Source organism: Streptomyces tagetis (assembly GCF_018069565.1).
Classification (GTDB): Bacteria; Actinomycetota; Actinomycetes; order Streptomycetales; family Streptomycetaceae; genus Streptomyces; species Streptomyces tagetis.
Genome location: NZ_JAGPNL010000011.1, coordinates 55,894 through 168,028, shown reverse-complemented (window position 1 = coordinate 168,028; position 112,135 = coordinate 55,894). Strand labels below are relative to the sequence as shown.

The following is a 112,135-nucleotide window of genomic DNA, read 5'->3' as shown; positions in this document are numbered from 1 at the left end:
GAGGAGATTCCGTCCGCCGGGTCCACTTCGCGCGGGACGCCGGAATGCTCCCCTTCGGGGATGACCCGGCGCCGACGGTTTGATGGGGTGGAGGACGTGCGACCCCATATCCCCCGGCAGCCGGCCGGTGAGCAGGACGGCCGGAGCCCGGACCCCGCCGTCGCCGAGGCACGGCTCGGCGCGGACCTGGAGTACGTCCTCTCCGCCGCCCGTCGCCGCGCCCTGCGGGACGGTGACCGGCAGATCGACACCGCCCACCTGCTGCACTCGCTCCTGGAGCACGACGCCGAGGTGCGGGCCGTCCTCGGTGAGGGCCCGGTCATCGCCCGGCTGCTCGGCTACCTCGTCCAGCGCAGCATCGGCTACGGGCTGCGCTGGCAGAGCACCGTCGAGGACTCCGGCGCCCTGCCCGTGGTGAGCGAGACGGCGGGCTTCTCGCCGCTGGCCGCGGCGGCCGTGGAGGACGCCCTCGCCCGCGCCGACCGGCGCGGAGCGCCGCGGCCCCTCGGGCTCGACCTGCTCGCCGCCCTCGTCACCCACCCCGAGGCGCGCGCCGTGGAGGTGCTCGCCCGCGCCGCCCTCGACCCCCGTACCGTGCTCGCCCGCGCCGACGGGCTGACGGAACCGGCGCCCTGAGAGGTCCGCCGGGGCCGGTCGCCATCGCGGTCGCCGGTCGCTGTCGGCGGGCGTTGTGGCCGGTCGCCGGGTCCGTCCGCCTCGCCGGTCGGCTTCCGCCGGGGCCGGGCCGGGCGCCGGGTGCCGTACGGCCCGTTCACCCGGCAGGCCGTCCGCGCCGTCCGCGCCGCGGTCCATTCGATGAGACAGCAGCCATGAGGGGTGACGCTCATGTCGTCCCCTGTCATCATGTGCCGGTGCATACGACTGACAGCGCTCGCGGCAGCGCAGGAAGGGGCGTGGGACTGGGTCTCGCGCTCGTCTCCGCCCTCGCCTTCGGAGGCTCCGGCGTCGCGGCCAAGCCGCTGATCGAAGCGGGCCTCGACCCGCTCCACGTCGTCTGGCTGCGGGTGGCCGGTGCCGCCCTGGTCATGCTGCCGCTCGCCGTCCGCCACCGCGGCCTGCTGCGCCGCCGTCCCGGACTGCTGGCCGGCTTCGGCCTGTTCGCCGTCGCGGGCGTCCAGGCGTGCTACTTCGCCGCGATCTCCCGCATCCCCGTCGGCGTCGCCCTGCTGGTGGAGTACCTGGCGCCCGCGCTGGTGCTCGGCTGGGTGCGGTTCGTGCAGCGCCGGCCGGTCACCCGGGCCGCCGCGCTCGGCGTGGTCCTCGCGGTCGGCGGGCTCGCCTGCGTCGTCGAGGTCTGGGCGGGGCTCGGCTTCGACGCCCTCGGGCTGCTGCTCGCGCTCGGCGCCGCCTGCTGCCAGGTCGGCTATTTCGTCCTCTCCGACCAGGGCAGCGACGCCGGTGACGAGGCACCCGACCCGCTCGGCGTCATCGCGTACGGGCTGCTCGTCGGCACCGCCGTGCTCACCGTGGTCGCCCGCCCCTGGAGCATGGAGTGGTCGGTGCTGGCGCGGAGCGCGTCCATGGACGGCACGCCCGTCGCCGCCGGTCTGCTGCTGGCCTGGATCGTGCTCCTCGCCACCGTCCTCGCCTACGTCACCGGCGTGCTCTCCGTACGGCGGCTGTCGCCGCAGGTCGCGGGTGTCGTCGCGTGTCTGGAGGCGGTCATCGCCACCGTGCTGGCCTGGGTGCTGCTCGGCGAACACCTCTCCGCGCCGCAGATCCTCGGCGGACTGGTCGTCCTCGTCGGCGCCTTCATCGCGCAGTCCTCCGCACCGTCCAAGAGCCCCCCGGACCCGGTGGCGAGCGGCGGACCCGAAAGGGAGTTGTCCCGGCGGGGAACGGCCGCCTAGGGTGCCGGGCATGCATTCGGACCTGCTTCTCCTTTCGCCGCCGGCCGCCTGAGGCGGGCTCCCGGAACCGCCCGGCGGCGGGCTTTCGCCGGCCGGGCGTACGGCGTTGCCCGCGGACGCAGTCCCCGCGCCCCTCGGGGCGTTTTCGAGACCACCGCGCCCCGTGCGCGTCTGCGGAGTGAGAAACGTGTCGAACGCCCCCTCAGGTCTGCCCGTCGGGCGTGGCCTGCTCTATCTGATCGTCGCCGGTGTCGCCTGGGGCACCGCGGGAGCCGCCGCCTCGCTGGTCTACCGGACCAGTGACATGGGGCCCGTCTCCCTGTCCTTCTGGCGCTGCGCCCTCGGCCTGGTGCTGCTGGTCGCCGCCCGGCCGCCGCGCCCGCGCCGGAGGGCCGCCGTCCGCGAGCCGTTCGGCACCCGGGCGCTGCGGGCCGGGGTGACCGGAGTGGGCCTCGCGGTGTTCCAGACCGCCTACTTCGCCGCCGTGGCCTCCACCGGACTGGCCGTGGCCACCGTCGTCACCCTCGGCGCGGGACCCGTCCTGATCGCGCTCGGCGCCCGCCTGACGCTCGGCGAACGGCTGGGCCGGGGCGGGGCCGCCGCCGTGGCGGGCGCGCTCGGCGGGCTCGCGGTCCTGGTCCTCGGCGGCGCGGACACCACCGTCCGGCCGTGGGGCGTCGCCCTCGCGCTGCTCTCCGCGGCCGGGTACTCGGCGATGACGCTGTGCACACGGCACTGGGGCCGCGACGGCGGGGCGGACGCCTCCGCCACCTCCGTCGGCGCCTTCGCGGTGACGAGCCTCCTGCTGCTGCCCCTCGCCCTCGCCGAGGGACTGGTCCCGCACACCGAGGACCCCGTACGGCTGCTCTGGCTGCTGGCTTACGTCGCCGCCGTGCCGACCGCCCTCGCCTACGGCCTGTACTTCGCGGGCGCGGCCGTGGTCCGGTCGGCCACCGTCTCCGTGATCATGCTGCTGGAGCCGGTCAGCGCGGCGGTGCTGGCCGTCCTGCTGCTCGGCGAACACCTCACCGCGGCCACCGTGGCGGGCACCCTGCTGATGCTCGGCTCGGTCGCGGGGCTCGCGGTCACCGAGGCGCGCGGGGCCCGGTCCCGCCCGGCACCCGCCTGACCGGCGGCGGGCGGCTCGCCGGGCGCTCACGGTGGCGCCGGTCGCCGCGCCCCGGGTACGGACCGGCGTCAGCCCGCCGCCAGGTAGGCGGGCAGAGGCGTGCCCGGGGCGAGGCCGGGGTCGGGGACCGGCGCCTCGTACCCCTTGCGCAGCGGGACCAGCCCGGCCCAGTGGGGGAGGGCGAGGTCCTCGGGCTCGTCGTTGACCCCGCCCGTGCGCAGCTTGGCGGAGACCTCGGCCAGGTCGAGGCGGAGCACCGCGGTGGCGGCCAGCTCCTTCTTGTCGGCGGGCCGGGAGTCGCGGGAACGGCCCGGCACCGCGTGGTCGACCAGGGCGTCGAGGGCGGCGCGCTTCTCCTCGGCTCCGGTCACGTCGTAGGCCGTGCCGAGCACCACCACGGAGCGGTAGTTCATCGAGTGGTGGAAGGCGGACCGGGCCAGCACCAGTGCGTCCACGTGCGTGACCGTCAGGCACACCGGCAGTCCCCGCGCGGTCCCGGCCGCCATGCGCAGCGGGCGCGATCCCGTCGAACCGTGCACGTAGAGGCGTTCGCCGACCCGGGCGTACAACGTGGGCAGCACCACCGGGGCGCCGTCGCGGACGAAGCCGAGGTGGCACACGTACCCCTCGTCGAGGATCGCGTGCACCACGCTCCTGTCGTAGGCGGCCCGGCCGGCGGAGCGGGTGGGGACGGTGCGGCCGGTGGGCGCGTAGGACGGGGCCGTCGGTGGCGTGTCGCCGGGTCCCTGCATGGCGCTCTCCTTTGTATTAGTGCATACTGGGCTTTGTGCTAGGAGAGTATCGGATCAGTGGGCGGGGTGCGGCGGAGATTTCCGCGAGCATCGAGGACGCCGTCGGCGCGGGCCGGCTGGAGCCGGGTCAACCGCTGCCGCCCATGCGGGAGTTGGCCGCAGAGCTGGGGGTGAACCCGAACACCGTCGCCGCGGCCTACCGCACCCTGCGCGACCGCGGGGTCATCGAGACCGCCGGGCGCCGCGGCAGCCGGGTCCGGGCGAAACCGGCCACCACCGGACGCGAGTTCCTGCGGGTGGAGGTGCCCGAGGACGCCCGCGACCTGTCCGACGGCAACCCGGACCCGGCGCTGCTGCCCGCGCTCGGCCCGGCGTTCGCACAGGCGGCGGCGCGGGCCGACCGGGACCCCGTGCTCTACGGACACGCCTCCGTGGAGCCGGAGTTGCTGCGCCTGGCGCGGGCCGAACTGGAGGCCGACGGCGTGCCGGAGGGCCCCGTCGCCGTCACCTCCGGCTCACTGGACGCCATGGAACGGGTGCTCTCGGCCCACCTCAGACCCGGCGACGCGGTCGCCGTCGAGGACCCCGGCTGGGGCGGCCTGCTCGACCTCGTCCCCGCGCTCGGCCTGCGCCCCGTCGCCGTCGGCGTCGACGACGAGGGTCCCCTCCCCGACGACGTGCGCCGGGCGCTCGCCGCCGGTGCCCGCGCCCTGGTCGTCACCGACCGCGCGCAGAACCCGACGGGCGCCGCCCTGAGCGCCCCCCGCGCGGACGCCCTCCGGGCCGTGCTGCGGGACCACCCCCGGACCCTGCTCATCGAGGACGACCACGGGCACCGGATCGTCGACCTTCCGCTGCACACCCTCGCCGGCACCACCCCCGCCTGGGCCTTCGTCCGCTCCGCCGCCAAGGCCCACGGGCCCGACCTGCGGCTCGCCGTGCTCACCGGCGACGCCCGCACCCTCGACCGGGTGCGCGGACGCCAGCGGCTCGGGCCCGGCTGGGTCAGCCGCCTCACCCAGCGGGCCGTGGCCCGGCTGTGGGCCGACGGCGCGGTGGACACCCCGGCGGTGGCGGCGGCGTACGGGCGGCGCCGGGACGCGCTGATCGGCGCGCTCGCCCGGCGTGGGGTGAGCGCGTACGGGCGGACCGGCCTGAACGTGTGGGTGCCGGTGCCCGACGAGACCGGCGTCGTCGCCCGGCTGCTGGGGGAGGGCTGGGCGGTGGCGCCCGGCGCCCGCTTCCGGGTGCAGTCCCCGCCCGGCGTCCGGATCACCGTCTCGACGCTCACCGAGGACGAGACGGGGCCCCTCGCGGACGCGGTGGCCTCGGCGCTGGGGGCGGGGCGGGCGCACAGCCGCGCGTGAGCGGGCGCCGGGGGCCGGGGCGGCAGGCGGAGTTCGGGCGGGGCGCGCTCAGCGGAGTCCGCCCGCCACCTCGGGCTCGGACTTGGGCTCGGGCTCGGCGCATGGCCCGGCACTCTCCGGGCCCGCGCTCTCCGGGCTCCGGCTCCCCCGGCTCCGGCTCTCCGGGTCCCCGCTCTCCCGGCCCGCGCCCTCCGGCCCCGTGCCCTCCCGTCCGGCGTCTCCCGCCCCGGTCGGCCGGTCCGTGCGGGCGGCGCCCGGCCGTACCTGCGTCAGCGCGGCACCCGCGAGGACGATCAGCGCGCCGGCCGGTGTCGACCAGGACAGCGGCTCGCCGAGCAGGGCCACGCCCGCGACGGTGGCGATGACCGGGATGAAGTACGTGACCATCTGGGCCGTCGTCGGCCCGACCTCGGCCACCAGGTCGTACTGGATCAGGAAGGCGAGCCCCGTGCCGAGGACGCCCAGCGCCGCCACCGCCAGCAGCGGCACCGCCGGGAAACGGCCCGGCAGGCTGGTGAACAGCGGGGTCACCACCGCCAGTTGCCCGGTCGCCGCGAGCAACTGGCCGCCGGTCAGGGAGAGGTGGGAGTGGTGGGAGCCGGCCAGGGTGCGCCGGACGTAGATCCAGCCGACCGGGTAGCAGACCGAGGCGAGCAGGGCGTAGGCCGTGCCCGTGAAGTCCAGGCCGTGGAAGCCCTCCCAGACGCCCAGGACCGTCAGCACGCCGAGGAAGCCGATGCCGAGGCCGGCCACCCGTACCCGCGTCGGCCGGTCCTCGGAGAGCGCCACCAGCGACAGGACCATGCCCCACAGCGGCGAGGTCGCGTTGCAGATGCCGGCCAGCGAGGAGGGGATGGTCAGCTCCGCGTAGGCGAACAGCGTGAACGGCAGCGAGTTCAGCAGCAGCCCCGCCACCATCAGGTGCGCCCAGGTCCGCGCGCCGCGCGGCAGCCGCTCCCGCCGCAGTGCCATCACCGCGGCCAGCACGGCAGTCCCGAACACCAGCCGCCCCAGCGTGACCTGGAACGGGACGAACGCCTCCGTCCCCACCTTCATGAGCAGGAAACTGAACCCCCACACCAGGGCGAGGCACGCGAAGCGCAGCCTCCAGTCGAGGGCGCGGCGAGGGACGGCGGAGGGCGGGGCGCTGGTCATGGGGACACGATGCGGCACCGCATCCTCGTAGCACAATCGAGAATTCGAACGCGATATCTCGTAGCATCGCTTACATGTTGAACCTGGAGCGCCTGCGCACCCTCGACGCCCTCGCCCGGCACGGATCGGTCAGCGCCGCCGCCGAGGGACTGCACATCACCACCTCCGCCGTCTCCCAGCAACTGGCCAAGCTGGAACGCGAGGCCGGGCAGAAGCTGCTCGCCAAGAACGGCCGGGGCGTCCGCCTCACCGACGCCGGACGGCTCCTCGCCGAACACGCCGCCCGCATCCTCTCCCAGGTCGCCCTCGCCCAGTCCGAACTGGACGCGCACCGCGGCCAGGTCGTCGGTGAGCTGCGGCTGTCCGCCTTCCCGACCGCCGCCCGCGGAATCTTCCCCACCGCCCTCGCCGCCCTGCGCGCCGCCCACCCCGCGCTGCGCATCCGCTCCAGCGAACTCGAACCGGAGCGCGGCATCGCCGGCGTCGTGCGCGGCGACCTCGACCTGGCCGTCGTGCTCGACTGGTACAACAAGCCGATGCCGCTCCCCGACGGACTGGTCAAGGCGCCGCTCCTGGACGACCCCGCCGACGTGGCCCTGCCGGCCGGCCACCGGCTCGCCGGCCGCGAGGAGGTGGACCTCGCCGAGTTCGCCGAGGACGAGTGGATCACCTGGGGCGAGGGCGAGTTCTGCCACGAGTGGCTGATGTTCACCCTGCGCTCGCAGGGCATCGAGCCGATCGTCGGCCACCGCGCCGCCGAGACCCACACCCAGCTCGGGCTGGTCGCCGCCGGGCTCGGCGTCTGCATCGTCCCGGTGCTCGGCCGCCACCCGATGCCGCCCGGCGTGGTCACCGTGCCGGTACGCCGGCGGGTGCGCCGGCACGTGTACGTCGTCTGGCGCGCGGACGCCGACCGCCGCCCGTCGATCCGGGCGGCGGTGGAGGCCCTGCGCACCACGGCGGAACGCGTCGACGGCCCCCAGGAGCCTCCCCCCGGACCCGGTGGGGGTCTGGAGAAGGGCTCCGGGAGGCCGTCGACGGAGGCCACCGGCGAGAGGCCCGAGACCTCCGGGACTCCCGGGACGCGCGGGACTTCCGGGACGCTCAAGACGCGCGGGGCCTTCGAGACGCCCGAGACCCCCGGGACCTCCGAGATCCCCGGGACGCCCGAGACCCCCGAGGCCCCGCGACAGCGCGGCGCCTAGAGCGACGACAGCTTGCGGAAGTCCCAGGACACCGTCTTCTCCGGCGTCAGCCGCAGCCAGGCGTGCCGGCCGTCGTGCGGCATCTCCTCCATGCCGAAGTTCTTCCGGGCGAACAGCGCCTCCGGCAGGTCGAGTTCGGCACACAGCTCCCCGGTGCGGGGGGACTCGCCGACGAACTCCATCCGGCCGGAGAGTTCCGCGCCCCGCAGTTCGTGGTACTCCTCGCCCGTGTCGATCACGATCGCCACCCGCGGATCGCGCCGCAGGTCCTTCCAGCGCCGGCTGCGCACCACCGAGTACAGCCAGATCGAGGTCCCGTCCCACAGGAACCAGAGGGTGCTCACGTGCGGGGCGCCGTCGGCCGAGACCGTGGCGACCCGGCAGGTGCGCTGGGTGGTGAGGAACACGTCCAGCTCACCGGGGGTCATCATGATCTTCCGGCCCCGGCGCTGGGTGACGGTCATCGCTCTTCTCTTCCTCTCACTACAACGTCTCGTGGGTCCGGGCCGCCCGGTCCGGACCGGGCCCGGCTCAGGCGAGCAGGATGGAATCGCCGTCGACCGTGATGGCCACGGGCGGCAGCGGCTTGCGGGCGGGGCCGCCCTTCACACTGCCGTCGGAGATGGAGAAGTCGCTGTTGTGGCACGGGCAGTTGATGACGCCGTCCGCGACGCCGCCGACGGCACAGCCCTGGTGGGTGCAGGTCGCCGAGAACGCCTTGAACTCGCCCGCCGACGGCTGGGTCACCACCACCTTCCGGTCGGAGAAGACCTTCCCGCCGCCCTCGGGGATGTCGGCGGTCGCCGCGAGCACGCCCTTGGCCTTCCCGCCGCCCGCCGACGCGGACGCCCCGGCGGAGTCGTCCGCCGCCTCCTGATCGCCGCCGCACGCGCTCAGCGCGACGGTGAGCCCCGCCGCTCCGGCCGCCGCGAAGACGGTACGGCGGGCCGGCCCCTCGGCAGGGTGAAACGATGCGCTGCTCATGCCGGTTCCCTCCGGATGGACACCTGATGATCTGCCGACAGGTACGGCCCCGGACGACCCGGTGTTCAACGCGCCGCACCGTGCCGCACCCGCCCGCGCCGGCGCCTACGCCCCCAAGTCGTCGATCCGATGTCGACGAGCCGGGAAGCGCGCACCGCCTGGTTCGCCTCCCACAGTGTCAAGTGAACGGGTCTTGACCGACGACTTCCTGGCCTTACGGCAAGGGCGCCTGGCGAAAACCGGTTCAGCCCTTCGAGGGGCCACAGAGGGTGAATTCGAATGAGTGAGTTATATTCGAGTACATGTTCGTTGACTGGTGGCGGTCAATTGCTTCTCGGTGAAGTGCGGCGCAAGGGGCCTGACGGCGAACTGGGCACACCGATCGCCTCTTTGTGGGCGTGCGGTCATGACCTGATCGAAGCCCTTTCCGCGCTTGGCTCCTCGGCAGGAGATCTCCGGGGCGGAAACCTCGCGCCGGCAACGTTCGCCCTGGCTCCGGTGATGGTCCGGCCGGGCGGGGCACCCGAGTGCGGGCAGGTCAGAGTGGTGGTGGAGCCCGAGAGCGCGGTCGGTCGCCGTCCGCGTGAAGGCTTGTGCGGTGCGTCCCTTGTCCCGTTTCTCCTGGCTCGCCGCGGCGCGGAGAGCAGAGGGAACGCGGTATTCGGAGTGCGCCCTTCCTGAATTTCCCGCCGCATTCCAGGAGGTGTGTCACCGGGGGCGTGCGGCGATAGGGATTCCGCTTGATTCGCTCCCTTGTGCTTTCACTCTGCGCCGGTCGGCATCTCTGGGTGTCGCAGCACGCCCATGCGCCTGTCGGACCGACTTCACTCCGTCGGGGCCAAGTCATACCTTCTTACCGAAGGCATGGTTCAGCCGGTGGTCCTCGCCGTCGAGAGGGACATGAATGACGAGCCACGCAGCCGAAATAGACCTCGAAAACCTGCTCCGCCAGGCACTGTACGTCACCGGCGAGGGTCCGCGTTGGACCATCGACGCCGACGAGATGTGGTGCCGTCTCACGCCCCGGTCCGCCACGTCGCGCGAGCAGGGCTGGAAGCTGCATGTGTCGGCGACGTCCGTCTCCGCGCCGGAAGTCCTGGCGAAGGCGCTGGACGTGCTGCTGCGGGAGGAGTCGGTGTTCAAGTACGCCCGGTCCCTGGAACAGGTGAGGGCACTCAACTCCCGTGCCACGCCCCGGGGAAGCTCGGGGAAGTTCCTCACCGTCTATCCGCGCTCCGACGCCGACGCGGTCAGGATCGCGTGGGAGCTGCACAGGGCCACCGAGGGGCTGGCAGGCCCGCGCATCCTGTCGGACCAGCCCTACGCCGCGAACAGCCTGGTGCACTACCGCTACGGCGCCTTCGTGGGCCGGCGCCGGCTCTCCGGCGACGGTCTGCTCGTGTGGTTCATCGAGGACCCGGACGGCAACCCCGTCGAGGACAAACGCACCGGCCGGTACTCCCCGCCCGCCTGGGCGGTGAGTCCCTTTCCCGCCTCCGTACCGACCCCGCGGCAAGCGGGGAAGGCACCGAGCGGACCGGTGCTGCTGGGTGGCCGCTTCTCGGTACGGGAAGCGATCCGCCACACCAACAAGGGCGGCGTGTACCGGGGGACGGACGTCTCCACGGGCCGCCCCGTGGTCATCAAGGAGGCCCGGCCACACGTCGAGGCCGACGCGGCCGGCGACGTGCGCGACTGGCTGCGCGCCGAGGCCCGGACCCTGGAGAAGCTGAGCGGCACCGGGCTCGCACCCGAGCGCCTGGCGATGTTCGAGCACGGCGGGCACCTGTTCCTGGCCCAGGAGGAGATTCCGGGCATCCCGTTGCGGAACTGGGTCGCCGAGCATTTCCGTGACGTCGGCAGCGAGCGCTATCTCGCCGACGCCCTGGCCCAGACGGAGCGCCTGGTGGACCTCGTCGCCGCGGCCCACGCCCAGGGCTGCGTCCTGCGGGACTTCACACCCGGCAACATCATGGTCGGCCCCGACGGTGAACTGCGCCTCGTCGACCTGGAACTCGCCGTCCTGGAGGGCGACGCCGCCCTCCCGACGACGGTGGGGACGCCGGGCTTCAGCGCCCCCGAGCGGCTGTCGGACGCGCCCGTCGCGCCGAGCGCCGACTACTACAGCCTCGGTGCCACCGTGTGCTTCGTTCTCGCCGGGAAGGTGCCGAACCTCCTCGCCGAGGAGCCGGCCGGCCGGGCGGCGCAGTATCGTCTCGCCGGATGGCTGGACGCCTGCGCCGGTACGCTCGTCCTGCCGGACGGCATGGCCGAGATGATCCTCGGGCTGATGCGGGACGATCCCGCCGAACGCTGGGACCCGGCAGGGGCGCGCGCCGCCCTGCGCCGGATGCGGCGGGGCCTCGCCGCGCACCCCGTTGTCGTCCCGGCCCGCGAGGACAGACGGCACGACACGACGCAGGACGCGGTGGCGGGCATCGTCGACCACCTCGTCGACTCCATGACCCCGCAGGACGAACGGCGGCTGTGGCCCGTGTCCACCGTGGCGGGGGAGACCGACCCCTGCACCGTGCAGCAGGGCGCGGCCGGCGTCCTGGCGGTCCTGACACGGTACTTCGAGCTCACCGGCGACGAGCGACTGCCGGAGCTGATCTCCACCGCGGGCCACTGGACAGCAGCCCGTACCGACACCCGCTCCACTCGCCCCGGTCTGCACTTCGGCGGGCGTGGCACCGCCTGGGCGCTGTACGACGCCGGCCGCGCCGTCGGCGACCACGCCCTCATGGACCACGCGACGGCCCTCGCCCTGGCCCCGCAGGAGCCGACGCCCAGCTACGACATCACCCACGGCACCGCCGGCAGCGGATTCGCCGCCGCGCACCTGTGGCACCGCACCGGCGACCCGCGGTTCGCCGGACTCGTGACGGACGCGGCCGACCGCCTGGTCGCTGCCGCCCGACGCGACCCGACCGGCGTGAGCTGGCCGGTCCCCGCCGAAACCCTCTCCGGGGAAGCGGTCTCCGAGGAGGCCGGCAAACGCTATCTCGGCTTCGCGCACGGAACCGCCGGCATCGGATGCTTCCTCCTCGCCGCGGCGGCCGTCGCGGACCGCCGGGAGTACCTGGACCTGGCCGTGGCGGCGGGGGAGGGCCTGGTGGCCGCGGCCGTGCGGGTCGGCGAGGCCGCCCAGTGGCCGGCCCAGGCCGGTGACGTGCCCACGGCACCGTACTGGTGCCACGGCTCGGCGGGCATCGGCTCCTTCCTGCTCAGACTGTGGCAGACCACCGGGGACGACCGCTTCGGCCGGCTCGCCCGCCAGGCCACCCGCGCCGTGCTGGAGCGCGCCTCCCGAGCCCCCCTCACGCAATGCCACGGACTGGCGGGCAACGGCGACTTCCTCCTGGACATGGCCGCGGCCACGGGGGACTCCGCCTACCGCGCGTCGGCCCAGGACCTGGCCCGCCTCATCGTCTCCGAAGGGGCCCACCGCAACGGTCACGTCGTCTTCCCCAACGAGTACGGGGGAGTCTCGACCGGCTGGAGCGACGGGTCCGCGGGAATCCTGGCGTTCCTCCTGCGGACCCGACACACCGACTCCCGGCACTGGTTGATCCACCAGCCGGGCTGAGCGACGGGAACCCCCGCCGCCGACTCACAGAGAGGGAGACCACCATGGAAAACCGCGACCTCGAACTGCTGGCCGAACTGCACGCCCTTCCGGAGACCGACCCGGTCGGCGCCGACGGAGCGATCGCCGCGACCTGCGAGTGCATCGGCCTGCTGACGCTCCTCAACACCGTCTGTATCGGGATCAGCTGCGCCTGACCGGCCGGTGAGCCCTCTCGCTCCGGTACCGGCCGGCGGCCGGGACGACAGTGGTCGTACCGGGGACGCGCCGAGTACCGCTCCCAGCAGGAAGGGAGCACCCGGCTTCCCCACCACGACCTGATCCGGGGCGAGAAGAGAAGGGCTTGAACGTCTCCGGCCGGCGGCCCCTGGTGGCCGCCGGCCGGAGCACACCTCCGGTGGCGGGGGAGCAGTTCGCCGCGCCGAGCCCCGGCGGCCCGGCCGCGAACCGTTGCCCGCCGAGTCCGCAGACGACCCGCAGACGAGGACCCCACCATGCAGCCAAGATCCGGTGGCGACGCCCCGGCCCGGCCCCCCCTCCTGACCGCCGCCACCACGGAACCGGACGCCACAGGCCCCGCTCCCGAAGAGGCGTACGCCATCAGCGCCCGCGGCCTGGTCAAGACCTACTCGGGTCCCGACGGCACCACCACGCACGCCGTCCACGGCCTGGACCTCGACGTGCGGCCGGGCGAGACCTTCGCCTTCCTCGGCCCCAACGGTGCCGGGAAGTCCACCACCATCGCCCTGCTGTGCGCCCTGGCACGCCCCACCGCCGGCCGGGCCACGGTGGCCGGCGCCGACGTGGTCAGCCGGCCGGACCGGGTACGACAGCAGGTCGGAATACTCTTCCAGCACAGTGCTCTGGACATGGACCTGACGGCCGAACAGAACCTCCGCATCCACGCCCGCCTGTACGGGATGAGCCGCCGACACTCGCGCAGACGCACCACCGAGACGCTCGACGCCGTCGGACTGACCGACCGGCGGCGATCCCCGGTGCGTACCCTGTCGGGCGGTATGCGACGGCGCCTGGAACTGGCCCGCGGCCTGCTGCACGAGCCCCGTGTCCTGTTCCTCGACGAGCCGACCACCGGCCTCGACCCCCACGCCCGTGCCCAGGTCTGGGAGCACCTGCGCGACCTGCGAGACCGGTACGGCACCACCCTCTTCATCACCACCCACTACCTGGAGGAAGCGGAGAACTGCGACCGGCTCGCCATCATCGACCGTGGCCGCCTGGTGGCACAGGGCACGCCCTCCGCGCTGAAGGACGCGATCGGGGACGACCGGGTGGTGCTGCGCACCGGCGACGACCAGGCGGCCTGCCACATCGTGCGCCGCACAGTGCCCTCGGGTGTCTGCGTCACCGCGGACGCCGAGGGGGTCCACCTGCGTGTACCCGACGGCAGTTCATGGCTCCCCCGGTTGTGTGCGGTGCTCGAACTCCACGGCATCACCGTGCACGTCGCCTCCGCGACCCCGCCCACCCTCGACGACGTCTTCTTCCATCACACCGGCCGAAGCATCAACGCGGGACGGCCCGTTCCGCCGCCCACCCTCACCCGGCCGGACCGGGCCACGGAGACGCCGGCGTCCGTCTCCGCCGAGCCGGGCGGGGCCACGGCGACGGCCGAGGGGCGACCGTGAGCACATCCGCCCCTCGGGCCGAGGGTGTCGCGTACGCCTCGGACTCTTCCGACGGCCCGGCCGCGACGCGGCCGAACCGCCTGCGCCGTGAGTTGCGCGCGGTCCACGCACTGGTCCACCGCGATCTGCTGCGCCTCTCCTCCCAGCACACCCACACGGCCCTGATGCTGATCCAGCCGGTGCTCTACCTCTTCATCCTCGGTGGCGGGCTGGCCGCCCTCATCCCCGAGTCGAGGCTGGGCGTCGGCTACCAGGCATACCTGTTCCCCGGCATGCTGATGATGACGGTGCAGACCCCGGCCATCATGGTCGGCATCCGCCTGATCACCGACCGCCAGAGCGGCTATCTGCGCGAACTGCTGATGGCCCCGGTACGCCGCTCCACCCTGCTTCTGGGAAGCTGCGCCGGCGGCACCATCGTCGCCGCCGTCCAGGGCGCCGTGCTGCTCGCCCTCGCCGGGGTGGTCGGCCTGCCCTACGACCCGGTCCTCCTGGTGCTGCTCCTCGCCGGCATGATCCTCGCCTCCTTCACCATCACGGCTCTGTCCCTGGCCCTCGCCGTGACCCTGGGCCGCCCCGAGGTGTTCCACATGCTGCTGGGCTTGGTGATGATGCCGCTGCTGTTCCTCTCCGGCGGCTTCTTCCCTCTGCACGCCCTGCCGGGCTGGGCGCAGGCACTGGCCGCCGTCAACCCGCTCGCCTACGGCGTGGATCTGCTCCGGCGGAGCATCGAGCTCCAGGTGCCCGGTCATACGGCCGCGACGGGCATCGAATGGTTCGGCGGGCAGCCTCCCCTCCCGCTGGAAGCCGCCGCCCTCCTGGTGACGGGTGCCGCCGCCCTGCTCTGGGCCGCCCACCGCTTCGGGCGGCCGGAGTGACACCGGACGGGGTGGCACGCGGCGGACACCGGTGGCCGTCCGGCACCTCCAAGGCGACCGTCGGGACAAGCGGCCCGTCGGGAGGAGGCCGCGAATGATGAGGCCGGGAGGCCGCGCTCCCGGCCGCGATGTGCGGAACACCCCCATGCACGTGGGGAAGATGGGACTCATCACCCATGTACGGAACTATCGGCAGGAACACCCCCACGCACGTGGGGAAGACGGCAGTGTCCGGGACTGGCTGAACGTGATCGACGGAACACCCCCACGCAAGTGGGGAAGACCGCACCCGCAGTTCGTGCGCGACCATCGTGTTCGGAACACCCCCACGCACGTGGGGAAGACCGCCGCCGTAACTTGCAAACCGGCCCGAGCCACGGAACACCCCCACGCACGTGGGGAAGACCTCGCGGCGAGGTCGGAGACGACCGGCAGCACCGGAACACCCCCACGCACGTGGGGAAGACGCCGCCACCTACGTGCGCTGCGATCTGATCGATGGAACACCCCCACGCACGTGGGGAAGACCGTCCCACCCGCGTGAGCCACCGGCCGACCGTCGGAACACCCCCACGCACGTGGGGAAGACAAGGAGTTGAACAACCGGGCGTGCGCGGCCAACGGAACACCCCCACGCACGTGGGGAAGACGACGCGACCGGGGAGGCAGCGCCGTGCACCAGCGGAACACCCCCACGCACGTGGGGAAGACGTGCAACCACCCTGCGCCTCACCTCTCGACACCGGAACACCCCCACGCACGTGGGGAAGACCCTTTCTGACCTGCTGTTTAGCGGGGGGTTTGTTGTTTCTTTGCAGTGGTGGTGGTCCTGGGACGCTGGAGTGGTTGGTTCACGTCGATCACTTTAGTCGCGTTTGCGGTTCGGGGTGTTGTCAGTGGTAGGCGCCGTCCTCCCCGCCGGGGCGGGGGTGCCGGTCCGGCGGGCTGGCTGGTGGTGTGTGGGGGAGGGGCTCTCCGGCCTGGTGTGTACGGCGGTCTTGGACGGTGCTGCTGTTCGGGTTCGGGTCGGTTGGCCAGGTGGGGCGATCTTGCGGGGATGCGGGACGGGCTGGGCTGGGCTGGAGGGAGGCTGCGAGCGTCCGGTCAGCGGCCTCCGGTGCTTTCGGTGTCTTCGGTGTCGTCGGTGGGCGTCACCATGCCTGTTGGGTCAGGAAGAACCGTTGCCAGAAGTCGAGGCGGGGCGGGTCCGCGAGGGGTATCGGGGCGAAGGCGTTGCCCAGCTCCATGACCGACGGTGTGTCGGCGGACCACGCCGGCCACCGCGGCAGGCCCGGTCCGTTGGGGTCGCCGGTGGCCACGAAGTTGGCCCAGTAGCCGGTCATGGTCTCCGCGACGGCGTGGTCGTGGTCGGTCCACTCGCCGCGGTCGGGATGCAGGTTGCCGAACACGAAGTCGATCTCCGAGCCGTGCGAGGCGCGGCGGGGGTCCTGCCCCATCACCGGAGAGGCGTAGGTCCAGAAGTACGTGTACACGGGCCGGCCGGCCCGAGCGGTCCAGTCCTTCGCCCACAGCCAGGTGGAGATACGGGCGTTGTCGCGCACCGCGGCGCAGTGCGCGCGTCCGGCATCGTCGTCGGTGTCCGCCGGATAGAGCCGCAGGAACTCCTCCGCCATGGCTCCGAACTTCTCGCGGGAGGCGGTGACGAAGGCTTCCCGAGTGACGTGGACCGGTGGAGCGCCCGGCCGCCAGGTCCTCCGGCCCGCCGTACGGTAGACGGCGAAGGTGCTCTCGGGGACCGCGCCGCTCTCGTCGAGGTTGTTGCCCGCGAGGTACCCCACGTCGTTCTGCCGCCCCCGGGAGTACGTCTCCTCGTAGCCGCCCGGGATCACCCAGCCGTCGACGACCGGCCGGAACAGCGGTGGTTTGGCCGGGCCGCCCGTGTCGGCGGCGCTGTCGACGGCGGAGGCGTTGCCCTCCACCAGCCTCGGCCAGGGAAGTGACCGCAGCCGCCGCAGCGTCCGCGCCCCCCGCTCGGCCGCGTACCGGGTGCCGGCGGCCTCGGCGTCGGCCAGGGTGCGGTAGGAGGAGGCCAGGAACCGCAGTTCCGGGTCGCGGAAGTGGCGGGCGTGGCTCTGCGCGACGGCGCGGTGGAAGAGCCCCTCGGCCAAGGGGGACATGGCCAGGAAGTTGGCCGATCCGGCGCCGGCCGACTGCCCGGCGATCGTGACCCGCTCGGGGTCGCCGCCGAAGTGCGCGATGTTGCGACGCACCCATTCGAGCGCCGCCACCTGGTCGAGCAGCCCGTAGTTGCCGGAGGCGCGGTGCTCGGACTCGGCACTCAGCTCCGGTGTGGCGAGGAAACCCAAGGAGCCCAGCCGGTAGTTGAAGGTGACCACCACGATGCCCTTGCGGGCCAGCGCCTCCCCGTCGTAGCGGGGGTGCGCGCCCGTGCCGACGCGGAAGCCGCCGCCGTGTATCCACACCAGCACGGGACGCGCCCGCCGGTCGTCGGCGGTGGCGCCCGTCCACACGTTCAGGTACAGGCAGTCCTCGCTCATCGGCAGGTCGAGTCCGTCGAGTTCGGGTCCGGGTGCCTGGGGGCCCACCGGGCCGAAGGCGTTCGCCTTGCGGACCCCGGCCCACGGCGCCGGGGGCCGCGGTGGCCGCCAGCGCAGATCTCCGACCGGGGGAGCCGCGTAGGGGATGCCGCGGAAGACGGTGACCGAGCGGTCCCATCCCGGTATGCCCTCCACCAAGCCCGCTTCGGTCTTCACTGGCTGGCGCATGCTGTCTCTTTCTGCTGGATGGCGGGCGGTGCGTCAGGGGGCCGAGGGGTCGCCGGGAGGGTCGGCGCGCTCCCGCCGGGCCTGGAGCATCAGCGCCTGCCGCGCGGAGGCGACGTGGTGGCGCATGGCGGCGGTGGCGGCCTCGGGGTTGCGGGTGACGATGGCCAGGAAGATGGCCTGGTGCTCCTCCAGGGAACCGGTACGCGGGTGCGGAGCGGTGAGGTTGCGGTACTGGCGCATCACCAGGGGGTACAGCAGGGTGTCGTAGGCGCGCGCCAGGGTCTGCTGGTGCGCGGCCTCCTTGACCTGCTGGTGGAAGCGCCGGTTGCCCTGCGAGTATCCGGCCTGGTCCCCGCGCGTCTTGCACTCCTCCATCGTCCGCAGGGTCCGGCGCAGTTCGGCGATCTCCTCGTCGGTGGCCCGTTCGGCGGCCTTGCCCGCGAGGGCGGACTCCAGCGTCTCGCGGGCCTCCAGGATGTCGGCGGCCTCCTCGACGGAGAAACTGCGGGTCCGCACGCCGCGGTTGACCTCGCTGGTGACGTATCCCTCCTGGGCGAGCTGGACCAGGACCGCCCGCATGGTGCTGCGCGAGACGTTGAACATCCTGGTCAGGTCGGCCTCGGTCAGTCGCGTGCCCGGGGGGATGCTCCCCGACAGCAGCAGCGACCGCAGCCCGTCGTACGCCTGGCTCTGACGGGTCGCCGACGTCCGGCCGGCCTCCGTCTCGTCGAAGCCGTTGGAATCCACCGTGATCACCCTGTAGTTCTGCTGGGAGAGGACAACTGCTGACGGGAGTATGGCCGACACGCGGCGGCCCCCCGGGGCGGCGACGCGGCCGTGGTGGGCGGATCAGCCCCGGCCGGCGGCGAGTGCCGGATACAGGCGCCGGGCCGTGCCCGCGAGGATCTCCCGCAGGTCCCGCTCCGGCAGCACCGCGAGCACCTTCCGGGCCAGCGCGAGCAACTCCGGCAGGGACTGCTCGGCCGCCGGGAGGTTCGACCCCCAGGCGATCCGCTCGGCGCCGAACGCCTCGACGACCGGCGTGAGGAAGTCCTCCGCCTCCTCACCGGCGTCGTCGAGCCGTTCGAGGTTGCGGTGGGTGAGCTTGAGGTGCAGACCGGGGTGGGTTCCCAGCTCGGCCACCTCGGCGCCGGCGCGCGCGGGCGAGGCGGCGATGTCGGGGTAGCCGATGTGGTCGAGGAGCACCTTCACGTCGGGGAACCTCTCCAGCAGTTCCCGCAGTTGACCGGTCGCGGCGCCCAGGCGCATCTGGAGGCAGACGGGCAGCCCCAGTTCCGCGGCCTGTTCCCAGAACGGGAACGTCTCCGGGGCGACGAACCACTCGCCCTGGGTGGGCACCGTGCTGCCGCTGGTGAAGAGCCGTACCCCGGCGAGGCCGTCCTCGCCGGCCGCGGCCTTGAGGGAGGCGGCGGCGTCCGGGCGCAGCGGGTCGACGGTGCCGACGGCGACGAAGCGTTCCGGACGGAGCCGGGCGCTGTCGAGGACGTAGGAGTTGTCGTAGCCGTAGTTCGTGGTGGCCTGGACGAGGATGGCCTGGCCGATGCCCGTCTCGTCCATGCGGCTGATCATGCCCTCGGCCGTCACGGGCCGGGTCGCGGCCCACTCGGACTGCTTGCCGCCGATCGGGGCCCGGGGGTACCTCGCCGGGTCGTCGGAGATGATGTGGCAGTGCGCGTCGACGATGTCCACGGGGGATGCCTTTCCTCTGGGGGTGTCTGTCTTCGGTTCTGGTGCGGGCCGGCCGGGGTGCGGGCCGCCCGGCTCAGGCGTCCGGGTAGTCGCCGGGGGCGAAGAGCGCCGCCGGGTCGGAGGGGAAACCGGGGTCGAGCAGACCCTGGTCCTCGGCGAACCGCACCATCGCGGTGAGGCTCGGCTCGTTGGACTTGATGCCGTAGGGGACCGGGTCCGCGCCGATCTGCCGCTGCTGGCGGGCCAGTCGGGGGGTCGCGGCCCAGTCGGGCCGGTCGGCGAGATGGCGGCTCTTGCTCCGCGCGAACGCCGTGTACAGCCGGGTCGGCAGCTCGGGGTCGCGCGCCACCAGCTCGGAGCGGACCGAGACCACCGAGTGCAGCGGGTAGACGCCGGTCCGCAGGTAGCAGTCCACGGCGACGGTCGCGGCCTCGGGGAAGAGGGGGTACGGGCCGTCGTCGGCCGGCTCGGCTTCGGTCGCCGCCGACCAGCCCGCCCGGGGGGCGCCCGCCCGCCCGGTGCCGGCGTTGCCGGTCAGGGCGGCGTCGATCTCCCCGGTGCGCAGCAGCTCGGCCAGCGAGCGTCCGTCGGTGACCCGCTCGACGTTGGACGGGACGCGGCCCTCGACGTGGTCGTCGTCGTCCACCACCCAGGTGATGGTGTCGATGTCCACGCCGTACTCGTCGCGCAGCACGCCGCGCACCCACACCCCCGTGCTCACGGAGTACGCCCGGACGCCGATCCGGCGTCCCTCCAGGTCCTTCGGCACGCGGATGCCGGAGTGGGCGGCGCACTGCACGTCGCCGTGGTGGAAGCGCCGGTTGAGGAAGACCGGCACCGCGGTCAGTTCGACGCCTGCCTGGCGTGCCATCAGGTAGGACACCGGCGCCAGTTCGCACACGTCGAACTCCAGGTCGCGGATCATCCGGCGGTAGGCGCCGATGACCGGTGCGACCTCCACCGGCTCGACCGCGTACCCCTCCATCGTGATGTCGCCGTCCAGCAGCGGCCCGGCGTGCGGGTAGTCGCCCAGGACCATCGTGAGCTTGTCCGTCATCGTCTCTCCTCGTCTGTCTGCGGGGGTGGGGCCGTCCGTGCGCCGCCGGCTCAGCCGCCGAGGCGGGCCGGTGGTACGCCGAGCGCCGCGCAGGACCGGTCGACCAGTTCGTCGTAGTCCACGGCCCGCGGGATCACGCCCTGCTCCAGGGCGTAGGCGGCTGCCTTGGTGAAGGCGCCGCGCAGGGCCTCGAAGCCCACCGGGTGCAGGGGCACCGGTCCCGGCTCGGCCTCGGCCCGGAGCGTCGAGCGCAGGGCGTCGTAGGCGGCGAGGACGGCGGCGGGGTGTTCCGCGGCGGCCTGTCCGGAGACGCCGACCACATGGTTGACCGGGACGAACCCCTGGTCCCGGGACCACTGTTCGGCGCTCTCGCGGGCGTCGGCGACGGCCGTGCGGATGCGGTCGTCGGAGGGGAGCTCGTTGCCCATGATCCCGAAGTCGAGGCGGCCTTCCAGGAAGTCCGCCGGCAGCCTGGCCCCCTCCGGTGCCCGCCGGACCCAGGCCGGGTCGTGGGCTCCGTCGACGTGGCTGTCCTCGTACGTCGTCCACTGCGCCTTGCGCAGGTCGACGCCGTACTGCTCGGTGAGGAAGCCGCGCATCCACACGCCGGTGGTCTGGCTCCAGGAGCGGACCCCGACGCTGTGTCCCTCCACGTCGGCGACCGACAGCTTGCCGAGGGTCACCAGGGTCTGGTGCTGGTGGCGGCCGAGCGTGGTGACCGGCAGGAGCAGCACGGGCTTGTCGTGGGCGACGGCCTGGAGGACGGTCACGATGGCCACTTCGCACAGGTCCGCGCGGGACTCGTTCACGAAGCCTCGGGAGGCTTTGTGCACCGGTTTGACGGCGACCCGCTCCGGTTCCGTTCCCGTCTCGCGTACGGCCGCCACCGCGGCAGCCGCGAGGTCGTCGCGGCCGAGCACCAACTTCATCCGTCTCTCCTCGTCCGTGTGTTGCGGTGTCGTCGTGTTCGTCCGGCCGCGCTCACACGTCCTCGCCGTACTGGATGCGGCGGTACGGCGTGCTCAGCACCTGGCGGGTGATGCGGACGTCGATCACGGTGGGCCGGGGGTTGCTCACGTACTCCGCCAGCGCCTCCCGCAGTTCCCGCGCGGAGCGGACCGTGGCCCCGCCGCCGCCGAGCGCCTCGGCCACGCGGCCGAGTTCGGGTGTGGAGATGGTCGCCAGGTCCGGGTCCAGCTTCATCGCCTTGGCCTTGTGGTACTCGGCGCCGAGGCCCTGGTCGTTCATCACCACGACCAGCAGGGGGACGTCGTACCGGCACGCCGTCTCGAACTCGGACAGGTGCATGAGGAAGCTGGCGTCGCCCTCCACGACGAAGCCGGGCCGGTTGCCGTTGGCGATCATCTGGCCCAGGGCGATCAGCGGGGCCTGGCCGATGGCGCCGAACATGCCGTAGTTGGAGAGGACGTCGCGGGAGCGCTGGAAGAGCATGGTCCCGAAGTCGGTCTGGTGCCCGCTGCCCAGTACCAGGCCCATCTCGCCCGGGAGTTCGCGGTCGAGTATCCAGATCGCCTCCCGCGGGTCGAGCAGTCCGGGCTCGCGCACGTACTCGGCCGGCGGCTGGAGCCGGGCCGTCAGCCGCTGCCGGACGTCGTCGGTGTGGTAGCCCTCCAGCCGTACGGACCCTGCGTCGAGTTCCTCGGTCAGCAGGGCGAGCGCGGTGACCGCGTCGGCCTGGAGGTGGCAGTCGGCCGCCTTGCCGTTGCCCATCACCAGGTGCGGGGCGGTGTCGATGTGGACGTACTTGGCCTCGGGGTAGAGGTAGCCGCTCTCGATCGTGTAGTGGTTCAGGCTGGCGCCCACCGCGATGACGCAGTCGGCCTCCTGGAGCAGCTCCATGGACGCCTTGTCGCCGAACAGGCCGGAGAGCCCGACGTGGAAGTCGGTGCGGTCGCACAGCCAGTTCTTCGCCTGGAGGGTGGTGGCCAGCAGGGCGCCCGTCCGCTCCTGGAGGGCGAGGATCTCCTCGCCGGCGTCGGCCTTGCGCGCCCCGCGGCCCGCGATGATCACGACGCGCTCCGCGTTCTGGACCAGGTCGCGGGCGGCCCGCACGGCGTCCGGGTCGGGCAGCATCCGGGGGCGTGAGATCAGGGTGGTGGACGGCTCGTAGTCCTCGTCGTAGTCGTCGAGTTCGGCGAGCTGGACGTCGACGGGCGCGCTGATCATCACCGGCCTGGACTCGGTCCGGGCCAGGTAGAAGGCCCGCCGCACGGCCTCCTGGGCCGCTTCGGGCCGGGCCACGTGGATGAACTCGCACTCGATCGCCTCGGCGAAGCGCCGCTGGTCGAGGTATTGCACCGCGCTGTCGTCGCCGAGCGTCACCTCGCCGCAGAAGGCGACGAGGGGGGTGCCCGCCCGGCTGGCCACGATCATGGAGGTGGCCAGTTGCGCGACTCCGGGACCGCTGGTCGTGGTGACCACGCCGGGCTGCCCCGCTCCGCGGGCCCAGCCGTCCGCCATGCCGAGGCCGGAACCCTCGTGCCGCACCTCGTACAACCGGACGCCGCGCTCGGCGAGCGCGTTCATCCAGTGCATGTTGGCGTCGCCCATCATGCCGAAGACGTCGCTGGTGCCCTCCCGGACGAACGCCTCGGCGAGTGCTTCGTAGACCTTCACTTCTGCTCCTCCTTCACCGCTGCCGTGGCGGTCGTACGGGCCTTCAGGACACTGTCGAGACGGGAGAAGACCCGCAGCGCGTTGCCTCCGTAGACCGCCTGCCGGTCGGAGTCGCTCAGCGTGCCGAGGGAGTCGATCGTGAACTTGGTGTCGTCGAACCGCCGCCCGGTCTCCGGGTCCACGCTGCGCACCGCGCCGATCATCTCCGAGGCGAACAGGACGTTCCGGACGGGAACGTTGTCCAGCAGCAACTGCATGCCGCGCCGGTCGTACACGCAGGTGTCGAAGGAGACGTTGGGCAGGATCGACTCCTCCAGCGGCGGACGGCCCCGGTCCAGCATGACGCCCCGGTAGCGGCCCCAGTGGTAGGGAACGGCGCCCCCGCCGTGCGGCAGGACGAACTGCAGCTCGGGGAAGTCCGTGAACAGGTCCGAGAGGCAGAGCTGCATGAACGCGGCGGTGTCGCCGGCGAGGTAGTGGGCGCAGGTGCCGTGCAGCGCCGGGTTCCTCGACATCGCGACGTGGATCATGGCGGGGACACCGAGCTCGACCATCTTCTCGTACAGCGGGTAGTAGACGCGGTCGGTGAGCGGCGGGGCCTGGTAGTACCCGTCCGACGGATCGGGGTTGAGCAGGCAGCCGACGAAGCCCAGCTCCTCGACGCACCGCTCCAGTTCGGTGACGGAGTTGCGTACGGAGGCGGCGAGCGCGTCGCCCGGGGACTGCGGGAGCTGGCACACCCCCACGAACCGCCCGGGGAAGAGGCCGCACACCCGGGCGATCAGGTCGTTGGTCACCCGGGACCAGTCCAGGCTGGTCCGCTCGTCGCCGTAGTGGTGGGCCATCTTGCCCGCGCCCGGCGAGAAGAGCGTCAGATCGGTGCCGCGCTCCTTCTGCAACTTGAGCTGGCCGTTCTCGATGACCGCACGGATCTCGTCGTCGCCGATGCGCAGTTCGTCGGGCGAGACGCGGGCGCCGGTCTCCTCGTAGGCGCGGATCTGTCGGGTCCGCCACTCGCCCAGGGCGGGCGGCGCCGTGGTGAAGTGACCATGGCAGTCGATGATCATGGATTGCTCCGAAACTCGTGGTGACGCGGGGTGTGGTCGCGCGGACCCGGTCCGGTCCGATCCGGTCTGGTCCAGTCCGATTCGGCGTGGTTTAGTCCGATTCGGTCCGGTCTGATTCGGTCGGGTCCGGGCGTGCCGTCAGCCGCGGCCGGTCAGTTCCCGGCCCCTGTCCAGGCCGGGGTAGGTGCGTACGGGCGCCGACATCAGGAACCGGTAGCCGTCGTCGAGCACCCGCTCGACGTTGTCCGCGGTCACGTGGGGGTGGCCCACGGCGACGCCGCGCTCCCGGCAGATGTCGAGGATGCGCCGCTTGCATTCGAGGACGCGGGGGTGTTCGTACTGGCGGGGGACTCCCAGCTCCTGGCTCATGTCGCCCTCGCCGATGAGGATCAGGCCGATTCCCGGCACCCGGTCGAGGATGTCCGGCAGGTTCTCGATGCCGAGCTGGTCCTCGATCATGAGGCCGACGAGGATCTCGCCGTCGGGGGCGAGCGGCCACACGTCGGCCCGCGCGTAGTACTCGGTGTTCGGGATGCCCCAGTAGCGCGTCGCCGCGTGCGGGCCGTCGCCGCGCAGACCCGCCGGCTCGTACCGGGGGGCGTCGGGCAGCCGCGGGTAACGGCAGGCGGCGACGGCGTTGCGGGCCTCGTCCACGGTGGAGATGTGCGGCCAGACGATGCCGAACGCGCCGAGGTCGAGTGCCTGCTTGGCGTGCCACTGCGCCTTCTCGGCGCCGTTGGCGGGGATGCGGACCAGCGGGGTGACGGCCGGCGCGAGGCTGTCCGCCTCGAAGACGCGGCGCCGGTTGAGGAGGTACTGGAAGCTGTCCCGGAGCGCGTTGATGTCCCAGGGCTTGTGTTCCATCTCGAACACCACCGCGTCGTAGTCGGTGGTGCCGAGTTCGATGGCGGAAGCCGGGTCCGCGGCAGCGAACGTCGCGAAGACGTGCTTGCCCTCGGCGAGTGTGCCGATCACCTTGTTGAGCCTGGACGTCGTCATCGCCGGCCTCCTTGGCCTAGAGATTCGTCGGAGGGGTGGACCGGGTGGGACGCGGCCGGTGAGCGCCGGGCCCTGCGCTTCTCCCACCACGCGCGCAGACGGGCCAGCAGGCCGGCCGGGCGGGCCGGTGCCGGGTGCGAGGGGGCGGTCGCCGGCGCCGGTTCGGCGGGCGGGGCCGTGGGCGGCTCGCCCGGCCCGGCGCAGAGGCGGACGAGTTCGTCGGTGAACTCCTTGGTCATCTTGGAGACCACCACGCCCGCGCCCGACTCGATCAGCCTGGCGAGCTTGCCGTTGAGCTTGATCTCGCCGTCGCAGGCGACCAGCGAGGTGCCGGGTGCTTCTCCGGGGACGACCCGGAAGGTGGCCTGGGCGCTGAAGCGGGTGGCGCCCTGGCCGTCCTTGCCGCGGGCCGAGAGGCGGCCCTCACGCGCGGGTTCGTCGAGGTCCAGGGTGACCCGGGCGGCGAACTTGACCCGGATGCCCCCGAACCTGATGGCGAGCGTCGCGTCGAACGACCCGTCGTCGTGGGAGGCCCCCAGCTCGGCACCGCCGATGCAGGACACGACGTCCGAGGGGTTGGAGATGACCTCCCACACGCGGTCGGGAGGACTGGGTACGGCGATCTCTTCCGTGATCGATATCAAGGCATGAACCTCACTCGGCGGCGGGCGTGGCGTCGTGGGAAGGAGAGGACGGCGCGGCGGCGTGGCGGGCTGATGTGCCGGCCGGCGGTTCGTCGCGGGCCGGTCGGGGTGCCTGGACGGCCGCTGCCGTTCCGGATCAGTCGCCCTGCGACCAGGCGTCGCATGCATTGTCGGACAACCGGTGACGGGAACGTAACACCCTTGCCTCGTGCCGACAAGGTAGGTGCAGGAAATCCCTCTTCAGGGCACCGCCTCAACCTTGTGCGGCTCAGGATTGTTGGACAAACAGTGGATGGGTCCCTCAGGGTGCCCTCGTGGCCGCCCGGCTCGCACCATCTGCCGTACCAACGGGATCGCGCCGCATGCGCCGAAGCCCATGGTCCGGCCGGCCGCCCCGGTTGTCGAACAATCCACCGAGGGGGTGGCGACTGCTTCGGGGAAGTAGAGGTTATTTCTGCACACTTCTTGCAGCGCCAAGGTGGTGGTGTTACGTTCCCGGCACTGCTTGTCCGACAATCTCGGATCTCCCGCAGGTTGCCGGGTCCGCTTCAGCAGATGATTTCAGCCGACCACGATGCTCCACCAGGTGCATCGGGCGCACCACTGTCGCAGTTCAGCACTCACGCACCGCCCCGGACGAACCGCCGCCCCCCCCCCACGCGGCGCACGGCCTCCCCCCTCCCCTCCTCCTCGCGAGTGACCGCGCGGACGGGCGCGTCGACCGGACTGGTGCACCTCACAGACCTCGGAGGCAGCAGATGAGCACTTCCTGTTCGACCGGCGCCCGCGTGCGGGACGGACGGGGCGGGACGGTGCCCGCGTGAACCCGCTCAAGGTCGCGCTCCGCGACTACGCCCACACCCGGGCCCTCAAGGACGGCACGGTCGTACCGCAAGGATGCGCACTCGACTTCGCCGAAGTGGAGCCCATCCACCGGGCGTTCGCCCCGATGGTGCGCGAGCTGCGCTACGACGTGTGCGAACTCGCCCTGGCCACCCTGCTCCAGGCCGTCGAGGCCGGCCGGCCGGTGGTGGCCCTCCCCGTCGTGCTGCACGGCAACCACCACTACCGCTCGATCTGGACCTGGGAGGGCGGCATCGGCCCCGCCGATCTCCGGGGACGCCGCGTCGGGGTGCGCGCCTACAGCCAGACCACCGGGCTGTGGGTCCGGGGCCTGCTGAGCGACACGTACGGCGTCGCCTCACGGGACGTCACCTGGGTGACGACGGAGGAACCGCACGTCGCCTCCGTGGAGGAACCCGCGAACGTCGAGCGCACCGACGGCCGACTCGTCGACCTGCTGCGCGCCGGGGACCTCGCGGCCGTGGTGATGGGAGCGCGTTCGGCGGATCACGTCGACGGGCTCGTGCCGCTGATCCCCGACTGGCAGGCGCGGCAGGAGGAGCACGTCCGGGAGCACGGCTGGATTCCGGTCAACCACCTCGCCGTGGTCCCGCGCGACCTGGTGGAGGCGCGGCCCGACCTCGTCCGCTCGGTCTACGAGGCGCTGACGCGCGGCATCGACCTGGCCAGGACGGAGACGGGCGGGACGGTCCGCGAGGCGGTGGTCCGGTACGGCGTCACCGACACCCTGCTGGCCACCCTCGACACCGCGATCCGCCATGCCCGCGAGCAGGAGGTCATCCGCTCGGCGATGACCGCCGAGTCGCTCTTCGCCGACTTCACGGAGTACGTGGCGCGGGCCTGAACGGGCCCCGGACGGCCCGCCGTCCCGACGCCCGGCTCCGACACCCTCCCCAGGAGAATCGATGCACTACTTCGACACCCACACCCACGCCCTCTCCGCCGACACCGGAACCTACCCCTCGCAGCCGCTCGGCGGCACGCGCTCCCAGTGGTCCGAGCTGCGCCCCGTCGACGCCGACGGGCTGATCCGCAGCCTCGACGCGGCGGGCGTGGAGCACGCCGCGCTCGTGCAGGCGTCCACCGTCTACGGTTTCGACAACCGGTACGCCGCTGACGCCCTGGAGCGCCACCCCGACCGCCTGGTGGGTGTCTGCTCGGTGGACTTCCTCGCCGACTCGGCCGTCGACACCCTGCGGTACTGGATCGAGGAACGCGGCTTTCGCGGCGTCCGGATCAGGGTGTCCGACGGCACGACCAAGGTGCCCACACCCGGCGCCGGCGTCTCGGACGAGCGCATGGAGGCCGTCTGGGACTACGTGGCCTCCCACCACATCCCGGTCTGCATCCAGATGCACTCCAAGGACGTACCGAAACTCACCGACGTGCTGCGGACCCGCCCCGGCATGACGGTGCTGCTCGACCACGCCGGACGCCCCAACGCGGCCGGGGGCCCGCCCTACACGCACCTGGACGAGATCGGCCGGCTGGCCGGCTTCGAGGGTGTGCACCTCAAGGTGACCCCGCCCGCGCTGCGCCGGCTCGACGACGAGCCCGGCGCCGACGTCACCGAGGTGCTGCGCCGCCTCGTCGGCATGTTCGGCGCCCGGCGGGTGATGTGGGGCTCGAACTTCCCGGCCTCCGCGGGGGCGCTCGCCGAGCTGCGCGGGGCGATCGAGGACCGCCTGTCGTGGCTGGAGCCCGACGACCTCGCGGCGGTGCTCGGCGGCAACGCCGCGCGGGTCTACAGAGTGGCCGTAGGCACGCCATGACATCCCACCGGCGGCCCCCGGAACCGGTGGACGGCACGCACGCCGACCGGCCCACCGGCAGCGGCACGGGCTCTCCCCGGCCCCCGTCGGCGGCCCCCGCCCTCCTGTGCCGAGGCCGGCACGGCGCCCGGCCGCGGCGGTGCCGCTCGCCTCGATCCTCCGGCCGGACGAGGCCCGCGGAACGCCGGCACGGCTCGAAGCCCGGCGCCGACGCCGTCCTCCGGGCGGCCCGCGAGAAGGACATGACGCGGTCCGGCGCCAGGACCCCCGACCACCACCGGAACCGCACGAGCTTCTCCCCGACGGCCGGCAGGACGCTCGGCACCGATACGGGCCAGGACACGCGAGAGCCGCGAAGCGGCCGGAGCGGATCACCCACCAGGAAGGAACGATCATGAGGTACATCCGGACGAACAAGGCTGTGGGACCGTTCGACGCCGCCACCGGCCCGAAGCACCCGGCACGCGCCGGACGGCTCCGGCTCTCCGCGGCGGCGGGCGTCCTGCTCATCACCGCCGCCTCGCTCTCGGCGTGCGGAAACGGCTCCGACACCGAGAGCCTGCCGACGGAGATGAGCGACATCGTCAAGCAGGCCAAGAGCGAGGGCGAGGTCGCCTGGTCGGCCCCCAAGCCGCAGAACCAGATGCAGCCGGTGATCGACCTGTTCGAGAAGAAGTACCCCGGGATCAAGGTCAAGTACACCAACACCAAGGCCCCGGACCAGGTGAGCCAGCTCAAGATGGAGCAGGCCGCGCGGAAGGTGTCGATCGACGTCGCCAACGCCGGCGGGCTCACCGTCCTGCCCTCGCTGCAACTGGCCGACGACGTCGACTGGTCCCGCTACGACATCGGCAAGGAGAACGTCTTCGAGAAGAGCCTCGTCTACATCTGGTCGGTGCCGAAGGTCTGGGCCTACAACACGGACAAGGTCAAGCCCGAGGACCTGCCGAAGACCTGGGACGACCTGCTGAAGCCCCGCTGGAACGGCGGACAGGTCTCGGCCGAGTCCCGCGCGTCGTTCATGACCGTATGGGACCTGGACCCGGCGCTGGGCCAGACCGGGGCCATCGCCTGGGCCGAGAAGTTCACCGCGCAGAAGCCGCACTTCACCCCCAACACGACCCAGGCCGAGGCCCCGATCGAGTCGGGCCAGGTGAGCATCGGGACCAGCCTCATCAACCTCGTGCTGGAGGGCCGGGCGAAGGGCGCCCCGGTCGCGGTGGCACCGCTGTCGCCGACCAACGCCAACGAGTCCTACCTGTACGTGCCGAAGGGCGCACCGCACCCCGCCGCGGCGGTGCTGCTCACCTCGTTCCTCTCGTCCGACGAGGCCCAGAACCTGCTCGCGAAGACGTACAACTCCCGGATTCCGGTCGACACCGACTGCTCGAATCCCGGCGACAACGCCGTCCTCCAGGCGATCTGCGAGGCGAACCTGACGTGGTTCGGCACCAAGACCCTGGACGACTACAAGAGTTTTTCGGGGTTCTTCCCGAAGGTCGAGAAGGCGCTCGGGACAGATGTCGGCTGACCTGCCGGCCGTCGGACCGCGCCGCGCACCACACGGTCGCGGCGCCGGTTCGGCACGCAACGCGGACCAAGACGTTCTACGACGCGGGAGGTCGTGATGGAACTGACGTCAACCAAGGAGGACGACGCTCCGGCGGCCGGCGCCGGCGGACGCGACGCCCCCACCCCCGAGCGCCGCCCGCGCACGGAACGCCGTGCGGCGGGGACCCTCGTCAACCTCGCCATGATCCTCCTGGTGGGATACCTCGTTCTGGTCCCGCTGGCGATCCTGCTGTACAGCAGCCTGAAGGCGTCGACCACCGAACTGCCCTTCGAGGTGCCCGGGTTCTCCCTGGACAACTTCCGGGCGGTCCTCTCCTCCAGCCGGCTCGGCGAGGTCACGCTCAACACGGCCATCTACGTGGTCGGATCGCTGATCGTGGCGCTGGTGCTCAGCGTGAGCCTCGCCTATCTCTTCGAGCGGACGGACATCCCGGGACGCTCGTTCCTGGCCCCGCTCGCCCTCGCCCCCATGGCCGTCCCCGTGACCGTCATGGCGATCGCCTGGGCCCTGGTGGCCAACCCCGCGAACGGCCCCCTGGCCCTGCTCGTCCGCCGGGTCTTCGGCATCACCGTGGACGTCTACTCACTGCCGGGCATGATCCTCGTCATGGGCATCTTCGGCGTGCCCAGCATGTACCTGATGATCGCGCCGGCCTTCGCCCGGCTCAACCCCGAACTGGAGGAAGCCGCGGCGACCGTGGGAGCGCCCCTGTGGCGGCGACTGCGGCTGATCGTCTTCCCCCTCATCACGCCGGCCGTGTCGGCCGCGGGGATGCTGCTCGTCGTCGTCGCCCTGGAGGGATTCGCCATCCCGGCCATCCTGGGCCTGCCCAAGCAGATCTTCGTGTACAGCAGCTTCATCCAGTACTCGCTCCAACCGCCCAGCGGCGTCGCCAACTACGGGCAGGCGAGCACGTACGGCGTGATCGTGCTGGCACTCTCGCTCGTCATGCTGATGGTCTACCGGCGCCGCGTCCGGGACACCCACCGCTTCCGGGTGGTGGTCGGCAAGGGCTACCGCCCCCACCGGGTCTCCCTCGGCCGCTGGCGGATACCGCTCTTCCTGGTCGTCTCGGCCTACATGTTCGTGGCCATCGTGCTGCCCATCGTGGCCCTGATCTGGACGAGCCTGTCGCCCTATGCCCGGCCCTTCAGTTGGTCCGGCCTGAGTTCGATGACGCTGGAGAGCTACCGCCGCGTCCTCTCCTCCTCGGACATCGGCGAGGTCCTGCTCAACACCGGGCAGGTCGTGCTGATCACCGCGACCGTGACCACGGCCATGTCGGTCTGGATCGCCGTGGCCGCGACGCGGAACCGGTTCCGGGGCAGCACCATGCTCTTCGAGGCCACGTTCCTGGTCTTCGGCATCCCCAGCGTGGTCCTCGGCGCGGCCGTGCTCTTCCTCTACCTCTACCTCCCGGTGCCGATCTACGGAACGGTCTGGATCATCATCGTCGCGCTGACGACACGGTTCCTCCCCCGCGGTTCACGGATGGTGCACACCGCCCTGCTCCAACTCGACGACGGCCTCGTCGAGGCGGCGCGCGTCACGGGTGCGAGCCCCATGACGGTGACGCGGACGATCCTGCTGCCCCTTCTGCGGCCGGCCCTGTGGAAGTGCTGGCTGTGGGTCTTCGCGCACGCCCTGGGCGAGCTGCCGATCGCCCTGCTGCTGACGGGCGCGGACAACAGAACGCTGGTGGTGCTGCTGTGGGACACCTTCACCTCGAGTGTCGACTACCCGGAGGCCGGCGCCCTCGCAGTGATCATCCTGGCGATCTCCACGCTCGCGGTGTGGCTCGTCAACCGACACAGTGCGGAGAAGCAGGCATGACAGAGAGCAAGGGGAAAGTGATGGCCAGGGAAGCCAAGAACTCGATCACCATCAGCGGACTGCGCAAGTCCTACGAGCAGCCGTCGAAGGCCGGCTCGGCCTACGCGATCGACGACATCTCCTTCGAGGTCCCCCAGGGCCAGTTCGTCACCCTGCTGGGGCCGAGCGGATGCGGGAAGACGACCACCCTGCGCTGCGTCGCCGGCCTGGAGCAAGCCTCCGAGGGCCGGATCGAGATGGGCGGCGAGGTCATGTTCGACGCCCGGACGAAGCAGCACGTCAGGCCCGAGGACCGGCCCATCGCCATGGTGCCGCAGTCGTACGGCATCTGGCCACACATGCGCGTCATCGACAACGCCGCCTTCCCCCTGCGTCACGGGCGCAACCGGCGCAAGGGACCCGAGGTGCGTCAGCGCGCGCTGGAGATGCTGGAACAGGTGGGCCTCGCCGCGATGGCCGACCGCTGGGCGACCCAGCTCAGCGGCGGGCAGCAACAGCGCCTCGCCCTGGCGCGCGCGCTCCTCGGCGACCCCCAGGTCCTGCTGCTGGACGAGCCGTTGTCCAACCTCGACGCCAAGCTGAGGGCCAAGCTCCGGCAGGAACTGCGGTCCTTCCAGGAGCGGTTCGGTGTCGCCGCCCTGTACGTCACCCACGACCAGTCCGAGGCGCTGGCGCTGTCGGACACCGTGATCGTGATGAACCAGGGCCGCATCGAACAGATCGACCGGCCCGAGCGGCTCTACGACCACCCCCGCTCCTCCTTCGTCGCCGACTTCATCGGCAGCGCCAACCTGTTCCCGGTACGGGACGCCTCGTCGGGCCCGGGTGGCGGAGTGCTCACCAAGACCGACATCGGGCCGGTGCTCTGCGCCCGGACCGGCCAGGGCGAGGAGGTGCGGTACCACGACGGCGGGTTCGTCTGCGTGCGTCCCGAGGACGTCGGCGTGCGCACGGGCGGCACCGGCGCGACGCCGGGCGACAACGAGTTCGCCGGAGTGGTGGAGTCGGCCGAATACCTCGGTGACCGGCTCGAACTCGTCATCCGTACGGGAGACGTGGCCGTCACCGCGTCCACCCGGGCCGGTCAGAACCTGCGCCCCGGAGGGGAGGTCGTCATACGGCTGGACCCGGCCTCCACCAGCTACCTCGCGAGCTGAACAGCGGGCGGAGGTCCCGTGCCCCCCATGGACAGGCCGGCCCGGGGCGAGCCCCCGGCCGGCGCCGTACCGCAAGCCGCCGACGGGGACTCTCCCCGGGCACGGCGGCATCCGAGGTCCGAGCACGTCCCCCCGCTCCATCACCGCTTCGGCAGAGGCTGATACCCATCAAGCAAGCTGTGCCCCATCCGCCGGAATCGAAGAAAGACCCCGGAAACCGCCTCTGGCGGCAGTAAAACCCCAGACCATCCAGCCTGCTCCCCGCACCTGCGGGGATGGCCCCGGTCCGGGGCTCTCACCTCCGCGGGCTCCTGGGCGCGCACGGGGCCGGAAGGCACGGCCGCAGGGGCCGGTTCGGTATCGGCCGGTTCAGTGGCGGGCAGTGCCCGGCGAAATGTCCGCAGCGCCCGGACGACCGTGCAACTCGCCGACGTGTTGGCAGCCGTAGCGGTCGATGTGGTCGAAGGCGGCGCTGTGGTGCCTCATGTCCCGCACCCGCCAGTTGCGGACCTGCTCGCGGTCGGTTCCTGGAGGGGCGGTTCCTTGTCGTCGTCGACGGCGTCGGTCGGCTCCGGCTGTGGAGCGGGGACGACGGTGGCCGGCCGGGGCGCGGGCACCCCTGTAGGACTTGGTGAGCGAGGCGAAGAAGATGGGGACGACGCCAAGGGGCGTCATCCCCATGCTCGGCCGTTGATGTGAGACCAAGGTGTGGTTCCCCGGTCCCTCATCGCGTCTCACGCCCCGGCGACTCCGTCGATACGCTCTCGGACCAGATCGGCATGGCCGTTGTGACGAGCGTATTCCTCGATCATGTGAACCATGATCCAGCGCAGGGAAACTCCCTGATCGCCTACATGGCCGGCCTCCTGCTCGGACAGACGACCCGAGTCGTCCAGGGACGCGGCGGCAATCAACTCGCGGCCCCGAGCGATCTCCGCCTGCCAGGCAGCCGTCGCTTCGTCCAGTCCTCGGTCCGGATGAAGGGCGAAGCCGTCGCCGTTGCTCTCCCCGAATACCGGTGGCAGGTCCTGGCCCGCGAACACACGCTGGAACCAGTTGCGTTCCACCTCGGCCAGATGCTGGACGAGACCCAGCAGGGTCATCGACGACGGTGCCGCTGAGGCCAGCCGTAATTGCTCATCGTCGAGGCCCGAGCACTTGAGGGCGAGAGTCGCACGGTGAAAGTCGAGCCAGGCTTCCAGCATGGCCCGTTCGTCAGCATGCGCAGGCGGGATCGGGCGTCCATCCGGTGTCGTGGTCATAGTCGCACCCTGCCAGAAGCGGCCATGCGTGACCTCGGCAGCAGCCTTCGTCACGTACGGCTGCGTGTTCGTCGCCGGTGACGCGGGCTCCGTGAACCTGGGCGAGATGGACGGTGTGGTGGCCGGCTCCGGAGCCGATGTCCAGGGCCCGGCGGCCGGCGATGTCACCGAGGACTTCTGCTTCTGATCCGAACACGTGGAATACCTGCGCACTCCTCGCCGGCTGTCACGCTCGGTTACTATGCTCACTTCATGCCGGAGGCCGGGAGCAAGGGGCGTGCGGTCCTTGACGGATTGCTCGGGAGACAGGGAGATCAGTGTGCCAGCCGAAACTCCCCAGGTTCTCCCCAGGGCTGATCGTGCCCGACTCCCAAGCGTTGAGTGTCCAGGGCTGGTCATGGGTGGTAAGGCTGGCGGATCGGATGGCCTGGGAAAGTGTTGACCGAAGTCACCGCCACCCGCTACATCACCCCCCTGCGTGAAGGGGGTTCGCTGCCGGGGCTGGTCGAGGGGGACGACCTCGGGGTGTACGTCCTGAAGTTCACCGGGGCCGGGCAGGGGCGCAAGGCGCTCGTCGCCGAGGTGGTCGCCGGGGAGCTGGCCCGGCGGCTCGGCTTCCGGGTGCCCCGGCTGGTGACCCTCGACGTCGACCCCGTGCTCGGGCTCGGCGAGCCCGACCCGCAGGTGCAGGCCCTCCTCAAGTCCAGCGGCGGCACCAACCTCGGCATGGGCTTCCTCTCCGGCGCCCTCGGTTTCGACCCGCTCGCCTTCCCGGTGAGCGCCGAGGAGGCCGGGCGCATCGTCTGGTTCGACGCGCTGGTCAACAACGTCGACCGCTCCTGGCGCAACCCCAACCTGCTCTGGTGGCGGGGCGAGGTGTGGCTCGTCGACCACGGCGCCACCCTCATCTGGCACCACAACTGGCCCGGCGCCGACGCCTCCGCCGCCCGCCCCTACGACGCCCGCGACCACGCCCTCGCGCCGTTCGCGCCGGACGTCGCCGCCGCTGCCGCCACCCTCGCGCCGCTGGTCACCGAGGACCTCCTCGCCGAGGTCACCGCCGAGATCCCCGACGCCTGGCTGGAGGGCGAACCCGGCTTCGACACCCCGGACGACCTGCGACGCGCCCACGCCCGGCCGCTGCTCGCCCGAGCCGCCGCCGTCCACGAGCACATCCGGCACGTCCAGGAGGGGGACCGGTGAGCGACCGCCACGTCTTCGAGTACGCGCTGCTGCGGGTCGTCCCCCGCGTCGAGCGCGGCGAGCGGATCAACGCCGGGGTCCTCGTCTACTGCCGGGCCAAGGAGTACGTCGGCGCCCGCACCCACCTCGACGAGGCCCGGCTCCTCGCCCTCGACCCCGGCGTGGACCTGCCCGGGGTGCGGGCCGCGCTGCGCGCCGTCGAGGGCGTGTGCGGCGGCGGCGACCTCGCGGGGCAGGCCGCGCCGGACGAACCCGGCCGCCGTTTCCGCTGGCTGATCGCCCCCCGCTCCACGATCCTCCAGCCCGGCCCCGTCCACACCGGCCTCACGGCCGACCCCGCGGCCGAGGCGGACCGCCTCCTCGGCCTCCTCGTCCGCTGAACCCGGGGGCCGCAGCGCCTCCCACAGGGGCCTCAGCCCCCGCAGGGGCCCTCAGCGCCGCCAGCGCCGCCAGCGCCACCGGCACCCACAGGGCCCTCAGCGCCGACGGCGCCACCGGATCACGTACCCCGCCGCGAGTGCCGCGCCGAGCACGAAGGTGAGCCCGATCCCGACGTCGTGGTCGCTGGGCCCGCTGTTCGCGGCGCCCCCGACCCCGCCCCGTACACCGCGCGTCGGCGCCACCGGCCCGGACGCGTCCGGCGCGGGCACGGCGGGCGCGGGCGCGGTGGCGGTGGGCATCGGGCGGGAGGTGGCCGAGATGGTCGGCGGCGAGGTCTCCGCCGCCGCCGCGCACCGGGCTTCCCGCGCCGTGTCGCGGCACTCCGCGCCGTCCGCGTGGGCGGGGGCGGCCGACAACGCGAGGGCCGCGATCACGGCGGCGGTGCCGGCGGCTCCGGTACGACGGCGCATGGGCGTCTCCTCTCCGGCGGAAGGGCTCGCTCTGCCGACGCTAGGGGCGCGGTCCCCGGGCGGCTCGCGGCGTTGCGCCGACCGGGGGAGGGCGCGGGCGGGACCGCGCGCGTCGGCGGGCGCCCGGCGGCGCCAGCGGGGAGCCGTCCGCCGGGGGAATGGATCACACCCGCCAGGTGTCCCGTTGACACCGGGTGCCAGGGCTTCTAGCGTCACGTACGCGGAAGGTACTAAGCGGTCGCTCACCGCGGCGCCCGCTCCGCACGGCCGCATCCCCAGGACGAGGAGAAGCAGCGATGTCCACCACTGACCAGCGGGTCGCCGTCGTCACCGGAGCCGCGCGCGGCATCGGTGCCGCCACCGCCGTACGCCTGGCCGCCGAGGGCCGCGCCGTCGCCGTCCTCGACCTGGACGAGGCCGCCTGCCAGGACACCGTGGAGAAGATCACCGCGGCCGGCGGCACCGCTCTCGCGGTCGGCTGCGACGTCTCCGACGAGGCCCGGGTCGAGGCCGCCGTCGCCCGGATCGCCGCGGAACTGGGCGCCCCGGTGATCCTCGTCAACAACGCGGGCGTGCTCCGCGACAACCTGCTGTTCAAGATGAGCGCCGCCGACTGGGACACCGTCATGAACGTGCACCTGCGCGGCGCCTTCCTGATGACCAAGGCGTGTCAGAAGTACATGGTGGACGCCGGCTTCGGCCGGATCGTGAACCTTTCCTCCTCCTCCGCGCTCGGCAACCGCGGCCAGGTCAACTACTCCGCCGCCAAGGCCGGCCTCCAGGGCTTCACCAAGACCCTCGCCAAGGAACTCGGCAAGTTCGGCGTCACCGCCAACTCCGTCGCCCCCGGCTTCATCGCCACCGACATGACCGCCGCCACCGCCGGACGCATCGGCATGGGCTTCGAGGAGTTCAAGGCCGCCGCCGCCACCCAGATCCCGGTCCAGCGCGTCGGCGAGCCCGAGGACATCGCCAACGCCATCGCCTTCTTCACCGGCGAGGCGGCCGGCTTCGTCTCCGGCCAGGTGCTGTACGTGGCCGGCGGGCCGCTCGACTAGGGACTCCCCCCACGCCGCGACGGCCCCACGGGGCACGGGGCGTGGCCGGCAGCCGTATCCAGAGGGACTCACAGGACAGACGGGAACATGACTTCCGTGGAACTTTCGGGCAAGGTCGCCCTCGTCACCGGCGCCAGCCGCGGTATCGGCTACGGCGTCGCCGAGGCGTTCGTCGCACGCGGCGACCGCGTCTGCGTCACCGGCCGCAACGAGGACGCGCTGAAGGAGGCCGTCGACCGGCTCGGCGCCGACCGCGTCATCGGCATCGCCGGCAAGGCGCACGACGAGACACACCAGGCCGCCGCCGTCGAGCGCGTGATGGAGACGTTCGGGCGTGTCGACTACCTGGTCAACAACGCAGGCACCAACCCGGTGTTCGGGCCGATGGCCGACCTCGACCTCGGCGTCGCGCGCAAGGTCTTCGAGACCAACGTGATCTCGGCGCTCGGCTTCGCCCAGCGCACCTGGCACGCCTGGCAGAAGGAGAACGGCGGGGCCATCGTCAACATCGCCTCCGTCGCGGGCATCGCGCCCTCGCCCTTCATCGGCGCCTACGGCGTCAGCAAGGCCGCGATGATCAACCTCACCGCGCAGCTCGCGCACGAGTTCGCGCCCGGGGTGCGGGTCAACGCCATCGCCCCGGCGGTCGTCAAGACCAAGTTCGCCGCCGCCCTGTACGAGGGGCGCGAGGCGGAGGCCGCCGCCGGCTACCCGCTCGGACGGCTCGGCGTGCCCTCCGACATCGGCGGCGCCGCGGCCTTCCTCACCTCGGACCAGTCGGACTGGATCACCGGTCAGACGCTCGTCGTCGACGGTGGCGTCTTCCTCAACGCGGGCATCGGCTGACCCGCCGCGCCCCCGGACACGGGTGCCTCCGCTTCCCGCGGACGGCACCCGTGTCCGCCTATCGGACCCGCGTCACCGTGACAACGTAGTCATCTCAAAATGATCAAAACCCCTGTTCAGAGGGGGTCCAGGGCGCAAGGCGCTGCGGTATGGTCTGCCAACTCTTGGTACGGCCGATCGAGGAGCGTGCGCGTGTTCAACCGGAGCCGATGCCTGCGGCGGATGGCCGCCATCGTGTCCGTTGCGACGTTGGTCGGCGGCTGCGGCATGTTGTCCTCGGGCGACGCCGGCAGCGAGGAGCCCATCGTCGTCGGCACCACCAGTGCCCCCAGCACCCTGGACCCGGCCGCCTCGTGGGACGGCTCCTGGGAGCTGTTCCGCAACGTCTACCAGACGCTGCTGAGCTACCCCACCGGCGCGACCGTGCCCGAGCCGGACGCCGCCGAGGAGTGCGGCTTCTCCGACAACCGCAACCAGGTCTACCGCTGCCACCTGCGCGAGGGACTGACCTTCTCCGACGGGAAGCCGCTCGACGCGCGGGCCGTCAAGCACTCCATCGACCGCATCGGCAAGATCGACGTCAACGGCGGCCCCGCGGGACTGCTCGGCAGCCTGGACCGCGTGGAGGCCAACGGCGCCCGTGAGGTGGTCTTCCACCTCTCCAAGCCCGACGCCACCTTCCCGTTCGTCCTCGCCACCCCCGCGATGGCCATCGTCGAGCCCGGCGGCTACCCGGCGGGCCGGCTGCGCGAGGACGGCAAGGTGGTGGGCTCCGGCCCGTACGTCCTGACGGCGTACCAGGAGGGCCGACGCGCCGAACTCGTCCGCAACGACCGCTACAAGGGCTTCGCCAAGCTGCGCAACAAGGCGGTGACCATCCGGTACTTCAAGGACTCGGCCGAGATGGTGAAGGCGCTGCGCGAGCGGAGCATCCAGGTCACCTACCGCGGTCTGGCCGCCGACGACGTCGTCACCCTCCAGGGCCGGGCCGGCCGGGACGAGAACATCCAACTGGTCGAGGGCAGCGGGTCCGAGATCAACTACCTGGTCTTCAACCCCGAGGACCCCTGGGCGGGCCGCAAGTCCGTCCGCCAGGCCGTCGCCCAGGTCGTCGACCGGGCGCTGATCGCCCACGAGGTCTACCAGGACACCGTCGACCCGCTGTACTCGATGGTCCCCAAGGGGCTGACCGGCCACACCACCGGCTTCTTCGACGACTACGGCGACCCCAGCGTCGACAAGGCCCGCCGCATCCTCGCCGAGGACGGCATCACCGAGAAGGTCCCGCTCACCCTCTGGTACACCACCGACCGCTACGGCTCCGAGACCGCCCTGGAGTTCAAGGAACTCAAGCGCCAGCTCGACGCGTCGGACCTCTTCACGGTCACCCTGGAGAGCCGCCCCTGGAAGACGTACGTGGCGGGCTACCAGAAGGGCGAGTACCCGGTCTTCGGGCGCGGCTGGTCCGCGGACTTCCCGGACGCCGAGAACTTCATCGCGCCCTTCGTCGGCGAGCAGAACGCGCTCGGCACGCCCTACCTCGCCCCGGAGATCACCGACAAGCTGCTGCCCAGCTCCCGGCGCGAGAGCGACCGCGGCCTGGTGCACAAGTCGTTCCGGCGGGCGCAGGAGATCCTGGTGGACGACGCGCGGCTGCTGCCGCTGTGGCAGGGCAAGCAGTACGTGGCCGCCAACGGGGACATCTCCGGCGCCGAACGCGCCCTCGACCCCTCGACGATCATGACGATGTGGCAGCTCTACCGGAAGACGAGCTGGTAGCGGCGCGCTCGGGGCCGTCGGGCGGACCGGGCGGCGGATTGTCAGTGGCCGCCGGTAGGTTCGGGGCACCGGAAGCCACCGCACAGCGTAAGGAAGTTGACGTGACCGACATCGCCATGCTGCCCGAGTCCTGGCGCGAGGTGCTGGGCGGCGAGCTGCAGCAGCCCTACTTCAAGGAGCTGATGGAGTTCGTCGAGGAGGAGCGGGCGAACGGCCCCGTCTACCCGCCCCGCGAGGAGGTCTTCGCCGCGCTCGACGCCACGCCGTACGACCGGGTGAAGGTGCTGGTCCTCGGCCAGGACCCGTACCACGGCGAGGGGCAGGGCCACGGCCTGTGCTTCTCCGTCCGGCCGGGCGTCAAGGTGCCGCCCTCCCTGCGGAACATCTACAAGGAGCTCCACGCCGAGCTGGGCGTCCCCGTCCCGGACAACGGCTATCTGATGCCGTGGGCCGAGCAGGGCGTCCTGCTGCTCAACGCGGTGCTCACGGTCCGGGCCGGCGAGGCCAACTCGCACAAGTCGCGCGGCTGGGAGCTGTTCACCGACGCGGTGATCCGCGCGGTGGCGAACCGGCCCGACCCGGCGGTCTTCGTGCTGTGGGGCAACTACGCGCAGAAGAAGATGCCGTTGATCGACGCGACGCGGCACGTGGTGGTCAAGGGGGCACACCCCTCGCCGCTGTCGGCGAAGAAGTTCTTCGGGTCCCGCCCCTTCACGCAGATCGACGAGGCGGTCGCCCGGCAGGGCCACGAGCCGATCGACTGGACGATCCCGCACCTGGGCTGAGCCCCCGGGCGGGCCGGCATCCGGGCGTTCCCCGGGCCGGCCCGCCCTGCGCGTCGCGCGGTCGCCTGCCCTGGATCGCCCCCGCCTGCGGTTAGCGTCGTCGCAGACAGCGACGAGGGCACGGAGGACGCGGTGGCCAGGGGACAGGAGCAGTCGGCGCCCGATGCCGTGCTGACGCGGATCGGGCAGGTCGTCATGCTGCACCACGCGGGCGACCGCGAGGAGGCGCGCGACCGTCTCCTCGGCCTGTGGGCGGAGGTCGGCGAGCACGGCGACCCCCTGTACCGCTGCACCCTGGCCCACTACCTGGCCGACACCCAGGACGACCCGGGGGACGAACTGGCCTGGAACCTGCGCGCCCTGGCCGCCGCCGGGGAACTCGCCGAGGACCGGCCCGGCGGCCCGCACCAGGGCGCCTCGGCGGCCCGCGCCCTCTACCCCTCGCTCCACCTCGACCTGGCCGCCGACTACCTCCGCCTCGGCCGCCACGACGCCGCCCGCGGCCATCTCGGCCAGGCCCGCCGCACGGCCGCCGCCCTGCCGGGCGACCGGTACGGGGACCGGGTGCGCGCGGCGATCGACCGTCTGGAGGCCCGCCTCGACGACGAGGACCCCACCCCGGACGGTCCCTGGCGTCCGCCGCGACAGCGGCCCTGAGGCCGCGGAACCGGGTGCGCGGGGCTCGGGTTCGCGGGGCTCGGGTTCGCGGGGTCCGGGAGGACCGGTCCGGAGGGCTCAGTGGCCGTAGGCCCGGTCGCAGATGACCGCTTCCGGGCTGTCCGGCTGCCAGCCGCCGAACCGCTTGCCGAGCGCGCACAGGTCCGCCGAACCGCCGCCCTGACGCGGCAGGGCGGGGAGCGTCGCGCCCGGGGCCGGGGCGGCACCGCCCTGGTTCTGCGGCGCCGGTGACCGGGGGGCCCGGGGCTGTGGCACGGCGGCCGACGCCTCCCGGCCCGGCGGGGCCGCCGGGGCGGTGGTCCGCTTGGCGGCGGGGGAGTGGCCGGTCCCTTCCAGCGCCTCCAGGGCCGAAGCCTGTACGGGCCACGGTTCGGCGGAGCCGTCGGGACGCGGGGCGGTCGTGCGCGTGCCGGAACCCGAGGGGGAGCCGGACGGGGGCTGGACCGTCGTACAACCGGCGAGGGCCGAGACAGCCACGGTCACCAGAAGCGTTGCGGTGGTCGTCGTTCGATGCACCCGGGTCACTCTGGCGGCTCCGACGCCGCCCGCGCCGCTGGACAGGCGCACTGTGCCCCGCACGGGTGATGTCCGCCCCCGTACGGAGGGCGCCGCGACGACGAGGGGTGACGCGCGGGCTTGCCGGGGCCCTGCCGGGCGGATCAACGGACGGGCGGACGAGCGGATGAGCCGAGGGATGGGCCGACGGAGGGGCGGCTCGGGGTGGCTCCGGGGCGGCTGTGAGGTGGCTCTGAGGTGGCGTCCCCGGCTCTCGTACGGCGTGTCGGGGCGGGCTTTCGCGCGGGTGCGGGGTGTCGGCGGCGTGTCCCGCCGGGCTTGTGCTCGGGTGCGGCGTGTCCCCGGTGCGGCTCTCGGTGCGCGCGGCGTGTCCCGCCCGGCTTGTGCCTCGCATACGGCGTGTCCCAGCGCGCCTCTTCGCGTACCCGGCGTGTCCCGCCGGGCTTGTGCCCGCGTACGGCGTGTCGCACAGGCTTTCCGCCCGCGCACGGCGTGTCGCCTCGGGGGCGCCCCTGTCGCCGGGTCAGTCCGGTGTCATCGTGCCGAGCAGTTCCCGCAGGCCGGCGCGGAGTTCGTCCAGGGTGGGCGGGGTGGCGGCGAAGGAGCCGGCGACGCCGGAGAACATCAGGCCGTCCGCCCAGGCGACGAGGGAGCGCACGTGGCGGGCCGGGTCGGGGGAGCCCAGGGCCGTGACCATGGCCCCGAGCTGCTCGCGGAAGCGGGCGCCCGCCGCGTCGAAGTAGCTCCGCAGCTCGGGCCGGCGGGTGGCCTCCAGGGCCAGTTCGTAGCGGGCGAGCGTCAGCGCGCGGTTGCCGGTCATCGCGCGGTGCGTCGCCAGGGCGAGCGCCTCCGCCAGGGCGTCCACGCCGCCGCGCGGATCGGGCATCTCGTGCAGCGCCAGCACCCGGGCCTCCCGGTCCGCGAGCCGTCGTACCGCCAGTTCCAGCAGCGCCTGCCGGGTGCGCGCGACGTTGGAGGTCGAGCCCTGCGGGAACCCGGCCGCCTCGTCGACCGCCCGGTGCGTCAGCCCCCGCATGCCCCGCTCGGCCAGCAGGGCCAGCGCGGTGTCGGCGACGCGATCGGCGCGGGCGGGAGGTGCGGACATGGTCGTCAACCTATCCGACCTCCCGGCGTCACTACGTCCGTAGTACAGTCGGCGGTGAGGGCTACTACGCCTGTAGTGAAGGAGGAGCCATGGCACGCACCCGGCACGCCGTCGTGATCGGCGGCGGGATCGGCGGTCTGACCGCGGCGGCGGCCCTGCACGGCGCCGGCCTGCGGGTCACCGTCCTGGAGCGGGGCCCCTCCCTCCAGCCCCTCGGCGCCGGCATCTCCCTGTCGCCCAACGCCCTGCGCGCCCTGGACGTGATCGGCCTCGGCGACGAGATCCGCTCCCTCGCCGCCTGGCAGGGCGACGGCGGGCTGCGCACCCCCGGCGGGCGCTGGCTCTCGCGTTCCGACGCAGCCAAGGCGGCCGAGCGCTTCGGCGGACCGCTGGTGCTGCTCCACCGCTCCACCCTCGCCGGTCTCCTCGCCGACCGCCTGCCGCGCGACGCGGTCCGCACGAGCGCCGACGCCGCCGTCGCCGACCCTGGCGGCCCCGGCCGGCCCGCCCGGGTGCGCACCCCCGGCGGCGAGATCGAGGCCGACCTCGTGGTGGCCGCCGACGGCATCCGCTCCGCCGCCCGCGCCGTCCTCTTCCCCGGCCATCCCGGGCCCGTCTACTCCGGCTTCACCACCTGGCGCGTCGTCATCCCGCTGCCCGGCGTGGAGTTCGCCTCCCACGAGACCTGGGGACGCGGCCGGATCTGGGGCACCCACCCCCTCAAGGACGGCCGGGTCTACGCCTACGCCGCCGCCGTGACGCCCGCCGGCGGCCACGCCCCCGACGACGAGAAGAGCGAACTGCTGCGCCTCTTCGGCGACTGGCACGACCCGATCCCCGCCGTCCTCGCCGCCATCCGCCCCGAGGACATCCTGCGCCACGACGTCCACCACCTCGCCGAGCCCCTGCCCGCCCACCACCTCGGCCGGGTCGCGCTCGTCGGGGACGCCGCGCACGCCATGCCGCCCAACCTCGGCCAGGGCGGCAACCAGGCCATCGAGGACGCCGTCGTCCTCGCCCACCACCACGACGACCTCGCCGCCTACACCGCCGCCCGGCTGCCCCGGACGAGCGCCATCACCCGGCAGGCCGTCAGGGTCGCCCGCCTCAACCTGACGACCGGCCGCGCCCAGGTCGCCGTACGCGATGCCGCGATGCGGCTGCTGTCCCTGGCCGGACCCGCCCTGTTCCTGCGGAGTTTCGACAGCATCGCCGACTGGCGTCCCCCGCAGCCGCCGTATGCTTCCCAGCGGACCCAGGCCGGATAGCGTCGAAGGAGTACACCCCGTGAAGGTCGGCTGCATCGGACTCGGAGACATCGCGCAGAAGGCGTACCTGCCCGTGCTCGCCGTCCTGCCCGGGGTGGAACTGCACCTGCACACCCGCACCCCCGCGACGCTCACCCGCGTCGCCGACTCCCTGCACCTGCCGGACGCCCGGCGCCACACCGACCTCGACGCCATGACCGCCCAGGGACTCGACGCGGCCTTCGTGCACGCGCCGACCGACGCCCACCCCGAGATCGTCACCCGGCTCCTGGACGCCGGCGTCCCCACCTACGTCGACAAGCCCCTCGCCTACGAACTGGCGGACTCCCGGCGCCTGGTGGCCCTCGCCGAGGAGCGCGCCACCAGCCTCGCCGTCGGCTTCAACCGCCGCCACGCCCCCGCCTACGCGCAGTGCGCCGAGCAGCCCCGCGACCTGATCCTCCTCCAGAAGAACCGCACGGGCCTGCCCGAGGACCCCCGCACGATGGTCCTCGACGACTTCATCCACGTCGTCGACACCCTCCGCTTCCTGGTCCCCGGCACCGTCGACGACGTGACGGTGCGCGCCCGCGTCGAGGACGGCCTCCTGCACCACGTCGTCCTCCAGCTCGCCGGCGACGGCTTCACCGCGCTCGGTGTCATGAACCGGCTCAGCGGATCGGCCGAAGAGATCCTGGAGGTCTCCGGCCAGGACGCCAAACGCCAGGTGGTCAACCTCGCCGAGGTCATCGACCACAAGGGCCAGCCGAGTGTGCGGCGGCGCGGAGACTGGGTGCCGGTGGCCCGCCAGCGCGGTATCGAACAGGCGGTCCTCGCCTTCCTGGACGCCGTCCGCGCGGGCGAGGTGCTCAGCGCCCGGGACGCGCTGGAGACCCATGAGCTGTGCGAGCGGATGGTGCGGGAGGTGCTGGAGCCCGCCGCCTGACCCGCGCCGCCCCCTCCGCCGCGCCCCACACCGCCAGCGTCAGCAGCGCCCCGCCCACCGGCCAGGCGCCGAACCGTACGTACGGCGTGGTGCCGCCCCGCGCGAGCGGCACCTCGTAGACCTCGGCGGTGCTCGCCCCCGTCCCGAGCCACGGACCGACCCGCTCGCCACGCCCGTCGTAGACGGCGCTGACCCCGGTGAGCGTCGCGTGCACCATCGGGCGGCCGGTCTCGGCGGCGCGCAGCGCGGCGAGCGAGGCGTGCTGCGCGGGCGCCCAGGTGTCCTGGAACGTCGACGTGGACGACTGGGCGAGCAGCAGCGCGGCACCGTCCCGGGCGAGCCGGCGGCTCATGTCCGGGAAGGCGCTCTCGAAGCAGACCAGCGGGCCGATCCGCAGCCCGTCCCCGGTCTCCATCACCACCTGCCCGGTGCCGCGCCGGCGGTCCTCGTCGGCCGCCTTGCCGACGGAGGTGGCCCAGCCGAGCAGCGAACGCGCCGGGACGTACTCCCCGAACGGCACCAGCCGCATCTTGTCGTACCGGTCGCCGGTGGGGCCGCCCGGCCCGACGAGGAGCGAACTCTTGTAGATGCCGGGCCGGTCGGAGCGGCGCGCGTCCACGTTGACCAGGAGGTCCGCACCCGTCTCCCGGGACAGCGCGGCCAGCCGGCGGGCCAGGTCCGGCCGGTCCGCGAGGTCGTGGCCGACGCTGCTCTCGCCCCAGACGACCAGGTCCACGTCCCGGCCGGCCAGGTCCCGGGTCAGCCGCTCCTGCCGGTCGAAGCGGCGCTCGGCGCTGTCCGGCCCGGCGACGATCCCCGGCTGGACCACGGCGACCGAGGCCCGCGCCCCGTTCCCCGGGCCCGGCGACCACACCCACGCCGACGCCGTGGCGGCGCCGGTGGCGAGCAGCCCGGTCAGCGCGGCCACCCGCGCCCGGCGGTGGACGACGAGCACGGCGACCGCGGTGTTGACGGCGACCACCAGGAAACTGAGCAGCCACACCCCGCCCACCGAGGCCAGCCGCAGCGCGGGCGCGACCTCCCACTGACTGGCGCCGAGCATCCCCCAGGGCCCGCCGAGCCCCTGCCAGGAGCGGACCAGCTCCACCGCCAGCCAGCCCGACGGCACCACGACGAGCCCCGCCGCGACCCGGCCCGGCGTGGCCGATGCCCCGAGGAGACGGCGTACGAGCACGCCCCAGGGCGCCCACAGCGCGCCGAGCAGCGCGGCGATGACGAAGGTGAACACGTGCAGGCTGGGCAGCAGCCAGTGGTGCATGGCCAGCATGAACGCGAATCCGCCGAGCCAGCCCTCCCGGGCCGCCGCCCGGCCGTCCGGCGCGGACCGGACCAGCAGCAGCCACGGCACCAGGGTCACCCACGCCCACCACCACAGGCCCGGCGCCGGGAAGGCGAGCACCGGCAGGGCACCGGCGAGCACGGCGGCGGCCGGGCGGCGCCACGGGGAGGCGGAGGAGGGGCCGGACGTTCTCATGGGGCCTTCCTACACCGTAGTGCGCCCGGCGTGCGCCCACGGCACGAACCCACCCGGCCGGACGCCCCCGCGCCCCGGACCGGACCGGACCCGGACGCCGGCGCGAACCGCCCGGCCGGACGCCCCCGCGCTCCGGACCGGAGCGGACCGGACCCGGACGCCGGTACGAACCGGCCCGGCCGGTCGGCACTCCGGTACGAACCGGCCCGGCCGGACGACACTCCGGCCCGGCCCCGGGCGGGCTACTCCACCTCGACGCCGAAGTCCACGACGAGTTCCTCCAGACCGCCCCGGTAGCCCTTGCCGCCGAGGACGAAGTCCCAGTCGCCGCCGGCCCGGCGGCGGAACGAGCCGAGGACCAGCGCGGTCTCGCCGGGGCGCCCGTCGGAGACCTCCAGCGTGCCCAGCTCGGCCAGTCGCGGATCGAGCAGCCGGATGCGGGCGTCGGTGAAACCGGCCAGGTCGGCGTCCGGGTCGGCCTCGGGATCGATCGCGGCCACCAGCACCAGCCGGTCCGCCTCCGCCGGCAGCGTGTCGAAGGAGACGCAGACCGCCGCCTTGTCCGGCGCGGTGGCGGGCAGGGCGCGCACCGTGCCGTCGGGCGTGCGCGGGTTGTTGTAGAAGACGAAGTGGTCGTCGCCGAGGACGCGGTTGCCCCGGCAGACCAGCGCGCACACGTCCAGGGCGACACTCCCGGACCACGACATGCCCAGCACGTTGTACGCGTCCGGCAGCTCCGTGTCGTCCGCGCCCGGCGCCGAGGCCGAGGCCGCTGCCGGGGCCGTGTCGTCCGTGCCGCCGAGCCGTCCGCGCAGCCCGTGGCGGTGCAGCAGGTCGACGAGCTGGGCGCCGGAGATCAGCTCCAGCGGCTTGCCGTTGGCGAAGGTGTGCGAGCCGGGTCCGAACCCCGACGTGGTCACGAGGACGCCCTTGTTGGCACCGGCGTCCTGCACCGTCCCGTACAGGTCGCGGACCGCGGTGGGCGGCACCGTGGCGCGGTACCGCTTCACCTGGACGACGATCTCGCCGCCGCGTATCGGCGCCGGGTCGAGCGCCCGCACGTCCACCCCGCCGTCGTGGGAGCGCTGGGTCGTCACCGCCTGCATCCCCATCGCCTCGAACAACGCGGCCACCAGGTGCTCGAAGGCGATGGGGTCCATCGCGTACAGATCCGGCTCCTCCTCGCCGCCGTGCGCGACGACGCGGTGGCCCACGTCACCGGGCCGCCGGCCCGGTCGCACCTGGGTGAGCTGGTCGGGGCGGGCCGAGAGCTGGCCCCGCAGCGCGTCGGAGAGGCAACTGCACGGGTCCACCTGGGCCAGGTGCAGTTCCCGGAAGGCGGAGCGCCGCGCCATGACGGTGGCGAGGACGATGTGGTCGGGCCGGCCGGTCGTCGGGTCGTGGCCGTCGACGAAGCCGTTGAGGGCCACCGACTCCAGCGCGCCGGCCTCGTCGGCCGCGAACAGCTCGTGCAGGACCAGCAGCACGCACTGGGCGAGGACCTCCCGGTACAGGGCGCGGCGCTGCGTCACCGGCCGGGCGGTCTCCTTGAACTGGTCGGTGCCGTACATGTACCGCACCGCCTTGGCCTCGGGCACGATCTCGTAGGCGGGCAGCTCCCAGTCGAGGACGAGCTGGCGCGCGGCCGGGTCGTAGGCGGCGGCGACCCGGCGGGGGAACTCCTCCGGCCAGGAGGTCGACGCGTAGAGCGCGGCGGAGAAGAACTCGACGACGGCGTCGGGGTCCCCGCGCCGCACGCCCTCGGTCACGGCGGTGACCCCGGCGTTGTGCCGCCGGACCTCGGCGAGCTGGGCGTCGGTGCGCTGCCGGTGCTCGCGCTCGTAGGCGGCAAGCTGCCGCAGACGCCGGGCCTCCGCGTCCTGGGCCGCCCGCCGGTCCCTCTCGAAACGGGCCTGGGCCTCGGCCTGCGCCTGGGCCCGGCGGCCGGCCGTCCAGCCGCTCTGCGCCTGGTAGTGGCGGATGTCCGGCAGCGGCACCGGCTGGGCCAGCGGACCGGGGGCGAAGGGCTGGACCGTCTCGGGCCGCAGCAGGGAGGCGGCCCTGAAGGCGGGGGCCCGGCATCCCGCGGCGAGGAGACCGCGCAGCGCGTCGGCCCGCGCGTCCAGGGCCTCGGTGCGGCGCACCGCCTCCGCCTGCCGGTACTCCCGGTGGGTCTGCGCGGCCCGGCGCTGGTAGGCCCGCGCCTGCTGGGCCTCCTGCCGGTGCCGTCTGGCCTCGGCCTCCTGCTGGCGCTGCTGCTGCCGCTGCGCTTCGGCCCAGACGCCGACGAAACCCGTAGAGCGACGACTCATGTTGTTGCTGGCCCTCCCCAAGGCGCTCCGGTTGTCCCCACAACCAGGTGTAGCCAGACGACTCTATCCAGCAATCGCCATCGCGCATATCCGCGCGTCGCGGGCACCTCGGCCCGGGGAGGGCGGGCTGCCGGTGGCCGGAAGGCGTCGCGTGGTGGCGGAGTCCGGCCGGGCGCCTCTAGGGTGAGCGACGGCGATCGATGATCGATCAAATGTGACGGTGGAGCGCTCCCGGGTCTGCGGACGCCGCCCGTCCCCAACCGGTGTGGAGGTCGGACATGGCACGTCCCGTCACGGTGGTCACCGGCGGCAGCCGCGGGATCGGCGCCGCGACCTGCCGTCGTCTCGCGGCCGACGGACACGACGTCGCGGTCGGCTACGTCCGGGACGCGGCGGCGGCCGACGCGGTCGTGGCCGCCGTGGCCGAGGCCGGCGGACGCGCGCTCGCGGTACGGGCGGACACCTCCGCGGAGGCCGATGTCGAGCGGCTCTTCGACCTGGCGGAGGAACGGCTCGGCCCGGTGACCGGCCTGGTCAACAACGCCGCCGTCACCGGTCCGCTGGGCCGCCTCGCCGACACGGGCACCGACACCCTGCGCCGGGTCGTGGACGTCAACCTGTTCGGCGTGCTGCTGTGCGCGCGGCGGGCGGCGCGGCTCATGACGGCCCGGGGGAGCGGCGTGATCGTCAACGTCTCCTCGGGCGCCGCGACCCTCGGCAGCCCCGGCGAGTACGTCCACTACGCCGCGACCAAGGCCGCCGTCGACGCCCTCACCCTCGGCCTCGCCAAGGAACTCGGCCCGGACGGCGTGCGGGTCAACGCGGTCGCCCCGGGCCTCGTCGACACCGACATGCACGCGGCCATGGGCGATCCGGAGCGGCCCGCGCGGATGGCGCCGGGCGTTCCGCTGCGGCGTGCGGGGCGGGCGGAGGAGATCGCGGCGGCGATCGCGTGGCTGATGTCGCGCGAGGCGTCCTACACGACGGGCACGGTGCTCCGGGTGGCGGGTGGCCGCTGACGGACCGTCGGGAGCGGCGTGCGAGCGGGGCGGGCGCGGGGCGGGAGCCGCGGCGCGGCGGCGGTCGTACGGCGAACCGGCCGACGGGCGTACGACGGCGGGGCGCCGGCGCGGGCGAGGGCACGAGCCGGCGCGGGTGAGGCCGCGAGCCGGGGCCCCGTGCCCCGGGCCGGGTCAGGCCGCCTCGACGACCTCGCCGCGTATCGCCGCCGCCCACTCGACCACCAGCAACTCGTACTCCACGCGCTCGTGGGCGGAGAGGGACCCGCCCGCACGCCGCCACAGGGCGCGGATCTGATCGTTCAGCTCCGCGGCGGAGCGCACGGAACCAGGGGCCACGGAATCGGGGGACATGCGGACAAGCCTAGGGGCAAGCACTGACACTCCGCTACCGGACGGCTACGCGCCCCCGTGTCAGCCCGCGGACTCCGCCGCGTGCGGGCTGAGCACCCCCGCCGTGACCAGGATGATGATCAGAATGCCGAGGACGATCCGGTACCAGACGAACGGCATGAAGCTCTTGGTGGAGATGTAGCGCATGAACCAGGCGATGACCGCGTATCCGCTGGCGAAGGCGATGACCGTGGCGAAGATCGTCGGTCCCCAGGAGACGTGGTCGCTCTCCATGGCGTCCTTGAGCTCGAACAGGCCGGAGGCGAGCACCGCCGGGATCGCCAGCAGGAAGGAGTAGCGGGCCGCGGCCTCGCGCCGGTAGCCCATGAACAGGCCGCCGCTGATGGTCGCGCCGGAGCGGGAGACGCCGGGGATGAGGGCCATCGCCTGGCAGAGTCCGTAGATCAGGCCGTCGCGGACGCCCAGGTCCGACAGTTCCTTGCGCTGCTTGGGCGCGCGGTGCCGGCCGCCGCTCTCGTCGCGCGCCGCCATCCGGTCCGCGACGCCGATGATCACACCGACGACGATCAGCATCGTCGCGGTGATCCGCAGGTCCCGGAACGGCCCCTCGATCTGGTCCTTGAGCGTCAGGCCGAGGACACCGATCGGGATGGAGCCCACGATGACGAGCCAGCCCATCCGCGCGTCCGGGTCGTGACGCATCTCCTTGCTGGTGAACGAGCGGGTCCAGGCGGAGAGGATGCGGCCGATGTCCTTGCGGAAGTAGATGAGGACGGCGGCCTCCGTGCCGATCTGCGTGATCGCCGTGAAGGCCGCCCCGGGGTCGTGCCATCCGGAGAACGCCGCCGTCAGCCGCAGGTGGGCGCTGGAGGAGACGGGGAGGAACTCGGTCAGCCCCTGGACGAGTCCGAGGATGAGGGATTCAAACCAAGACATGAGGTTGTGGAGTCCAAGTGCCGATCGCGGAACGGTCGATGGACACACCTGTCCGGCGTATGCGGTGATCGCGGCCGAGCGTGTCGTGGGGCAGCGTAGCGCCCCAAAGTGACCAGAAGGTGACAGGGAAGATCGGGCCTGTACCGCTGTCCCGCCCGCCCCACCAGGGGCGGTGTCACGCCACGCCCGACCCGCACCGGGACGGCCCGTGGTGCGCCGGGGGCCTCGCCCGGGTGTGGCGTCAGGCGCCGGGCAGCCGGTGGCGCCTGCGCCAGGCCACCACCCCGCCCGCCAGCGCGGGCAGCGCGATCACGGCCAGCGCGATCAGGAAGGCGGGCGACCCCGGCGTCGAGGCACGGGCCCCGGCGACGGCGTAGGCGGCCGTGTTGGGCACCGAGCCCACCGCCGTGGCCAGCAGGAAGGGCACCAGGCCCATACGGGAGACGGCCGCGCAGTAGTTGGCGGCGGCGAACGGCACCCCCGGGAAGAGCCGCGCCGCCAGCATCGAGCGGAAGCCGTGCCGGCTGAGCTGCCCGTCCGCGGCCTTCAGCCATCTGCCGCGCAGCAGCGGACGCAGCGCGTCCTGGCCCAGCGCCCGGCCGAGGCAGAAGGCGAGCCCGGCCCCGAGCACCGTGCCCGCGAGCGCCGAGGAGAGACCCACCGAGGAGCCGAACAGGGCGCCGGCGGCGAGGTTCAGCAGCGGGCGCGGCACGAAGGCGACGGTGCACAGCCCGTACGCCAGCGCGTACGCGAGCGCCGCCGCCGCACCGCCGAGCTGCGGCTCCCGGCCGTCGGTCAGCATCCGCTGCGGCTGGAACACCAGCATCGCCGAGGCCGCCGCGGTGAGCAGCACCACCAGCAGCGCCAGACGGGACCAGGGGGAGAGCACGGCTCTCGTCACCCGGGCGGCGAAGCCGGCGGGCCCGGCCGGACGCCCGGCGGCGACGGCGAGTTCCGGTGCGGCGGCGCGGGGAGACGCCGTGACGGTGCCCCCAGAGCGGGTGTGGGCATCGAGCATTCGGCGACAGTAACCGACTCGTATGACTGATCGCCGTCGGGTGCGTCTCGGCGACGTGACGGAGCAGTGGCCGGGCGGGCCGCGCACCCCGGCACAATGGGCGCGTGAACGAGTCCCTGCCCGTCGTCCGCGCCGTCGACCACGGCACCGCCAAGCTCCTGCCCGACGTCGACCGCCGCCGGGCCTGGCTGCTCACCGTCGACGGGGCGGTGCAGTCCTACGTGGACCTGGACGACCCCGCGCACCTGGAGTTCGAGTACACGCAGCGGCTCGGGCACGTCCTCGACACCGCCGCCGGGCCGGGACAGCCGCTGGACGTGGTGCACCTCGGCGGGGGAGCGCTCACCCTGCCCCGGTACGTGGCCGTGACCCGGCCGGGCTCCCGGCAGGACGTCGTGGAGGCCGACCGGGGCCTGCTGGAGCTGGTCGCCGAGCACCTGCCGCTGCCGGACGGCGCGGGCATCGCCACCCACGCCGCCGACGCCCGCGCCTGGCTGGAGGCCGCGCCCGCCGACTCGGCCGACGTGCTGGTCGCGGACGTCTTCGGCGGCTCGCGGGTACCGGCCCATCTGGCCACCGCCGGTTACGCGCGTGAGGCCGAACGCGTGCTGCGGGCCGACGGCGTCTACGCGGCCAACCTGGCCGACGGGGCGCCCTTCGGCTTCCTGCGCTCGCAGCTCGCCGGGTTCGCCGCGCTCTTTCCGGAACTGGCGCTCATCGCCGAACCGGGCGTGCTGCGCGGGCGCCGGTTCGGCAACATGATCCTGCTCGCCTCGCACCGCCCGCTCGACACGGGGGCGCTGGCCCGGCGCACCGCCGCCGACGCGTTCCCGGCCCGGGTCGAGCACGGGGCCGCCCTGCGGAAGTTCATCGGCGACGCGCGGCCGGTGCCGGACGAGGAGGCCCGGCCGTCGCCCGAGCCGCCCGCCGGAGCGTTCGGCATCGGCTGACCGCCGGGCCTCCTCGGTGCGCCGGGGGCCGGTCAGGTGCCGGTCGGGAGTTCCTCGGTGAGGCGCACGGTGCTCAGGATCTTCTGCACCGTCTCCTCCGGGATCTCGTCCTTGACGCCCTTGGCGCCGTACAGGTTCCAGGTGACGAAGTCGCCCGCGCCGTTCTTGAAGGCGAAGGTGATCGCCTTGCCCTCGCTGTCGCACTTCCCCTTCTGGGGCGTGCCCTCGGAGTAGGCGGTGGCGACGCTGCCCTTGATGCCGGAGGCCGTGGTGTACGCCTTCGGCTTGTCGTGCTTCACGCTCTTCTTGTCGGGCTGGGTGTAGCCGCCGAAGATCCACCACGGGACGCGGGTCTCGGCCGCCATGTCCGTGTCCTTGGCACCGTTCTCCCCGCGCGTGCCGGCGGTGGCGAGGGCCGTGGTCTCCTTGCGGCCGTCCTTGTCGTCGTCGGAGGTGCACCACTCGGACTTGAGGTAGGCCGGCGCGGTGACACTGGTGCGGTCGAGCGTGCCGTCCTCCTCCTCCCACTCGAAGCCGACGCTGGTGCCGGGCTTCTCGATCTCCCAGTCGGCGGGGACGTCGAACATGGTGCCGAAACGCGGGTTGGCGACGACCTTCCAGCCCGGCACGGTCGCCTCCAGCTCCCCGTCGCCGCGCGGGTTGTCGTCGGAGCCGGAGCCGCTCGGCTCGGCCTCCGGGGACGCCGACCCGCTCGCGGACGCGCTGGTGCCGGGCTGGGCGTCCTTGCCGTCCGCCGTGTCGTCCTTGTCACCGCCGAGCACCAGGAAACCGGTCACCCCGGCCGTCACCACCACGGCGAGCGCCGCGACGATGGCGACCAGCTTCGTCCGGTTGCCGCCGCCGTCCCCGCCCCCGGGAAGCGGGGCCCCCGGCACCGTCGGAGCACCCCACTGCGGCTGCTGCCCGTACGGTCCGGGCTGTGGGTATCCCGGCTGCTGATACGGATTCGGCTGCTGGTACCCCGGCTGCTGGTACGGGTTGTTCCCCTGCGGGTTCTGCTCGCCCCCGGGCGGCTGCTGTCCTGGCCACATGAGCAGTCACCCTAGTGCGGCCCAGGACACGATTCGGTCACCGGGTCTTGTCAGGGACGTACCGAAACGGGGCGGTCCGCCCCGGACGCCCCACCGTTCCGGCCACCCGGACGCCCCCCCCCGCCGCCTGCCCGCACCGTCGCGTTTCGGCCACGTGCGGCCCCGGCCTCCCGGGTTCCTCGGCGGACGATCGTCCGGTGGCTCTGGCTCCCGCGATCTACTCGTGGGTAACATGCGGGCATGAGCGCAGACGAGATGTCGGTCGGCGAGCTGCTCGCCGCCACCGTGCCGATGGTCCGGACCCTGAACCTCGCCTACCTGGAGACCACCGCGGACAAGGCCGTCCTGCGCCTTCCGGACCAGAGCGAGTACCACAACCACGTCGGGGGACCGCACGCCGGAGCCATGTTCACGCTGGCCGAGTCCGCCAGCGGCGCCGTCGTCCTCGCCGCCTTCGGCGACCAGCTCTCACGCGCCGTGCCGCTGCCGGTGCACGCCGAGATCGCGTTCAGGAAGATCGCGCTGGGCCCGGTCACCGCGACCGCCACCCTGGGCCGCCCGGCCGCCGACGTGGTCGCCGAACTGGACGCCGGCAACCGCCCCGAGTTCCCCGTCGGCGTGACCATCCAGCGCGAGGACGGCGCGGTCACCGGCGAGGTCACCGTCGTCTGGACGCTGCGGCCCAACGGCTGAACACCGGCCGCCCCTCCCGCGCCCGCCCGGGGGCGACACTCCCGCGACCCGGTAGGCTTCCCGGGTGCGCCGCGGTCGCGGCGCACCCGGGAATCAGCAGGGACGCGAAGCGGAGGAAGCGGCGTTGCACGTCCAGGAGTGGCTCGACACGGTGCCCGCGGCGGCCGTCTACGCGGTGGTCGGCGTCGTCATCGGCCTGGAGAGCCTCGGTATCCCGCTGCCGGGTGAGATCGTCCTCGTCTCGGCCGCCCTGCTCTCCTCCCAGCACGGCGGCATCGACCCCGTGGTCCTCGGCACCTGCGCCACCGTCGGCGCGGTCGTCGGCGACTCGATCGGCTACGCCATCGGCCGCCGGGGCGGACGGCCGCTGCTGGCCTGGCTGGGCCGGAAGTTCCCCAGACACTTCGGTGAGGGGCACATCGCCACCGCCGAAGCGTCCTTCGACCGGTGGGGCATGTGGGCCGTGTTCTTCGGCCGGTTCGTCGCCCTGCTGCGCATCTTCGCGGGCCCGCTGGCGGGCGTGCTGCGCATGCCCTACTGGAAGTTCTTCATCGCCAACGTCTTCGGCGGCATCCTCTGGGCGGGCGGCACCACGGCCGTCATCTACTACCTCGGTGTGGTCGCCGAGTCCTGGCTCAAGCGCTTCTCGTGGCTGGGACTGGTGGCGGCCGTGCTCGTCGGCGTCGGCTCGATGCTGCTCGTCAAGCGCAAGGCCCAGCGCGCCGCGGCCGACCGGGAGGCGACGGCAGCGGCGGAACGGCAGGCCGAGCCCGAGCCGGCGGCCGGCGGCGAGAAGGTCGCCTCCTCCGACTGAGGACGGGGCCTCAGGGCCTCAGGGCCCCGAGACCGGCTGACCCGGCCGAGCGCCGGGGGCTCCCGGGCTTCGCCGGCCGGACAAGGGGCCGGGCCGCACCCCGCCTCGCGCCCGCACGCCGCTTCACGCTCGCGTCCGCACCCCGCCTCGCGCCCGCACGCCGCTTCACGCTCGCGTCCGCACCCCGCCTCGCGCCCGCACGCCGCTTCACGCTCGCGTCCGCACCCCGCCTCGCGCCCGCGCCCGCCTCACGCTCGCGTCCGCGCCCCGCGCCGCCTCACGTTCGCGCCCGCCTCACGCCCCGGCGTCGCCGCCCCCGGCCCCCTCGTGCACCTCGCGGTGGGCCTTCGCCAGCTCCGCGTACATCGTCCCGTTGAGGGTGATGCCCTGGCGCTCCTCCCCGGTCAGCTCCCGGCGCACCTTCGCCGGCACCCCCGCGACCAGCGAACCCGGCGGCACCCGCATGCCCTGCGGCACCAGCGCCTGCGCGGCGACCAGCGAGCCCGCGCCGATCACGGCGCCGTTGAGGACGGTGGCGCCCATGCCGATGAGGCAGTCGTCCTCGACCGTCGCGCCGTGCACGACCGCGTTGTGCCCGACGGAGACGCGGGCGCCGACCGTGACGGGGAAGCCCGGGTCGGCGTGGAGCGTGCAGTTGTCCTGGACGTTGCTGCTCTCCCCGACGGTGATCCGCTCGACGTCGCCGCGGAGCACCGCCCCGTACCAGACGCTCGCGCCGGCCCGCAGGGCCACGTCCCCGACGACCGAGGCGGTGGGGGCGACGAACGCCTCCCCGTCCACCTCGGGGTGCCTGCCGCCGATGCCCGTGATCAGCGCCGTACGCTCCATCTTCGCCTCCTGGTCCGGTGATGTACGGCACGGTACGCCACCGGGTGGGGTGAAGATCACAGAGCTCCGGCGCCGCCCCCGCACCGCCCGCGGACTACGGTGAGCGGGTGCCGAAGCGCAAGAACACGTTCTCGTCCCGGGCCGGCCGACTCGCGCAGCGGGCCGTGCACGCCGGCTGGGCGTGGGCGCAGCGCACCGGCTCCGTCACCGCCGCCCGCCCCGGGCGGTTCCGGTTCCGCGCCCTGGGCACCGGCACCCGGCTAGCCTTCCCGCTCGGCACGGTCTTCGGCGAGCCCTGGATCGAGATCGGCGCCCACTGCATCATCGGCGAGCAGGTCACCCTGACCGCCGGGCTCATGCCCGACCTGGACCTCGGCCCCGACCCCATCCTGCGCATCGGGGACGGCGTCGTCCTCGGCCGCGGCAGTCACGTCATCGCGGACACCACGGTCATCATCGGCAGCGACTGCTACGTCGGCCCGTACGTCTACGTCACCTCGACCAACCACTCCTACGACGACCCCCACCAGCCCATCGGCAAGCAGTGGCCGCGCATGGAGCCGGTGGAGATCGGCCCCGGCTGCTGGATCGGCACCGGCGCGGTCGTCCTGCCCGGTGCGCGGATCGGGCGGAACGTGGTGGTGGCCGCCGGCGCCGTGGTCCGCGGCACGGTGCCCGACCACGCCGTGGTCGCGGGGGCGCCGGCCCGGGTCGTCCGCCGCTGGACCTCCGCCGAGGGCTGGCAGCCGCCCCTGCGCACCCCGGCCCCGGTGCCGATACCCGAGGACGCCACCCCGGACCAACTGCGCGCCCTGTCAGCGCTGGACGACGAAGCCGTCGCCCACCTGGCCACCCTGTCCGACCCGCCCCCGGCCCGGCTCCCGGAACTGGAGACGGAGGGCTGAGGAGCGGCGCGCGGTCCAGCCTCCGGCGGCGAGGGGCGTGGGGCGGCACGCCGGTCTCGTGGCGTCCGCCCACGCCGAGCACCTGCGCGCCGGGGCTCCGGAGAACTCACGCGGTCTCGCGCCGGGCGGCGAAACCGGTCCGCCAGGTCGGCCACCCGGGCCGCCAACCCCGGCCGCGGGCCAGCGCGTTGAGGGCGCCGCGCTGCCACTCCTGCCGCCCCGTGACCGGGCCCGGCGCGGGTACGCCGAGCGCCTCGGCCAGCGCCGGAAGCCACACGCGGGCGGGGGCGGGTTCGTCGTCCACGATGTTGACCGGACCGCCCGGCCAGTCGAGCGCGGCCAGCGCCGCGCCCGCCGCGTCGGCGACGTGGACGAAGGAACTCACCGCGTCGTTCGCCACGGTGCTCCCCAGGAAGGGCACCGACGGGTCGCCCGCCAGGGCCGCGGCGACGGCACCGCCGGGCGCGTACCAGGTACCGGGCCCGTACAGCAGGCCGTAGCGCAGCACGACCGCCGTCTCCACCTCGGCGACCGTCTCCTCCAGGGCCCGGACGGCGGCCACCATCCCGGCGCGCGGCTGGTCGGCGGTGTCGTCGAGCGGTACCGCCTCCGCGGCCGGAGCCTCGCCCGGCGCGTACGCCCAGGAGATCGACTGCGCGACGATCCGGCGCACCCCGGCTTCCTTCGCGGCGTCCACCAGGTGCCGGGTGCCCTCGCGGCGTATCCGGCCGTTGGCGGCTCCGTCCGCGCCGGAGAGATCGGTGAGCTGGTGGACCACCGCCTCCGGTGCCGCCGCCAGGACCGCGCGCCGCACCGCGTCCGCGTCGAGCACGTCCGCCCGCACCCCCGTCGCGCCGAGGCCGCCGATCCGCTCGGCCCCCGCCCGGGTCCGTGAGATCCCGGTGACCTCGTGCCCGGCCGCGACCAGCAGCGGCACGAGCCGACTGCCGACCGCGCCGGTGGCACCGGCGACGAAGACGCGCATGAGACTCCCGTTTCCCCAGAGGCGGCGGTGTGCGCTCAGCCTAGAACGCAAGCGCCCCGCCCCTCGCCGGTTCGCCCGAAGCCGGGCCGCTCCCCGGGCCGACGGGCACGCCGATGCCGTGTCCCGGCCGAACCGTCGTCCCGGTGCGGGGCGGAAGGGGCGGGCGTAGATCAGTAGAGTGGACCGAGTCATCCACCACACTGGACGGAATGTGTCGGACCTCGATCTGCTGACCCAGTCCCTGGCCCGCAACGTGAAGCGCTGGCGCACCGAGCGCGGTTTCACCCTGGAGGCGCTCGCCGCGCGGGCGGGTGTCAGCCGCGGCATGCTCATCCAGATCGAGCAGGCGCGCACCAACCCCAGCCTCGGCACCGTCGTCAAGATCGGCGACGCCCTCGGCGTCAGCGTCACCACCCTGCTCGACTACGAACAAGGTCCCACCGTCCGCATCGTCCCCGCGGGTCAGGCCGTACGGCTCTGGGACACCGAGGCCGGCAGCTACAGCCGGCTGCTCGCGGGCGCCGAGGCCCCCGGACCGCTGGAGATGTGGGACTGGCGGCTCATGCCGGGCGAGAGCAGCCCCTCCGACCCGCACCCCGCCGGCACGGTCGAACTCGTGCACGTCACGGCCGGCGAACTCACCCTCACCCTCGACGGCGTACCGCACCGCGTCCCCGAAGGGGCCAGCGCCTCCTTCGGCGCCGACTCCCCGCACACGTACGGGAACGAGGGGCCCGAGCCGGTGCGGATGATCATGGCGGTCTCCGTCCCGCCCGTCCGCTGAGACGGACGCCCGTGCAGGCGCCCGGGGTTGTTAGCGTGCCGCCATGGACGCACCCCTCGGCGACTTCGACAGCGCCACCCCCGCCCCGGACTGCCTCGACACGCTGACCACCCCGGTCGCCGACGCCGTACGCCACTGGAGCGGTGCCGTCCCCGCCGACCGGATCGTCTACGTCGACACCGATCCGGAGTGGGCCGACACCGCCGTCTTCGTCGAGCACTACGGAGCCGGCCTCCTCCGGTCGTCCGCGAACTGCGTGGTGGTCTCCGCCAAGCGCGGCGGCGCCGCCACCCTCGCCGCGTGCCTCGTGCTCTCCACCACCCGCGTCGACGTCAACGGCGTCGTCCGCCGCCATCTCGGCGCCCGCAAGGCGTCGTTCGCCTCCATGGACACGGCGACCGGCGAGACCGGCATGGAGTACGGGGGCATCACCCCCATCGGCCTGCCCCGCGACTGGCCGCTCCTGGTCGACCCGGCCGTCGTCGACCTGCCCTACGTCCTCGTCGGCAGCGGACGGCGGCGCGGCAAGCTGCTCGTGCCCGGCAAGGCGCTCGCCGAACTGCCGGGCGCCGTCGTCTTGGAGGGCCTGGGCGTCGCCTGACGCTCACGCCACGCCGTGGTGGGCGAGTGCCAGATGCGGATCGGCCTCGCCCGCCGCGGGCGCCGGGTCGGCGTGGACCAGGGCCGCGGTGAGCCGGGGTACGGCGTGCAGCAGGGCGTGTTCGGCGGCGACGGCGACGTCATGGGCCTCGCGCACCGTGGCCTCGCCGTCCACCACGACCGCCACCTCGGCGCGCAGCCGGTGCCCGATCCAGCGCAGCCGCAGCTCACCCACCCCGTGCACGCCGGGGACCGTACGGAGCGCCTGTTCGGCGCGGTCGACGAGGGCCGGGTCGACGGCGTCCATCAGGCGCCGGAACACCTCGCGCGCCGCGTCCCGCAGCACCAGCACGATCGCGGCGGTGATCGCCAGCCCCACCACCGGGTCGGCGTACCGCCACCCCAGCGCCGCGCCTCCGGCGCCCAGCAGCACGGCCAGCGACGTGAATCCGTCGGTACGCGCGTGCAGGCCGTCGGCGACCAGCGCGGCCGAGCCGATCGACCGGCCCACGCGGATACGGTGACGGGCCACCCACTCGTTGCCGGCGAAGCCGACCACGGCCGCCGCCGCCACCGCGGGCAGGTGCTGCACCGGGCGCGGGTCCAGCAGCCGGTCCACCGCCGCCCACCCCGCGAGCAGCGCGGACGCGGCGATGGCGAGGACGATCACGACACCCGCCAGGTCCTCCGCCCGCCCGTACCCGTAGGTGAAACGCCGGGTCGCCGCGCGGCGGCCGAGCACGAAGGCGAGCGCCAGCGGCAGCGCGGTGAGCGCGTCCGCCGTGTTGTGCACGGTGTCGCCGAGCAGCGCCACCGACCCGGAGACCACCACCACGACCGCCTGCGCGAGCGCCGTCGCGCCGAGCACGGCCAGCGACACCCACAGCGCGCGCAGCCCCCGCGCCGAGGATTCCAGGGCGGGGTCCAGGCGGTCGCCGCCCGTGTGGGAGTGCAGGGTGAGGAGCCGGCGCAGGCGGCCGGAGGGGTGGTGGCCGTGGTCATGGCCGTGGTCACGGTCATGGTTGTGGTTGTGGGCGTCGTGGTCATGGCCGTGGGCGTGAACGGGGGAGTGGGGGTGGGGGTGGGGGTGTGCGGGATGGCCGTCGTCGTGGTGCCGGTGCGGGTCGCTCATGGGGTGCCCCTTCCGGTGTGCCGGTGCGATGGGTGGACGCCGGACGCCCACGGGGCCATTATGTGCGTATGAGCGCACGCACGCACCTGTCAACTGCGCACGATGCGCACCCGCGCACGCCGGGCGAGGAACAGGTGGCGCTCGCCGCCGAACTCCTCGCCCTGCTCGGCGACCGCACCCGGCTGACCCTGCTGCACGCCCTGACCGGCGGCGAGGCCGACGTCACCACCCTCACCGAGGCGTGCGGAGCGGCCCGGCCCGCGGTCAGCCAGCACCTGGCGCGGCTGCGGCTGGCCGGCCTCGTGGACACCCGGAAGGAAGGGCGCCGGGTGGTCTACTCGCTGCGCGACGGACACCTGCGCCGCCTGATCACCGAGGCGCTGAACGTGGCCGACCACCGGATCGCCGGCCGGCCGGCGCACGACTGACCCGGTACCCCGCGCCGCGGGAATCCCGCAGGCGCGCGGTCCGTTGACGAGACGGCGGGGCACACGCCCCGTCCACGAACCCGAGGAGGCCACCGGTGTACGGCGACGAGGCGACGGTCCGCAGGATTCTCACCGAACGGGGCGACACCTGGGCCGTGGTGGGCCTGTCGTCCAACCGGCAGCGCGCGGCGTACGGCGTCGCCGAGGTGCTCCAGCGCTTCGGCAAGCGCGTCGTGCCGGTCCACCCCAAGGCGGAGACCGTGCACGGCGAGCAGGGGTACGCGTCCCTCGCGGACATCCCCTTCGCCGTGGACGTCGTCGACGTCTTCGTCAACAGCGAACTGGCCGGTGAGGTCGCCGACGAGGCGGTGGCCAAGGGCGCCGAGGCGGTCTGGTTCCAGCTCGGCGTCGTCGACGAGGCGGCCTACGCGCGGACCCGGGAAGCGGGCCTGGACATGGTGATGGACCGCTGCCCCGCTATCGAGATCCCGCGCCTGGGGGCGTAGGGGAACGGCGGGGGCGTTCGGGGCCGGCCGCGCGTGTCGGGTGTTCCGAGGGCGTGGCCGGTGTCCGCCGCTCCCGCCGCTCCCGCTCCGCCGGGTGCGCGCGTTCGCCGTGCGGCCCGGCGGCGGTCGGCCTACGCTCGGCCCGTGCTGCGCATCATCGACGCCCGGACCGGAGAGCCGCTTCCCGCCACGTCCACCCGCAGGGGACCGGCGCGGGTCGAGGCGCACGCCGTGCGCCGGGACGCCACCCAGTTGCGGGTCCTGCTCGTCGCGGACCTGCTGGTGCGCGCCCTGGAGCTGGACGCCACGCCGGTGTGGTCCCTGCTGACCGGCCCCGAGGCGGGTGCCGACACCCGGGCCGACGCGGCGGCCCTCGGCGTCCGGCCCTTCGAGCCCGCCCGGGAGCCCGCCCCCGACCCGGCCGCCGTCGCCCGCACCCTCCACATCGTCCGCGAGGGTGAGCCGCTCCCGGACGCGCCGACGGTCGCGGTCGCCCCGGTCGCCTCCGACGACCTCGTCCTCCTCGGCTCCGCCGAGCCGTCCGTCGTCCGGCTCGCGCTGCTCGCACACCACCACCACGCGCGCGTGGCGCTCGACGACGCCGCCCTCGACGACGCCCGCGACACCCTGAAGCGCTGGCGCCGCGCGGTCGCCAACTGGGCCCGGCAGCCCTCCCGCCCGATCCCCGGCCCCGTACGCGACCGACTGCGGGGAGCCTGGGAGGACGACCTCGACGCCCCCGGTGTCCTGGACGTCCTGCGCCAGGTGGAGACCGACCCGGACCTCCCCGACGGCGCGCGCTTCGAGACCTACGCCCACACGGACCGCTTCCTCGGCCTGGACCTCGTCAGCGAACTCGGCTCCGTCTGACCGGCCCGGGTGCCCGGCCCGGCTCCCCGGCCGGCCCGACACGCCGACCCCGCACATCGCACGCCTCACGGAACCCCGACACGCCGCCGACACGCCCACCTCGCCCGCCACCCCGCCCCACGGCAGCCCGACACGCCGGCCGCGCGTCCCCGACAGGCCGACGGGCATACCGAAGACCACCCCAGGACGACGCCCCGGCCGGCCCCCGACGGCGACCGCATAGGCTGGCCCGATGCAGGACGAGTACCGGACGGTCGCCCGCGCGGGCGTGCACGAGACCGAGATCAACCGCTCGCGGTTCCTGTGCGCCCTGGCCCCGGCGGCCACCGAACGGGAGGCACAGGAGTTCATCGCGGGCGTGCGCAAGGAGCACGCGGACGCCACCCACAACTGCTGGGCGTACGTCATCGGCGCCGACGCCGCCGTACAGAAGGCCAACGACGACGGCGAACCCGGCGGAACGGCCGGCGTCCCCATGCTCCAGATGCTGCTCCGCCGCGACATGCGGTACGTCGTCGCCGTCGTCACCCGCTACTACGGCGGCGTCAAACTCGGCGCGGGCGGCCTGATCCGCGCCTACGGAGGGGCCGTCGGCGAGGCCCTGGACCACGTCGGCACCCTCACCCGGCGCCGCTTCCGGCTCGCCACCGTGACCGTCGACCACCAGCGCGCCGGCAGGCTGGAGAACGACCTGCGCGCCACCGGCCGCACCGTGCGCGAGGTGCGGTACGCCGAGGAGGTCACCATCGAGATCGGCCTGCCCGACGCCGAGGTGGACGCCTTCCGCGCCTGGCTCGCCGACACCACCGCGGGCACCGCCGTCCTCACCCTCGGCGGAGAGGCGTACGGAGACGCCTGACCGAGGGCCCACCGCGTACCGAGGGCCCCGGCGCGACGGCGTCCGGACGGAGGCCGGCTATGCGGGCACCGCCTCACGCCCGGCTGCCCACTCGGCGGCCCGGAGCGTGTTGACCAGGAGCATGGCGATGGTCATCGGGCCCACGCCGCCGGGTACGGGGGTGATGCGGCCGGCGATCCCGTCGAGTTCGGCGGCGCGGACGTCGCCGGTGAGGCCGTCGGGGGTGCGGTGGATGCCGACGTCGACGACGGTCGCGCCGGGCTTGATGTGTTCCGGACCGATGAGGCCCCGGACGCCGGTGGCGGCCACGACGACGTCGGCGGGCCGGGTGACGGCGGCGAGGTCGGCGGTGAACTCGTGGGCGACGGTCACCGTGGCGCCCCGGCGCAGCAGCAACTGGGCCAGAGGGCGGCCGACGAGTTCACCCCAGCCGACGACGGTGGCACAGGCGCCCTTCAGCTCGATGCCCTCGGCGTCGAGGAGTTCGATGACGCCGCTGGGTGTGCAGGGGCGCAGGCCGCGTTCGTTCCGGGCCAGGCGGCCGGCGCTGGCCGTGGTCAGGCCGTCGACGTCCTTGGCGACGGGGATGCGGTCGATCAGTGGGGCGGCGTCGAGGTGTGCGGGCAGCGGGAGTTGGAGGAGGATGCCGGAGACGTCCGGATCGGCGGCGAGTTCGTCGATGGCCGCCGCGACCGTACCGTGGGTGGCTTCCTCGGGCAGGTGGCGGTGGACGTCGCGCATCCCGGCCTCGCGGACGGCACGCCGTTTGACGGCGACGTACACGGCACTGGCCGCGTCGTCGCCGACGAGGATGGTCGCCAGTCCGGGCACCCGTCCGTCGGGCGTGAGCCGGGCGACCCGTTCCGCGACGCCGGCCCGGATCTCTCGGGCGATCCGGGCGCCGTCGATCGTGGTTGTCATGGTGGCGAACCGCTTTCTGTCGGTGAACGAATCGCCCGGTGGAGAGGGCTGTGTGCGGGGCCGCGCCCAGGCGTGACCGCGGTGCGCGGTGTCGGGGACCGGGGTCGACGGGCGAGTGCCGCCCGGCGTCGTGGACCGGGGCGACGGGCGAGTGCCGCCCGGCGTCGGGGACCGGGGCGACGGCGAGTGCCGCGGCGGACCCGCGCCGTCCGCCGCGGCGTTCGCCGCCGACCCCGGTGGCGTGTTCCGGCGCGCGACAAGACCACCTGTCCCGGTGCCGGGCGGTTTCCCCGCCGGGACAGGTGGCTGAACCGTGGTCCGGCCGGCCGGTCAGGCGAAGACGATGGTGTGGTTGCCGTTGCGGATGACCCGGTCCTCGGCGTGCCAGAGCACCGCGCGGGAGAGAACGGCGCGTTCGACGTCCGCGCCGCGCCGGGCGAGGTCGGCGGCCGTGTCGGCGTGGCTCACCCGGACGACGTCCTGCTCGATGATCGGACCCTCGTCCAGATCCTCGGTGACGTAGTGCGCGGTGGCGCCCACCAGCTTCACTCCGCGCTCCTTGGCCTTGGCGTACGGGCCGGCGCCGATGAACGCGGGCAGGAAGGAATGGTGGATGTTGATGATCGGTACGCCGGCCTCCTCGATGAAGCCGGCGGACAGGATCTGCATGTAGCGGGCGAGGACGACGAAGTCGACGTTGTCCTTGAGCAGCCGCAGGTGCTCCGCCTCGGCGGCGGACTTGTCCGCGCCCATGGACGGCACGTGAAAGAACGGGATGCCGAAACTCCGTACCGACTCGGCGACATCGGGGTGGTTGGAGATCACCATCGGGATGCTGATGGGCAGTTGGCCCTGGCGGTGGCGCCAGAGCAGGTCGAGCAGGCAGTGGTCCGATTTGGAGGCGAAGATCGCCGCCCGCCTGGGCACCGACAGGTCCCGCAGCGTGTAGGTGAGGCCGTACCGTTTCACCAGTTCCTCGTCGAAGTCGGCACGCAGCGCGGGCAGGTCGGCCTGGAGGCCGTCCAGACCGAAGACGGTGCGCTGGAAGAAGGCGCCGCCCTGCGGGTTGTCGGAGTACTGGTCGAGGGAGACGATGTTGGCGCCGTGCGTACTGAGCACCGAGGTCACGGCCGCGACGATGCCGGTGGCGTCGGCGCCCTGGACGATCAGCGACGCCTGGTGGCCGGTCCCCTTCCTCCTCGTTCCGGCGGTGACGGGGGCGGCCTGGGCGAGCGTCATGCGAGAGCTTCCTTCCTGAACCGGGCGATCCATTCGGACGTGGCCTTCAGCCCGCCGAACGTATAGAAGTGGATCTTCACCTGGCCGTGCCGTGCCGGGTCGTGGCCCTCGGTGAGAGCGCGCAGGAAGGCGTCCGGTCCCGCGGTGCCCATGAGGTTGGTGAGCGACAGCCCGTATTTCTTGGCGATGGAGGCACTGGTGCCGACGCCGAACCGTGCCGCGTACGCCATCAGCCGCCTGACCCCGGCCGGACCGGGGACACCGATACGGATCGGCAGGGTGACGCCGTGGCCCCGGACCTGCTCGATCCAGGCGAGGACGGCGTCCACGTCGAAACCGAACTGGGTGATGACGCTGCCGTCCAGACCCTGGGCGGCGATGGCCGCGCTCTTGTCCCGCAGCGCGGCCCACAGCACGTCACCGTCGATGGTGGGGTGCCCCTCCGGGTAGCCGCCGATGCCGACGTGCCTGACGCCGTACTCCGGGAGCAGGCCCGATTCGATCAGGGCGAGGGAGTCCTCGTACGGTCCTTCGGGCCGGGCCGGGTCGCCGCCGACGGTGAAGACGTCGGCGCCGGTGCCGTCCGCCTGCAGCGCGGCGAGGAACCGCTCGAAGTCGGCCCGGGATTCGAGGCGCCGGGCGGAGATGTGCGGCACCGGCGTGAAGCCGAGACGCTTCACGGCCCGCGCGGCGTCCAGGCGCATCCCCAGGTCCTCGTTGCCGAGGAAGGTGACGTTGACGCGGGTGCCCGGCGGGATGAGGCCGGCGGCCTCGTCGAGCTTGGGGACGTCCTTTGCGGTCATCTCCAGGGAGAAGTCCTTCAGCAGTGACGTACTCACCGCCGGGGTGGCTGTGCCGAGGGGGTTCATGATGCTCCTAGTGAAGGCGGGTGCGCCCTGGCGCCGGCGGTCCCGCCGCCCGCACACCGGCGACGGCGGCCGGGGAGGACGCCCGGGGCCGGGCCGGCCCGGGACGTCGTCCTCCGGCCGGCCGGGCTCGGTGGGGAACCGGCAGGACCACGGGGGCGCCCGTCAGGCGTTGCGGCGGTAGTCGGTGCGGGCGTGCCGGTCGAACGGGCTGGGCCGGACGGTGGCGCGGATGCGGGGGAACCCGAGGTCGGCCTCGGGATCGGTACCTCGGCCGGGGTGCTCGCCCCAGACCACTGTCACCTCGGTGCCGGGTGTGGCGTGGGCGGGGTCGAGCAGCGTCTGGGCGAGGACCGTGCCGACCGGGTCGATGGCCGCCGTCTGCATGGTGACGCCGGCCAGACCGGCGGAGGTCTCCACCCGGTGGCGGGCGTAGCTGAGCACGAAACCGGGGTCCTCTCCGCCCCCCAGCACCCGGCGCACGTCGTCGGGGTCGAAGACGAGGGTGATCTTCTTGCGCAGGCTGTCGTCCGCGTGGGCGGCGAGCAGGGCGTCCCGGCCGTGGAAGTCGTGTCCGAAGTGGATCATCTTTCCGTAGCCCAGCTCGTACGGGGAGACGTAGTAGTCCTCGATGTCCTCGGAGAAGTAGCTGCCGCTGAGCGGGCGCTTGCCCTCGATGCCGAACAGCGGGAGCCACGCGCGGTACTCCGCCAGCTCGGGGTCGGAGTAGACACCGGGTACCGGCGAGGGTATCCAGCCGCTCTCCACACTGGGCGTCGTGTACGCCAGCGCGCCGACCTGGACCAGGCCGAGCGGCTCACCGGCCTTCAGGAACGCCTCATGCACGTGAGCGGCGTGCTCCCAGGGCCCGATGAACTCGTACCCGGCCTGACCGGCCATGCCGTGGCGCAGCGCCTTGAAGGAGCGGCCGTCCAGCGTGACCGGCGTGGAGTGGAAGAACTTCGTCTCGGGGACCGGGCCGCCGAAGACCTTCCCGATCAGATCCAGCGCCAGCGGGCCCTGGATCTGATAGCGGAACAGCTTCGGGTCGCCGCCCCCGGGGCGGAACGCGGAGGACGGGTCGGTGGTGAAGCCGACGTCGTAACCGGCCTTCTCCGCGTGGTAGCGCACCCAGTGCTGCGACGCCGGAACACCGCTGAGGACGTAGGTGTTCTCGGCCTCGCGGGAGAGGATGCCGTCCGTGACGATGTGGCCGTGCCGGGTCACCGGCACGTACTGCTTGGCCTGGCCGATCGCGAACTTCTCGAAGTTGTTCGCGCCGTACTCGGCGAGGACACGCGTGGCGTCCGGGCCCTCGATCCACATGTCGAACATGTGGTGCGACAGGTTCAACAGCGCGACCCCCTCGTGCCAGGCGCGCTGCTCCTGCCTCCAGCCCACGTACTCACGGTCGACCACCTCGGGCGTCCACGGCTCGGCACCCGGCCGCCACAACAGGTCGATGGGCGAGCCGGCCTTGTCGATGCCGTCCTGAAGGCTGGGAGTTGTCATGCGGCTCTCTCTTTCATGGTGGGTGTGTACGGGCGTCGCGCCCGAGAGGGACCGGTGCGACACAGCGCCCGCTCGGTCCCGGACCGAGCCACCCGCACGGCCGCACCGAGCGGATGGCTCCGAGCGGATGGCTCCGAGCTAGAACGATCTAGTAAGTAGGCGATGGCCGCCGTGTGCCCGGACGTCCCGCAAGTCCGGCCGATGCCTGCCGAGGGTCGTCGGGAAGTGTCGGAGACGGCCGTACGGCGGCGGGTCGGGGCGCCGCGACGGCCGCCGGGCCGGCGCTCGCGGCCTCGCGCGCCAGTCCGGCGGTGACGTCGAGGATGCTCCTGGGTGATGCTGTGTCGGTCATCGCGGGAGATTCCTCCTCCGCCCGCAGGCCGTCGGCCGGCGTGCTGGACAAGCCGATTCGATGTGGCGGATACGCTACAGCCGCGAACTAAATCGTTCTAGCCTCCGTGTTCGCTTCTTGGCTACGCGGCGCGCAAGGTGACCTTGCACGCCGCGACGGGCCGGGGCGGTGGTGGCACGGGCGTCTCCGAAGGAGGCGCCCCCGCCCTGACGACCCCGTGGACAGGAGCGGTGATCCCCGGGGCGGCGGTGATCCGTCCCGGCCGGTCCGGCTTCCGTCCCGGCCGTCCGGTTTCCGTCCCGCCGGGGACGCGGACTCCGGCGGGCCGTGACCGGTGCGTCGCCGTACACCGGTCCGGCGTTGTTCCACCACCGGGGCATGCGCGCCAGTCGGCTCGTGCACCGGTGGCGGCCGGGTTCCCTAGAATGGCTGTGCGCCGGCCCACAGGGGTGCGGTGCGCGAACCGCATCGGAGCAGGGGTGATGGGCAATTCCGGCAGGGTCACGCTGAACGACGTGGCCGCGGCCAGCGGAGTCTCCCGCGCCACGGTGAGTTTCGTCCTCAACGACGACCCCCGCCAGACCATCTCCGCCGCCACCCGCGACCGGGTCAAGCAGGCCGCCCGGGAACTCGGTTACGTGCCGCACGGAGTGGCCAGGGCACTGCGCGAGGGTTCGTCCCGCGTCGTCGTCCTCAACATCGAGGCGGGCCTGGAGGGCCACTACTCGCACAGCTACATCCAGGGCCTCGACGCCGAACTCGCCGCACACGAGCACGTCCTGCTCGTCCGGCACGGCCACCACACCCCGCAGTCCACCCGGCAGGTCCTGGACGCCATCGCGCCTCGCGCCGTCATCCGCTTCGGCGAGACCTACCTCACCGGCCGCGAACTCGACGACCTCGGCGGCGGCTGGCGCGACGGCCTCGCCGCGCACTCCGCACTGCAACTGCGTCACCTGGTGGAACACGGCCACACCCATGTCGCCGTGGCCCTGCCCGACACCGAATCCCCGCTCGCCGCGACCCGTCTGAAGTTCACCGGGCACGCCGCGCGGAACCTGGGTGTCCCCGTACCCGACTCCTTCGCCACCCCGCTCGAACCCTCCGCCTGCGCCGAAGCCGTCGAGGCGTTCCTCACCGAAGCGCCCGAGGTGACCGCGATCGCGGGATTCAACGACGACGTGGCCCTGCGCGTCCTGATGGCCCTGCGCGACCTCGGCCGCCGGGTGCCGGACGACATGGCCGTCATCGGCTTCGACGACAACGGGTACGGCGCCTACACCACCCCCGGGCTGACCACCGTCCACGTCGACGCCGAAGCCCACGGCCGGCTCAGCGCCCGCCTCGCGCTCGGGCTCGGCACCGGTGCGCTCCGCCCGCTGCCCGCGCGCGTCGTCGTCCGGCAGTCGGTCTGACCTTCGCCTGGACCCCCGGCCAGGCTGTCGGGGCCGGGCGAATTCGGGGCCGCCGGGAGAAGGGCGAGAGGTGCGGTGGCGAGCCATGGACCGCGCACCCGCCGTGCAGCTTCTTCGCGAGCAGCGCCGTCGCGGGTGGCGTCCCCCCGGCCGCAGGCGCCGCCGCCGGAGGTGTCGGGGCGGCCCGGTCAGGCCGTCGTCCAGCCCCCCGCGCACATCCACGGACATCCGAGCCCGCTGCCGATGGCAGACTGAGGCCCGTGACGGACCAGGTACCGAGGGCGAAAGCGTGGTCGGTGCCGACAACGCCGACCGTGCAGGTTCGGTACCGGGACCAGGGTGACGTAGGGGGAGACATGCAGGTCGGAGGGGCGTCTTGAGAATTCTGCACACATCCGACTGGCACCTCGGCCGGTCCTTCCACCGGGTGAGCATGCTCGACGCCCAGGCCGCGTTCGTCGGTCACCTCGTGGCGACCGCGCGGGAGCGGGCCGTCGACGCCGTGGTCGTCTCGGGGGACGTGTACGACCGGGCGGTGCCGCCGCTGGCCGCCGTCGAGCTGTTCGACGACGCCCTGCACCGGCTCGCCGGCCTCGGCGTGCCCACGGTGATGATCTCCGGCAACCACGACTCCGCCCGCCGCCTCGGCGTCGGCTCCGGACTCCTCGACCGCGCGGGCGTCCACCTGCGCACCGACCCCGCCGGCTGCGGCACCCCCGTGGTCCTGGAGGACGCGCACGGACCGGTGGCCTTCTACGGACTGCCGTACCTGGAACCCGCCCTCGTGCGCGCCGAGTTCGGCGTGGAGAAGGCCGGGCACGAGGCCGTGCTCGGCGCCGCCATGGACCGGGTCCGCGCCGACCTCGCCGGCCGCCCCGCGGGCACCCGTTCCATCGTCCTCGCCCACGCCTTCGTCACCGGCGGCGAACCGAGCGACAGCGAACGGGACATCACCGTGGGCGGAGTGGCCGCCGTGCCCCGCGGCGTCTTCACCGGCGTCGACTACGTCGCCCTCGGCCACCTGCACGGCGCCCAGACCCTCACCGAGCGCGTCCGCTACTCCGGCTCCCCGCTGCCGTACTCCTTCTCCGAGGCCGCCCACCGCAAGAGCATGTGGCTCGTCGACCTGGACGCCGCCGGCACCGTCACCGCCGAGCGCGTCGACTGCCCGGTCCCGCGCCCGCTGGCCCGGCTGCGCGGCACCCTGGACGACCTCCTCGCCGACCCGGGGCTGGCCCGGTACGAGGACGCCTGGGTCGAGGCGACCCTCACCGACCCCGTCCGGCCCGCCGACCCCATGGCCCGCCTCACCACCCGCTTCCCGCACGCCCTCAGCCTCGTCTTCGCCCCCGAACGCGACCCCGGGGACCCCGACGTCTCCTACGCCCGGCGGCTGGCCGGCCGCAGCGACCAGCAGGTCGCCGAGGACTTCGTCGCCCATGTGCGGGGCGCCGGTCCCGACGACCGCGAACAGCGGGTCCTGCGCGACGCGTTCGACGCCGTCCGGGCCGACGAGACGCTGCGGGAGGTGGCCCTGTGAGGCTGCACCGGCTCGACCTGACCGCCTTCGGCCCCTTCGGCGGAACGCAGAGCGTCGACTTCGACGAGCTGTCCGCCGCCGGGCTCTTCCTGCTGCACGGCCCCACCGGTGCCGGCAAGACCTCCGTCCTCGACGCCGTCTGCTACGCGCTCTACGGTTCCGTCCCCGGCGCCCGGCAGTCGGGCCAGGGCGCCACCCTGCGCAGCGACCACGCCGCCGCCGGCACCCGTACCGAGGTGCGCCTCGACCTCACCGTCGCCGGACGGCGGCTGGAGGTCACCCGGCAGCCGCCCTTCGAACGCCCCAAGCGGCGCGGCACCGGCACGACGGTCGACAAGGCTCACAGCTCCCTCCGCGAGTACGACACCGCGGCCGGTACCTGGAAGGACCTCAGCCGCTCCCACCAGGAGATCGGCGAGGAGATCACTCAGCTCCTCGGCATGAGCCGCGAGCAGTTCTGCCAGGTCGTCCTGTTGCCCCAGGGCGACTTCGCCCGGTTCCTGCGCGCCGACGCCGAGGCCCGCGGCAGGCTGCTCGGCCGCCTCTTCGACACCCGGCGCTTCGCCGAGGTCGAAAAACGCCTCACCGAACGGCGCCGCGGCGCCGAGACCCGGGTACGGGAGGGCGACGCCGCGCTGCTGGCCGACGCCCACCGCATGCAGCAGGTCGCCGGCGACGCCATGGAGCTGCCCGAGGCGGCACCGGGCGAACCGGGGCTGGCCGAGGCCGTCCTCAGCGCCGCCGCCGTCGCCCGCAGCACCGCCCGCGAACAGCTCACCATCGCGGACCGGTGGCTCGCGGCGGCCGAGTCCGCGCAGGCCACCGCCGAACGCGACCTCGCCGACACGCGCGAACTGCACCGCCTCCAGCACCGGTACGCCGAGACACGCCGACGGGCCGCCCGACTCGCCGAACGCGCCGACGACCACCGCGAGGCGCGGGAACGCCGGGAGCGCGCCCGCCGCGCCGAGACCGTCGCCCCCGCGCTGGAGCTGCGGGACGCCACCGACACCGAACACCGGCGGGCCGCCACCGCCGAGACGCACGCGCGTGCCCGGCTCCCCGAAACCCTCGCGGACGCCGGGGCGGACGCACTGTCCGCCGCCGCCCGCCGCGCCGCCGAGGAACTGGGCGCCCTGGAGTCGGCCCGCCGCGCCGAGCGGCGCCTCACCGCCCTCGTCGCCGAACGCGCCACCCTCGACCGGCAGGACAGCGACGACGAAGACCTCCGGCACGACGCCGAGACCTGGCTCGACGACTGGGAACAGACCCGCGCCGACCTCCAGACCCGCGTCGACACCGCCCTGGCGGCGGTGACCCAGGCCGAACAGCTCGCGGCCCGGCGCGAATCCGCGCAACGGCGGCTGAAGGCCGCCCGGGACCGCGACCGGCTCACCGCCGACGCCGACGCGGCCCGGCAGCGCACGCTCACCGCCGCCGAAGAGGCCGTCACCGCCCGCGACCACTGGCTCCGCCTCAAGGAACAGCGGCTCCAGGGCATCGCCGCCGAACTCGCCGCCCACCTCACCGACGGCCGGCCCTGCGCGGTCTGCGGCGCCACCGAACACCCCGCGCCCGCCCGCAAGGACGCAGGTCACATCGACCGCGACGCCGAGGAAAGCGCCCTCGACACCAGCCGGCGTGCCGACGCCGCGCGTGCCGCCGCCGAACAGCACGAGGCCACCGTACGGACGGCCCTCGCCGCCGCCACCGAGGAGGCGGGCGACACCCCCACCGCCGAACTGGCCGATCACGCCGCCGACCTGGAGGGCCGGCACGCGCGGGCCAGGGCCCTCGCCTCCGGACTCCACGCCGCCCAGGAAGCCCTGCGCCGCGCCGAGGCGGAACGCGAACAGCGCGCCGAGGCCCGGCAGCAGGCCGCCCTCCGCGCCGCCGCCCGCGTCGGCACCCGCGACCGGCTCGACCGGGAACTGGCCACCCTGGAAGAGGAGTTGGCCCAGGCCCGCGCCGGCGCCGACAGTGTGGCCGAGCGCGCCGGACGGCTGGAGCGCCGGGCCGAGCTGCTCACCGAGGCCGCCGACGCCGTCCGTACCGCCGAGGACACCGCCCGGCGGCTCAAGGACGCCGACGCCCGCCTCGCCGACGCCGCCTTCCGGGCCGGCTTCGACACGCCCGGCGAGGCCGCCGCCGCACTCCTCGACGACACCGCCCACCGCGAACTGCAACGGCGCCTGGACGACTGGCAGAACGAGGAGGCCGCCGTCCGCGCCGGCCTCGCCGAGGAGGACGCCGCCGCCGCGTCCCGGCGCCCGGACGCCGACCTCCCCGCCGCCGAACGCGCCGCCGCCGACGCGGCCCGACGGCTGCGCGAGGCCGCCTCCGCGCGCGACGACGCCGCCCGGCGCGGCGCCGAACTCGACCGGCTGTCCGTACGCGTCACGGACGCCGTCCGTCGGCTCGCCCCGCTCCGCGAGGAGTACACGCGCGTCGCCCGGCTCGCCGCCCTCGCCGCGGGCACCTCGGCGGACAACGAACGCCGGATGCGACTGGAGTCGTACGTGCTGGCCGCCCGGCTGGAGCAGGTCGCCGCCGCCGCGACGGCCCGGCTGCGGCAGATGTCCTCCGGTCGCTACACCCTCGTCCACTCCGACGACCGCACCGGGCGCGGGCGCAGCGGCCTCGGCCTGCACGTCGTCGACGCCTGGACCGGCCGCGAACGGGACACGGCGACCCTCTCCGGGGGCGAGACCTTCTTCGCCTCCCTGGCCCTCGCGCTCGGCCTCGCCGACGTGGTCACCGACGAGGCCGGCGGGGTGCGGCTGGACACCCTCTTCATCGACGAGGGCTTCGGCAGCCTCGACGAACACACCCTCGACGAGGTCCTCGACGTCCTCGACTCGCTGCGCGAGCGGGACCGCAGCGTCGGCATCGTCAGCCACGTCGCCGACCTGCGGCGCCGCGTCCACGCCCAACTGGAGGTCGTCAAGGACCGGTCGGGCTCGACGCTGAGGCAGCGCGGAGCGGGCTGACGGCCCCCCGCCGTCGGCCGGCGGGTCGTCCCCGACCATGGCCGGGAGCCGTAGCCCGCGGGCGACTCGCCGACGGCCGGCACCAGCGCACGCCACGGAGCACCCCGGGCGTGTCCCGTACCGGCGGCGGCCCGCCGGGCTCCCTCGCGTGGCATCCCACGGACGGGGCACGACGGGCCGCCGCGCGGGCCGGTTCAGAGGCGGGACAACTCGTCCACCAGGTCGTCCAGGCCGAGGGAGCCCTGCGAGAGGGCCGCCATGTGCCATGCCTTCGGGTCGAAGGCGTCACCGTGCCGCGCCCGCGCCTTCTCCCGGCCCAGCAGCCAGGCGCGCTCACCGAGCTTGTAGCCGATCGCCTGTCCCGGGATCGTCAGGTAGCGGGTCAGCTCGCTCTCCACGAAGTCCGCCGGACGGCTGCTGTGCGCGCCGAAGAACTCCTGCGCCAGCTCCGGCGTCCACCGCTCGCCCGGGTGGAACGGCGAGTCCGCCGGGATCTCCAGCTCCAGGTGCATGCCGATGTCGACGATGACCCGCAGCGCCCGCATCATCTGCGCGTCCAGGTACCCGAGCCGCTGCTCCGCGTCCGTGAGGAAGCCCAGCTCGTCCATGAGCCGCTCCGCGTACAGCGCCCAGCCCTCGGCGTTGGCGCTGACCATGCCGACGGACGCCTGGTAGCGGGAGAGGTCGCCCGCCACGTGCGCCCACTGCGCGAGCTGGAGGTGGTGGCCCGGCACGCCCTCGTGGTACCAGGTCGACACCAGGTCGTAGACCGGGAAGCGGGTCTGGCCCATCGTGGGCAGCCAGGTCCGGCCGGGCCGGGAGAAGTCCTCCGACGGCGGCGTGTAGTACGGGGCCGCCGCACTGCCGGGCGGGGCGATGCGCGACTCCACCTTCCGCACCCGCTCGGCGAGTTCGAAGTGGGTGCCGTCCAGCGACTCGATCGCCTGGTCCATCAGGCCCTGGAGCCACTCGCGGACCTCGTCGACCCCCTCGATGTGCCGTCCGTGCTCGTCCAGGTGGGCGAGCGCCACCCACGGCGTCCCGGCGCCGGGCAGGACCTTCTCCGCCTCCTCCTTCATCTGAGCGAGGAGCCGGTGGTACTCGGCCCAGCCGTACGCGTACGCCTCGTCCAGGTCCAGGTCGGTGCCGTTGAAGTAACGCGACCAGCGCGCGTAACGCTCCCGGCCCACCGTGTCCGGGGCGCCGGCGATCGCGGGCGCGTACACGTCCCGCATCCAGTCCCGCAGCTCCACGACGGCCGCGGTCGCGCCCCGGGCCGCCTCGTCCAGCTCCGCGCGCAGCGCCTCGGGGCCGGCCGCCGCGAAGTCCTCGAACCAGCCGCGCCCCTCCCCGGTGTCCGCCCACTCGCCGAGCTGCCCGACGAAGGTGGCCGTCGGGCGGGGCGCCGCGTACAGCCCGCGCTCCAGACCCAGCGCGAGGGAGGCGCGGTAGCCCGCGAGCGCGTCCGGCACCGCGCGCAGCCGCTCGGCGATCCGCGACCAGTCCTCGTCCGTGGCCGTCGGCGTCACCGTGAACACCTCCCGCACCGAGTGCGCGGCGGTGCCCATGTTGCCGACCGAACGCAGCCCCTCGTCGGCCTCGTGCACGGCGAGTTCGGCGGTCAGCCGCTCGCGCAGCAGCCGGGCGCAACGGCGCTCCACGTCACTGTCGCCGCCGGGCCGGCGCTCCGCCTCGTCGAGCCGGGCGAGCGTGGTCCGGGCCAGTTCCGCCAGGGCCTCCTGCCCCGCCGGGGAGAAGTCGGGCAGCCGTCCGGAACTCTCCTGCACGCCGAGGTAGGTACCGGTGACCGGGTCGAGGGCGATGAGGTCGTCGACATAGGCGTCGGCGACCTCGCGGGGCAGCGGGCTTTTCGTCTCTGACATGCGGACATCCTCGTACGGATAGCGGTGCCGCGTCAGCCCGCCGGGTACGGCCGCGGCGCCCCGGTGCCCGGATTTCGCTCAGGGCGTGGCGGGCGGCGGCAGCAGCGGCCCGCACTCCCACTGCTGGAAGATCAGCCGCGTCTCCACCCGGGCCACCTCGCGCCGGGAGGTGAACTCGTCCAGTACCAGCCGCTGGAGGTCGGCCATGTCCGCGACGGCGACATGGACGAGGTAGTCGTCCGGCCCGGTCAGGTGGAAGACGGTCCGCGACTCCGGCAGCGCCCGGATGCGCTCGACGAACGGGCCGACCAGCTCCCGCCGGTGCGGGCGGACCTGCACCGACAGCAGGGCCTGGAGCCCGCGCCCCAGCTTCGCCGGGTCCAGCTCCAGCCGGTGGCCGAGGATCACCCCCGCCCGCCGCAGCCGGGTCACCCGGTCCAGGCAGGTCGACGGGGCGACCCCCACCTGCGCGGCGAGGTCCCGGTAGGTGGTCCGGGCGTCGTTCTGCAACAGCCGCAGCAGATGGAGATCGACCGGATCGAGTACGACGGAATCGGCCATCGGCCGAACGTAGCACGGCATCCCGTCCCGGAGATCCGGGCGCTGTTCACCCTTCGGCCATGGACACTGCGCGCACGCCCACGCCACCCGCCGCCGACGTACGCTCCACCGCGACCGCGACCCCGTCTCGGGGCCGGGCCCTGGCCACCGAGGCGGTGCACGCCGGGCGCGACGACCTCGCCGCCCAGGGAGTGCACGCCCCGCCCATCGACCTGTCGACCACGTACCCCTCGTACGACAGCCGCGGTGAGGCCGCCCGCATCGACGCCTTCGCCGCCACCGGCGCCGACCCCGACGGCCCGCCCGTCTACGGCCGGCTCGGCAACCCGACCGTCGCCCGCTTCGAGACCGCCCTCGCCCGGCTGGAGGGCACCGAGTCCGCGGTCGCCTTCGCCAGCGGCATGGCCGCGCTCAGCGCCGTCCTGCTCGCCCGCGCCGCCTCGGGACTGCGCCACGTCGTCGCCGTACGCCCCCTGTACGGGTGCAGCGACCACCTCCTGACCGCCGGCGTGCTCGGCACGGAGGTCACCTGGACCGACCCGGCCGGCATCACCGACGCGCTGCGCCCCGACACCGGGCTGGTGCTGGTGGAGTCCCCGGCCAACCCCACCCTCGCCGAGGTCGACCTGCGGGCCGTCGCCCACGCCTGTGGTTCGGTGCCGCTGCTCGTCGACAACACCTTCGCCACGCCCGTCCTCCAGCGGCCCGCCGAACACGGCGCCCGGATCGTGCTGCACAGCGCCACCAAGTACCTCGGCGGACACGGTGACGTGCTGGCCGGGGTAGTCGCCTGCGACGAGGAGTTCGCCGGGGCCCTGCGGCAGGTCCGCTTCGCCACGGGCGGCGTGCTCCACCCGCTCGCCGGTTACCTGCTGCTGCGCGGACTGTCCACGCTGCCGGTCCGGGTGCGCGCCGCCTCCGCCAACGCGGCCGACCTCGCCCGGCGCCTCGCCGGGGACCCGCGCGTGGCCCGCGTCCACTACCCGCGGCTCGGCGGGGCGATGGTCTCCTTCGAGGTCCACGGCGACCCGCACGAGGTGATCTCCCGGGTGCGCCTGATCACCCCGGCGGTGAGCCTGGGCAGCGTCGACACGCTCATCCAGCACCCCGCCTCCATCAGCCACCGCATCGTGGACGCCGACGACCGGCGGGGCGCCGGGGTGAGCGACCGGCTGCTGCGGCTGTCGGTGGGCCTGGAGGACGTCGACGACCTGTGGGCCGACCTGGACACCGCGCTCGGGGAACCGGGGGCGGCCGACGGGGGCGCCGGGGTTGCCGGGGTCGCTGGGGTTGCCGGGGGCTCAGGGGTCTCAGGGGGCGTCGAGGTCTCGGGGGACGTCGAGGCGGAGGCGCGGCCCGTCCTGGCCGAGTGACGTGAGCCCGGTCAGTCCCGGCCGACCCGCTCCCCGTGCGGGAGGCGCGGCGCGGCCGGGACCGCGTCCAGGCGGGCGGTGAGGACGAGGGTCCCCTCCTCGATCCGGTAGTCGAGGGGGAGGCCCAGCCCGCGCATCGCGGCGACCATCCCCGTGTTGGAGGCCCGCGTCACGGCGTACACGCTCGCGCAGCCCGCCTCGACGGCCATCTCCACCAGCCGGGCCAGCAGGGCGGTGCCGATGCCGCGCCGCTGCCAGGCGTCCTCGACGAGCAGCGCGACCTCCGTCTCGTCCCCGTCCCACAGCAGATGGCCGAGGGCGACGATCCGCCCCGAGCCGGTCCGCGCGGCGACGGTACGGCCGTGGTGCGGGCCGAGCAGGTGGCGCAGGTACCGGTCGGCCTCCTCGGCCGGGCCGTGGTAGCGCGTCCCGAGGGTCCGCGCCGAGCAGCGCCGGTGCATGGCCTGCGCCGCGTCGAGGTCCTGGGCGCCGGCCCCGCCCAGGGTGACGCCGGCCCGGGGCAGCGCCGTCGCCTCCCGGTCGGCCGGGGCCCGGGAGCCGAGCCGGGCGTCCAGCGCGACCAGGGCCCTGGCCCGCGCGAACTCGGCCGGGGTGAACGGCGGATGCGGCCGTTCCACGCTGATCACCCCGCCGTCCGGGGCGCGCAGCCGCAGCACCGTCTCCTCGAACACGCCCTCCTCCGGTACGTCTGCTTCCCCCGAGACGGGGGCGGGCCGGGTCCGTATACCGCACCGCCCGAGCAACTGACGCAGGGCCAGGGGGAGTTCCGCCGAGTCCAGCGCCGTACGGGCCGCGAGGCCGAGGACCCGGGCCGGGGTGTCCACCAGATCGTGCGCGTCGGCGCGCTCGGTCCAGGTGTCGGTGCCGCCCGCCGCCGACGCCACCCGGGCCAGTCCGTCCCCGGTCAGCGCTCCGGGCGCCCGGAGCAGGAACTCGTCCACCGTGCCCTCGGCCAGCGGGTGCGTCTGGAGGCTCAGGATGTCGACCCCCCGGTCGGCGAGTGCCGTGCACAGCGCGGCCAGCGACCCGGGCGTGTCACGTACGGTCGTCCGCATCCGCCACAGGGCCCCGTCCCCGTCCCGGACGCCGTTTCCGTGCCCGGTGCGGGTGCGGGTGCGGGTGTCGGCGGTGGGCGCGGTGGGCGCGGTGGCGGACGTGGCACCGGCGGTGGCGTCGGTCTTCCGGAGGCGGGAGAGCGGCCCGGAGCCGTCGCCGGTGCCGGTGCCCGCGCCGGTCACGTCCGCCGGGCCGGGGACGCCCGTGGGCCGGTCGGTCCGGGGGCGCCGGGCCCGCCGGGCGGAGCAGGCCGCCGTGGCGAGGAGCGCGAGCACCGAGGCCACGAGCATGACCGGTACACCGGGGCCGTACTCGACCGCGTGTGTCACGACGTCCGCCACCTCAGTCATGTCTGGGCTCATGCCTCCACGGTGAACGAACCGTGTTGCGTGATCGAGAACGCCCTGTGTCCGATGGGTTAAGAGCCTTTCCATGGCCTTTGCCGCACTTTGCGGTGTTACATGGCCCGGTGGCCCGGTGGCCCGGTGGCCCGGTGGCCCGGTGGCCCGGTGGCCCGGTGGCCCGGTGGCCCGGTGGCCCGGTGGCCCGGTGGCCTCGGCGCCGGGCCTCACACGGCCACCTCCTCGGCTCGCGCTCCGCCCGCCGGCGCACCGTCCGTCAGCGCGTGGCGCAGCCGCCGGGCCTGGGTGACCAGCCGGGACGCACCGCGCCGGTCCGCCGCCCGCGCCAGGTGGGGCAGGTCGCCGCGGGCCCCGGTCCGCTCGGCGCACTCGGCGGCCACGGCCAGCAGGTCCCCGAGCCCGCGGGCCGGTACCGACGCGTCGAGGTCCGCGAGCAGACCGGGCAGCGCCCGGCGGAGCACGAGCCACACAGTGCGGTGCGCCCCGGTCGCCGCGGCCGTCCGCAGCGCGTCGGCCGCCCGCAGCGGCTTGACGGCCTCGGACCGCACCAGCTCCCCGAGGTCGGCGCCCAGTTGGCCGTGGTCGAGTCCGCCGCGCGCCGCGAGCACCAGCAGGGCGTCCACGGTGGCGAGACGGTCCTCGGCGTGCCGCGCCCCCAGCCCGTACGCCAGGCACAGGTGGACGGACTCGCCCGCCGGCCCCTCCGCCTCCACGAGGCGGGGGAGTATCGCGCAGGGGCCCCGCTCGTCGTCCACGGCGGCCATCGACAGATCGCGCACCATGCGCGCCGCCACCAGCTCGGGCTGCTCGGGCAGCAGGGCGAGCCAGTGCTGACGGGCGCCGCTGTACCAGTGGTAGCAGTAGCCGCGGGCGCGGTCGGCGCCGAGCGGGGCGCGCAGTCGACGCAGCGGTTCGGGGAGGTCCTCCGGCAGCCCGGTGGCCGCCTCCGTCTCGACCAGGACGCGGGTGTCGGAGGTGAGGCGGCTGACCCGTGGCAGGGGCGCCTCGGGCGTGGTCAGCCAGGCCGCGAGGCGCGTGCCCTCCTCGGTGCCGAGCGCCGCCGCGCGTTCCGCCGCGGTCCCGGCCGCGCCGCGGTCGGTGCGGCGCACCCGCAGCAGGGCCTGTCCGAAGTCGACGGGGGCGATCCGCGTGCCGAGGCGCCGGCAGGTCTCCAGCCGGTCCACCAGCTCGCCGGGCTCCAGCACTCCGGTGCTCCAGGAAGGTGTGGCGAGCAGCAACGGCAAGGGGTCGTCGAGCAGCCGCCGCGCGATCTCCTCCAGCCGGGACTCGAAGGGCCGGGTCAGGGAGTCGTGCGCACAGGGGCCGGCCGGGGAATGACTGCCCCGGGCGCGCGCCGCACCGGTCAGGGTGGCCAGCAGCAGGTCGAACCCACCGCCCGTGTCGAGCGGGAAGTGGCGCCGCTCGAAGTAGGACGCCACCGCGTTCCGGTCCCGGAACCGCTGGGGGTCGGCCCACCAACGGCGGCTGATCACCGGTTCGAGCGCGGTCAGCAGCTCCTGCCGGTCCCGGTGCGCGTGCCGGACGAGGCCGTCCAGCGCGCGTTCGAAGGTGGCCACGTCCCCGCCGGACGCCAGCAGTGCGCTGATCTCCTCGGCGAGTTCGACGGCGGACCCGGGGGCCGGGGCGAGGCGGTCCGGCCGGGGGACGGGAGGCAGCACCTCCGTGTGCCCCGCCGGCTCCTGCGGCGCGGGCGTCACTCCCAGGGTGCGGGCCGCGCGGGTGCGCAGGGCGGGGACCAACTGTCCGGCGGCCTCGGCGAGACCGGCCCGCAGCTCCGGCGCGGCGGCCTCGCCGAGGTGCCGTTCGACCAGCTTGAGGGCGCGCTCCTGGAGGTCGGAGTCCTCGTGGCCGAAGCCCTGGGCCACGGCCGGCAGCACCTCCCCGGCCGCCGACGGGTCTCGGGTCAGCACCTTGCCGAGCAGCACGAGCTGGGCCCGTACCAGCTTCCGTTCCGGACGGAACAGCACCGCGTCCGTCAGCTCCGCCAGGTGACGCGGCGACACCTCCCCGTCCAGGGCGAGGGCACTAAGCACCGACTGGGCGTGCGCGGCGACCGGTGCCGGTCCGTCCGTGGCGAGGGCCAGCCAGTCGGAGACCCGCCCCCGCTCCTCCTCCCGGGTGAGCGCCAGCTCCCGCAGGAGCCGCAGGAAGATCCGCTGGTCGACGACGTTCCCGCCGCGCAGCAGCCGGGCCACGCAGGCGTCGACCGTCGCCGCCCGGTCGAGCGTGCCGTCGGCGACGAGCCGGTACAGCGCGCCGGTCCAGGTGTCGGGGCCGTCGCCGGACGGCCAGTCCAGCCAGGAGCCGAGGCCGTCGGTCCGGAAGAGCGCGGCCACCAGCTCCCTCAGGCGCGGCTCCGCGCGGAGCCGGTCGAGGATCGTGTCGTCGCGCCTCCTGGCGCGGTTCACCGAGTCGACCCAGGCCCGCACATACGCGTCCGTCGTCGGTATCGGGGCCCCGGAGAGCCGCGCCAGCCCGGACATCAGCTCGTAGGGGACCCGCGCGGTGAACGGCCGTGCGGCGAGCCGCTCCACCACGTCGGCGAGCCAGCGGGGGTCCCGGTCGCCCAGGAGGTCGATCAGCACCGCGGGCCGCGCCTGCGACCAGCGCATGTCGCTCGCCGCGAGCCAGCTCGCCACGGCCACCGCGCCCGTCTGGCAGGCGGCCCCGGCCGCGTGCAGCGCGGGATGGGCCCGGCGCACCTCCGCGGACCAGCGGGCCGCCCTCAGCTCCTTGCGCAGCTCCTTCAACGCGGGGAACAACGCCCGTCGTTCGGCGTCGGTCACGCCGTCGAGCAGGCGCACCACCTCGGCCGTCCGTCCGCCCCGCACCGCGTCCAGCACCGCCGCGGCCACCGGGGCCGGGGCTGCCGTCGTGGGCGCCGTCTTCGTCGCCGTCGTCATCACGCGTTCTCCTCGGTCCCGGTCGCCGTCTTCCGTGCCGCGGCACCGCGCCGCGCCATCCGCACCGCCAGCGCGTGCTTGCAGGGGCCGCGCCCGCCCCGGTACTTGGCCCACCAGAGGCAACTGCACGTCAGCACCCCGTCGGCCTCGCGCACCCGGTGCGCATGGCCGTCCTCGGCGGTCACCGTCCCCACCGGTCCGTCCAGGGCGACCGCGCCCGCTGAGACCAGGGCCTGGGCCGAGCGGAGCCGGGGGTTGTGCCGCTCCACGCGCTTCGCGTCGTACGGCAGCTCCCGGTGGAAGTAGGCCGCCTCCGCCGTGTCGTACCCGACCCGCCCCGAGGTGCCGAGGCGGACCAGCGCGGCGCGCACCCGCTCGGCGCTCAGGCCCGAGGCGGTGGCGAGGTCGGCGATGTCGATGCGGGGCTCCCAGGCGAGGAGCACCGAGACCAGCTCGGCGTCGTCGGCGGCCTCGTCGGTGGCGAGGGCGTCGAGCACCCCGCCCTCGCCGGAGAAGCCGCGCGAGGCGTCCGGGGACACGGTGAGCGTCAGCCGCATCCCGGGCAGGACCAGCTCCCACGCGGAGGCGGTGGCCGCCGAACCCTGGGTGGTATGGGGCCCGTAGACCCGCAGGGACGTCGCGTGGCGCAGGGCGCGGCGCAGGGCGATCAGCCGCTCGGGGCCGGGCAGGCAGACCGCGCCGGGGACGGCCCGGGTGGTCGGCCGCAGGGTGCGCCCGGACGGCACCACCCACCGCGGGGCCGCCGCCGTGCTCTTGCTGCCCCCGGGCAGCGAGCGCAGGAAGCGGACCGCCTCGGCGGCGTCCAGTTCGGCCCGCAGATCGAAGCCGGCCGCGATCACCTGGGCCTCCGCGAAACCGCGCAGCCACCGGTCCGGCAGCGGCACCTTCTTCTCCACGACCGGCCCGTCCAGGGTGGTGACGGCCAGTTCCTCCGGGCCGACCCGCAGGTGCAGCGGATCGTCGGCGCCTATGCGTGACAGGGCCTCGCGCAGGGGGTCGTTGACGTCGACGTTGGTCGTGCCGTGACCCACCTCGCCGCCGTCGAGGCCGGCCTCCAGCACGTCCAGGCGGGCGTACACCCCGCCGCAGCCGGAGAAGGACTCGAAGCGGAGCCGGTCGCCGTTGCCCGTCACCACCGGGTCCAGCGAGGCGCGCAACTGCGGCTGGTAGTAGCGGGCGGCGGCCACGTCGGCCACCGCGAGAAGGGCCGCCGACGCCTTCTGTGGAGACGTCAGGAAGCCCGCGAAGAACCGGGGATGGTCCACCGTCCCGGACGGTGTCGCCCCCTGGGAGGTCTCCAGCCCCAGGCGCTGTCCGCCCGCGGAGGACTCCAGCACGGAGGGTCGTCGATAGGCCACGGCCTGCACAGATCGCGTCATGGCAAAAACCGTAGGGGCGACCACTGACAACACGCTCCCACCAGCGGAAACATGCCCGGCGGAGGGGAGTTGAGACAGGCCGACAAACCGACGGGACGTCACCGGTCCGGGCCCCGCGACGGCCGCCCGGCCCGACCGCGCCGCCCACTGGCCAGGTGCACGGCGTGCCCGTCTAGTGACCTGAACATGCCGGACTCACAACACCCGCTCCCCGCCGACGTCGTCACCAGCCATGCCTCCGATGCAGCCACTTGCGACTGCGCCCGCCGCCTCGACGTCGGGCCCCCAGTGCCCGGCCGACGGCGACCGCGCGCCCCTGCGGCCAGGTGTACTGACGCCGCGTCGGCTCCCTAGAGTTGTAGCCCAGGGCCGGATCGAGAGAGGGCGAAGGATGGACGGGGAGATCACCCTTTTAGCGGGCACCGCCGGCACGACGCTTGCAGCGCTGCCGGCGACCGACAGGTGGAACGGTGTGCGGAACGGGGTGCTCGCGCTGGGGGGACGTGTCCGGTCGGACGGTCGGCAGCGAGTCGCCACCCGACCGCACACGCCGCGCCGGGACCTCCCGGACGCGCCGGCCGACGGTGACGAAGAGGCTCAGGGCGGGATCGCGGCGGAGCGGCGGGGAGGCATCCGCCCCCTCCTGGTCGCCCACCCCGAGCCGGCGGCGGAACCACCCTCCCTGTTGACCGAGCCCGCTTCCGGCACACGCACCACCGTGACCGTCACCCGACGTGCGACCGCCTCCGGCAGCTCACGCGTCTACCAGGCCGGCCGCGACCTGAACGTCGACCAGCGGTGACCGGCCGCAACGACGGCCGGGCCACGGACCAGGGGCGCGTCTACCAGGCTTCCGGTGATCAGCACATCGTCGAGCACCACCATCACGCCGCCGCCTGGAGTGGCCCGGACTCGGTACGGCGTCCGCCCGTCGGCCGGGCACCGGCGATTCTCCGGGATCGGAGCGAACTCGTCGGACGCCTCAAGGAGGCGGTCACCGGGGACGCCGGAAACACCGTGTTCGTCCTGCACGGCCTGGGAGGATGCGGCAAGACGGCCGTGGCGTGCGCACTCTTCGAACACGCCACCCGGGAAAGCGGCCGTCTGGGGTTGTGGGTCAACGCCTCTGACCAGGCGTCCCTGCGGGCCGGGATGCTCGCGGTGGCCGCCGACCGCGGCGCCAGGGACGGTGAACTGATGGCCGCGCGCAACGGTCTGCGTGCGGCCGCAGACTTGGTCTGGGACTGTCTCGACCGGTCCGACCTGCCATGGCTGCTGGTCCTGGACAACGCCGACGATCCGGCGGTGCTGCGGGACGGCGGATGGCTGCGCACCAGCCCGCGCGGAACCGTCCTCGTGACCACACGGCAGGCAGCCGGCCACTGGTGGCCCGCGGCCGAGCTGCTGTACGTAGGGGTCCTGCCGCGTGAGGATGCGGCCCAGGTCCTGTCCGATCTGGCCCCCGGAACGGGGTCCGCCGAGGACGCGGCCGCCATTGCCGACCGCCTCGGCCGCCTGCCGCTCGCCCTGACCCTGGCCGGCGGGTTCCTGGCCCACCAGGTGATCAACCCCTGGACGATGGAGGAGTACGGGCGCCGTCTGCAGGAGCGCCCGGACCCCATCGAACTCATCGACCAGGGCGCCACCGACACCGGCGACGACTCACGTCATCTGGTCAGCGGAACGTGGCAGCTCTCGCTGAACTCCCTGGTCGGACAGAATCTGCCCGAGGCCGTCACCCTGCTCCGCCTGCTGGCCTGCTGGTCGGGGGATCCGCTGCCCCTGTCGCTGCTCGCGGACGCCCGGCTCGACCTGCCCCTGCCCGCCGACCGGATGGAACTGGCGCTTCGGGGACTGATCAACCACTCGCTCGCCGAACTCGTTCCCGGCGATGTCCGCTGCCTGCGCACGCACGGGGTGCTGCTTGACAGCGTCGCGCGCGTCACCCCGGCCGACGAACGTGACCGACTCGCAACCGCGGCGGCCGGACTTCTGCTGCGCTCCCTGCCCGCCTCTCCGGAACGCGGCTTGCGGGACAGCCGGCTCGCCGTCCTCGCCCCGCACGTCCTGGCGCTGCTTCGCCGGGTGGTCACCTGGCCCGAGATCACGGTCGACACCGCCGAGTCCGTGGCCACCTGCGCCCTGCTTCTGGTGACGGCCCAGCATCGTTCCGGCGACTACGCCTCTGCCCTGGCCACGGCCGAACAAGCGACGGATCTCGCGCGACGGCGACTGGGCGACGATCACGTCCTGGTACTGCGCCTGCGGCAGCGGATCGGGAAGGCGACCGATCGTCTGGGACATCTGGAGAAGGCCGCGGGTTTCCACCGTGAGCTGCTCGACGACCTCGAACGGGTCTGCGGTCCCGAGGCGCCGGACACCCTGACCACCTGCCTTCACCTGTCCCGCCCGCTGACCTGGCTCGACCGGCCGGCGGAAGCGGTGCTGTTGATGCACCGGGCGGCGGAGGGACGAGCCGCGCTACTGGGCCCGTGGCACCCGCTGACCCTGGAGGCGAGGGCGTGTCTGCTCGAACTGCCTCCCGGACCGGAACTGGACCGCGAGGCCACGGCAGGACCTGCCCTGCTCACCGACTGTCACCGTGAGCTGGGGGCCGACCACCCGATCACGTTGTCAGCCGAACTCAACTGCGCGGGAGCGTTGTTCAACACGGGACAGTACTCCGAAGCGCTGCCGTTGGCCCGCCGTGCGCTGGCGGCGCACGAACACCGCTTCGGAGCGGACTACCCGATCACGCTGGCAGCGCGAAGTCTGCTCAGCAGCGTCCTGCACGCGGTCGGCGAGTACCGGGGAGCAGTCGAACAGGCGGAGGCGGTCAGGGAATGGCGCGAGCGGGTACTGGGCCCGGAGCACCCGTGGACGGTGGTGATCCGGGACAAGCTCGTGCGATACCGGCGTTCCCTGGCAGGGGAGACGTCACCCGGCCGGCTCTGACACGCGGCGGTTCGGCGTCCGTTTCAGGACGCGGAGTCCGGCACCGACGCGGACTCCGTGATCCACACGGGCCCGTCGCCGCACATCACTTCGATTCCGTCCGCCGGCTGCAACGACGTGCGCAGGACCCGCAGTCGGCGGTCGGTCACCATGGCAACCGGGCCGGATCTTCCCGAACTGCCGAACCGGATCGCGCGCACCTGGTTGTGGATCTCTTCTCTGGTGTCGCTCCAGTCGATCCGCGAGAACTCGGGTTCCATCCATCCCGCGTACGTGGCGGCCCCCTCCTCCTGCGGTGTACCGGGGGAACCGGCTTCGGCCCGCGAGAGCGCCAGAGGCAGAAGCCGCTCGATGTACCGGTCGACCTCTTCCCATAACAACCGGGGAACGACATCGTCGCTCAACGCGATCCCGGTCTCCTGAGCCAGAATCCCGCCGGAGTCGAATTCGCTCTCCATCCAGTGGATGCTCACACCGATTTCCTTGTCGCCGTTCCGGATCGCCCAATTGACCGGAATCGGGCCTCGGTATTTCGGCAGCGTGGACGTGTGTACGTTGATCGCGCCCAGGTTCGTCGACCGAAGGGCCGCCGGCGGCAGCTTCCAGGGGAAGCCGTAACAGACGATGAGATCGGCCCGGTACCCCGCGATGATGTGCGGCAACATGTTCTTCCGGCCCGGGATCAGCAGGTCCATGCCGTCCGGCAGCGCATCGACGATCTCGCCCACAACGTCACCTGCGCCGCCGCGCGTTGGCCCGCCCGGCCGCAGTGACCGCGCGTGCAGACAGGCGACGGGCAGATGCCCGGCCTGCTCACAGACGCCACGCAGGAGAGCGAACCCTTGTGCAGAGAATGAAATCAGGATGATGCGCATATGCTGCCTTTACACGGCGATTGCCAGTCGGCTGAAACTCTCATGCCCTCCCCCGGACACTTCGGCGAACGCCGGGGACGACACCTCAGACCTGCTCCCTGGTCAGGTCCGGCGGAGGCAACTGGGCGACGTGACTGCCGAAGAAGTCATCCAACGGCTCACCGGACCGATGCATCTCCTGGATCGTCTGTCGGCACTCGGAGACGGCATGTGGATCGTCGAAGCGGATGCCGCCGGCGAGCACCCCTTCGTCGTCGTAGAGCACCTCGTACATCACCCGGGAACCGAGGACGACGATCTCCGAAAGCGGGTGCCGCGCTTCGTATCGCCGGATTCCTTCCCCGGTGAGGACTCTCGTGTCCTCCCCGTACTGGGCCTTGAGGCGCAGCAGGTGGAGTTCCCACTGGAGGTACGGGGAGATGGGCTCCTCCACGCAGCGGACGCGGTGGAGGGCGAAGCCGCTTGCGGTGATTCGCCGGAAGTACTCCTCGTAATGACTTCGCTGTCCCTCGATCAGCGCCAGGGACTCGTCCCAGTGCCCACGGCGGAACGCTTCCCAGCTCTGCACCCCGGGCTCCTGGAAGCTTTGCTGCCGTTCGAGCTTCCAGAACCCCTCGGGGCCGGAACGCCAGAAATAGCGGTCGAAGTCCTCCATGTAGTCGTCCAGCCCGAGACGCAGACCAGGGCCGCGGGTCTGTGGGCTACGCATCAGGGAGGTCCGCCTTCGCTGCCGCCGCTGTCCTGCGGGGGATGACGACGATCCGCTCGTCCGGGGCGACGGCGAGTCCCGGTGGAAGGCGGGTCAGGTAGGCACAGGTGAGGTCACGGCCCACGACGGCGATGTCACCGTTCTCCAGTTCCCAGATATCCGGGCATCCCTGCTCACCGCCTGTGGTCCCGAGTTCGGCGGGTGATTTGCCCAGGCGGCGCACCAGTGGCGAAGAGGGATCGGCTTCCCAGCCCCGAGTCATCACGGTCCTCCGTTCCATTCCTCCGAAGGTAACGGAGATCACATCTGATGCGAGATCAATCAGTGACTTCCGGCCAGGTGAAACGCGGCGCCTCGCCGTCCCGGCATCGGCCGGAGGACCATGCGGTTCATGGCGAAGCCTCCCGGCCTGGCAGGAGGGAGGGGCCGGAATCACGCCGGAGCCGGCCGGACGGTGTACCGCATCCCTCGCAGGACGCCGAAGGCGTAGCGCCGCTCGGCGGGCGACCGGAAACCGGCCGGGGCAGCGCCGTCACCGATCGCGCGAGCCCGGCGCAGTCCAGCTCCAGGGCGAGGAGGCCGCTCGGCGAGTTGCCCGCCATGTGGGGCCGCGACACGCCGACCGCCTCGTCGGCAAGGGATACCGGCGGGCAGCCCCGGGCGGCGTCCTTTCCGGACTGGCTCGAACGGGCCCTGGGGCAACGGTGGTTCCTCCTGGACACGGTGGGGGCGATTCCGGTGGGATGGGAGCGTGACCACCGACACCGTGACCGACGTCTTCGAAGAGCACCGCCCCGTCCTGCTGGGTGTCGCCTACCGCATGCTGGGCCGTCTGGCCGACGCGGAGGACGTGGTCCAGGACGCCTGGCTGCGCTGGTCCGGAGCCGACCGCGGCGACGTCCGCGAACCGCGCGCCTACCTGGTGCGCGTCACCACCCGCCTCGCCATCGACCGGCTGCGCCAGGTCAAGGCCCGCGCCGAGACCTACGTCGGCCCCTGGCTGCCCGAGCCGTACGTCACCGACCTGGCGGCCACCGAGCCGGACGCGGCCGAGCGCGCCGTGCTCGCCGACTCGGTCTCCCTCGCCGTCCTCGTCGTCCTGGAGTCGCTGTCACCGCTGGAGCGGGCGGTGTTCGTGCTCAGGGAGGCGTTCGGCTACCCGTACGCCGAGATCGCCGCGATGCTGGAGCGGACCGAGGCCGCGGTGCGCCAGCTCGCCGGGCGGGCCCGCCGGCACGTGGACGAGCGCCGGCCCCGCTACGACGTCGACCCCGAGCAGCGCCGCGACCTCACCGAGCGGTTCCTCGTCGCGGCGGGCGGCGGCGACCTCGACGCCCTGATGGCGCTGCTCGCGCCGGACGCGCGCCTGGTGGGCGACAGCGGCGGCAAGAGGAAGGCGCCGGTACGCGCGCTGGAGAGCGCCGACAAGGTGGGCCGGTTCCTGATCGGCGTGACGGCCCGGGGCACCTGGGACACCCTCCGCCACCTGGAGATCAACGGTGGCCCGGCCGTGCTGGTGCTGTCCGGCGGGCAGCCTGACAGCGTTGTCCAACTGGACGTGGCGGACGGGCGCGTCCAGGCCGTGTACATCATCCGCAACCCGGACAAGCTCCGCTCCCTGCCCGTCGGCTGATCGTGCCGCCCCCGCCGCCCCTCGCCCCGTACGGCGGCGGCCAGGGGTGCCCGCGCGCGGGCGCGCGAGGGGCGTACGAACACCGTGTGAACACTGTGCAGCCGCGCGCGTACCCGGCCCGCACGGGATCGAGGATTGGTCTTGACCAAGGGTGTGGGCCGTCTTATCGTCACAGAGAACTGAAACAACCTTTAATAAACAAGGGCGCCAAAAACCAGCCGGACCACGGCGATTGCGGAGGACAGGGTGGGGACCACGCAGGTCGACTCGCTGCCGGAACCTAAGTACTGGCACCTCAGGACGGTGCTGACCGAAGCGCTGGACTCGGAGTTCACGGTGGGCGAGATCCTGCCCAACGAGCGGGACCTCGCCGCGCGTTTCGGCGTCGCCCGCGCCACGCTCCGCCAGGCCCTGGAGCAGCTCGAACTGGAAGGGCGGCTCCAGCGGCGGCGCGGGGTGGGCACCACCGTCGCCCCGCCCAGGATGGGCGTCGCCGTCGGCACCAGCCGGCACACCTGGCCCGGGACGCCCGACGACGCCTGGGACCCGGCCGACTGCGTGCTGGAGACCCCGCCCGCGAGCGTGGCCGGCGCCCTCGGCGTCCACCCCGGCGACGCCGTGTACACGGTCCGCCGGTCCCGGGTGACCGACGGCCAGCCGGTCGCCGCCGAGCAGCTCTACATCCTGCCGTCCTCGGTGCCCGGCCTCTCCGACGTCGACGCCCCGTCCGGCCCCGCCCGCGCGCGTGCCGTGCTGCGCGAGCTCCAGCGCCTGGAGCTGGAGCGGCAGGAGAGCGACGTGGAGCTGGGGTCGGCCCGCGCCGAGCACGCCAAGGCGCTGGACCGCCTCCCCGGAGCCCCCGTCCTCGTGGTCACCACCCGGTACCGCGCCGACGGCAGGACCACCGCCCTCTCCGTCGCCACCTACCGCGCGGACACCTGCCGGCTGACCTTCGGCGACCTCGGCGGCGTGGAGATCCACCACCAGGCCCACCCGCAGGCGTCCTGACCCGGGGCACCTGCTCGGTGCCCCGGGCGGCGGCGGGTCAGCGGCGTGCCGTGACGCCCTCCACCGCGAACAACTGCCCCTCCACGTGGTCGAGGGCCAGCCGCAGCGCGCCGGTGGCCACCGCGGCCTCGCCGAGCAGCGAGAGGGTCACCTTCGGCGGACGCAGGCAGTAGCGGGCCAGCTCCCGGCGCAGCGGCTCCAGCACGCCGTCCAGCCCGGCCGCCCAGCCGCCGACGACGACCAGTTCCGGATCGAGGGCCAGCACCAGCGCCGCCACGTCGTGCACCAGCCGCTGGATGAAGCGGTCGACGGCGGCACGGGCCCGCAGGTCGCCCTCCCTGGCCTGCTTGAACACCACCGCCACGGCCTGCTCGTCCAGCGGGTCCAGCGGCTGGTCGGTCGTGGACAGCAGCGTCTCCGGCGTCACGTCCCGGCCCAGCAGGTGCAGCGCGCCGATCTCGCCGGCCGCCCCGCCGAACCCCCGGTGCAGCCGGCCGCCGATCAGCGCGCCGGCCCCGGGACTGAGCCCCGCCAGCACGAACACCATGTCGTCGCAGTCGGTCGCCGATCCCTTCCAGTGCTCGGCGACCGCCGCCGCGTTGGCGTCGTTCTCCACCAGCACCGGGCACTTGAAGGAACGTCCCAGCCGTTCGCCCAGCCGCAGCCCCGTCCACTCGGGCAGGGCGGTGCTCAGCCGCACCGTGCCGTCCGCCTCGACGATGCCGGGCGTCGCGGCCCCCACGGCACGCAGCGAACCGCGTGCCACACCGGCCCGGCGCAGCAGCTCGGCGACGGCGGCGCGCAGCCGCTCCAGCCGCTCGTCGGCGGAGGCGGTCTCGTCGACGTCCTTGGCCTGGGCGCCGATCACCCGTCCGTCGAGGCCGGACAGGAGCGCGGCGACCCGGTGCGGCCCGATCTCCAGGCCCAGCAGGTGCCCCGCCTCGGCCCGGAACCGGAACCTGCGCGCCGGGCGTCCCTGCCGACGGGCCGCGCCCTCGTCGGCCGCCTTCTCGACGACGAGGCCGGCCGCGATGAGCCCTTCGACCACGCCCTCGACGGTGGGCCGGGACAGGCCCGTCACCCGGGTGATCTCGGTGAGCGTCGCGCAGTCCGTGGCACGCAGCGCGTGCAGCACCACCGCGGAGTTGATCCTCCGCAGCAGCGAGGGGTCCCCACCGGTCAGCCCGCCCACTGTCCGTCCTCCCAGTTGGTGCGCATGTTGGCCGGATCGTACTCGTCCGGCGGCACCCCGGCGAGCCGCGGTCCGCTCCCCGGTCCCGCCGCTCCTCCGGGACCGGGCCGGTACGGGACGATCACGTTCCCGGGACGGCGGGCTCTCCAACGTGGCCTGAAGCGTGCCCATATGGGGCGCCCTCCCGTCCCCGCGCGGGCCGGCGCAGGCGCTGACGCGACGCCAATTGTCAGTGGCGGCCGGTTTACTGGACGGCATGGACATCGCGCGGCATCTCGCCGCCATCGACGAGCTGTGCTTCCGGCCCTTACCGGCGGAGCACGGCAGCTCGCCGGACTCCGGGCACCCTGTCGCCGTCCTGGAGAGCACGCACGGAGTGCGCGGCGGGGGCCGGGAGGGGCGGTCGGTGACGCTGGAGCAGTACACGGCGTACCGGGACGCCCTCCACGAACGACTTGCCGCCCGCTGGGGCCCCTCGGACTTGTGGAACCTGGACACCGTCCTGCTGCGCACGGCGGAGGAGGAGATACCCGAGCCGTGGGCCGGCCTCGCCCACCGCGCCCGGGTGGCCTACCTCTGGGAGGCGGGGGACACCGGGCGCTGGGTCGCGCTGGCCGTCGCCGACCGGGACGACAGCGACGAGATCCGGCTCCTGGTCCTCGCCACCCCGACCGCGCCGCCCTGAAGGGGGCGTGGACCGGCCGAGGCGGGAGGCCCGCGTCGGCGCCCTCTCCCAGGACGCCCGGGGCCGGGCGGCAGGCACTCCGCTCGGGACCTGTGCGGACGACGGTTCCCGCGCCCCCGGGCCAGGCCGGAGACGAGGCGACCGCCCTCCGCTCGCGCCACGCGGGGCCCGAGCGGGGGCGGCGGCCGACGACCGGTCCGGCGGGGGAGCAGGCGTCAGAGGATGGCGCCGGGCGTGTACCCCGCGGCCTCCGGACGCTGCTTGACGATCTCCTCGACCCGGGCGACGACGGCGGCCACCTGGTCGGACGCCGCGCCGGTGAAGGAGAGCTTGTCGGCCATGAGCGCGTCGAGCCCGGCCCGGTCGAGCGGGATGCGCTCGTCGGCGGCGAGCTTGTCGAGGAGTTCGTTGCGCTCGGCGCCCCGCTCCCGCATGGCGAGCGCGGAGGCCACCGCGTTCTCCTTGATCGCCTCGTGGGCGACCTCGCGGCCGACGCCCGCGCGCACCGCGCCCATCAGTACCTTGGTGGTGGCGAGGAACGGCAGGTAGCGGTCCAGCTCCCGGGCGACGACGGCGGGGAAGGCACCGAACTCGTCGAGGACGGTCAGGAAGGTCTCCAGCAGCCCGTCCAGGGCGAAGAACGCGTCCGGCAGCGCGACCCGGCGCACCACCGAGCACGACACGTCGCCCTCGTTCCACTGGTCGCCCGCCAGCTCGCCGGTCATCGACGCGTAGCCGCGCAGGATCACCATCAGCCCGTTGACGCGCTCGCAGGAGCGGGTGTTCATCTTGTGCGGCATCGCCGAGGAACCGACCTGGCCCGGCTTGAAACCCTCCGTGACCAGCTCGTGCCCGGCCATCAGCCGGATCGTCTTCGCCAGCGAGGACGGCGCCGCCGCGAGCTGCACCAGCGCGGTGACGACCTCGTAGTCCAGCGAGCGCGGGTAGACCTGGCCGACGGAGGTGAAGGCACGGGAGAAGCCGAGGTGGCCGGCGATCCGCTGCTCCAGCTCCGCCAGCTTGCCCGCGTCGCCGCCGAGCAGGTCCAGCATGTCCTGGGCGGTGCCGACCGGGCCCTTGATGCCGCGCAGCGGGTAGCGGCCGAGCAGCTCCTCCACCCGGCCGTAGGCGACCAGCAGCTCGTCGGCGGCGGTGGCGAAGCGCTTGCCGAGCGTCGTGGCCTGCGCGGCCACGTTGTGCGAGCGGCCGGCCATGACCAGCTCGCCGTACTCCCCGGCGAGCTTCCCCAGCCGGGCCAGCACGGCCACCGTGCGGTCGCGGACCAGCTCCAGCGAGAGCCGGATCTGGAGCTGCTCGACGTTCTCGGTGAGGTCGCGGGAGGTCATGCCCTTGTGCACGTGCTCGTGCCCGGCGAGGTCGTTGAACTCCTCGATACGGGCCTTCACATCGTGCCGGGTGATCCGCTCCCGGTCGGCGATCGAGGCGAGGTCGACCTGGTCGAGGACGCGTTCGTAGTCGGCGAGCGCGGCGTCGGGCACGTCGATGCCAAGATCCTTCTGGGCCCGCAGCACGGCGAGCCAGAGCTGCCGCTCCAGCTTCACCTTCTGCTCGGGCGACCAGAGCGTGGCGAGCTCGGCGGAGGCGTAGCGTCCGGCGAGGACGTTCGGGATGCGGGGCTTGGCGGGCGCAGGAGTCACGTGTACGGAGTCTACTGGCGATTCGTGCAGGCCGGCGTCGCGGGCCCGTTCGTGGGAAGCTCCAAGGCGGGCCGCGGCCGGGCGGGGGTCAGGCCGGGTCCTCGTACGGGAGGAGTTCCGGGCGCTTGGGCGGCAGTCCGTCGCCGGAGGAGCGGCCGGTCAGCCGGCGGCCGATCCAGGGCAGCAGGTGCTGCCGGGCGAACCGGACGTCGGTGACCCGCCGCGCCACCCAGCCCGGGGGCGGGGTCGCCGGGGGCGGCGTCTGCCACCCGGGGTCCTCGGGCGTGTAGCCGAGCCCCTGCCACACGGCCTCCGCGACCCGCCGGTGCCCGTCGGCGGTCAGGTGCAGCCGGTCCACGTCCCACAGCCGGGGGTCGGAGAGCGCGGGCGCCCCGTACAGGTCGACGACGACGGCGCCGTGCCGGGCGGCCAGGTCGTCGACGCAGGCGAACAGCGCCTCCATGCGCGGCCGGAACCTGTCCAGTACGGGCCCCTGGCGGCCGGGGCTGCGCATCAGCACCAGTTGCCGGCAGCTCGGCGCCAGCCGCTCGACCGCCTCGGTCAGCCGGGCGCGCACCAGGCCCATGTCGCACTGGGGGCGCAGGGTGTCGTTGAGGCCGCCGACCAGGGTGATCACGTCGGCGCCCATGGCCGCGGCGACGTCCACCTGTTCGTCGACGATCTGGCCGATGAGCTTCCCGCGCACGGCGAGGTTGGCGTACCGGAATCCGGGGGCGCGGGCGGCCATCCGCGCCGCGAGGAGGTCCGCCCAGCCGCGGTAGGAACCGTCGGGCAGGAGGTCGGACATGCCCTCCGTGAAGGAGTCGCCGACGGCGACGAGGCTGCTGTGGGTGGGGTTCGTCTGCATGGCGCCACTGATGGTAACGCGGCTCCATACCCGCCGGTCGGTCACCCCGTCCCGGCCCCGGCAACACCCGCCGGAGCACCCGCCGGAGCGCCTGCCGGGCACGCCCGTGGGAGCGCCCGCCGGGAGCACCCGCCGGGAACGCCACGAGAGCGCCTGCCGGAGCACCCGCCGGGAAGGCCCACGGGAGTGCCCACGGGAGTCCCCGCCGGAGCCCCCGCGACCGCCCGCGGCGACGACCCGCCCGACCCTCAGACCCCCTGCCCGAACAGCTCCCGCAGCACGTCCTGCATCGTCACCAGCCCCGCCAGCCGCCCGTCCGAGCCCAGGACCGCCGCCAGATGGGTCCGGCTGCGCCGCATCGCCGTCAGGACGTCGTCCAGCGGCGTGCTCTCCCGGACCCGCGCGATCGGCCGCATCTCCCGCAGCGGGAACGGCACATCACGCGGCGAGGCGTCCAGCGCGTCCTTGACGTGCAGGTACCCCACGATCCGCCGTCCCTCGTCCACCACGGGGAAACGGGAGAACCCCGACTCGGCCGACAGCCGCTCCAGCCCCTCCGGCGTGATCCCCACGCGCGCGTGGACCACCTGTTCGAGCGGCAGCACCACGTCCCGCACCGGTCGCCGCCCCAGCTCCAGGGCGTCGTGCAGCCGTTCCCGCGCGCGGTCGTCGATCAGCCCCGCCTCGCCGGCGTCCTTGACGATCTCGGCCAGCTCCGTGTCGGTGAAGGTCGCCGCCACCTCGTTCCTCGTCTCCACCCGCAACAGCTTCAGCAGGGCGTTGGCGAAGGCGTTCACCGTGAAGATCACCGGGCGCAGCGCCCGGGAGAGCGCCACCAGCGGCGGACCGAGCAGCAGGGCGCTGCGCACCGGCTCGGCCAGCGCGATGTTCTTCGGCACCATCTCGCCGAGCAGCATGTGCAGATACGTCGCCAGGGCCAGCGCGATGACGAAGGAGACCGCGTGCCCGGCGCCGGAAGCCACGCCCATCGCGTGGAACACCGGCTCCAGCAGGTGCGCGATGGCCGGCTCGGCCACGATGCCGAGGACCAGCGTGCACAGCGTGATCCCGAGCTGGGCCGCCGCCAGCAGCGCCGACACGTGCTCCAGCCCCCACAGCACGCTCCGCGCACGCCGGTCGCCCTCCTCGGCGTACGGCTCCACCTGGCTGCGGCGTACGGAGATCAGCGCGAACTCGGCGCCCACGAAGAAGCCGTTGACGACCAGCGTCAACAGGCCGACCAGCAGTTGTACGGCGATCATCGTCCGCTCCCCTCCCCGTCGCCGTCCCCCTCGGTCACCGCCGGGGCGTGCAGCAGCACCCGGGCCGCCCGGTGCCCCGGAGCGTCCACGACGTCCAGCCGCCACCCGGCGACCTCCAGGCTGTCCCCGACCTCCGGGATGCGCCCGAGCACCGCCGCGACCAGCCCGGCGACCGTCTCGTACGGGCCGTCCGGCACCCGCAGCCCGAGGCGCGCGAGCCGGTCCACCCGTGCCGCGCCGTCGGCCCAGTACAGGGCGCGGCCCTGCTCGTCGGTGCCGGCCGGGTCCAGCTCGGGCGTCTCGTGCGGATCGTGCTCGTCGCGGACCTCGCCGACGACCTCCTCGACGATGTCCTCCAGGGTCGCCACGCCCGCCGTGCCGCCGTACTCGTCGACCACGACGGCCATCGTCCGCCGCCCGGAGAGCCGTTCCAGGAGCCGGTCCACGGTCAGCGTCCCCGGCACGAGGAGCGGTTCGCGCATCAGCTCGGCGACCGGCACCCGGGGCCGGCGCTCGGCGGGCACCGCCAGGACGTCCTTGACGTGCGCGGTGCCCACCACCATGTCCAGGCCGCCCCGGTAGACGGGGAACCGGGACAGCCCCGTGGCCCGCGTCGCGTCCGCCACGTCCTCGCAGGTCGCCCCCTCCTCCAGGGCCACCACCTGGACGCGCGGGGTCATCACGTTCTCCGCCGTCAGATCGGCCAGGTTCAGGGTCCGGACGAACAGCTCGGCCGTGTCCGGCTCCAGCGCGCCCTCCCTGGCGGAGTGCCGGGCGAGGGCCGCCAGCTCCTTCGGCCCCCGCGCCGAGGCCAGTTCCTCGGCGGGCTCCACGCCGAGCCGGCGCACCACACGGTTGGCCGTGTTGTTCAGGTGGGTGATGAACGGCCGGAACGCGGCGCTGAAGAAGCGCTGCCCAGGCCCCACACGTTTCGCCATGGCCAGCGGCGAGGAGATCGCCCAGTTCTTCGGCACCAGCTCGCCGACGATCATCAGGAAGACCGTCGACAGCGCCGTGCCCAGCACCAGCGCCAGCGAGGTCGCCGTCGAGCCGGTCGCGCCCAGTGCCGTCAGCGGGCCCCGGAGCAGGGCGGCGACCGAGGGCTCGGCGAGCATGCCGACGACCAGGTTGGTGACCGTGATGCCGAGCTGCGCCCCGGACAACTGGAACGTCAGGTGCCGTACCGCCTTCAGGGCACCGGCCGCGCCCCGCTCACCGCGCTCGGCGGCCCGCTCCAGCTCCCCGCGCCCGACCGTGGTCAGCGAGAACTCCGCGGCCACGAAGGCACCACAGGCCAGCGAGAGCAGGATCGCCACCAGCAACAGGAGCACTTCGGTCATCGGTCACCTCCGTCCCATGATCGGCCAGGACGCGGAGGTTCGCGCGGCGTCACGCCCCGGAGCCGCCCCGCGCCCGGCCCCTCAGCCGGTGAGCGGCTTCACCCAGCGGCGCCACTGCTCTTCCGGCGCGTACCCGGTGGCCCGCCACGCGTGCTGCGCCGACTCGTTGTGCCGCAGCACCATCGCGTCCGCGCGCCGCCCGCCGAGCCGTACGAAACGTTCCTCGGCGGCGGTGAGCAGGGCCGAGGCGATGCCGCGCCGCCGGTGGTCCGGGTGCACCGCCAGCCGGTAGAGGTGGCAGCGCCAGCCGTCGAAGCCGGCGATCACCGTGCCCACCAGCTCGCCGCCGCGCTCGGCCAGCAGCAGCGCCTCCGGGTCGCGGGCGACCAGCCGTTCCACGCCCTCGCGGTCGTCGCTGATGCTCGTCCCCTCGGCGGCCGTCTTCCAGAAGGCCAGCACGGTGTCCAGGTCCTCGGGCCCGGCGGCCCGTATCCGCAGTTCGCTCATGCGGTGATCCCACCACGGGCGGCGCCGGGCACCGGCGAATTTCCGGCATGTGGACGCCGGGCCTCGCGCACCCGCCGGCGAGGCCCGCCCGACACCGCTACGCCCGGTCCGCCGCCCGCCAGGCGGTGCCCAGCACGCAGTGCGAGGTGGGCAGCACCGGCCCCCGCTCCGGGACGAGCATCCGCCGGTAGGGGCCCAGCGTGAACCCGGCCGCCCGCAGCGGCGACCGGATCGCGGGCGAGGTGGCAGCCACCGGCCAGCACGGGCCACAGGGTCAGGTCCAGGGCGCGCTGGGTGAGCCGCATCGCGGGGCCGCCGCCCCGGCCGTGCTCGAAGAACCGCACCTCGCCACCGGGCCGCAGCACCCGCCGCACCTCCGCGAGCGCCCGCTCCACGTCACGGACGCTGCACAGCACCAGCGACACCACCACGGCGTCGAACGCCTCGCTCTTCACCGGCAGCGCCTCCGCCGCGCCCGGCACCACGTCGACCGGCACCCCGGCGCGCAGGGCGGCCCCGACGGCCAGCCGCCGCAGGAGGCGTTCGGGCTCGATGGCGACGACCTCCGAGACGGTGCGGGGGTAGTGCGCGAAGTTCAGGCCGTTGCCCGCGCCGATCTCGATCACCCGCCCCGACAGCCCGGCGAGCATCCGCTCCCGCACCCGGCCCAGACCCCACCGCGTCTCGGCCCGCACGCTCACCCGCGCGTAGCGGCGGGCGAACACGGGGTGGTGGACGGCGTCCCCCGGCGCGCGGGACCGTCCGGTACGCCACGCCATCGGCACTCCCTCCCGAACCGGGCCCTTCCTCCGGAGTGTCCCCCGGCGAGGGGGCCCGCACGCCCCCTGGAAGGGGGTGGAGGGCGCACACAACGCGCCCTCCACCCACCGAAGCGCCCCCTCGGCCGGTCAGCGCCCCTCCCGCTCCCGGAACACCCCCGCGTCCCACATGCCGTGGAGGCGGGGCGCCAGCCACCCCGGGGCCGCCGAGCGGAACGCGACCGGTGCCTGGGCACCCGCGCCCTCGGGGAGCGCCCCGAGGAGCGGGGCTCCGGCGACCTCGGGCAGGTCGGTGAGGTTGCAGCGCGCGGCGAGGTCCGGGCCGGCGGGCCAGCTCCCGATCACCAGCCCGGCCTGCTCCAGCCCCCGGCGGCCGAGTTCACGCGCCGTCAGCTCCGTGCTGTTCAGCGTGCCGAGCCCGGCCGCCACCACCACCAGGACGGGCGCCCGGAGCAGCGCGGCGGCGTCCGCCAGGGTCCCGCCCTGCGCGTCGAACCGGACGAGCAGCCCGCCCGCCCCCTCCACCAGCACCAGATCGTGCTCGGTGGCCAGCTTGGCCGCGGCCTCGGCCACGTCGCGCGGCCGTACCGGCGCCCGGCCCGCCCGCCGCGCGGCCGTACCCGGGGCCAGCGGTTCCGGATACCGGGCGACCTCGGCCGCCGTCACCGGCCCCGCCAGCCGCGCCGCCTCCCGGGCGTCCCCGGCCTCGCCGGGGCCCACGCCGGTCTGCGCCGCCTTCAGCACGGCCACCGACCGGCCCGCCGCCAGTGCCGCCGCGGCCAGCGCGGCCGTGACGACCGTCTTGCCGACCTCCGTGCCCGTGCCCGTCACCACCAGGAACGCCATCTCAGCCCTCCCGTGCCGCCGCGCGGACCGCCCGCGCGATCCGCGCCACGTCCTCGTCGCCGGTGACGTACGGCGGCATCGTGTACACCAGGTCGCGGAACGGCCGCAGCCACACTCCCTCGCGCACCGCCGCCGCGGTGGCCGCCCGCAGGTCCACCTCGTGGTCGAGCTGGACGACGCCGATCGCGCCGAGCACCCGGACGTCGCGCACGCCCGGCAGTTCCGCCGCGGGGGCCAGCCCCTCGCGCAGCCCCGCCTCGATGCGCTCGACCTCGGCCCGCCAGTCCTGGGCCAGCAGCAGTTCGACCGAGGCGCAGGCGACGGCCGCCGCCAGCGGGTTGCCCATGAACGTCGGCCCGTGGGCCAGCACCGGCACCTCGCCCCGCGCGATGCCCGCGGCCACCCCGGCGGTGCACAGCGTCGCCGCCATGGTGAGGTAGCCGCCGGTCAGCGCCTTGCCGACGCACATCACATCCGGCGTCACCCGCGCGTGCCCGGCCGCGAACAGGGCGCCGGTGCGCCCGAAGCCGGTGGCGATCTCGTCGAACACCAGCAGCACGCCGTGCGCGTCGCACGTCTCGCGCAGCACCCGCAGGTACGCGGGGGAGTGGAACCGCATCCCGCCCGCGCCCTGCACCACCGGCTCGACGATCACCGCGGCCAGCTCGTCGGCGTGCCGCTCGATCGCCGACCGCAGGTGCTCCGCGTACGCCTCCTCGTACTCCTCGGGCGGGGCGTCGGCGAACACCTGGCGGGGCAGCACGCCGCCCCACAGTTCGTGCATGCCTCCCTCGGGGTCGCACACCGACATGGGGTGCCACGTGTCGCCGTGGTAGCCGCCGCGCCAGGTCAGCAGCCGGCGCTTGGCCGGCCGGCCCAGCGAACGCCAGTACTGGAGGCACATCTTGACGGCGACCTCGACGGAGACCGACCCGGAGTCGGCGAGGAAGACGTGCTCCAGCCCCTCGGGCGCCACGTCGACCAGGAGCTTCGCCAGCCGTACGGCGGGTTCGTGGGTGAGCCCGCCGAACATCACGTGGCTCATCCGCTCCAACTGCTCGCGCGCGGCCTCGTTGAGCACCGGGTGGTTGTAGCCGTGGATCGCCGACCACCAGGACGCCATCGCGTCGACGAGTTCCGGGGAACCGTCGGCGGGCCGCAGCCGCACCCCGCTCGCCGACTCCACGACGAGCGGGTCCTGCCGGCCGGGCATGGGGCCGTACGGGTGCCAGACGTGCCGCCGGTCGAGGTCGAGCAGCTCGGCGACGGTGAGGTCAGGCATTGGGCGCGAGGTCCGTTCCGGCGCCCCGGCGGCGCACGGCGACCAAGTCCGTACGGGCCTCACCCGCCGCCCGCGCGGGACCGGGCGCGGCCTCGGCGGGAGGGGACTCCGCCTCCGCCGGACCGGAACCGCAGGGTCCGCAGCCCGCCCCGGAGCCGGACCCGGCCCCCGCCGCACCGGAACCGCACCCCGAGTCCGCCCCGGCGGAAGAGCCGCAGCCGCCCGTGCGGTGGGCGGGCAGCGTCGTCTCGCCGGCGCCCTCCACCTCGAAACCGGCGTCCGCGATCATCTCCAGGTCGGCCTTGCCGGCCTGCCCCTCACTGGTCAGGTAGTCGCCGAGGAAGAGGGAGTTGGCCAGGTGCAGGGCGAGCGGCTGGAGGCTGCGCAGATGCACCTCGCGCCCGCCCGCGATGCGCACCTCGACGTCGGGGCAGACGAACCGGGTCATCGCCAGGATGCGCAGGCACCGCTGCGGGGTGAGGTTCCACTCCTTGGCGAGCGGCGTGCCCTCGAACGGGATGAGGAAGTTGACCGGCACCGAGTCCGGGTCCAGCTCGCGCAGCGAGAAGACCACGTCGACGAGGTCCTCGTCGCTCTCGCCCATGCCCGCGATCAGCCCGGAGCAGGCGGAGAGCCCCGCCGCGTGCGCCCTGCGCACCGTGTCCACCCGGTCGGCGTAGGTGTGCGTGGTGGTGATGCCCGCGTAGGTCGCCTCGGAGGTGTTGAGGTTGTGGTTGTAGGCGTCGGCGCCGGCCTCCCGCAGCCGCTCGGCCTGTCCGTCGGAGAGCAGCCCGAGGCAGGCGCACACCTCCACGTCCTCGTGGTGGTCCTTGATGGCCCTGATCGTCTCGGAGACCCGGTCCACGTCCCGGTCGGTCGGACCGCGCCCGCTGGCCACCAGGCACACCCGCTTGGCGCCGCCGGAGACGCCCGTGGTGGCCGCCTCGGCCGCCTGGCCGGGCTTGAGCCAGGTGTACTTGAGGATGCCGGCCTCGGAACCGAGCCGCTGCGAGCAGTACGAGCAGTCCTCGGGGCACAGGCCCGACTTGAGGTTGACGAGGTAGTTGAGTTTCACCCGGCGGCCGAACCAGTGGCGGCGCACCTCGCCGGCCGCGGCCACCACGTGGAGCAGATCGTCGTCGGACGTGGCGAGGACGGCCAGCGCTTCCTCGCGGGTCGGCGTCTCGCGCCGAATTCCCTTGTCCACCAGCGTGTTCAGCAGGTCCATGAGAGCCGATCCTGTCGTACGGGGCGGCCCCGGGCCAAGGAGACTTCACACAACCCTGACCGATCACCCTGTGGGTATCGCCACACCTCGTACCCCTGTCCGGACCGCTAGTCTCTGTTCACTGCCTACAAAAACCGCCTGCTGAGCGCGGTGACGCGAGCCCGGAGGACCACCCATGGCGTTCGGCTGGATCGACGAGCGGCGCCGGGCGCGGCACCGGGCCGGACTGGTGCGCACGCTGCGGCCCCGCGCGCCCGGTTCCCCCCTGCTGGACCTGGCGGGCAACGACTACCTCGGTCTGTCGCACCACCCCGAGGTGGTGGAGGGCGCGGCGCGCGCCGCGCGGGTGTGGGGCGGCGGCGCCACCGGCTCCCGGCTGGTCACCGGCACCACCGAGCTGCACACCGAACTCGAACGCGAACTCGCCGCGTTCTGCGGGTTCGAGGCGGCGCTCGTCTTCTCCTCCGGGTACGCGGCCAACCTCGCCGCGGTCACCGCGCTGGCCCCGCACGGCTCCCTGATCGTCTCCGACGCGGGCAACCACGCCTCGCTGATCGACGGCTGCCGGCTGGCCCGCGGCACGACCCAGGTCGTCGCCCACGCCGACCCGGAGGCGGTCGGCAAGGCGCTGCGGAGCCACGAGGGGCCGGCCGTCGCGGTCTCGGACACGGTCTTCTCGGTCGACGGGGACGCCGCCCCGCTGGCCGCGCTCGCCGCGGTGTGCCGGGAGTACGGCGCCGGGCTGATCGTCGACGACGCCCACGGCTTCGGTGTCCTCGGCGAGGGCGGCCGGGGCGCCCCGCACGCGGCGGGGCTCGCGGGGGCCGGGGACGTGGTGGCGACGCTGACGCTCTCCAAGTCGCTCGGCAGCCAGGGCGGCGCGGTGCTCGGCCCGGCCCGGGTCGTCGACCATCTGGTCGACACGGCGCGGACGTTCATCTTCGACACCGGTCTGGCCCCGGCTTCGGTGGGGGCGGCGTTCGCGGCGCTGCGGTTGCTGCGGGGCGAACCGGAGCGCGCGGCACGGGTACGCGCCGTCGCGGGCGCCCTGCACGCCGGTCTCACGGCCGCGGGTCTGGAAGCGGTGCGTCCGGACGCGGCGGTCGTCTCCGTGCGCGCGCCCTCCCCGGAGCGGGCGGTGCGGTGGGCGGCGGAGTGCCGTGCGGCGGGCCTGGCCGTGGGGTGCTTCCGCCCTCCTTCCGTGCCCGACGGGGTCTCACGGCTCAGGCTGACCGCCCGTGCGGATCTCTCCGGGGAGCAGATCGAGCGTGCGGTGCGGGTGATCGGCGAAACGCGGCCATGAGTCGGCGCGCGGGGCCGTGCCTCGCCCGGCGGGGTGCCTAGGCACCGGCCCCCGGCAGGGTGCGGGCGGCGCCGGCGGTGAACGACGTCCAGCTCTCGGGGGAGAAGAGCAGGGCGGGTCCGGCCGGGGCCTTGGAGTCGCGCACGGCGAGCCGTCCGGCCCACGGGCCGGTCGACGGCCGGGCCGTCTCCACGCAGTTGTTCGCGCCGGTGCTGTAACTGCTGCGCAGCCACGACACGTCGTGCAGTGCGGTGCACTCCGTACTCGCGGTGCTGGTGGGGGTGTACCGAGGAAGTGCGGACATGGTGCCTCCTTACGCGCATGCCGCTGTCGCGGCGATGTAGTCCAACGAGTCCTCGGGCGAAAGGGCATGGGTGACCAGGGCGTCGAAAGCCCCTGAGTACGCCTCTAAGTCTTCTTTCCGGTCCAGATAGACGCTACTCGTCAAGTGGTCAAGAACGACCACGTCGAGATCGGATGTGCCCGAAAATGAAAAGATGACGAAAGGGCCGGTGACACCGATGTGCGCCCCGGCGGAAAACGGGAGCACCTGGAGCCTGACGTGCGGCAGACGCGCCGCCTCCACGAGCCTCGACAACTGGCGGGTCATCACGCCCGGACCGCCCACCTCCCGGCGTAGCACCGCCTCGTCCAGGACCGCGTTCAGGACGAGCGGCGGCTCCGACCGCAGTACGTCCTGCCGGGTGAGGCGCACCTCCACCAGCGTGTCGAGCCGGTCCTCCGGCTCCCCGTCCACCGCCGCGCGCGTCACGGCGCGGGCGTACTCCGGCGTCTGCAGCAGTCCCGGTACGACCGTGGTCTCCAGGGTGCGCATCGCGCTGGCCTGGGACTCCAGGCTGATGAAGTCCCGGTAGGCCGGCGGCAGCACGCCGCGGTAGGCGTGCCACCAGTGGTGCCGGCCCCCGGGGTCCTCGGAGCCGGCCAGCGTGGCCAGCAGCTCCCGCAGCCGCGGGTCGTCCACGCCGTACGCGTCCAGCAGCAACCGGACGTCGGCGGGCTTGGCCCCGCTCGTCCCGGTCTCGATGCGGCTGACCTTCGACTGGTGCCAGCCCACCAGGCCGGCCGCCTCACCGCTGGTGATCCCCGCCGATGTACGCAGGGCACGCAGTTCCGCACCCAGTTTACGGCGTCGCACCACGGGGCCGTGCTGCATGGGCCACTCCCTTACTTCTCAGGGGCCGCCCAAATACGCTCTGCCGTCGCAGAGTTCACCGCTTCGAGCGACAGATATATGCATAACTTGGTGGATCGGTGCCCTTGGCCGGTGCGTTGATGGCACTCTGGCGGCGAAGCACCAGTCCGGGACCGTACTCCAACCGTCCGCTCCGTGTCGGACCGCGGTCCCGTGGGAAAAGGACGGCGTCGCCATGGCAGACCATCTGGAAGCATCCGTCACTCTGCCGAGCGATGCCGCCTCGGTGGCCGCCGCGCGCACCTATGTGATGGGGACGCTCGCCGAGTGGGGCCTGCCGGCGGAGGCGGAGCTGGCCGACACGGTCCGGCTCGTCGTCTCCGAGCTGGCGACCAACGCGGTCCAGCACACGTTCGGGCAGTCGCCGACCTTCACGGTGGACCTCGGGCTCGACCAGGAGGGGTGGCTGCGGGTCGGTGTCACCGACAGCCACCCGCGGCTGCCCAAACGGCTGCCGGCCGCCGTCCAGCAGGACAACGGCCGGGGCCTGGTGATCATCCGCTCGCTCACGGCGGAGTACGGCGGCCGGTTCAGGGTCCGGCCCGCGCGCGAGGGCGGCAAGACCGTCCTCGTAGAACTGCCCTGGACGGCCCCGCTGGGCCCGGTGGAGACCGCCGCGGACGCCACGCCCGTAGGACAGGGCGCCGGCCGGGAGGCTGCGCGGGCCGCCGAGCCGCGGGGCTGAGGGGCGTAGGCGCGGGCAGCCGCGGGGCTGGGCGTACGCGCCGGCCGTCGAGCCCCCGCGCTGCGGACCGTACGCGTGGTGCGCCACCCCGGCGGCGGCGCGCTCGCGCTCCCGCGCGGGCCGCCGCCGAGGCGGTGCCGCGGTGGTGACGGCGGGTCAGGGGACCGCCACCACCGCGTGCCGGATCACTTGACCCGGCCGTACCAGACGCTCTTGGTCCAGATCTTCTGGAGGCGCACCACGTCCCCGGTCTTCGGGGCGTGCCAGATCTTGCCTCCTCCGGCGTAGATGCCGACGTGGTAGACGCTCCGTCCCGAGTGGAAGAAGACCAGGTCACCGGCCTTGCGGCTGCCGGAGGAGATGTGCCGGGTCTTGTTGTACTGCTGGGCGGCGGTACGCGGCAGCTTCTTGCCGGCCTTGTTGAAGGAGTACAGCGTCAGCCCGGAGCAGTCGAACCTGCCGGGACCCGTGGCGCCCCACTGGTAGGGGGAGCCCTTCTTGGAGGCGGCGATCTGCACCGCCTTGGCGGCGTGGGGCGCCGCGGCGGCCTCGGAGGCGGCGCCGGGTACCACGACGGAGCCGCCGACGGCGGCGATGGTCAGGGCCGAGGCCGTACCGGCACGGGCCATGAGCGACGGGACACGATTGAGCGCAGACATGCGCAACCCTTCGTCAGCCGCCTGTGAAGGATGACCTGTCGGATTCGGGCTGGCGAAGTTGCCCGGCCGCACGAGTGCGGCTTCACCCCAAGGGCTGCTCGGCCCGGCCGTGGCGCGACCGTACCGGCGACCCGTCGTGCTCGGGTCCTCCACTCCTGCCGATCCACTTCTGTCGACCGGTCATCCGGGCGGCGGCAGGACTCGGCGTCCGCCCGGATCGCCCCGCCGCGGTGGCGGGGGCTTGTCGTCCGTGACGGATCTTGTCCCATCGGCGGACCGAAATCTCATCGGACAGGTGTGGCTGTGTTGTTACTCACCGCTGGCCTGTTCGGGTGGACGGACCGGTGTACCGGGTGCCGCCGGGCCGGCCCGGGGGGCACGGACCTGGAACGGAACGCGCCTTTCCGTCCCATGGAGCGGTCCGTCGCGCAACCGCAAGGGGACGAAGAGGGGAGGTGATTCTCCACCGAAAGGGGGGAGACCGTTCGGTCCGTTCCACCACCGCGCCGGAGTAGGGCAGGCTCGGCCGGTCCCGGCCCGTGCGACCGACCCCCGGCCGCGTCGCGTGGCCGTGTCAGCCGTCGTCCGGTGGCAGGGCGACCCGTGCCGTGCGGCGTTCGCCGTCCAGTACCCGCAGGGCCCGGACCAGGGTGGCGGTGTGCAGCTCCGTCTCACCGCGCCGGTGCATCAGCGCCAGGGCGTCCCGCAGGCCGGCCGCCTTGCCGGCCAGCGCCTGGGCGGCGCGCAGCGCGCGGTAGGCGTCGCCGTCCCGCGCCGGGTTGACGCGGCCCAGCAGGTCGACGACGTCCAGGTAGCGGTCGATCACCTCGGCCTCGGCGCGCGTCAGCGCGGGCAGCGGCGGTGGTTCCGGGAACGGCATCCGCGCTCACCTCGCACCGGGGGCGCGGCGGAAGGTGGCGCGGGCGGGCGTGATCCGGTCCACCACCCCGTACTCCACGGCCTGGTGGGCGTCGAGGACGGTGGCGTGGTCGAGGTCCGCGCTCACCCGGTCCGGCGTGCGGCCGGTGTGCCGGACGAGGATCTCCTCCACGAGCGCGCGGAGCCTGCCGAACTCCCCGGCGTGCACGGCCAGGTCGCTCGCCGTGCCCCGGATGGGCTCCTCGGCCGCGGGCTGGCGGAGCAGTACCCGCGCCCCCGGCAGGACGGCCCGCTTGCCCGGGGTGCCGGCCGCGAGCAGCGGGGCGGCGGCCGGGCCGGCCTGGCCCAGGCAGACGGTCTCGATGTCGCAGCTCACGAAGCGGAGCGTGTCGTAGATGGCCGTCATGGCGGTGAAGGAGCCGCCGGGGGAGTTGACGTACAGCGCGATGTCCCGGTCGGGGGCGCGGTGCTCCAGCAGGAGGAGCTGGGCGATCACGTCCTGCGCCGAGGTCTCGTCGATCGGTGTCCCGAGCATGATCACCCGCTCGTCCAGGAGCTTCGCGTACGGGTCCGTCACCCGTTCTCCGAGGCTCGTGCGCTCGTGGAACTCCGGCAGGACGGTGCGGGCGGACGCTCGGGACATGGGAGAACCCCTCCTCGTGGCGGAACCGGGCGGCGCCCGGCGGAACCGGCTGCGACGCTGAGACCGTAAAAAATGTACAGGACGTACATTGTCGAGCGAGGGGGTTCGCCGTTCGCCCGCAGCGGAAGGGTGGGCGGGCGAACCGTAAGCTGGAGGCATGGCCTACGAGATTCCGGTGACGCGAGCCAGGGCCGAGCTGGCCGACCTGATCAACCGCGTGGTGTACGGCGGCGAGCGCGTCGTCGTGACGCGGCACGGCAAGCCCCTCGTCGCCCTGGTCTCCGCCGCCGATCTCGCACGGCTGGAGGAGCGGCAGGAGGAGCCGCGGGAGGAGCGGGAGGCGCCGGAGATCGTGAGTTCGGTCTCCACCGTGCGCGAACTCCCGGCCTCGGCGCCACGGGAACGGCGGCGCTTCGGCATCGCGGCGGAACACCGGGGGCCGACCCCGTCCTGACACCGGCCGCGGGCGTAGACGCCCGTCGCCCGCGTCGACTTCCGACTTCCGATTTCCGGCCGCGACGTCCGGCTGACGCCCGCCGGCCGGCGCGGCATGCCGACGCGCGCCGCGCCGCGGCCTCTTGGTCGGCCGTCGCCGCAAGCCGCCCCGAACGCGGACCCGTTGTCGCCCTCGCCTGGGCAGGCGCCCGCGGCGAGGCCCGAAAGGCATGTGTGAGGCGCGCGAAGGCCACGAGCCCATGCCGAAATGGGCCGACATCACCGTCATCGGAAGCTCGCCACGAAAGTGACTCGGCGGAAAGATTCTAGTCCGATCGACCACTGTGAATCCAACCGCGCTTTTTGAGCACGGGTGTGGCATTGAGGGTCATATTTGTGTGTTACATCTAGAGCCGTCGCGATGAACGCGGCAGCCGGGCCGGTCGGTCCGGCGTGATTTTTCTGTGAGGTGGTACGTGCAACTGACCCCGCACGAGCAGGAAAGACTTCTGATCCACGTGGCCGCGGACGTGGCCGCCAAACGCCGGGCGCGAGGCGTGCGGCTCAACCATCCCGAGGTGGTCGCCCTGATCACCTCGCACATCCTCGAAGGGGCCCGGGACGGCCGCACGGTCGGTGAACTCATGGCGTCCGGCCGCGAGGTGGTCGCCCGCCACGAGGTCATGGAGGGCATACCCGAGATGCTCCACGACGTGCAGGTGGAGGCCACCTTCCCGGACGGCACCAAGCTGGTCACCGTGCACGAGCCGATCGTGTGACGGGGAGGGCAGCGATGATTCCCGGAGAGATCCTCTTCGCCGACGGTCCGGTCGCCGTCAACGAGGGGCGCGAGACCACCCGCCTGACCGTGCTCAACACCGCCGACCGGCCCGTCCAGGTCGGCTCCCACTACCACTTCGCCGAGGTCAACCCCGCTCTCGACCTCGACCGCGGCCTCGCCCGCGGCAAGCGGCTCGACATCGCCGCGGGCACCGCCGTCCGGTTCGAGCCCGGCATCCCGGTCGACGTGGAACTGGTGCCGCTCGCCGGTGCCCGCGTCGTGGCGGGACTGCGCGGCGCGATCGGAGGTGCCCTCGATGGCTGAACTGTCCCGGGCGGCCTACGCCGACCTCTTCGGACCGACCACCGGCGACCGCGTCCGCCTCGCCGACACCGACCTCCTCGTCGAGATCGAGGAGGACCGCAGCGGCGGCCCCGGCCGCTCCGGCGACGAGGCCGTCTTCGGCGGCGGCAAGGTGCTGCGCGAGTCCATGGGTCAGTCCCGCGCCACGCGCGCCGACGGCGCCCCCGACACCGTGATCACCGGTGTCGTGATCCTCGACCACTGGGGCGTCGTCAAGGCGGACGTCGGCATCCGCGACGGCCGCGTCACCGGCATCGGCAAGGCCGGCAACCCGGAGACGATGGACGGCGTCCACCCCGACCTCGTCATCGGCCCCGAGACGGAGATCATCGCCGGCAACGGCAAGATCGTCACCGCCGGCGGCATCGACACGCACGTGCACTTCATCGCGCCGACCGTCGTCGACGCGGCCCTCGCCTCCGGCATCACCACCCTCATCGGCGGCGGCACCGGCCCCGCCGAGGGCAGCAAGGCGACCACCGTCACGCCCGGGGCGTGGCACCTGGCCCGGATGTTCGCGGCCCTGGAGACGAGCGCCGTCAACATCGGCTTCATGGGCAAGGGCAGCACCATGTCCAAGCGGTCGATGCGCGACCAACTGCGCGCCGGTGTCCTCGGGTTCAAGGTGCACGAGGACTGGGGCGCCACCCCCGCCGTCATCTCCGCCTGCCTGGACGTGTGCGACGAGTCCGGCGCCCAGCTCGCCCTCCACGCCGACACCCTCAACGAGGCCGGGTTCGTCGGCGACACCTTCGACGCGGTCGGCGGACGCACCCTGCACGCCTTCCACGTGGAGGGCGCCGGCGGCGGCCACGCGCCTGACATGATCACGGCGGTCTCGCTGCCGAACATGCTGCCCGCGTCGACCAACCCGACCCGGCCGCACACCGTCAACACGGTCGAGGAGCACCTCGACATGCTGATGGTCTGCCACCACCTGAACCCGGCCGTCCCCGAGGACCTGGCCTTCGCCGAGTCCCGCATCCGGCCCAGCACCATCGCGGCCGAGGACATCCTCCACGACATCGGGGCCATCTCCATCATGTCCTCGGACGCCCAGGCCATGGGCCGCATCGGCGAGGTGATCCTGCGGACCTGGCAGACCGCGCACGTGATGAAGCGGCGCCGCGGCCACCTCCCCGGCGACACCCGCGCCGACAACCACCGCGCCCGCCGCTACGTCGCCAAGTACACGATCAACCCGGCCGTCGCGCAGGGCATCGACCACGAGGTCGGCTCGGTGGAGACCGGCAAGCTCGCCGACCTCGTCCTGTGGGACCCGCGGTTCTTCGGCGTGAGGCCTCAGGTCGTGATCAAGGGCGGGCAGATCGCCTACGCGCAGGTGGGGGACCCGAACGCCTCCATCCCCACCCCGCAGCCGATCCTGCCGAGGCCCATGTACGCCACCCTCGGCCGGGCCCCCGCCGGCAACTCGGTCAACTTCGTGACCGAGGCGGCACTTGAGGACGGGCTGCCCGAACGGCTCGGCCTGGGAAAGGCGTTCGCGCCGATCCGCTCCACCCGCGGGCGCACCAAGGCCGACATGCGGGAGAACGACGCCCTGCCCCGGGTCGAGGTCGCCGCCGACTCCTTCGCGGTGACCATCGACGGGGAACTCGTCGAACCCGCCCCGGCCGCCGAACTACCGCTGGCCCAGCGGTACTTCCTGTTCTGAGCGCCGGCATGAACCGTGCCGCGCTCCTCGTCCTCGCGGACGGCCGCTTCCCCGCCGGCGGGTACGCCCACTCCGGCGGGGCGGAGGCCGCCGTCAAGGCGGGACGCCTCACCGACACCGCGAGCCTGGAGGAGTTCTGCCGGGGGCGGCTGCACACGAGCGGGGCCGTCGCGGCCTCGCTGGCCGCAGCCGCCGCGCTCGGCCTCGACCCCGGCGCGCTGGACCGGGCCGCCGACGCCCGCACGCCCTCGCCCGCCCTGCGCGCGGTGGCCCGCAGGCTCGGCCGGCAGCTCGTCCGGGCCGCCCGCGCCGCCTGGCCGCACCAGCGACTGGACGCCCTGGTACGGGACTTCCCCAAGGGCGCCCACCAGCCCGTGGTCCTCGGCGTCGCCGCCCACGCGGCCGGCCTCGGCCCCGAGGACGCGGCGTACTGCTCCGCCCACGAAGGCGTGAGCGGACCGGCGACGGCCGTGGTACGGCTGCTCGGACTCGACCCCTTCGAGGCCACCGCCGTCCTCGCCCGGCTCGCGCCCGACGTGGACCGCGTCGCCCGCGACGCCGTCGCCGCGGCCCACCGCGCCGCGCGGGAGGGCATCGACACCCTGCCCGCGCGCTCGGCGCCGCTCCTGGAGATCGGCGCCGAGGCCCACGCGGCCTGGCCCGTACGGCTGTTCGCGTCCTAGACCGGACCGCCGACGGCCCGCACCCACCCCGGGGCCCGGGATCTCTCCCGGGCCCCCACACCCCGGGCCCGCCCCCGCCCGCCGAAGGGCGGCACACG

103 protein-coding genes, 3 pseudogenes and 1 CRISPR repeat array are annotated in these 112,135 nt (G+C 73.7%); of the genes and pseudogenes, 51 read left to right on the top strand and 55 right to left on the bottom strand.

The features are described from left to right. Positions 1–96 precede the first annotated feature (96 nt). The 3 genes from J5Y05_RS29835 to J5Y05_RS29825 all read left to right on the top strand — a co-directional run bounded on the left by J5Y05_RS29835 (position 97) and on the right by J5Y05_RS29825 (position 3,000). Positions 97–636: a Clp protease N-terminal domain-containing protein gene (locus tag J5Y05_RS29835; protein WP_210876416.1), complete on the top strand. Its 540-nt coding sequence runs from the start codon at positions 97–99 to the stop codon at positions 634–636. 230 nt (positions 637–866) lie between these two features. Next, the gene (locus J5Y05_RS29830; protein ID WP_210876415.1) at positions 867–1,871 is read left to right on the top strand and encodes an EamA family transporter; all 1,005 of its coding nucleotides are present in this window, start codon (positions 867–869) and stop codon (positions 1,869–1,871) included. A gap of 187 nt (positions 1,872–2,058) precedes the next feature. Further along, positions 2,059–3,000, top strand: a complete 942-nt coding sequence (locus J5Y05_RS29825) for a DMT family transporter (RefSeq protein ID WP_210876414.1) — start codon at positions 2,059–2,061, stop codon at positions 2,998–3,000. A gap of 68 nt (positions 3,001–3,068) precedes the next feature. Here J5Y05_RS29825 and J5Y05_RS29820 read toward each other — a convergent pair whose 3' ends face one another. Continuing rightward, positions 3,069–3,752, bottom strand: coding sequence for a pyridoxamine 5'-phosphate oxidase family protein (locus J5Y05_RS29820; protein ID WP_210876413.1), 684 nt, complete (start codon positions 3,750–3,752; stop codon positions 3,069–3,071). Positions 3,753–3,787: 35 nt separating this feature from the next. Between J5Y05_RS29820 and J5Y05_RS29815 the strand changes: the two genes are divergently transcribed. Further along, positions 3,788–5,119, top strand: a complete 1,332-nt coding sequence (locus J5Y05_RS29815; protein WP_210876412.1) for an aminotransferase class I/II-fold pyridoxal phosphate-dependent enzyme — start codon at positions 3,788–3,790, stop codon at positions 5,117–5,119. A gap of 48 nt (positions 5,120–5,167) precedes the next feature. On the opposite strand, the gene J5Y05_RS29810 is transcribed toward J5Y05_RS29815, so the two are convergent. Then, positions 5,168–6,274: a DMT family transporter gene (locus J5Y05_RS29810; protein WP_247615537.1), complete on the bottom strand. Its 1,107-nt coding sequence runs from the start codon at positions 6,272–6,274 to the stop codon at positions 5,168–5,170. A 74-nt stretch (positions 6,275–6,348) separates the two neighbouring features. Here J5Y05_RS29810 and J5Y05_RS29805 point away from each other — a divergent pair. Beyond that, positions 6,349–7,245 (top strand): annotated as a pseudogene (locus J5Y05_RS29805) (LysR family transcriptional regulator); the annotation flags it as partial. A 230-nt stretch (positions 7,246–7,475) separates the two neighbouring features. Here the strand turns inward: J5Y05_RS29805 and J5Y05_RS29800 are convergent. Together J5Y05_RS29800 and J5Y05_RS29795 are read right to left on the bottom strand one after the other, a co-directional pair. Then, a complete protein-coding gene (locus J5Y05_RS29800; protein WP_210876411.1) occupies positions 7,476–7,943 on the bottom strand; it encodes a pyridoxamine 5'-phosphate oxidase family protein in 468 nt (155 codons plus the stop codon). Positions 7,944–8,010: 67 nt separating this feature from the next. After that, entirely contained in the window at positions 8,011–8,463 is a 453-nt protein-coding gene (locus J5Y05_RS29795; RefSeq protein ID WP_210876410.1) for a Rieske (2Fe-2S) protein, read from the bottom strand. 904 nt (positions 8,464–9,367) lie between these two features. Between J5Y05_RS29795 and lanL the strand changes: the two genes are divergently transcribed. From lanL to J5Y05_RS29775, 4 genes are all read left to right on the top strand, one after another. Continuing rightward, positions 9,368–12,052, top strand: coding sequence for a class IV lanthionine synthetase LanL (lanL, locus tag J5Y05_RS29790; protein ID WP_210876409.1), 2,685 nt, complete (start codon positions 9,368–9,370; stop codon positions 12,050–12,052). A 44-nt stretch (positions 12,053–12,096) separates the two neighbouring features. Then, positions 12,097–12,249, top strand: a complete 153-nt coding sequence (locus J5Y05_RS29785; RefSeq protein ID WP_210876408.1) for a VenA family class IV lanthipeptide — start codon at positions 12,097–12,099, stop codon at positions 12,247–12,249. Between the two features lie 297 nt (positions 12,250–12,546). Continuing rightward, the gene (locus J5Y05_RS29780) at positions 12,547–13,701 is read left to right on the top strand and encodes an ABC transporter ATP-binding protein (protein WP_210876407.1); all 1,155 of its coding nucleotides are present in this window, start codon (positions 12,547–12,549) and stop codon (positions 13,699–13,701) included. 80 nt (positions 13,702–13,781) lie between these two features. Next, the gene (locus J5Y05_RS29775; RefSeq protein WP_210876445.1) at positions 13,782–14,579 is read left to right on the top strand and encodes an ABC transporter permease; all 798 of its coding nucleotides are present in this window, start codon (positions 13,782–13,784) and stop codon (positions 14,577–14,579) included. 133 nt (positions 14,580–14,712) lie between these two features. Beyond that, a CRISPR array of direct repeats spans positions 14,713–15,351; the repeat unit is 29 nt; unit sequence CGGAACACCCCCACGCACGTGGGGAAGAC. Between the two features lie 379 nt (positions 15,352–15,730). On the opposite strand, the gene J5Y05_RS29770 is transcribed toward J5Y05_RS29775, so the two are convergent. The 9 genes from J5Y05_RS29770 to J5Y05_RS29730 all read right to left on the bottom strand — a co-directional run bounded on the left by J5Y05_RS29770 (position 15,731) and on the right by J5Y05_RS29730 (position 25,440). Beyond that, positions 15,731–17,326: a carboxylesterase/lipase family protein gene (locus J5Y05_RS29770; RefSeq protein ID WP_210876406.1), complete on the bottom strand. Its 1,596-nt coding sequence runs from the start codon at positions 17,324–17,326 to the stop codon at positions 15,731–15,733. Between the two features lie 33 nt (positions 17,327–17,359). Then, the gene (locus J5Y05_RS32515; RefSeq protein ID WP_307854154.1) at positions 17,360–18,082 is read right to left on the bottom strand and encodes a GntR family transcriptional regulator; all 723 of its coding nucleotides are present in this window, start codon (positions 18,080–18,082) and stop codon (positions 17,360–17,362) included. 93 nt (positions 18,083–18,175) lie between these two features. Further along, the gene (locus J5Y05_RS29760; protein ID WP_210876405.1) at positions 18,176–19,036 is read right to left on the bottom strand and encodes an amidohydrolase family protein; all 861 of its coding nucleotides are present in this window, start codon (positions 19,034–19,036) and stop codon (positions 18,176–18,178) included. A gap of 73 nt (positions 19,037–19,109) precedes the next feature. Continuing rightward, complete coding sequence (locus tag J5Y05_RS29755; RefSeq protein WP_247615536.1) at positions 19,110–20,093, bottom strand: PhnD/SsuA/transferrin family substrate-binding protein; 984 nt, start codon at positions 20,091–20,093, stop codon at positions 19,110–19,112. Between the two features lie 50 nt (positions 20,094–20,143). After that, a complete protein-coding gene (locus J5Y05_RS29750; protein WP_210876404.1) occupies positions 20,144–21,022 on the bottom strand; it encodes a substrate-binding domain-containing protein in 879 nt (292 codons plus the stop codon). Between the two features lie 52 nt (positions 21,023–21,074). Then, on the bottom strand, positions 21,075–22,730 hold the full coding sequence (locus tag J5Y05_RS32510) for a thiamine pyrophosphate-binding protein (RefSeq protein WP_210876403.1): 1,656 nt from the start codon (positions 22,728–22,730) through the stop codon (positions 21,075–21,077). Continuing rightward, a complete protein-coding gene (locus J5Y05_RS29740) occupies positions 22,727–23,797 on the bottom strand; it encodes an amidohydrolase family protein (RefSeq protein ID WP_210876402.1) in 1,071 nt (356 codons plus the stop codon). Before J5Y05_RS29740 ends, J5Y05_RS32510 begins: the two co-directional genes overlap by 4 nt. Before the next feature lie 138 nt (positions 23,798–23,935). After that, entirely contained in the window at positions 23,936–24,796 is an 861-nt protein-coding gene (locus J5Y05_RS29735) for an HpcH/HpaI aldolase family protein (RefSeq protein WP_210876401.1), read from the bottom strand. Then, positions 24,793–25,440 (bottom strand): SRPBCC domain-containing protein, encoded by a 648-nt coding sequence (locus J5Y05_RS29730; protein WP_210876400.1) that lies wholly within the window; start codon positions 25,438–25,440, stop codon positions 24,793–24,795. The genes J5Y05_RS29735 and J5Y05_RS29730 overlap by 4 nt, the downstream gene beginning before the upstream one ends. 820 nt (positions 25,441–26,260) lie before the next feature. Here J5Y05_RS29730 and J5Y05_RS29725 point away from each other — a divergent pair. From J5Y05_RS29725 to J5Y05_RS29705, 5 genes are all read left to right on the top strand, one after another. Next, the gene (locus J5Y05_RS29725; RefSeq protein WP_210876399.1) at positions 26,261–27,148 is read left to right on the top strand and encodes a substrate-binding domain-containing protein; all 888 of its coding nucleotides are present in this window, start codon (positions 26,261–26,263) and stop codon (positions 27,146–27,148) included. A 61-nt stretch (positions 27,149–27,209) separates the two neighbouring features. Beyond that, the gene (locus J5Y05_RS29720) at positions 27,210–28,076 is read left to right on the top strand and encodes an amidohydrolase family protein (protein ID WP_210876398.1); all 867 of its coding nucleotides are present in this window, start codon (positions 27,210–27,212) and stop codon (positions 28,074–28,076) included. A 394-nt stretch (positions 28,077–28,470) separates the two neighbouring features. After that, positions 28,471–29,607 carry an ABC transporter substrate-binding protein gene (locus tag J5Y05_RS29715; RefSeq protein ID WP_210876397.1) on the top strand — a complete coding sequence of 379 codons (1,137 nt, stop codon included), beginning with the start codon at positions 28,471–28,473 and terminating at the stop codon, positions 29,605–29,607. Positions 29,608–29,703: 96 nt separating this feature from the next. Beyond that, the gene (locus J5Y05_RS29710; protein WP_210876396.1) at positions 29,704–31,482 is read left to right on the top strand and encodes an ABC transporter permease; all 1,779 of its coding nucleotides are present in this window, start codon (positions 29,704–29,706) and stop codon (positions 31,480–31,482) included. After that, a complete protein-coding gene (locus J5Y05_RS29705) occupies positions 31,479–32,639 on the top strand; it encodes an ABC transporter ATP-binding protein (protein ID WP_210876395.1) in 1,161 nt (386 codons plus the stop codon). Before J5Y05_RS29710 ends, J5Y05_RS29705 begins: the two co-directional genes overlap by 4 nt. A gap of 734 nt (positions 32,640–33,373) precedes the next feature. On the opposite strand, the gene J5Y05_RS29700 is transcribed toward J5Y05_RS29705, so the two are convergent. Next, positions 33,374–33,901, bottom strand: coding sequence for a DinB family protein (locus J5Y05_RS29700; protein ID WP_210876394.1), 528 nt, complete (start codon positions 33,899–33,901; stop codon positions 33,374–33,376). A gap of 28 nt (positions 33,902–33,929) precedes the next feature. Between J5Y05_RS29700 and J5Y05_RS29695 the strand changes: the two genes are divergently transcribed. From J5Y05_RS29695 to J5Y05_RS29685, 3 genes are all read left to right on the top strand, one after another. Beyond that, positions 33,930–34,088 (top strand): hypothetical protein, encoded by a 159-nt coding sequence (locus J5Y05_RS29695; RefSeq protein ID WP_210876393.1) that lies wholly within the window; start codon positions 33,930–33,932, stop codon positions 34,086–34,088. A gap of 248 nt (positions 34,089–34,336) precedes the next feature. Further along, the gene (locus tag J5Y05_RS29690) at positions 34,337–35,104 is read left to right on the top strand and encodes a HipA family kinase (RefSeq protein WP_210876392.1); all 768 of its coding nucleotides are present in this window, start codon (positions 34,337–34,339) and stop codon (positions 35,102–35,104) included. Beyond that, entirely contained in the window at positions 35,101–35,484 is a 384-nt protein-coding gene (locus tag J5Y05_RS29685) for a DUF3037 domain-containing protein (RefSeq protein ID WP_210876391.1), read from the top strand. Before J5Y05_RS29690 ends, J5Y05_RS29685 begins: the two co-directional genes overlap by 4 nt. 96 nt (positions 35,485–35,580) lie before the next feature. Here J5Y05_RS29685 and J5Y05_RS29680 read toward each other — a convergent pair whose 3' ends face one another. Beyond that, complete coding sequence (locus tag J5Y05_RS29680) at positions 35,581–35,955, bottom strand: excalibur calcium-binding protein (protein WP_210876390.1); 375 nt, start codon at positions 35,953–35,955, stop codon at positions 35,581–35,583. Between the two features lie 296 nt (positions 35,956–36,251). Here J5Y05_RS29680 and fabG point away from each other — a divergent pair, with 296 nt between their 5' ends. The 5 genes from fabG (at position 36,252) to J5Y05_RS29655 (ending at position 41,080) form a co-directional block, all read left to right on the top strand. Further along, on the top strand, positions 36,252–37,013 hold the full coding sequence (gene fabG, locus J5Y05_RS29675; RefSeq protein WP_210876389.1) for a 3-oxoacyl-ACP reductase FabG: 762 nt from the start codon (positions 36,252–36,254) through the stop codon (positions 37,011–37,013). Positions 37,014–37,100: 87 nt separating this feature from the next. After that, positions 37,101–37,859 carry an SDR family oxidoreductase gene (locus tag J5Y05_RS29670; protein ID WP_210876388.1) on the top strand — a complete coding sequence of 253 codons (759 nt, stop codon included), beginning with the start codon at positions 37,101–37,103 and terminating at the stop codon, positions 37,857–37,859. A 192-nt stretch (positions 37,860–38,051) separates the two neighbouring features. Next, entirely contained in the window at positions 38,052–39,638 is a 1,587-nt protein-coding gene (locus J5Y05_RS29665) for an ABC transporter substrate-binding protein (RefSeq protein ID WP_210876387.1), read from the top strand. A 101-nt stretch (positions 39,639–39,739) separates the two neighbouring features. After that, positions 39,740–40,423 (top strand): uracil-DNA glycosylase, encoded by a 684-nt coding sequence (gene ung, locus J5Y05_RS29660; RefSeq protein WP_210876386.1) that lies wholly within the window; start codon positions 39,740–39,742, stop codon positions 40,421–40,423. A gap of 132 nt (positions 40,424–40,555) precedes the next feature. Then, entirely contained in the window at positions 40,556–41,080 is a 525-nt protein-coding gene (locus tag J5Y05_RS29655; RefSeq protein ID WP_210876385.1) for a hypothetical protein, read from the top strand. Positions 41,081–41,158: 78 nt separating this feature from the next. Here the strand turns inward: J5Y05_RS29655 and J5Y05_RS29650 are convergent, their stop codons facing one another. Continuing rightward, positions 41,159–41,578 carry a hypothetical protein gene (locus tag J5Y05_RS29650; RefSeq protein WP_307854153.1) on the bottom strand — a complete coding sequence of 140 codons (420 nt, stop codon included), beginning with the start codon at positions 41,576–41,578 and terminating at the stop codon, positions 41,159–41,161. A gap of 562 nt (positions 41,579–42,140) precedes the next feature. Continuing rightward, the gene (locus tag J5Y05_RS29645) at positions 42,141–42,722 is read right to left on the bottom strand and encodes a TetR/AcrR family transcriptional regulator (RefSeq protein WP_210876383.1); all 582 of its coding nucleotides are present in this window, start codon (positions 42,720–42,722) and stop codon (positions 42,141–42,143) included. Positions 42,723–42,811: 89 nt separating this feature from the next. On the opposite strand from J5Y05_RS29645, the gene J5Y05_RS29640 reads away from it, so the two are divergent. Next, on the top strand, positions 42,812–43,990 hold the full coding sequence (locus J5Y05_RS29640) for an FAD-dependent monooxygenase (protein ID WP_210876382.1): 1,179 nt from the start codon (positions 42,812–42,814) through the stop codon (positions 43,988–43,990). Between the two features lie 19 nt (positions 43,991–44,009). Beyond that, positions 44,010–44,915 carry a Gfo/Idh/MocA family protein gene (locus tag J5Y05_RS29635; RefSeq protein WP_210876381.1) on the top strand — a complete coding sequence of 302 codons (906 nt, stop codon included), beginning with the start codon at positions 44,010–44,012 and terminating at the stop codon, positions 44,913–44,915. Here the strand turns inward: J5Y05_RS29635 and lnt are convergent. Then, entirely contained in the window at positions 44,839–46,410 is a 1,572-nt protein-coding gene (gene lnt, locus J5Y05_RS29630; RefSeq protein WP_210876380.1) for an apolipoprotein N-acyltransferase, read from the bottom strand. The genes J5Y05_RS29635 and lnt overlap by 77 nt on opposite strands. A gap of 242 nt (positions 46,411–46,652) precedes the next feature. Continuing rightward, the gene (locus J5Y05_RS29625; RefSeq protein WP_210876379.1) at positions 46,653–48,722 is read right to left on the bottom strand and encodes a restriction endonuclease; all 2,070 of its coding nucleotides are present in this window, start codon (positions 48,720–48,722) and stop codon (positions 46,653–46,655) included. Between the two features lie 278 nt (positions 48,723–49,000). Between J5Y05_RS29625 and J5Y05_RS29620 the strand changes: the two genes are divergently transcribed. Then, positions 49,001–49,741 (top strand): SDR family oxidoreductase, encoded by a 741-nt coding sequence (locus J5Y05_RS29620; RefSeq protein ID WP_210876378.1) that lies wholly within the window; start codon positions 49,001–49,003, stop codon positions 49,739–49,741. Positions 49,742–49,915: 174 nt separating this feature from the next. On the opposite strand, the gene J5Y05_RS29615 is transcribed toward J5Y05_RS29620, so the two are convergent. From J5Y05_RS29615 to J5Y05_RS29605, 3 genes are all read right to left on the bottom strand, one after another. Beyond that, positions 49,916–50,095, bottom strand: a complete 180-nt coding sequence (locus J5Y05_RS29615; RefSeq protein WP_210876377.1) for a hypothetical protein — start codon at positions 50,093–50,095, stop codon at positions 49,916–49,918. Between the two features lie 60 nt (positions 50,096–50,155). Then, the gene (locus J5Y05_RS29610; RefSeq protein ID WP_210876376.1) at positions 50,156–51,031 is read right to left on the bottom strand and encodes an undecaprenyl-diphosphate phosphatase; all 876 of its coding nucleotides are present in this window, start codon (positions 51,029–51,031) and stop codon (positions 50,156–50,158) included. A 241-nt stretch (positions 51,032–51,272) separates the two neighbouring features. After that, complete coding sequence (locus tag J5Y05_RS29605) at positions 51,273–52,049, bottom strand: TVP38/TMEM64 family protein (RefSeq protein ID WP_210876375.1); 777 nt, start codon at positions 52,047–52,049, stop codon at positions 51,273–51,275. A 104-nt stretch (positions 52,050–52,153) separates the two neighbouring features. Between J5Y05_RS29605 and J5Y05_RS29600 the strand changes: the two genes are divergently transcribed. After that, positions 52,154–52,999: a spermidine synthase gene (locus tag J5Y05_RS29600; protein ID WP_210876374.1), complete on the top strand. Its 846-nt coding sequence runs from the start codon at positions 52,154–52,156 to the stop codon at positions 52,997–52,999. A 32-nt stretch (positions 53,000–53,031) separates the two neighbouring features. Here J5Y05_RS29600 and J5Y05_RS29595 read toward each other — a convergent pair whose 3' ends face one another. Next, complete coding sequence (locus tag J5Y05_RS29595) at positions 53,032–54,051, bottom strand: DUF8017 domain-containing protein (RefSeq protein ID WP_210876373.1); 1,020 nt, start codon at positions 54,049–54,051, stop codon at positions 53,032–53,034. A gap of 255 nt (positions 54,052–54,306) precedes the next feature. On the opposite strand from J5Y05_RS29595, the gene J5Y05_RS29590 reads away from it, so the two are divergent. Continuing rightward, entirely contained in the window at positions 54,307–54,744 is a 438-nt protein-coding gene (locus J5Y05_RS29590) for a DUF4442 domain-containing protein (protein ID WP_210876442.1), read from the top strand. A 124-nt stretch (positions 54,745–54,868) separates the two neighbouring features. Beyond that, positions 54,869–55,558: a DedA family protein gene (locus J5Y05_RS29585; RefSeq protein WP_210876372.1), complete on the top strand. Its 690-nt coding sequence runs from the start codon at positions 54,869–54,871 to the stop codon at positions 55,556–55,558. 294 nt (positions 55,559–55,852) lie between these two features. Here J5Y05_RS29585 and J5Y05_RS29580 read toward each other — a convergent pair whose 3' ends face one another. Continuing rightward, positions 55,853–56,407 (bottom strand): gamma carbonic anhydrase family protein, encoded by a 555-nt coding sequence (locus J5Y05_RS29580; RefSeq protein ID WP_210876371.1) that lies wholly within the window; start codon positions 56,405–56,407, stop codon positions 55,853–55,855. A 107-nt stretch (positions 56,408–56,514) separates the two neighbouring features. Here J5Y05_RS29580 and J5Y05_RS29575 point away from each other — a divergent pair, with 107 nt between their 5' ends. Continuing rightward, on the top strand, positions 56,515–57,312 hold the full coding sequence (locus J5Y05_RS29575; protein ID WP_210876370.1) for an acyltransferase: 798 nt from the start codon (positions 56,515–56,517) through the stop codon (positions 57,310–57,312). Between the two features lie 106 nt (positions 57,313–57,418). Here J5Y05_RS29575 and J5Y05_RS29570 read toward each other — a convergent pair whose 3' ends face one another. Beyond that, positions 57,419–58,297: an NAD-dependent epimerase/dehydratase family protein gene (locus J5Y05_RS29570; protein ID WP_210876369.1), complete on the bottom strand. Its 879-nt coding sequence runs from the start codon at positions 58,295–58,297 to the stop codon at positions 57,419–57,421. 211 nt (positions 58,298–58,508) lie between these two features. Between J5Y05_RS29570 and J5Y05_RS29565 the strand changes: the two genes are divergently transcribed. Continuing rightward, positions 58,509–59,081 (top strand): helix-turn-helix domain-containing protein, encoded by a 573-nt coding sequence (locus tag J5Y05_RS29565; protein ID WP_210876368.1) that lies wholly within the window; start codon positions 58,509–58,511, stop codon positions 59,079–59,081. Between the two features lie 43 nt (positions 59,082–59,124). Next, complete coding sequence (locus J5Y05_RS29560; protein WP_210876367.1) at positions 59,125–59,682, top strand: YbaK/EbsC family protein; 558 nt, start codon at positions 59,125–59,127, stop codon at positions 59,680–59,682. 3 nt (positions 59,683–59,685) lie between these two features. Here the strand turns inward: J5Y05_RS29560 and J5Y05_RS29555 are convergent, their stop codons facing one another. Beyond that, positions 59,686–60,813 (bottom strand): cation diffusion facilitator family transporter, encoded by a 1,128-nt coding sequence (locus tag J5Y05_RS29555; protein WP_210876366.1) that lies wholly within the window; start codon positions 60,811–60,813, stop codon positions 59,686–59,688. Positions 60,814–60,881: 68 nt separating this feature from the next. Here J5Y05_RS29555 and J5Y05_RS29550 point away from each other — a divergent pair, with 68 nt between their 5' ends. The 4 genes from J5Y05_RS29550 (at position 60,882) to J5Y05_RS29535 (ending at position 63,476) form a co-directional block, all read left to right on the top strand. After that, positions 60,882–61,241, top strand: a complete 360-nt coding sequence (locus tag J5Y05_RS29550; RefSeq protein ID WP_210876365.1) for an ArsR/SmtB family transcription factor — start codon at positions 60,882–60,884, stop codon at positions 61,239–61,241. Positions 61,242–61,336: 95 nt separating this feature from the next. Further along, positions 61,337–61,747, top strand: coding sequence for a CoA-binding protein (locus tag J5Y05_RS29545; RefSeq protein WP_210876364.1), 411 nt, complete (start codon positions 61,337–61,339; stop codon positions 61,745–61,747). Positions 61,748–61,891: 144 nt separating this feature from the next. Next, positions 61,892–62,617 carry a hypothetical protein gene (locus tag J5Y05_RS29540; RefSeq protein WP_210876363.1) on the top strand — a complete coding sequence of 242 codons (726 nt, stop codon included), beginning with the start codon at positions 61,892–61,894 and terminating at the stop codon, positions 62,615–62,617. A 232-nt stretch (positions 62,618–62,849) separates the two neighbouring features. Continuing rightward, a complete protein-coding gene (locus J5Y05_RS29535) occupies positions 62,850–63,476 on the top strand; it encodes a YigZ family protein (protein ID WP_210876362.1) in 627 nt (208 codons plus the stop codon). A gap of 57 nt (positions 63,477–63,533) precedes the next feature. Here the strand turns inward: J5Y05_RS29535 and J5Y05_RS29530 are convergent, their stop codons facing one another. From J5Y05_RS29530 to J5Y05_RS29515, 4 genes are all read right to left on the bottom strand, one after another. Continuing rightward, a complete protein-coding gene (locus J5Y05_RS29530; protein ID WP_210876361.1) occupies positions 63,534–64,397 on the bottom strand; it encodes a bifunctional 5,10-methylenetetrahydrofolate dehydrogenase/5,10-methenyltetrahydrofolate cyclohydrolase in 864 nt (287 codons plus the stop codon). Between the two features lie 330 nt (positions 64,398–64,727). After that, a complete protein-coding gene (gene purU, locus J5Y05_RS29525; protein ID WP_210876360.1) occupies positions 64,728–65,636 on the bottom strand; it encodes a formyltetrahydrofolate deformylase in 909 nt (302 codons plus the stop codon). Beyond that, on the bottom strand, positions 65,633–66,505 hold the full coding sequence (locus J5Y05_RS29520; protein WP_210876359.1) for a methylenetetrahydrofolate reductase: 873 nt from the start codon (positions 66,503–66,505) through the stop codon (positions 65,633–65,635). Before J5Y05_RS29520 ends, purU begins: the two co-directional genes overlap by 4 nt. A 162-nt stretch (positions 66,506–66,667) precedes the next feature. After that, the gene (locus tag J5Y05_RS29515; protein WP_210876358.1) at positions 66,668–68,014 is read right to left on the bottom strand and encodes an aminomethyltransferase family protein; all 1,347 of its coding nucleotides are present in this window, start codon (positions 68,012–68,014) and stop codon (positions 66,668–66,670) included. 867 nt (positions 68,015–68,881) lie between these two features. On the opposite strand from J5Y05_RS29515, the gene J5Y05_RS29510 reads away from it, so the two are divergent. From J5Y05_RS29510 to J5Y05_RS29500, 3 genes are all read left to right on the top strand, one after another. After that, complete coding sequence (locus J5Y05_RS29510) at positions 68,882–69,781, top strand: LacI family DNA-binding transcriptional regulator (RefSeq protein WP_307854151.1); 900 nt, start codon at positions 68,882–68,884, stop codon at positions 69,779–69,781. 376 nt (positions 69,782–70,157) lie between these two features. Next, positions 70,158–71,321 (top strand): exonuclease SbcCD subunit D, encoded by a 1,164-nt coding sequence (locus J5Y05_RS29505; RefSeq protein WP_210876356.1) that lies wholly within the window; start codon positions 70,158–70,160, stop codon positions 71,319–71,321. After that, positions 71,318–74,311 carry an AAA family ATPase gene (locus J5Y05_RS29500; protein ID WP_210876355.1) on the top strand — a complete coding sequence of 998 codons (2,994 nt, stop codon included), beginning with the start codon at positions 71,318–71,320 and terminating at the stop codon, positions 74,309–74,311. Before J5Y05_RS29505 ends, J5Y05_RS29500 begins: the two co-directional genes overlap by 4 nt. A gap of 194 nt (positions 74,312–74,505) precedes the next feature. Here J5Y05_RS29500 and J5Y05_RS29495 read toward each other — a convergent pair whose 3' ends face one another. Beyond that, positions 74,506–76,194, bottom strand: coding sequence for a DUF885 domain-containing protein (locus J5Y05_RS29495; RefSeq protein WP_210876354.1), 1,689 nt, complete (start codon positions 76,192–76,194; stop codon positions 74,506–74,508). 78 nt (positions 76,195–76,272) lie between these two features. Next, the gene (locus J5Y05_RS29490) at positions 76,273–76,755 is read right to left on the bottom strand and encodes an Lrp/AsnC family transcriptional regulator (RefSeq protein WP_210876353.1); all 483 of its coding nucleotides are present in this window, start codon (positions 76,753–76,755) and stop codon (positions 76,273–76,275) included. Between the two features lie 59 nt (positions 76,756–76,814). Between J5Y05_RS29490 and J5Y05_RS29485 the strand changes: the two genes are divergently transcribed. Further along, positions 76,815–78,128, top strand: coding sequence for a trans-sulfuration enzyme family protein (locus tag J5Y05_RS29485; protein WP_247615534.1), 1,314 nt, complete (start codon positions 76,815–76,817; stop codon positions 78,126–78,128). An 11-nt stretch (positions 78,129–78,139) separates the two neighbouring features. On the opposite strand, the gene J5Y05_RS29480 is transcribed toward J5Y05_RS29485, so the two are convergent. The 3 genes from J5Y05_RS29480 to J5Y05_RS29470 all read right to left on the bottom strand — a co-directional run bounded on the left by J5Y05_RS29480 (position 78,140) and on the right by J5Y05_RS29470 (position 83,891). Further along, positions 78,140–79,555, bottom strand: a complete 1,416-nt coding sequence (locus J5Y05_RS29480; RefSeq protein ID WP_210876352.1) for a GNAT family N-acetyltransferase — start codon at positions 79,553–79,555, stop codon at positions 78,140–78,142. Between the two features lie 218 nt (positions 79,556–79,773). After that, the gene (locus tag J5Y05_RS29475; RefSeq protein WP_210876351.1) at positions 79,774–82,491 is read right to left on the bottom strand and encodes a DUF7824 domain-containing protein; all 2,718 of its coding nucleotides are present in this window, start codon (positions 82,489–82,491) and stop codon (positions 79,774–79,776) included. Beyond that, positions 82,491–83,891 (bottom strand): SWIM zinc finger family protein, encoded by a 1,401-nt coding sequence (locus tag J5Y05_RS29470; protein ID WP_210876350.1) that lies wholly within the window; start codon positions 83,889–83,891, stop codon positions 82,491–82,493. The genes J5Y05_RS29475 and J5Y05_RS29470 overlap by 1 nt, the downstream gene beginning before the upstream one ends. A gap of 391 nt (positions 83,892–84,282) precedes the next feature. Between J5Y05_RS29470 and J5Y05_RS29465 the strand changes: the two genes are divergently transcribed. Further along, positions 84,283–84,693, top strand: a complete 411-nt coding sequence (locus J5Y05_RS29465; protein ID WP_210876349.1) for a hypothetical protein — start codon at positions 84,283–84,285, stop codon at positions 84,691–84,693. Further along, positions 84,690–86,846 (top strand): tetratricopeptide repeat protein, encoded by a 2,157-nt coding sequence (locus J5Y05_RS29460; RefSeq protein ID WP_210876348.1) that lies wholly within the window; start codon positions 84,690–84,692, stop codon positions 86,844–86,846. Before J5Y05_RS29465 ends, J5Y05_RS29460 begins: the two co-directional genes overlap by 4 nt. A 23-nt stretch (positions 86,847–86,869) precedes the next feature. Here J5Y05_RS29460 and J5Y05_RS29455 read toward each other — a convergent pair whose 3' ends face one another. The 4 genes and pseudogenes from J5Y05_RS29455 to J5Y05_RS32060 all read right to left on the bottom strand — a co-directional run. Next, the gene (locus tag J5Y05_RS29455) at positions 86,870–87,721 is read right to left on the bottom strand and encodes a methionyl-tRNA formyltransferase (protein ID WP_210876347.1); all 852 of its coding nucleotides are present in this window, start codon (positions 87,719–87,721) and stop codon (positions 86,870–86,872) included. 85 nt (positions 87,722–87,806) lie between these two features. Next, entirely contained in the window at positions 87,807–88,430 is a 624-nt protein-coding gene (locus J5Y05_RS29450; RefSeq protein WP_210876346.1) for a DUF6879 family protein, read from the bottom strand. Continuing rightward, entirely contained in the window at positions 88,423–88,692 is a 270-nt protein-coding gene (locus J5Y05_RS29445; RefSeq protein WP_210876441.1) for a hypothetical protein, read from the bottom strand. The genes J5Y05_RS29450 and J5Y05_RS29445 overlap by 8 nt, the downstream gene beginning before the upstream one ends. A gap of 176 nt (positions 88,693–88,868) precedes the next feature. Beyond that, a pseudogene (locus J5Y05_RS32060) lies at positions 88,869–89,059 on the bottom strand (alpha/beta fold hydrolase); the annotation flags it as partial. 122 nt (positions 89,060–89,181) lie between these two features. Between J5Y05_RS32060 and J5Y05_RS29440 the strand changes: the two are divergent. Both J5Y05_RS29440 and J5Y05_RS29435 read left to right on the top strand, forming a co-directional pair. Continuing rightward, complete coding sequence (locus J5Y05_RS29440) at positions 89,182–90,063, top strand: RNA polymerase sigma-70 factor (protein WP_210876345.1); 882 nt, start codon at positions 89,182–89,184, stop codon at positions 90,061–90,063. Between the two features lie 246 nt (positions 90,064–90,309). Next, a complete protein-coding gene (locus J5Y05_RS29435) occupies positions 90,310–91,071 on the top strand; it encodes a GntR family transcriptional regulator (protein ID WP_210876344.1) in 762 nt (253 codons plus the stop codon). Positions 91,072–91,108: 37 nt separating this feature from the next. Here the strand turns inward: J5Y05_RS29435 and J5Y05_RS29430 are convergent, their stop codons facing one another. Together J5Y05_RS29430 and J5Y05_RS29425 are read right to left on the bottom strand one after the other, a co-directional pair. Next, the gene (locus tag J5Y05_RS29430) at positions 91,109–92,263 is read right to left on the bottom strand and encodes an ROK family transcriptional regulator (protein ID WP_210876343.1); all 1,155 of its coding nucleotides are present in this window, start codon (positions 92,261–92,263) and stop codon (positions 91,109–91,111) included. Beyond that, positions 92,251–92,388, bottom strand: coding sequence for a hypothetical protein (locus J5Y05_RS29425; RefSeq protein ID WP_210876342.1), 138 nt, complete (start codon positions 92,386–92,388; stop codon positions 92,251–92,253). The genes J5Y05_RS29430 and J5Y05_RS29425 overlap by 13 nt, the downstream gene beginning before the upstream one ends. Positions 92,389–92,519: 131 nt before the next feature. On the opposite strand from J5Y05_RS29425, the gene J5Y05_RS29420 reads away from it, so the two are divergent. Then, complete coding sequence (locus J5Y05_RS29420; protein ID WP_210876341.1) at positions 92,520–92,948, top strand: hypothetical protein; 429 nt, start codon at positions 92,520–92,522, stop codon at positions 92,946–92,948. 215 nt (positions 92,949–93,163) lie between these two features. Here the strand turns inward: J5Y05_RS29420 and purB are convergent, their stop codons facing one another. The 9 genes and pseudogenes from purB to bioB all read right to left on the bottom strand — a co-directional run bounded on the left by purB (position 93,164) and on the right by bioB (position 102,718). Beyond that, a complete protein-coding gene (gene purB, locus J5Y05_RS29415) occupies positions 93,164–94,606 on the bottom strand; it encodes an adenylosuccinate lyase (protein WP_210876340.1) in 1,443 nt (480 codons plus the stop codon). Between the two features lie 88 nt (positions 94,607–94,694). Then, complete coding sequence (locus J5Y05_RS29410) at positions 94,695–95,474, bottom strand: SGNH/GDSL hydrolase family protein (RefSeq protein ID WP_210876339.1); 780 nt, start codon at positions 95,472–95,474, stop codon at positions 94,695–94,697. Positions 95,475–95,722: 248 nt separating this feature from the next. Further along, positions 95,723–96,736 (bottom strand): hemolysin family protein, encoded by a 1,014-nt coding sequence (locus tag J5Y05_RS29405; RefSeq protein WP_210876338.1) that lies wholly within the window; start codon positions 96,734–96,736, stop codon positions 95,723–95,725. Continuing rightward, positions 96,733–98,076 (bottom strand): hemolysin family protein, encoded by a 1,344-nt coding sequence (locus J5Y05_RS29400; RefSeq protein WP_210876337.1) that lies wholly within the window; start codon positions 98,074–98,076, stop codon positions 96,733–96,735. The genes J5Y05_RS29405 and J5Y05_RS29400 overlap by 4 nt, the downstream gene beginning before the upstream one ends. An 81-nt stretch (positions 98,077–98,157) precedes the next feature. Next, on the bottom strand, positions 98,158–98,583 hold the full coding sequence (locus J5Y05_RS29395; protein WP_210876336.1) for a GNAT family N-acetyltransferase: 426 nt from the start codon (positions 98,581–98,583) through the stop codon (positions 98,158–98,160). A 97-nt stretch (positions 98,584–98,680) separates the two neighbouring features. Then, positions 98,681–99,362: pseudogene (locus J5Y05_RS29390) on the bottom strand (class I SAM-dependent methyltransferase). 129 nt (positions 99,363–99,491) lie between these two features. After that, positions 99,492–100,208, bottom strand: a complete 717-nt coding sequence (gene bioD / locus J5Y05_RS29385) for a dethiobiotin synthase (RefSeq protein WP_210876335.1) — start codon at positions 100,206–100,208, stop codon at positions 99,492–99,494. 1 nt (position 100,209) lies between these two features. Further along, complete coding sequence (locus J5Y05_RS29380) at positions 100,210–101,490, bottom strand: adenosylmethionine--8-amino-7-oxononanoate transaminase (RefSeq protein ID WP_210876334.1); 1,281 nt, start codon at positions 101,488–101,490, stop codon at positions 100,210–100,212. Beyond that, the gene (gene bioB, locus J5Y05_RS29375; RefSeq protein WP_210876333.1) at positions 101,483–102,718 is read right to left on the bottom strand and encodes a biotin synthase BioB; all 1,236 of its coding nucleotides are present in this window, start codon (positions 102,716–102,718) and stop codon (positions 101,483–101,485) included. Before bioB ends, J5Y05_RS29380 begins: the two co-directional genes overlap by 8 nt. Positions 102,719–102,893: 175 nt before the next feature. Here bioB and J5Y05_RS29370 point away from each other — a divergent pair, with 175 nt between their 5' ends. Further along, positions 102,894–104,021: an 8-amino-7-oxononanoate synthase gene (locus J5Y05_RS29370; RefSeq protein ID WP_210876332.1), complete on the top strand. Its 1,128-nt coding sequence runs from the start codon at positions 102,894–102,896 to the stop codon at positions 104,019–104,021. Between the two features lie 37 nt (positions 104,022–104,058). Here J5Y05_RS29370 and J5Y05_RS29365 read toward each other — a convergent pair whose 3' ends face one another. Together J5Y05_RS29365 and J5Y05_RS29360 are read right to left on the bottom strand one after the other, a co-directional pair. Next, on the bottom strand, positions 104,059–104,325 hold the full coding sequence (locus J5Y05_RS29365) for a DUF397 domain-containing protein (RefSeq protein WP_210876331.1): 267 nt from the start codon (positions 104,323–104,325) through the stop codon (positions 104,059–104,061). Between the two features lie 9 nt (positions 104,326–104,334). Continuing rightward, on the bottom strand, positions 104,335–105,195 hold the full coding sequence (locus J5Y05_RS29360) for a helix-turn-helix domain-containing protein (RefSeq protein ID WP_210876330.1): 861 nt from the start codon (positions 105,193–105,195) through the stop codon (positions 104,335–104,337). Positions 105,196–105,409: 214 nt separating this feature from the next. Here J5Y05_RS29360 and J5Y05_RS29355 point away from each other — a divergent pair, with 214 nt between their 5' ends. Then, on the top strand, positions 105,410–105,919 hold the full coding sequence (locus J5Y05_RS29355; protein ID WP_210876329.1) for an ATP-binding protein: 510 nt from the start codon (positions 105,410–105,412) through the stop codon (positions 105,917–105,919). Positions 105,920–106,104: 185 nt separating this feature from the next. Here J5Y05_RS29355 and J5Y05_RS29350 read toward each other — a convergent pair whose 3' ends face one another. From J5Y05_RS29350 to J5Y05_RS29340, 3 genes are all read right to left on the bottom strand, one after another. Then, positions 106,105–106,578: a C40 family peptidase gene (locus tag J5Y05_RS29350; protein WP_210876328.1), complete on the bottom strand. Its 474-nt coding sequence runs from the start codon at positions 106,576–106,578 to the stop codon at positions 106,105–106,107. A gap of 574 nt (positions 106,579–107,152) precedes the next feature. Continuing rightward, complete coding sequence (locus J5Y05_RS29345; RefSeq protein WP_210876327.1) at positions 107,153–107,458, bottom strand: hypothetical protein; 306 nt, start codon at positions 107,456–107,458, stop codon at positions 107,153–107,155. Positions 107,459–107,464: 6 nt separating this feature from the next. Beyond that, positions 107,465–108,100 carry an ATP-dependent Clp protease proteolytic subunit gene (locus tag J5Y05_RS29340; RefSeq protein ID WP_210876326.1) on the bottom strand — a complete coding sequence of 212 codons (636 nt, stop codon included), beginning with the start codon at positions 108,098–108,100 and terminating at the stop codon, positions 107,465–107,467. A gap of 157 nt (positions 108,101–108,257) precedes the next feature. On the opposite strand from J5Y05_RS29340, the gene J5Y05_RS29335 reads away from it, so the two are divergent. The 5 genes from J5Y05_RS29335 (at position 108,258) to J5Y05_RS29315 (ending at position 112,037) form a co-directional block, all read left to right on the top strand. Beyond that, complete coding sequence (locus J5Y05_RS29335) at positions 108,258–108,554, top strand: type II toxin-antitoxin system Phd/YefM family antitoxin (protein ID WP_210876325.1); 297 nt, start codon at positions 108,258–108,260, stop codon at positions 108,552–108,554. 457 nt (positions 108,555–109,011) lie between these two features. Next, positions 109,012–109,314: an urease subunit gamma gene (locus J5Y05_RS29330; protein WP_210876324.1), complete on the top strand. Its 303-nt coding sequence runs from the start codon at positions 109,012–109,014 to the stop codon at positions 109,312–109,314. A gap of 14 nt (positions 109,315–109,328) precedes the next feature. Next, positions 109,329–109,640, top strand: coding sequence for an urease subunit beta (locus tag J5Y05_RS29325; protein WP_210876323.1), 312 nt, complete (start codon positions 109,329–109,331; stop codon positions 109,638–109,640). Beyond that, positions 109,633–111,354, top strand: coding sequence for an urease subunit alpha (locus J5Y05_RS29320; RefSeq protein WP_210876322.1), 1,722 nt, complete (start codon positions 109,633–109,635; stop codon positions 111,352–111,354). Before J5Y05_RS29325 ends, J5Y05_RS29320 begins: the two co-directional genes overlap by 8 nt. Before the next feature lie 8 nt (positions 111,355–111,362). Then, a complete protein-coding gene (locus J5Y05_RS29315; protein WP_210876321.1) occupies positions 111,363–112,037 on the top strand; it encodes an urease accessory protein UreF in 675 nt (224 codons plus the stop codon). Positions 112,038–112,135 lie beyond the last annotated feature (98 nt).

Excerpts from the sequence above, each read along its gene's own strand:
- J5Y05_RS29820 (WP_210876413.1), bottom strand. The coding sequence starts at position 3,752 with ATGCAGGGACCCGGCGACACGCCACCGACGGCCCCGTCCTACGCGCCC.
- J5Y05_RS29810 (WP_247615537.1), bottom strand. The coding sequence starts at position 6,274 with ATGACCAGCGCCCCGCCCTCCGCCGTCCCTCGCCGCGCCCTCGACTGG.
- J5Y05_RS29800 (WP_210876411.1), bottom strand. The coding sequence starts at position 7,943 with ATGACCGTCACCCAGCGCCGGGGCCGGAAGATCATGATGACCCCCGGT.
- J5Y05_RS29795 (WP_210876410.1), bottom strand. The coding sequence starts at position 8,463 with ATGAGCAGCGCATCGTTTCACCCTGCCGAGGGGCCGGCCCGCCGTACC.
- lanL (WP_210876409.1), top strand. The coding sequence starts at position 9,368 with ATGACGAGCCACGCAGCCGAAATAGACCTCGAAAACCTGCTCCGCCAG.
- J5Y05_RS29785 (WP_210876408.1), top strand. The coding sequence starts at position 12,097 with ATGGAAAACCGCGACCTCGAACTGCTGGCCGAACTGCACGCCCTTCCG.
- J5Y05_RS29780 (WP_210876407.1), top strand. The coding sequence starts at position 12,547 with ATGCAGCCAAGATCCGGTGGCGACGCCCCGGCCCGGCCCCCCCTCCTG.
- J5Y05_RS29770 (WP_210876406.1), bottom strand. The coding sequence starts at position 17,326 with ATGCGCCAGCCAGTGAAGACCGAAGCGGGCTTGGTGGAGGGCATACCG.
- J5Y05_RS29755 (WP_247615536.1), bottom strand. The coding sequence starts at position 20,093 with ATGACGGACAAGCTCACGATGGTCCTGGGCGACTACCCGCACGCCGGG.
- J5Y05_RS29750 (WP_210876404.1), bottom strand. The coding sequence starts at position 21,022 with ATGAAGTTGGTGCTCGGCCGCGACGACCTCGCGGCTGCCGCGGTGGCG.
- J5Y05_RS29740 (WP_210876402.1), bottom strand. The coding sequence starts at position 23,797 with ATGATCATCGACTGCCATGGTCACTTCACCACGGCGCCGCCCGCCCTG.
- J5Y05_RS29735 (WP_210876401.1), bottom strand. The coding sequence starts at position 24,796 with ATGACGACGTCCAGGCTCAACAAGGTGATCGGCACACTCGCCGAGGGC.
- J5Y05_RS29720 (WP_210876398.1), top strand. The coding sequence starts at position 27,210 with ATGCACTACTTCGACACCCACACCCACGCCCTCTCCGCCGACACCGGA.
- J5Y05_RS29715 (WP_210876397.1), top strand. The coding sequence starts at position 28,471 with ATGAGGTACATCCGGACGAACAAGGCTGTGGGACCGTTCGACGCCGCC.
- J5Y05_RS29710 (WP_210876396.1), top strand. The coding sequence starts at position 29,704 with ATGGAACTGACGTCAACCAAGGAGGACGACGCTCCGGCGGCCGGCGCC.
- J5Y05_RS29705 (WP_210876395.1), top strand. The coding sequence starts at position 31,479 with ATGACAGAGAGCAAGGGGAAAGTGATGGCCAGGGAAGCCAAGAACTCG.
- J5Y05_RS29700 (WP_210876394.1), bottom strand. The coding sequence starts at position 33,901 with ATGACCACGACACCGGATGGACGCCCGATCCCGCCTGCGCATGCTGAC.
- J5Y05_RS29680 (WP_210876390.1), bottom strand. The coding sequence starts at position 35,955 with ATGCGCCGTCGTACCGGAGCCGCCGGCACCGCCGCCGTGATCGCGGCC.
- fabG (WP_210876389.1), top strand. The coding sequence starts at position 36,252 with ATGTCCACCACTGACCAGCGGGTCGCCGTCGTCACCGGAGCCGCGCGC.
- J5Y05_RS29670 (WP_210876388.1), top strand. The coding sequence starts at position 37,101 with ATGACTTCCGTGGAACTTTCGGGCAAGGTCGCCCTCGTCACCGGCGCC.
- J5Y05_RS29645 (WP_210876383.1), bottom strand. The coding sequence starts at position 42,722 with ATGTCCGCACCTCCCGCCCGCGCCGATCGCGTCGCCGACACCGCGCTG.
- J5Y05_RS29640 (WP_210876382.1), top strand. The coding sequence starts at position 42,812 with ATGGCACGCACCCGGCACGCCGTCGTGATCGGCGGCGGGATCGGCGGT.
- lnt (WP_210876380.1), bottom strand. The coding sequence starts at position 46,410 with ATGAGAACGTCCGGCCCCTCCTCCGCCTCCCCGTGGCGCCGCCCGGCC.
- J5Y05_RS29625 (WP_210876379.1), bottom strand. The coding sequence starts at position 48,722 with ATGAGTCGTCGCTCTACGGGTTTCGTCGGCGTCTGGGCCGAAGCGCAG.
- J5Y05_RS29620 (WP_210876378.1), top strand. The coding sequence starts at position 49,001 with ATGGCACGTCCCGTCACGGTGGTCACCGGCGGCAGCCGCGGGATCGGC.
- J5Y05_RS29615 (WP_210876377.1), bottom strand. The coding sequence starts at position 50,095 with ATGTCCCCCGATTCCGTGGCCCCTGGTTCCGTGCGCTCCGCCGCGGAG.
- J5Y05_RS29610 (WP_210876376.1), bottom strand. The coding sequence starts at position 51,031 with ATGTCTTGGTTTGAATCCCTCATCCTCGGACTCGTCCAGGGGCTGACC.
- J5Y05_RS29605 (WP_210876375.1), bottom strand. The coding sequence starts at position 52,049 with ATGCTCGATGCCCACACCCGCTCTGGGGGCACCGTCACGGCGTCTCCC.
- J5Y05_RS29595 (WP_210876373.1), bottom strand. The coding sequence starts at position 54,051 with ATGTGGCCAGGACAGCAGCCGCCCGGGGGCGAGCAGAACCCGCAGGGG.
- J5Y05_RS29590 (WP_210876442.1), top strand. The coding sequence starts at position 54,307 with ATGTCGGTCGGCGAGCTGCTCGCCGCCACCGTGCCGATGGTCCGGACC.
- J5Y05_RS29580 (WP_210876371.1), bottom strand. The coding sequence starts at position 56,407 with ATGGAGCGTACGGCGCTGATCACGGGCATCGGCGGCAGGCACCCCGAG.
- J5Y05_RS29570 (WP_210876369.1), bottom strand. The coding sequence starts at position 58,297 with ATGCGCGTCTTCGTCGCCGGTGCCACCGGCGCGGTCGGCAGTCGGCTC.
- J5Y05_RS29560 (WP_210876367.1), top strand. The coding sequence starts at position 59,125 with ATGGACGCACCCCTCGGCGACTTCGACAGCGCCACCCCCGCCCCGGAC.
- J5Y05_RS29555 (WP_210876366.1), bottom strand. The coding sequence starts at position 60,813 with ATGAGCGACCCGCACCGGCACCACGACGACGGCCATCCCGCACACCCC.
- J5Y05_RS29550 (WP_210876365.1), top strand. The coding sequence starts at position 60,882 with ATGAGCGCACGCACGCACCTGTCAACTGCGCACGATGCGCACCCGCGC.
- J5Y05_RS29535 (WP_210876362.1), top strand. The coding sequence starts at position 62,850 with ATGCAGGACGAGTACCGGACGGTCGCCCGCGCGGGCGTGCACGAGACC.
- J5Y05_RS29530 (WP_210876361.1), bottom strand. The coding sequence starts at position 64,397 with ATGACAACCACGATCGACGGCGCCCGGATCGCCCGAGAGATCCGGGCC.
- purU (WP_210876360.1), bottom strand. The coding sequence starts at position 65,636 with ATGACGCTCGCCCAGGCCGCCCCCGTCACCGCCGGAACGAGGAGGAAG.
- J5Y05_RS29520 (WP_210876359.1), bottom strand. The coding sequence starts at position 66,505 with ATGAACCCCCTCGGCACAGCCACCCCGGCGGTGAGTACGTCACTGCTG.
- J5Y05_RS29515 (WP_210876358.1), bottom strand. The coding sequence starts at position 68,014 with ATGACAACTCCCAGCCTTCAGGACGGCATCGACAAGGCCGGCTCGCCC.
- J5Y05_RS29495 (WP_210876354.1), bottom strand. The coding sequence starts at position 76,194 with ATGTCAGAGACGAAAAGCCCGCTGCCCCGCGAGGTCGCCGACGCCTAT.
- J5Y05_RS29490 (WP_210876353.1), bottom strand. The coding sequence starts at position 76,755 with ATGGCCGATTCCGTCGTACTCGATCCGGTCGATCTCCATCTGCTGCGG.
- J5Y05_RS29485 (WP_247615534.1), top strand. The coding sequence starts at position 76,815 with ATGGACACTGCGCGCACGCCCACGCCACCCGCCGCCGACGTACGCTCC.
- J5Y05_RS29480 (WP_210876352.1), bottom strand. The coding sequence starts at position 79,555 with ATGACTGAGGTGGCGGACGTCGTGACACACGCGGTCGAGTACGGCCCC.
- J5Y05_RS29475 (WP_210876351.1), bottom strand. The coding sequence starts at position 82,491 with ATGACGACGGCGACGAAGACGGCGCCCACGACGGCAGCCCCGGCCCCG.
- J5Y05_RS29470 (WP_210876350.1), bottom strand. The coding sequence starts at position 83,891 with ATGACGCGATCTGTGCAGGCCGTGGCCTATCGACGACCCTCCGTGCTG.
- J5Y05_RS29465 (WP_210876349.1), top strand. The coding sequence starts at position 84,283 with ATGGACGGGGAGATCACCCTTTTAGCGGGCACCGCCGGCACGACGCTT.
- J5Y05_RS29455 (WP_210876347.1), bottom strand. The coding sequence starts at position 87,721 with ATGCGCATCATCCTGATTTCATTCTCTGCACAAGGGTTCGCTCTCCTG.
- J5Y05_RS29450 (WP_210876346.1), bottom strand. The coding sequence starts at position 88,430 with ATGCGTAGCCCACAGACCCGCGGCCCTGGTCTGCGTCTCGGGCTGGAC.
- J5Y05_RS29445 (WP_210876441.1), bottom strand. The coding sequence starts at position 88,692 with ATGACTCGGGGCTGGGAAGCCGATCCCTCTTCGCCACTGGTGCGCCGC.
- J5Y05_RS29420 (WP_210876341.1), top strand. The coding sequence starts at position 92,520 with ATGGACATCGCGCGGCATCTCGCCGCCATCGACGAGCTGTGCTTCCGG.
- J5Y05_RS29410 (WP_210876339.1), bottom strand. The coding sequence starts at position 95,474 with ATGCAGACGAACCCCACCCACAGCAGCCTCGTCGCCGTCGGCGACTCC.
- J5Y05_RS29405 (WP_210876338.1), bottom strand. The coding sequence starts at position 96,736 with ATGATCGCCGTACAACTGCTGGTCGGCCTGTTGACGCTGGTCGTCAAC.
- J5Y05_RS29400 (WP_210876337.1), bottom strand. The coding sequence starts at position 98,076 with ATGACCGAAGTGCTCCTGTTGCTGGTGGCGATCCTGCTCTCGCTGGCC.
- J5Y05_RS29395 (WP_210876336.1), bottom strand. The coding sequence starts at position 98,583 with ATGAGCGAACTGCGGATACGGGCCGCCGGGCCCGAGGACCTGGACACC.
- bioD (WP_210876335.1), bottom strand. The coding sequence starts at position 100,208 with ATGGCGTTCCTGGTGGTGACGGGCACGGGCACGGAGGTCGGCAAGACG.
- J5Y05_RS29380 (WP_210876334.1), bottom strand. The coding sequence starts at position 101,490 with ATGCCTGACCTCACCGTCGCCGAGCTGCTCGACCTCGACCGGCGGCAC.
- bioB (WP_210876333.1), bottom strand. The coding sequence starts at position 102,718 with ATGGACCTGCTGAACACGCTGGTGGACAAGGGAATTCGGCGCGAGACG.
- J5Y05_RS29370 (WP_210876332.1), top strand. The coding sequence starts at position 102,894 with ATGGCGTTCGGCTGGATCGACGAGCGGCGCCGGGCGCGGCACCGGGCC.
- J5Y05_RS29365 (WP_210876331.1), bottom strand. The coding sequence starts at position 104,325 with ATGTCCGCACTTCCTCGGTACACCCCCACCAGCACCGCGAGTACGGAG.
- J5Y05_RS29360 (WP_210876330.1), bottom strand. The coding sequence starts at position 105,195 with ATGCAGCACGGCCCCGTGGTGCGACGCCGTAAACTGGGTGCGGAACTG.
- J5Y05_RS29355 (WP_210876329.1), top strand. The coding sequence starts at position 105,410 with ATGGCAGACCATCTGGAAGCATCCGTCACTCTGCCGAGCGATGCCGCC.
- J5Y05_RS29350 (WP_210876328.1), bottom strand. The coding sequence starts at position 106,578 with ATGTCTGCGCTCAATCGTGTCCCGTCGCTCATGGCCCGTGCCGGTACG.
- J5Y05_RS29345 (WP_210876327.1), bottom strand. The coding sequence starts at position 107,458 with ATGCCGTTCCCGGAACCACCGCCGCTGCCCGCGCTGACGCGCGCCGAG.
- J5Y05_RS29340 (WP_210876326.1), bottom strand. The coding sequence starts at position 108,100 with ATGTCCCGAGCGTCCGCCCGCACCGTCCTGCCGGAGTTCCACGAGCGC.
- J5Y05_RS29335 (WP_210876325.1), top strand. The coding sequence starts at position 108,258 with ATGGCCTACGAGATTCCGGTGACGCGAGCCAGGGCCGAGCTGGCCGAC.
- J5Y05_RS29325 (WP_210876323.1), top strand. The coding sequence starts at position 109,329 with ATGATTCCCGGAGAGATCCTCTTCGCCGACGGTCCGGTCGCCGTCAAC.
- J5Y05_RS29320 (WP_210876322.1), top strand. The coding sequence starts at position 109,633 with ATGGCTGAACTGTCCCGGGCGGCCTACGCCGACCTCTTCGGACCGACC.
- J5Y05_RS29315 (WP_210876321.1), top strand. The coding sequence starts at position 111,363 with ATGAACCGTGCCGCGCTCCTCGTCCTCGCGGACGGCCGCTTCCCCGCC.